This window comes from Flavobacterium sp. DG1-102-2 (assembly GCF_033042555.1).
GTDB lineage: Bacteria > Bacteroidota > Bacteroidia > Flavobacteriales > Flavobacteriaceae > Flavobacterium.
The window spans coordinates 57,672-173,014 of sequence record NZ_JAWLIK010000004.1 but is presented as its reverse complement, the minus strand read 5'-3'; the positions used below and the strand labels follow the sequence as shown (position 1 = coordinate 173,014).

Sequence of the window (115,343 nt, the reverse complement as noted above, 5' to 3'; positions counted from 1 at the left end):
GTAAATTTCGTACAAAGATGTGGATTTTTTTTCATTATTCAACAATGTAGCCACAACTCCTTCAACAATATCATCTATGTAAGTAAAGTCTCTCGACAAGTTTCCCTTATTAAATACCTTGATAGATTTACCTTTTAAAATTGCATCAGTAAATAAAAATATTGCCATATCCGGCCTTCCCCACGGGCCATACACCGTAAAGAAACGCAACCCGATGGTCTTTATACCGAACAAATGGCTGTAGGTATGCGCCATCAGCTCGTTACTCTTTTTTGTAGCAGCATACAAACTAATAGGCTTATCTACATTGTCATCTGTCGAAAACGGAATTTTATCATTTAATCCATATACACTGGAACTGCTAGCGTAAACAAGGTTTTTAACATCATAATTCCTACAGGTTTCCAAGATATTCAAAAACCCCATAACATTGCTTTCAGCATAAGTAAAAGGATTTTCAATACTATACCTTACTCCTGCCTGTGCTGCCATATTGCAAACAGCATCAAATTTTTCCGCATCAAAAACTTTTGGAAGACCATCCCTGTCTTCAAGGTTAAGCTTTATAAACTTAAATTTATCTCTATGAATCGTTCCGGCAACAAGAGTACCTTCCCTTATATCAGTAATACCCAGCTGCTTTAAGCGGTCCAGTTTAAGATTAACATCATAATAATCGTTTATGTTGTCAAGCCCTACCACCTCATGCCCTAAAGCCAAAAGCTTTTCGCATAAATGATAGCCTATAAAACCCGCTGCACCTGTTACTAATATCTTCATATAAAAACTTTGGTTATTTTCCTATCTGCTGAAATATAAAACCTATATCTTTCATCTTGTCGCCATCAAGGATATTCCTGCCATCAAATACAAAGGCAGGCTTCTTCATGTTGTCATATATCTTTTGCCAGTCGTAAGCCTTAAACTCATCCCATTCTGTTAACACAGCAATAGCATGTGCGTCCTTACATACTGTATAAGGATCGTCACTTATACTCACCCCCAGCTTATTCTGTTCAGCGCTTCGTGTATCAAGGTAATTTAAATCCCTGTACACAACATCGCTTTCAACTTTAGGGTCGTAAACCGCTATGTTTGCCTGTTCGTTAAGCAGTTCATCAGCCACATATATTGCAGCTGATTCCCTTGTATCATTAGTATCCTTTTTAAAGGCCCAGCCCAAAAAAGCGATTTTTTTATCCGATACTGTATTATAAAGCGTCTTAACGATATTTGCAGCAAAACGCTGTTTTTGGTGGTCGTTCATTATAACAACCTGCTCCCAGTAATCTGCCACCTGATTAAGTCCGTAAGACTTTGCAATGTAAACCAGGTTAAGAATATCTTTTTGGAAACATGAACCTCCAAAACCTACCGATGCCTTAAGGAACTTAGACCCTATACGACTATCCATGCCTATGGCACGTGCTACTTCATTAACATCCGCACCTGTTCGTTCACAAAGTTCAGACATCGCATTTATAGAAGAAACGCGTTGTGCAAGAAATGCATTTGCAGTAAGTTTAGACAATTCAGATGACCATACATTTGTCGTTAGTATCTTTTCTTCAGGCACCCAGTTAGAATAAACTTCTACCAATGCATCAATGGCTTTTTTCCCCTCAGCATCTGTGTCACCACCTATAAGCACCCTGTCAGGATGTAAAAGATCCTCTACAGCCGTACCTTCTGCAAGGAACTCAGGATTAGAAAGTATCTGGAATTTTGCACCGTTACCGGTATTATCGAGTATATTTTTTATAGCCTCGGCAGTCCTTACAGGCAGTGTAGATTTCTCTACAACAATTTTACCTGTCTTTGCAACAGCAGCTATCTGTCTCGCGCAAAGCTCAATATATTTAAGATCGGCCGCCATGCCTTTACCTAAACCATACGTTTTTGTAGGTGTGTTAACCGATATAAAAATCATATCTGCCTCATCAATGGCTTTTTCTACATCAGTTGAAAAGAAAAGATTTTTACCCCTCGCCGACTGCACAACTTCTGAAAGGCCCGGCTCGTAAATAGGGATGTTATTTACATCTTCATCGTTCCATGCAGCAATTCTTTCTGCATTAAGATCTACGATGGTTACTTTTATATGCGGACATTTATGTGCTATTACAGCCATGGTGGGACCACCTACATAGCCTGCCCCAATACAGCATATATTTTTAACAATACCCATTGATTATCAATTTAATATATTTAGAAAACACCTTTTTTGACAAAATCAAAAAAGGTGTTTTCTAAAGTATTTATTTAATCTGCAAACTTACAATCTTTTTAAGCTTATAAGCAAATGCTTCACGTTAATTTTATTAAGGTTTTTTGTGCAGTTTTTTCTTAAAGCTTTCCGTCTACCCTGCTGCCTAAAATTCCTTTTACATCATACAGCACGCTATCTTCAAGAAGGAGCGAATCGTAATCTAAATCAAGGAATTCGTTGTGGGCAACACCCAGTATTACGGCGCCAAATTTTTCATCAGGCAACACATTTGTAGTTTTTAGCCCATATTCATGCTCTACCTCGGCAGGCTTCGCCCGAGGGTCGTATGTCGTAACCGAAATTCCATATTCTTCTAATGCATGTATAACATCCACTATTTTAGTATTCCTTACATCAGGGCAGTTTTCTTTAAAGGTGATACCAAGCATAAGAATTCTGGCATCTTTCATTTCTACCCCTTTTTTAAGCATCAGCTTCACCACCTGAGAGGCAACATACTCTCCCATACTGTCGTTAAGCCTTCGCCCCGCAAGAATTATCTCGGGATTATAACCTACCTCCTGCGCTTTTTGTGCAAGGTAATATGGATCTACACCAATACAGTGCCCGCCTACAAGACCCGGCCTGAACGGAAGAAAATTCCATTTTGTACCTGCAGCTTCTAAAACAGCATAAGTATCAATATCAAGGCAGTTGAATATTTTAGATAATTCGTTTACGAATGCTATATTGATATCACGCTGTGAGTTCTCTATAACCTTTGCCGCTTCTGCAACTTTTATGGACGGCGCCAGGTAAGTGCCGGCAGTAATTACAGACTTATACAGTTCGTTTACTTTTTGCGCAGCCTCTGGAGTTGAACCCGATGTAACCTTAAGTATCTTTTCTACCGTGTGTTCTTTATCGCCGGGGTTTATACGCTCAGGCGAATAGCCCGCAAAAAAGTCTACATTAAACTTTAACCCGCTGGTGCGTTCCAGCACAGGTACACATTCCTCCTCTGTAGCACCCGGAAACACAGTAGACTCATAAATTACTATGTCACCTTTTTTAAGCACTTTGCCTACGGTTTCGCTGGCTTTATAAAGTGCAGTAAGGTCAGGCTTATTGTTTTTATCTACAGGTGTAGGTACAGTGACGATATAAAAAGACGAAGCCTTTATATCGTCAGGGTTAGAGGTACACTTAAGCCCTTCATTACCCTGGCCAATGCTTGTTATAACTTTCTCAAGATCTTCACTGTTTACTTCAAGCGTAGAATCGTTAAATGCGTTAAGCTCTTCAATCCTTGCTTTGTTTATGTCAAAACCGGCTACCGTATGTTTTTTTGCCATTGCAACAGCAAGAGGCAAACCCACGTAGCCCAATCCTATAATTGTTATTTTCATTCTTTATTGTTTTAATCGGGCTGCTTTAAATTTTCCCTATACCAGGAAACAGCCTCTTTAAGTCCGCGTTGTATAGAAAACTCCGGGTTATAATTCAATAACCTTTTCGCTTTTTCTATGCTTGCAAGAGAGTGCGGAATATCTCCTGCCCTTTGCGGTCCATAAATAACCTCAACGTTTTTTATGGCCGTATCGTATTCAGACAAATAATCTTTTAAATATCCTATAAGTTCCCTCAAGGTAGTCCTGTCGCCATAGGCAGTGTTGTAAACCGTGTTTAGTGCTTCGGTATTATCCGTAGTCATCGCAAGCTCATTCATCAGCACGACATTATCTACATAGGTAAAATCGCGCGAAAAGTTACCATCACCGTTTATTACCGGGCTTTCATGCTTCATGAACTGCATGACAAACTTTGGTATTACAGCAGCATAAGCCCCCTCAGGGTGCTGCCTTCTGCCAAAGACATTAAAATATCTAAGCCCTATAGTTTCCATTCCGTACGTTCGGCTAAAAACATCAGCATAGAGTTCATTTACATATTTAGTTATGGCGTAAGGAGAAAGCGGCCTGCCTATTTTGTCCTCCACTTTAGGAAGCGCTTCAGAATCGCCATAGGTAGACGAGCTGGCTGCATAAATAAACCGTTTAACACCGCCATCACGGCTGGCTGTAAGCATATTCAGGAAACCACCCACATTAACATCGTTGCTTGTAATTGGGTCTTTTATAGATCGGGGAACCGATCCCAAAGCCGCTTCGTGTAACACATAGTCAGCGCCTTCAACCGCTTTGCGGCAGTCGTCAATATTTCGTATGTCGCCTTCAATAAGGGTAAAATCAGGGTTTGATAAATTATGCTCTATGTTTTTCATAAAGCCCGTAGCAAAATTATCAAGGCAGACTACTTTATAGCCTTTTCCTAAAAAATGATCACATAAATTAGAACCTATAAAGCCCGCCCCTCCGGTTATCAGTATTTTTACCCCTGGTTTAGTATGCATGAAGTCTTGTGGTTACAGCCGAAGCTTTTAAAGTAAGGTTACAAATATAACCACTATATTTTGTTTATTATACATCTATTAACATGTATATTAACAGGAATGCGCAGTAAAACCCTACGTACTTCTCAGGGAATTTTCAAACGGAACCCTGTGCAATATACTGCGGCCGAGGGTTACCTCATCGGCAAATTCAAGCTCATCGCCTACGGCAATACCTCTTGCAATAGCAGATGTAATTATGTTATATTCTTTAATTTGCTTATAGATGTAAAAATTGGTGGTGTCGCCTTCCATCGTAGAGCTAAGGGCAAAAATAAGCTCTTTAACCAAACCTGTTTTTACCTTTTCTACCAGTGTTGTAATATTTAGCTGGCTTGGCCCTACGCCATCCATTGGCGATATCTTGCCCCCCAGTACATGGTATGTACCTTTAAAAAGATTGGTGTTTTCAATAGCCATTACATCACGTATGTCTTCTACCACACAAATAATGCTTCTGTCCCTTGAGTTGTTGGCACATATCTGGCACACCTCAACATCGCTTATATTGTGGCACTGCCTGCAAAACTGTATCTCTTCCCTCATCTTCTTTAGCGCTCCCGCCAATAGCTGCGTTTGCTCTACAGGCTGCTTTAAAAGATGAAGCGCCAGCCTTAACGCCGTTCTTTTACCAATGCCCGGCAGCTGGGAGATTTCGGCTACTGCCATTTCTAATAGTTTTGAAGACATTTCCATAGTACAGCAAAGGTAATAAACTACCGTCATTTACATTTACGGCAGCACAATTTTAAAGGATACCTTTTTATTTAAAAATTTTTAGTTGCTTTGTAGAACAAACTCTATAGCATGCAGCCAATAACTATACTCTCTATAATTGTAATTTATTTCGGGATCCTTATCCTTATCTCAAGGCTTGTAAGTAAAAAAGACAGCAGCAACGACACTTTTTTTAAGGCCAATAAAAATTCAAAATGGTACCTGGTAGCTTTTGGGATGATAGGCACAGCTCTTTCGGGGGTTACCTTTATATCGGTACCGGGTGAGGTAGGTGCAGCAAGCGGCGCGCAGTTTAAATATTTCCAGTTCATACTGGGCAACGCCATAGGTTTTATAGTCATTGCAAAAGTATTGCTGCCATTATATTACAGGCTCAACCTGACTTCAATTTATGGCTATATAGAAAGCAGGCTTGGTTATTACAGCTACAAGACATCTGCAATGATATTCCTTATCAGCCGTACCATAGGTTCGGCATTCAGGCTTTATCTGGTCGTTATCGTTTTGCAGCGTTATGTATTTGACGAATTTGAATTTCCTTTTTGGGCAACTGTATTAATATCGCTGCTCCTTATTTTCGCTTATACATATAAAGGCGGATTAAAAACCATAATCATTACAGACACCCTGCAGACATTGTTTTTAGTATCGTCTGTATTTTTTACCATTTATTTTATCTGCGACAGTTTAGACCTGAGCATTCCACAGGCATTTGACACAGTAAAAAATAGTGGCTATTCCAAGATATTCTTTTTTGAAGATTTTATTGGCAGTAAGTTTCACTTTGTAAAGCAGATACTGGGTGGTATGTTTGTAACCATTGCCATGGTAGGGCTTGACCAGGATTTGATGCAAAAAAACCTGAGTTGTAAGAACATTGGCGAAGCACAAAAAAATATGTTCACCTTTACAGGGATATTTGTTATCATAAATATTTTCTTCCTGGGCGTAGGCGCGCTGCTGTATGTTTATGCCAATAAAAACGGTATAGACATTCCGCTTAAGAATGGCGTACCGAGTACCGATCTGCTTTTCCCTGAAATTGCCTTTAAGCATCTTGCCATTATACCATCGGTAGTATTCCTGCTGGGACTAACAGCTGCTACATTTGCAACTACCGATTCTGCACTTACAGCACTTACCACATCGTTTTGCGTAGACTTTTTAGGAATGGACAAAGCAGAAAACCTTGCCAAAACAAATAATGTAAGGACAAGGCATCTCGTTCACATAGGCTTCTCATTACTGATGTTCCTTGTGATCATAATATTCAATGTGCTGAACAATGACTCTGTTGTGAGTATGATATTCAAGATCGCGTCTTATACCTATGGACCGCTGCTGGGGCTTTACACTTTTGGGCTATTCATGAAAAATCGTGCCGTAAAAGATAAATTAGTGCCGTTTATCTGCATAGCATCGCCGCTTATAACATTATTTATAAGCATGAATTCCTCTATGTTATTCGGTAATTACGTTTTTGATAATGAGCTTATCATCGTAAACGGATTGATCACCTTCCTTTTACTATTGTGCATAAGCAAAAAGCAGCCTGGGCTTAGTACTGGTGCGTAGAAAGCATGACCAAGGTACAGGCTACCTCTATCTCGATACCATTTTCTCTTAGCAGGGCATATAGTTCAGGATTTTCAGTTCCCGGGTTAAAGATAATGCGCTCTGGTTTCAGCCCTATTATGTAATCATAATATTGCTTTTGATTCATTGGGTTAAGATACAAGGTAACGGTATCTACATCTGCAAAAGGAATATGCTCTTTTTCTATAGTAATACCATCCAGCTCATCCTGTCTTTTACCCACAGCCACAACAGGATGCCCAAAACGCTGAAGCATTTTTATAGCCTTATACGAATATCTTCCGGGATCTGTAGAGGCTCCCATTACAAGTGTTTTCTTTGATGATGCCATAGCTTTGTTTTTATCAAATTTAGCCAAAAATGAGCATTTTTATCTGCATTTTAAGCTAACTATAACAACTATCCTTTGTAGTCATAATCTACAGGAAGCAGGTCTCCGGCTTTAAGCGTACCCATGTATCCTCCAAAAAGCACTTCGTTAATTGGCGTAAAAAGTCCGTTTTTGTCTATGTAAAACACACCTCTGTCAAATGTAAGGAACGACTGTAGTTTTTTATCATACAAAATGGTGTATCGCACAAAACGGAATTTTGAAACCTTAGGCTCTTTCTGTTTGCTGCCCAGTATTATATTAGGCCTTGGCGGAGTCTTAATAACAGATATCTTCTTAACATTAACAGTATCTTCCACTGCAAAATATTCTGCAAAATCAGCTTTAAACTTGTCTACATACAGCTCATATTTTTCTTCAGCTGTTTTTCCGTTGGCCAGCGACTTAAGAAAATGCGAATGCGAACCTAAATAAGCCTCATTTCGTTTTTTATCGGCATTACCGTTTTCAGAGGAATCGGCAAAAAAAGTGGTTCCTGCAAAAAAGCTGTTGACGATATCAACTTCATTAAGGGTTTTCTGTCTGTAATTTACCTGAAAGCCCTCCAGGTCAAAAACCACATGGTATTTAAGGCGTTTGTTAATTATTTGGATAGGTTTTCTCGCTTCTGCTATAAGGGTTAGCGTCTGCGTATCATAATAGAGGAAAATATCATCTTCGTTCTCTATTTTGCACGATGATCCTGCCGGAGACTGACCCAAAAAATTTTTCCTGAAAGCGCGAAGCATCTCCTTGCGGGAAAACAATGTGCTTTTACTTATCACAACCTCGTTTAATTTTGTAGCATCTTCCTTAAGAATAATGGTAACGGGGCTTTTTTGGTCAAAAGGATTTTCCATCAAATACGTCTGAAATCCCATAAAGCTTACTGCCAGGATGGTATTTATTTTTTGTGGAACACTGAGACTGAAATAACCCTTACCGTCGGTAACTGTCTTATGGGTTGTACCATCAAGATAAACATTAGCCCCTTCAAGCGGTTTATGTTCCATCTCGTCATACACATAGCCGCTTATGGTTTGGGCTGCTGCAAAAAAGTATGTAAGAAATGTTGCAATAAGTGATAATGTAAATTTATTTCCCATCTTTCAATTATGCTTTAAATATTTAGTTAATCGTCAACTATTTAATTATTAAAGAAAAGAATTTATCTACAAATTTGAGGCGTTTACCTCAAAAAAAGTTACAACTAAAACGATAAGAGTAATTTTACTTAACAATTCCCCCACGTTATGATTAAACAAAGTCCGGCACAATTTTACATGGCTCAGCAGAGGAGCCTTGCCGAAAACAAAAACCACAGGTTGCATGCCACATTTAATGCAGTCGAAAGCAGCACTCCGTCTATCGACCCTTTTGGAGCTCTGACACTGCTAAATGATGAAACGCTTGCTGCCGGTAAATATGTAGAAAGAACACTTACACCGGGATCTATAGTAATGATCATCCCAATCGTTGGCGCTGCTGAATGCAGCTTTAACGACAACGACCAGATTGTTATTCCAGGCGAAGCCTTTACCCATCACAGTCCGGATGGCGGTACGCTTACTATAAAAAATCCGTATGATGAAAGCCCTATAAACTTCCTATACGTTTCTTTTTCGGTTACCGTAATATCAGATGTGCTGCAGTCAAACGACTTTCTTATTGCTAAAGCAAACCTTGCTGAACGTAACCATTTCCATAAGCTGTATGAGTCTTTTCAAACAGGGCTTTCGGTGCAAATGAGCATTTTTGATGGCCGTGCCGAAATTATACACAGCATGGCAAACCCTACTAACGGCATATTTACATTTGTAATAAATGGAGCCTTCGAAGTACAGGGGCGCTTAATGGAAAGCCATGACGGATTAGCTCTTTGGGAAACCGAAGAAATAGAGATGGAAGCGCTCTCAGACAACGCTATTATGCTGCTGATTGAAACGCCTCTTATTGGATTCACCGCCACATAACTGTTGCGAGCGACATCAGGTCAGACAGGACGGGAGTACCCTTGAGCGTAACCATTGCCTTAAAAACACTAACGGCAGCTGTAACGCACTTGCCAATGCCATTGTAGATATTTGGCATTGCGACAAAGGCGGAAATTATTCGGAATACGGCGGCAGCGGAATGCAAAGTACTAATTACACGAGCGTACACCTCTTGAGAGGCAGGCAGGTTACCACTACCAGCGGCGAAGCTGCCTTTACTTCAATATTCCCAGGCTGGTACAATGGCACGTCAACATACACGACATATTTATAATGCATCGGGCAAATCGCTGCTCGTAACCCAAATCGCTTTTCCCGAAGTACTAATAGTGCAGTAGTTCTGGTTAACGCATCTATCGCAAATGGCTATACTAAAGGCATGAGCGGCTATACCTATAACGCATCGGATAATGTATTTTCTGATGATGACCAGGGCACAGAAATCGCTGCAATAACCGGCAGCGCAGCAGATGGATTTATACTCACACACACTATTAACGTTTCTGCTTAAAACATCCGCCCCGGCGGATGTTTTATTTACTATCCGTTAACTGCCAGGTGATTATTCTGAAAATGGAGTTTACCGCACCTTAAATGGCATTAACCTCATTAATTACTGTAGTACGCTATAGCACAGTACATTTGACTTAACAAACACACCTCATTATGGAAAGAAAAGTATTCTTAAGAAACGGCCTGGGCTTTTTGGGTATGGCGGTTGCAGTTCCTACGCTTTTAACCGCTGCCGGTGCTGCCGATGCACCAGAAGCTGCCCAGACAGACGGTTCGTGCCCGGTATCGCCATCTGAAACTGCAGGCCCCTTCCCTACTATTACACCCTCATCATGGGAGCGTACAGATATCGTAGACGGCAGGACAGGAATACCTTTTAACATCAACATCCATATAATGAACAAAAATGCCAATTGCACCGCATTTCAAAATGCAATTGTAGACATCTGGCATTGTGATAAGGACGGCAACTATTCTGAATATGGCGGCAGCGGAATGCAGCAAACCAATTATACATCGGTACACTTTTTAAGAGGCAGGCAGGTTACCAATAATAATGGATTAGTGAGTTTTACCTCTATTTTTCCGGGATGGTACAATGGCAGAGCAACACACATTCACGTTCACGTGTACAGCGAAACAGGTGCATCATTGCTTATAACCCAGATATCTTTCCCTGAGGGAAGCGGCAGCGCTGTACAGCTGGTAAATGCGTCAACAGAGAATGGCTATACCAAAGGCATGAACGGCTATACCTTTAAAGAAGACGACAATGTATTCTCTGACGACACCACAAATGCCGAACTTGCTACTGTAAGCGGTACTGTTCCGGATGGTTTTAACCTTGAGCACATCATTTATGTTAACGGCCCGGTACTAGGCGTGGGAGAAGCCGCTAAACTGCAATACACACTCGAGCAGAATTATCCCAACCCGTTTAGCGAAGTTACCCTTATACCGATAAACCTGGAATATGACTCTGATGTTACCATTTCTATATATGATCTTACAGGACGAAAAATCATGGTGCCCCAAAACGGAAAAATGAGTGCAGGTAAAAATGACTTTGCGTTAAACCGTGGTGACCTTGCAGCAGGATATTATATTTATAAAGTGAGCATAAAGAACCAGAACGGTACATTTGAAGAAAGCAAAAAAATGATCGTGAAATAATACCCTTACACTATATTGTTTATATTTGAAAGAGAGAAGTGTTCTCTCTTTTTGTTTTTATCTAACACCCAACTCTATGCCCCATCCAAAGATTCGGCTTGCATATCGTGTAATCATAGACAATTCTGCCACGACCCCGTGGGAGAGGTATATTTTTGAAGACACTTACAAAGAATACCTTATGCAGCAGCAAATGTTTAACAGCAAAGAGAATCCTTTAAATACCTTCAGGGAACTGTTGTCTGTAAATCCAAAGGCAGAACAGCTGCATTTTTTGACAGGCATGGCAGCAAGCAGCTATACTGCACAGCTTAACGGGCAATTTTACAGGGTACAGGATGTGCTTGGCAGTACTTTCTTTCCGTTTGTAAATTACAGGCTGGATATCGTAAATACTGACATAGCTGATATCTCCCGCCATAAGATTGGTATAACATTATATTCACCGCTGCTTACTTACTTTGGCATCGTAAACAACTGTTACCTTGTAGCTCCCGAGACAGACGAAAAAACAGGTTATGAAACCATTATGTTTCCTGTACAGCCGCAGCTCTCCATCTGCTATTATGAGCCCTCTCAATTTAATGATTTAGAAAAACAGCGACCACTATAAAGCAATATATTTGCTCCGAAAAACCAATCCTTAACCATGGAATTATTCATTTACATTTTTGCAGCTATTTTTTCAGTGATAAACCCTTTGGGCGCCATCCCTATCTTTGTAGGCCTTACCATAGACGACAGCATGGCCGAGCGTTCCCGCATTTCTTTCTGGACTGCTGTAAACGTATTTATAATACTGATTATATCCTTTTTTATCGGTCAGTATGTACTGGCATTCTTTGGCATCAGCATAGATGCCCTAAGGATTGCCGGAGGATTTATAATCGTTAATTCAGGATTTTCGCTGCTAACGGGTAAATTCAAAAAGACAAGGGGCGTAAACAAAAAAGTGGAAAACGATGCTCAGAAGCGTAATGATATTGCCCTTACTCCTCTTGCAATCCCTATGCTTGCAGGGCCCGGATCTATATCACTGCTTATAGCCATGTATCAGGACTACACACGTATAGACCAGCAGATAATTGCGTGTCTTGCCATAGCGGCACTTGCATTTGTAATTTTCTTAATGCTGCGCAGCGCTCATTACCTTTCAAGGATACTGGGTGCATCTGGAATTGTGGCGATCTCAAGAATAATAGGGTTTATTGTTATCGCCATAGGCGTGCAGTATATAAGCAGTTCTGTTGTAAACATACTTCAAACCATACCGTTTAAATAAAAAAAGCTGCACCATGGGTAAGTGCAGCTTTACAACAAACTATATAACAAACTAACCTAACACACATTTATTCTGCAAATCCTACCGCCACAGTATTATTTGTCTGGGCATCAATTAAGATAAAAGCACCATTGAGCCTGTTATGACTAAAAGCGTCCAGAAACGCCGGTGCTGCAGTTTTTAATTGCACTTTTGCAATATCATTCAGTTTTAAAGCGTTCGATTCTTTTATATCCGATGGATTTTCCGGTGGAATAATGCCGTCTATCGACTGAAGTTTACACGCTACAGATCGCGTTCCAGCCTGCAACGTATACCTGCCTGAAAGCACAGCCTGTTTTTCATCCATCCAGACTAACGCAGCTGTAATATCTTTAGCTAAAAGCTTTTCGTCTTCCTGCTTAACAAGCATCATACCGCGGCTGATGTCTACATCATCTTTCAAACGCAGTTGTATAGAAGCTCCGGCAGTGGCAAAAGGAAAAGTATCGGTAAATTTCCTGATCTCAACCACTACACTTCGCTGCCCTGACGGGAGTACTATAACCTCATCACCCAGCGCAAGCGCACCGCTTATTATCCTTCCGGCATAAGCTCGGTAATCGGTAAACTCTGCGTTTTGCACATGCAGTACCTGTTGCACATCTATCCTGAAATCTTCAGTTTCTGTACCGTTCGGTATAATTTTATGTAGTATCTCAGATAGTGTACCTCCATTATACCAATCGGTATTTTTTGAGGCATCCACAACATTGTCGCCTTTAAGCGAACTGATAGGCAGTATATGAATATCCGGCCTGTAGCTAAACTGTTCAGTCATCTTATTTATGGCAGCAGCAATAGAGAGGAACACATCTTCGCTATAATCTACAAGATCCATTTTATTGATGCAGAAGATCACGGTTTTTAACCGCAGCAGGCTGCTTATAAAATAATGCCTGAATGTTTGCTCCAATAACCCTTTACGGGCATCGATCAATATGATAGAAACTTCAGAATTTGAAGCACCGGTAACCATGTTACGGGTATATTCGATATGCCCCGGACTGTCGGCAATAATAAATTTTCTCTCTGCCGACGAAAAGTAAATATGCGCAACATCTATAGTGATGCCCTGCTCCCTTTCGGCAATAAGGCCATCTGTAATTACAGAAAAATCCAGGTCATCAAGTCCCTTCTCTTTCGTTTTTTTTGCAATTAGCTCTTCCTGCTCTATGGTAAGTGCATGGCTGTCATTAAGAAAACGCCCTATGAGTGTGCTTTTGCCATCGTCTACGCTTCCGGCAGTATTTATTCGCAATAAATCCATAATTAAAAGTAGCCTCCTTTCTTTCGCTGCTCCAGTGCCGCTTCAGATCGTTTATCGTCTATACGTGCACCTCGCTCAGAAGATTTGGAGGATTTATTTTCATACATAATATCATTTATACTATCAGCTTGAGAGATAAATGCAGCGGTACAGGTCATATCGCCCACTGTCCTGAAACGAACCGTTGTTTCCACAATCTCGTCGGTGTCTACAAGGTTCAGGTATTCAGAATGTGCCAGGTAAGCCCCGTCTCTTTTTACAAGTTTGCGCTCATGAGCAAAATAGATTGTAGGCAATCCCATGCCCTCTTTATCAATGTAGCTCCATACATCTTCTTCAGTCCAGTTGCTTATGGGGAATGCCCGTACATTCTCTCCAAAATTGATCTTACCATTTAGTATATTAAACAGTTCCGGGCGTTGCTTTTTAGCATCCCACTGGCCAAAATCGTCGCGCACCGAAAAGATGCGTTCCTTAGCCCGTGATTTTTCTTCATCCCGTCTGGCACCACCCATACAGGCATCAAAGCCAAACTCTTCAATGGCATCAAGCAGGGTAACGGTTTGCAAAGCATTGCGGCTTGCGTGTTTTCCCGTTTCTTCCTGCACTCTATTTTGGTCTATGCTGTCCTGAACATAGCGTACTATCAGTTCTACCCCAAGCTCTTTTACAAGTTGGTCACGAAATTCTATGGTTTCAGGAAAATTATGCCCGGTATCTATATGCAGGAACGGAAAAGGGATCTTAGCGGGGTAAAAAGCCTTTTGAGCCAGCCGTGCCAGCGTAATAGAATCTTTTCCTCCAGAGAATAGCAGTACCGGTTTTTGAAACTGTGCCGCTACCTCCCGTATTATATATATGCTTTCGTCTTCCAGCGTTTGCAAATGTGTTTTTGTATGCTGTGTCATGTTAATAATTTTTATCAGAATGTATATGGAGGCCGCATTCTTTTTTGCCGTTCTCCCACCACCATCGGCCGGCCCTGAAATCTTCTCCTTCAAGCAATGCCCTCGTGCATGGTGCACAGCCTATGCTCAGGTAACCTTTTTTGTAAAGGCTGCTTACCGGTATATTAAAAACATTGGTAAGCTGTTCTACTTCTTTAAGCGAATAATGCAGCAGCGGATTATATTTTACCAATTGATTTGCCTCGTCCCATTCCAGAAACTCCATTTCTTCACGATTCTGCGACTGTTCAGCCCTAAGACCCGTAATCCATAAAGATGCGCCCGCAATGGCTTTTTGAAGCGGCACCACTTTGCGTACCCTGCAGCACTCTTTACGGCTTTCCACGCTGTTGTAAAACCCATTCACGCCATTTGTATTTACATAAGCTGCAATATCCGTTTCATCCGGAAAAAATGTCTTTATGTTTATTAACGGGTATTTATTCTGCGTACGCTGAAACACCTCATACGTTTCATTGAACTGCCTGCCGGTATCCAGTGTAAATACCTCAACCCGGTTTGCAAATGGCGCTATATAATGCGTAAGAAGCTGATCTTCTATTCCAAAAGAAGTAGAGAACACCTTTTTACCTTCAAAGAAATCAATTACCAAAGCCAGCGCGTCATTAATCGCCATGCCTTGTAATGTTTTATTCAGATGTTGTAATTTTTGTATATCCATCGCTCATCAATTCCCTGCCTGTAACTTCACCACCAATTTTTTACCGTTTAGGAACCTAATAAATTCCTGACCACTATTTTTTTTCAAATATACTATTAGTCTATGGGAATTATAGACTAATTAGGCAAAAAAAATGCTACAATAATGTTAAATCATGTAATGTCTTTTGCTGCAACACATTAAGAGTTGTATCTCTAACATCTGCCATAAACTTATTTAGCGAACATTTTTCCTCATGAGGACAGTCGTCGCATTTTTCATAATAATTAAGGCTCACGCATGGCAGCATGGCAATAGGCCCGTCAAGCACGCGTATAAGTGTAGCTGCGGTAACGGTTTCAGGGTCTTTCATTAGATAATAGCCTCCGCCTTTACCCTTTTTAGAGCCGAGTATACCAAATTTCTTAAGATCTAAAAGAATTGCCTCAAGGAATTTTTTAGGGATCTGCTCTTTCTCTGATATGTCAGATATAAGCACAGGCGCTGTTCCACCATGCTTTGCAATGTAGATAAGCGCCTTTAACCCATATTTTGTTTTTTTTGAAAGCATATTATTTTTTTGGCAAAAATACTTCGGCCATCATGCATCGTGCACTACCGCCGCCGCAAGCCTCGATAGTATCAAGGTTAGCGCTTAGTATTTCTGTATGTTTTTCAATTTTAGCCACCTGGTCTTTGGTAAGCACCTGTTTTGCTGCTTCACTCATCACAAGATAGCTTTTATCTGTACCCTGAACCTGCAGCATATTCCCTGCAAAGTTATTCAATTGTGCTTCAGTAATCAGAATAATTTCCTTGCCGTCTTGTTTTAAATTATCAAGTACCATTTTGCGTTCCTTTTTATCGTCAATGCAATCTGCACAAATAACCGCAAAAGTATCGCCTACACACATCATTACATTAGTATGGTAAATAAGCTTACGTTCACCTTCTACAGTCTGGTAGGCTTCAAATATAACCGGTGTATATTCAAAATCCTCACAAAACTCGATGAAAAGTTCTTCATCTGCCCTTGGCGAAAGTGCACAATATGCTTTATGGTTTACCCTGTCCAGCACGATACTGCCTGTTCCTTCAAGAAAAATATCATCTTCCTCTGCCGATGTATAATCTACAATGTTGTCTATAGTAAACCCTGTTTCCTCGATCAGGTCAAGAATATCTTCACGGCGCTCGCTGCGGCGGTTCTCTGCAAACATTGGGTACAATGCCACATCTCCATTTTCATGGAATGACACCCAGTTGTTTGGAAATATAGAATCGGGCGTATCAACATCTGTAGTATCATCTACCACAATAACGTTTACACCAACGCTTTTTAGTTTCTCTACAAAGGCGTCAAACTCCTGTTGTGCTTTAGCATTTACCGTTTCCGGCAGCAGGCTGTCTACAACCTTTTGGTAATAGTTATTAACGGCTGTCTGCTCATTCATCCTGAACGCAACCGGGCGTATCATTACTATAGTATCTGTAATCTGTTTCATAGTCAAATTTAATTAATCCCTCAAAAGAGGCAATGTAGAGCATCTTAACAGCCCCTCTTGTTTTGCAATCTCTGCATACGGCACTTCTTCAACCGTAAAGCCTTTTTCAAGCAGCCATTTTTTTAGCCTTGTGAAATTTTTCTCTATAACCACAACGTCTGTATCAATAGAAAAAAAGTTAGATGTCATGTTATACATCTCTTCCCTGTCTATATGAAAAAGGTTATCCATTCCAAATAAGTCTACAAGATACAAATAATCTGCTTCTTCCCTAAAGCCGCTCTTGTAAATTACGCCTTTATCCTTACCTATCGGCTGAAAACAGCAGTCCAGGTGCAGTGCGTTATCACGTGCTTCTATCCTTGATTTAACAAGGTCAAACTCCTTAACGATCTTGTTAGGAAAAAGTTCTTTTATATAGTTTACCCCCTGTATATTGGTCCTGGCAGTAATAAAATCTTTGTAATCGCTGCCTTTGTAAGTACCTATGAAGATATGGTCGTTCCAAGGCATGACATCGCCGCCTTCAATATGCACTTCTTCGGGTGGGCGAACCACCTTTTTAGGGTCTATCTGATCAATTACATATTGTATGGCATCCAGCTCGCGCTCGCGGTCAGGCAGAATGTTTGCCTTAATAAAGGTATCCTCTATTACAAACCCGATATCCCTGCTGAAGATCTGGTTATAGTTATCAATGACTTCCGGTCGGTAAACCTTTACATTATATTTTTCAAAAACTTTAGCTAGGGCATCCATTTCCTTAACCATATCCTGTTCTACAGGATATGTGCCCGCTTTAATATGCTCTAATGATTTTGGGTCGTAAGCCTCGCTTTCCAGCGGGGTAGGCCCGTTACTGATTGCTGTACCTAATATAACGGCGCGAAGCCGCGAAGTTTCGTTTTTTACGTTGAGCTGCAACATGGTGGTTTGTTTCAGGTTTTGCGCAAATATAGAAAATGAACCGCTTATTATAAACTTTTATAATGATATTGATAATTTTTTAGTTCACAAATTACAAGATGCACAGCATGAAATAAAAAAAGCCGCTCTACTGAGCGGCTTTTGTATAAACAAAATTTGATTATCTGTTTTTTACATCTACAAATCCTCTAAGCGGAGAACCTGTATACACTTGTCTTGGGCGCCCGATAGGCTCCTTGTTGACACGCATTTCTTTCCATTGTGCAATCCATCCCGGTAAACGGCCTATTGCAAACAGTACGGTAAACATTTCTGTAGGTATTCCCATAGCCCTATAGATAATTCCTGAATAGAAATCTACGTTAGGGTAAAGGTTCCTTGATTTGAAGTACTCATCCTGAAGCGCTGCCTCTTCAAGCCTCTTAGCAATTTGAAGTACAGGATCATTAACACCTAAAGATGCAAGAACGTCATCTGCTGCTTTTTTAATGATTTTAGCTCTTGGGTCAAAGTTTTTGTAAACCCTGTGGCCAAAGCCCATTAAACGGAAAGGATCATCTTTATCTTTTGCTTTAGCAAGGTATTTATCAGCATCGCCGCCATTATTCTGGATCTCTTCAAGCATTTCAAGTACCGCCTGGTTAGCACCACCGTGAAGCGGCCCCCATAGCGCAGATACTCCTGCAGAGATTGAAGCAAACAAGCCTGCATGAGATGAGCCTACCATTCTTACTGTAGATGTAGAACAGTTTTGCTCATGGTCAGCATGAAGGATAAATAACTTATCAAGTGCATTTACAACTGTTTTGTCAATATTGTAAGGACCCGTAGGAAGCGAGAACATAAGCTTCATAAAGTTTTCTACATAACCTATCGTGTTATCATAATAATTTAGAGGGTAACCCATAGCTTTTCTGTAAGTCCATGTAGCAATAACAAGGAATTTACCTATTGCTTTACACACAGCCTCATACATCTCTGCCTCGTTAGTAACATCAACCGCTTTAGGGTTAAATGCAGTAAGCGCACTTGTTAGTGACGCGAGCACTCCCATAGGGTGCGCATTTTTAGGAAACCCGTCAATGATGTTTTTCATCTCCTCATTAACAAGAGTGTATTTCCTTATGTTAGTTTCAAATTTCTCAAGTTCTGCAGCCGTAGGCAGTTCTTCAAAAATAAGAAGGTAAGCAACTTCCAGGAAGTTAGATTTTTCAGCAAGATCTTCTATAGAATATCCTCTGTAACGAAGGATACCCTGCTCTCCGTCAAGGAAAGTAATCTCACTTTTACATGAGCCTGAGTTTTTGTAACCCGGATCTATAGTGATAGCGCCGGTAAGGCTACGTAGTTTATCAATATCGATAGCTGTTTCGTTTTCTGTCCCTACTATAACCGGGAACTCATACTTTTTGCCATCAATTTCTAATATTGCAGTATTTGACATTTGTAGTGTGAATTATAGTTTTGAAAAATATATTCCTGCGAATTTAATAAATTACAATTTATTTATAAAGAAAACTACTTATTAAAATCGTTAAATATGCCACTAAAAAAACAAAAGTCAATACGTTAACGCATTGACTTTTGATAATTATGTAAAATTTAAGGGGTGTAGGCTAATGTTTATTCAACGTTTTCAACCTACACCCCGTTAGAAGTGGCCATTTTAAGGGAGCAAACAGTGCTTTGTAGTCCTGTTAGGCCTTTTAGCCGATACAGTATTTATTTCGATAATTGCAAATACCTACTCATAATATCACACATAAACAGGCGTTGTTTATATTCCGGAATCATTTCAACGCAAATACAGCTCACCATTATTATAGCTTAGTTAAAATTTAGTTTGCCTATATTTTATATCGCAATTACAGTTCGGCAAAAAAAAGGCCGACATTGCTGCCGGCCTCTATATAACAAGTAAATTCTGTTATTCCCTAATCAGTTTTTCTACTTTTATTCCTTTTTCTGTATTTACTTTTAAAATGTAAATCCCTGAAGACCTGCCTGAAAGATCAACAGAAGTTGATACTTCATTGACAATTCCCGTTTGCAGCAACCTGCCCTGGATATCATAAAGCTGGATAGATTTTATGGTATTATCTACAGTATCGATAGTCACGGTATCTTTTGAAGGGTTAGGGTACACTGTAACCGAATTGTCCTTATCGAAATCGTCAAGACCAAGAATACCAAAGGTAGTAATAGCAGGATCGGTTTCAACCGGGAAATTGTAATCAAAATAAATATTTGCCCTGCTGCTAACAGCAGCTCCGGCTAACAGGCCATTTCTACTTTTTATCTTATATAATAAATTACCATTTCCATCTACAGCCATCATAATGTTGTCAAAACGTATCTCTACCCTATTTCCTGTTGTCCTTACAGTTGTATTTGCTGAACTATTGATCAAACTGAATGTCGTAAGGTCAAACTGGTCAGGATCTATATCCATCTGCACCACAACAAAATTTGCCGGAGCCGTGCCTGTATTTTCAAAATTTACGATGTAATGAAGGTATTCTCCGATATTATCCGGAGAAACAGTGCTACCCTCGACACAAACAATATTGTTTGGATCAAAAGCCCCTACTACCACCTGATTAAAATCAAAGGAATTATCGCCAGGCATATCATCTGTACCCGGGTTTATGCTCACATTAAAATCAAGAACATCGCCTATGTTAACAGCAGGCGTATCTGTTGGGCTGTTTACGCTTAATGTCATTTCAATTTCTCTCGATTCAAAAGGCTTTAAATCAAAATAATTCCATGTATAAGTATCAGGTCCCATTCCGCTTATTGACTCGCTAACATCCACATACCCTAATCTTGAGCTATCCCAATAGCAGGTAACATCTCCGGAGGCAATCACCTGGTTGCCTTTGTTTTTGTAAACCATTTTATAAACCGCATCAAATCCCGGGCGCGCATTTGTAACTGGCGCCATAACCACTTCTACATCGTTATGCACCGTACCATTTGATTTTATGCTAAAATCCCTGGTTTCCTGAACACCCGTAAGAACCGGAAAATTTACATAGGCGCTTGTAACAGGAACAGCAATAAAATAATCATTCTCAAACATAGGTGTAATGGTATAATTACCCGTACCTACATAAAAAACATACGTACCGTCAGCTCTTGTAAAAATAGTGTCTTCATAACCTCCCTCGTCAATTTTTAATCTGAAAGATGGTATTGCATAATCATCTCCGCCGTAGCCATTGTCATTCGCATCAAACCGTATGGTTCCTACAATACGATTGTACACACCTCCCGGCTCATAAGAACAGTATGAGTTTATCTGAACATTAGAAAGCATACCAGTCTGGTCAAGAAGTGCCTCTATTTGAGATTCGTCAGCACATATATATTCAAGTGTTGTGTTTTCTATCCAGTTGGCAGGATCGAAACTTTCATTTTTTCCGTTTTTTAAAAATATGGTCACCAGGTCATTTGCAAAAAATGAAGCGCTTTCTAAATTAACATTCGCGCTAAGGTCTAACGTCGTCAGATTATTGTTAGAGCAGTTTATACTACTAAGGTTTACCAGCATAGAGACATCAAGCACCGACAAGTTATTGGCATTGCAATTAAGCATTTCAAGGTACTCTAAACCTGAAAGATCCAGAGAACTTATAGCCGGGTTAAAATAAGTGGTCAGCTCTTTAAGGCTGTCAAGACCTGTAAGGTTTATTGCAGCAACATTGTTTGATCCAAAGTCTAACACTTCAAGATGAGAAAGATCGTTAACCAGTAAAGAAGTCATTCCATTACTGGTACAGGTAAGGCTACGCAGGTCTTCAAGAGGGGTTGCGTCAAACGTGGTAATGTTATTATGGCTGAAATCCAATATTCTCAGGTTCGTAAAATATTCTATACCGGACAAAGATGTGATACCAGATGCAGCAATGTAAAGCTCCCTTACTTCCTGGGCTTCCTCCTGAGAAATGACACCGTCATAATTTGTGTCTATCTCAATGGAGTCGCCACTGCTGTCTTTAGCAATATTGTTTGTAGTATTTGCTGCTAAAAGCTTTGCTTTAAAATTAGCATCGGGTACTACAATTGCCTGGGCGCCCGCAATGCAGGAACTCAAAAGCAACAAATAAAGTAGTATTCTTTTCATCGGTATGGTAATTTAGTCTTTGTTTAGTTTTCCAAATATAATTTTTTCGCGAATGAACCGCCAACCTCATTTAGAATTCGACGTCATTCATTTAGAATTTGCACTACAATGCCTTTAAAAGCTCCTGCAAGCGTTCCTTTTTACGCTGGGATATAGGAAGATTGCTATTATCTGCCATTACTGCATAGCCACCATCTTTTTTAATATACGACCTTAGATAAGCCAGATTGATAAGATGCGACTGGTGAATCCTTTCGAAGCCCTGCTCAGAAAGCATATCTTCATATTCTTTAAGCGTCTTGGCGATCAGCACCGGCTTGTTATCTTTTATATAAAACTTGGTATAATTATCCTGCGATTCTAAACGGATGATATCGCTTACTTCAAACAGGTGGATGCCATCTGATGTTGAAAGCGCAATCCTTTTAAATTTATCTACTTTCTTTCTTATGTTTTCAAGAAGCAAGTCGATATGTGCATAGCTGTCATTAGTAGTAAGCACTTTTTTTATTTTTTCAATAACCTTTTTAAGCTCTTCGGGATCCACCGGTTTAAGCAGGTAATCAAGTGCACTAAAACGAAATGCCTTAAGCGCAAACTCTTCGTGTGCCGTTATAAAAACAACATGCGAAGACAGGCTGCCTTTTTTTTGTTGCAGCTGCTCAAGAATATCAAATCCGGTACCGTCACCTAGCTGAATGTCCAGAAATATAACATCCGGCTTATGTTTTTCTATAGCTACGATACCTCCTTTTACGCTGTCTGCCTCTCCAAGTATTTCAATATCGGGAGCATACATTTCTAAAAGGCCTTTCATACCGTTTCTCAGGTTGCCGTCGTCATCTATAAGCAGCGCTGTAATCATAATTAGTTGGGTGAGTATTGAATAGGTAAATTTAATATAATTTTTGTACCGGCAGGCTGACCATTTCCATCGGTAAGTTCCTGTATTTCCACCTGCGATGTTTTAGATGTAAATGCCTGAATAACCTCAAGCCTTTTCCTCGTTATTTCCAGCGCCATAGATTTATGCACCGTAACTGAATTCTCCTTTAATTGTTTCGATTTATTAAAGCCTATACCGTCATCAGTCACCGTGCAAACCAGTTTATCACCGTTAAGTTTAAAATCAACGCTAATGAAGCCTCTTCGCTTTTTGGGCACTAATCCATGTATAATGGCATTTTCAACAAAAGGCTGTAACAATAATGGTGGCAGCGCCATATCGTCTTCAATGGCAGTATCTTTAGTAATAACAAAATCAAATATATTATTAAATCGCAGCTGCTCGAGTTCGAGATAGTTCTGCAATCCTTCAATTTCTTTATCGATAGGTATCAGCGATTCTTTAGAATATTCCAGCGTAAGGCGCATAAGCTTAGAGAACTTAGACAGGTATTTTATGGCCGACTCTTTACCATTCTGCACAATAAAACTGGATATAGACCCGAGGCAGTTAAATACAAAATGTGGATTCATCTGTAAGTGCAGTGCTTTTTGCTCATACTCGGCCAAATCCCGTTGCAGTGTGAGTGTTTTTTTCAGCTGAAGCCTGTTGTATATCAAAAAGGCAATTCCAAAAAGAAGAAGGATAAACAATGCGGTAAAAATCATCTGGAGATTGTGCCTTTTCGCCTGTTCGTCAAACATCATCTGGCGTTTTTCAGTCTGGGCTTTCTGCAATGCTTCCTTACGTTCAAACTCATAGTTCATTTCTTCCCGAACCATGCTTTTAATGTTTTCAGCATCATCAATCCTCTCTTTAGCAGCGCTATATTTTTTGTAATGGCTAAGAGCCTGTGCAGCATCCCCCGATTTTTCGTATATATCGCTTAGTGTTTTCTCAGCATCCTTTACATGTTCAAAAACACCAATCTCTTTGGCTAAAGCCGATGATTTCATCAGATTACTTATGGCTTTACCTTTCTGGTCCTGTTTAGCACATACATTACCCAAAGCACCAAATGATGCCGACGCACCGAACTTCTCACCTATTTCTTCAAATATGCTTAGTGCCTTATGGTATGTCTGTTCTGCCTGTTTATAATCTGTGGTTTTTACATAATAGTCGCCAAGCTTGTTATATAATTCTGCCAATGCGCTTTTATTGCCCGTTTCAACAAGCATTATCTCCGCTTCTTTATACGATGCCAGCGCTTTGTCAGGTTCGTTTCGCAACAGGTAGATTTCACCAATATTAGATATTGTAACTGCTCCCGAATCGTCGTTACCCAATTTTTTTTGTAACCAAAGTGCCTTATTGTAGTATTCTAACGCTTTTGTATATTCTCTTTGCTCTTTGTAAACAATTCCAAGATTATTATAGGAATGCGACATATACTCTTCTTCCTTGGTCTCTTCCTGAAGTTTAAGCGCCTTAAAACAATATTCGAGTGCTTTGGCATAGTTATTTTGTTCAGAACACACAACGCCTATGCTACCGTACGTTATAGCCAGTTTGTTTTTAATACTGTTTTTTTCTGATGCAGGGACGCTTTTTAAGAGTTGTTCAAAGATAGATTGTGCATTAGTATAGCTTTTTAACGCCTCAGCATACCTGCTGAGCATGACATTAGCATTGCCTACATTAAACCACGAGGTACCTTCTTCCCGCTGCAAACCTTTTTTGTGCGAAAGTATCAATGCTTTTTTTGCATATTCAAGCATTTTCGCCGGACTGGTGTCAGCATATTCGCTGGCAATATCGTTAAGCAGGTATACTTTTTCTGTATCGGCAGATGTTTTGTTTAGTTCAATAAAAAGACTGTCCAGCACCTTTACCTGACAAAACGCTTTAGATGACACAAAAAATAATACACCCGTTAGCAGAAGAATTTTAAAAATTTTCATATGCCGTAATTAATAAAACAAATGTATCATTTCAATATGATTAAAAACTGTCCCGTTTAGAATTTGAAGCCTTCTATTTAGAATTTGCAATAAAAAAAGCCATCCCTCCGGATGGCTTTTAAATATATAGCAGTATAATGCTTATTGTTTTACTTTAAACGCTTTTTCAGCAGGGAAGTAAGCTACATCAGCTAATTCTTCTTCAATTCTTAGCAATTGGTTGTATTTTGCCATACGGTCACTTCTTGAAGCAGATCCGGTCTTGATCTGGCCACAGTTAAGGGCAACAGCAAGGTCGGCAATAGTATTATCTTCAGTTTCTCCTGAACGGTGAGACATTACAGATGTGTAACCTGCATTATGTGCCATGTTAACAGCAGAAATAGTTTCTGTAAGAGTGCCAATCTGGTTTACTTTTACAAGTATAGAGTTAGCGGTTGAAGTTTCGATACCTTTAGCAAGGCGCTCAACGTTAGTAACAAATAAATCGTCACCTACAAGCTGTACTCTGTCACCAATTTTCTCAGTAAGATATTTCCATCCTTCCCAGTCATTTTCCTGCATACCATCCTCAATAGAGATAATTGGGTATTTTGTTGCAAGCTCAGCAAGATAATCTGCCTGCTCAGTAGAAGTTCTTATTTTACCCGTTTCGCCTTCAAATTTAGTGTAGTCGTATTTACCGTTTACATAAAATTCTGAAGCAGCACAGTCTAACGCAAGTTTAATATCTACACCAAAAGTGTAACCTGCATTTTCAATAGCTTTTTTAATAGTTTCTATAGCATCTTCAGTACCACCTTCAAAGTTTGGTGCAAAACCACCTTCATCACCTACAGCAGTGCTAAGACCTCTGTCGTGAAGCACTTTTTTAAGGTTATGGAAAACCTCAGTACCAATCTGCATTGCATGAGTAAAGCTTGTAGCTTTAACTGGCATGATCATAAACTCCTGGAATGCGATAGGCGCATCAGAGTGAGATCCACCGTTAATGATGTTCATCATAGGTACAGGAAGCGTATTAGCAGAAACACCACCAATGTAACGGTATAAAGGAAGCCCAAGTTCATTAGCAGCGGCTTTTGCTACAGCAAGAGAAACACCAAGGATTGCGTTAGCACCAAGGTTTGACTTATTAGCTGTACCGTCAAGCTCAATCATCGCTTTGTCAATAGCATTCTGCTCAAAAACAGACATACCAACGATTTCTCCTGCGATAGTCGTGTTAACATTTTCAACAGCTTTAGAAACACCTTTACCCATGTAGGCTTTACCACCGTCACGCAGCTCAACAGCTTCGTGCTCTCCTGTAGATGCTCCAGATGGAACAGCAGCCCTGCCAAGAATTCCGTTTTCTGTAATTACATCTACTTCTACTGTAGGATTTCCACGAGAGTCTAATATCTGCCTTGCGTGTACTTTAATAATAATGCTCATTATATAGTTTTTTGTTGTTATATACTTTTTTGTGAAACCTAACAAATTTAAACATTTTGAAAAATCAAACGCATCAAATTCGAAAAACTTATAAACGCAAACGTTTTAGCGAATAAATAATATTTTACAGCTTTTCAAAAACAAAAAAAATGGGCTAATTAAAAAATTAGCCCAAATTGAAATATTATCTTTTACCGTTTTCGATATTTTCAATAAACTGATCGAAAAGGTATGTCGCATCATGCGGACCAGGACTAGCCTCCGGGTGGTATTGCACCGAGAAGCAGTTTTTGCTCTTCATACGCATACCTGCAACCGTTCCGTCGTTAACGTGCTCGTGAGTGATTTCAAAATCAGGATGTTTTTCAAGCTCTTCCCTCACCACCGCAAAGCCGTGGTTTTGAGAAGTGATCTCTCCTTTACCGGTAACCAGGTTCTTAACCGGATGGTTAATTCCCCTGTGCCCGTTAAACATCTTGTAAGTAGATATACCGTTAGCCAATGCTAAGACCTGGTGGCCTAAACATATACCAAATACCGGCTCATTATTATCAAGTATATTCTTCGCGGTTTCCTGTGCAGAGAATAGCGGATCCGGATCGCCGGGACCGTTAGAAAGGAAATAACCATCGGGGCTAAAGCTTTTCATATCCTCATACGTAGCATCATACGGGAATACTTTAATATAACAGTCTCTCTTCGCAAGGTTTCTAAGAATATTCTTCTTGATGCCAAGGTCAAGAGCCGAGATTTTATATTTAGCATCCGGGTTACCTATAAAGTAAGGTTCTTTAGTAGAAACCTTAGATGAAAGCTCTAATCCTTTCATATCAGGCACAGCCGCAAGCTTCTCCTTAAGCTCCTCTATAGAAGACCCGTCAGTAGAGATAACCGCATTCATAGCCCCATTGTCGCGAATATAACTAACAAGTGCCCTTGTATCCACATCAGATATAGCAACAAGGTTTTGTTCTTCAAAATAGTCTTTCAGGCTCTTTGTTGAGTTAACCCTTGAATGATTAAAACTGAAATTTTTACATACCAGGCCTGAAATCATAATTTGCTCAGCCTCTATTTCCTCTTCATTTGTACCATAATTACCTATGTGCGCATTAGATGCCACCATGATCTGCCCAAAGTAAGACGGATCGGTAAAAATTTCCTGGTAACCGGTCATACCGGTATTAAAGCATACTTCTCCAAAAGTTGTTCCTTCGATACCTATAGATTTACCGTAAAATACAGTACCGTCAGCTAAAAGGAGAATTGCCTGGTTTCGATTTGAATATTTCATTTACTAGTTTGTTGTTTTCCTCTGGGGTGCAAATTTACTTCAAAAAATTGGCTTTCTAAAACGTTCATACCATTTGGTTTATATAAAAAGTTCAAGTAGGGCAAAAAAAAAGGACAAACTATAAAGTTTATCCTTTTTTGTATTATTGAAAAATCAATGAATTCATGATTATTCAGTAGCTTCTTTGTTCTCTTCAGTATCAACTGCAGGAGCTTCTTTTACAGGAGCTTCAGCAACTGTAGCGTCAACAGTGTCAGCTTTTTTAGCTGTACGGCTTCTACGAGTTGTTTTCTTAGCTTCTTTTTTAGTAGCGTTGTACAGTTCATTAAAGTCTACAAGCTCAATCATCGCCATGTCAGCGTTGTCACCAAGACGGTTACCAAGCTTAATGATACGTGTATATCCACCCGGACGATCACCAACTTTAGCAGCTACTTCCCTGAAAAGTTCAGTAACAGCATATTTGTTGCGAAGGTAAGCGAATACGATACGTCTGTTGTGAGTTGTATCTTCTTTTGATTTTGTAACTAGAGGCTCAATATATTGTTTAAGCGCTTTAGCTTTAGCAACAGTCGTATTAATACGCTTGTGCTCTATTAGCGAGCAAGCCATGTTAGAAAGCATAGCTCTTCTATGACCTTGCTGCCTGCTTAAATGATTAAATTTCTTTCCGTGTCTCATTGCTGTTGTAATTTAAACCCGATGGGTTCAGATTATTCTTTATCTAATTTATATTTCGTTAAGTCCATTCCGAAGTGTAAATTTTTAGAAGCAACAAGTTCGTCAAGCTCTGTTAACGATTTCTTACCAAAATTACGGAACTTCATTAAGTCATTTTTGTTGAACGATACTAAGTCTCCTAATGTATCAACTTCAGCCGCTTTTAAACAATTTAATGCTCTTACAGAAAGATCCATATCAACAAGCTTAGTTTTAAGCAGTTGTCTCATATGTAATGATTCCTCATCGTATGATTCTGTTTGTGCAATTTCATCGGCCTCAAGTGTTATCCTTTCATCAGAGAACAGCATAAAGTGGTGAATCAGTGTTTTTGCTGCCTCAGTAAGCGCTTCTTTAGGATGAATAGATCCGTCAGTGATGATTTCAAAAACCAGTTTTTCGTAGTCTGTTTTTTGTTCAACACGGAAGTTTTCTATCGCATATTTTACATTCTTTACCGGAGTAAAGATTGAATCTGTAAAAATAGTTCCTATCGCTGCGTTTTGCTTTTTGTTCTCTTCTGCAGGCACATAACCTCTACCTTTCTCGATAGTAAGTTCAAGGTTAATGTTTATTTTGCTGTCCATGTTAAAGATAACAAAGTCAGGGTTTAACACCTGGAATCCTGAAATATACTTCTGGAAATCACCTGCTGTAAGCTGGTCTTTTCCTGTAAAAGAAACAGAAACAGATTCGTTATCGATGTCTTCTATCTGACGTTTGAAACGAACTTGTTTTAAGTTCAGGATGATTTCAGTAACATCTTCAACTACCCCTGCTATTGTAGAGAACTCATGGTCAACTCCTTCAATTCGAACTGAAGTTATTGCATAACCTTCTAATGAAGAAAGTAAAACTCTTCTAAGTGCGTTACCAACAGTCAGTCCATATCCCGGTTCCAAAGGTCTAAATTCAAATTTACCTTGGAAATCGGTAGAATCGATCATGATAACTTTATCGGGCTTTTGAAAATTAAATATTGCCATATTTTCGACTAATGTCAATTATTATTTGTTATACAACTCTACGATTAGTTGTTCTTTGATGTTTTCCGGGATTTGAAGCCTGGCAGGTACTGAAACAAAAGTACCTTCTTTTGTATCGTTGTTCCAAGTTATCCACTCATAAACCTGAGCAGCATTAGATAAAGAGCGATCGATAGCTTCTAAAGATTTAGATTTCTCACGCACAGCAACTTTATCTCCTGGTTTTAGGTGGTAAGAAGGAATGTTTACCACTTCACCATTTACTGTAATATGCCTGTGAGATACGATTTGTCTTGCAGCCCTTCTTGAAGGAGCAACACCCATTCTGTATACCACGTTGTCAAGTCTTGCTTCACAAAGTTGTAATAGGATCTCACCTGTTACACCTTTAGATGCAGCAGCTTTTTCATACAGGTTCCTGAATTGTTTTTCAAGAATACCGTAAGTGTACTTAGCTTTTTGCTTTTCCATAAGCTGAACAGCATATTCAGATTTTTTACCTCTCTTTTTAGCCAAACCATGTTGTCCCGGAGGGTAATTTCTTTTTTCGAAAGATTTATCATCTCCGAAGATCGCTTCACCGAATTTACGGGCGATTTTTGTTTTTGGACCAGTATATCTTGCCATTTCTAAAAATTAATAAACAGGGGATTATGAATTCAGGTCGTATCCTCCGATAATCCTTTGCCCTGTTTGTGATTATACTATAATTATACTCTTCTTCTTTTTGGAGGGCGACAACCATTGTGTGGTAGTGGAGTTACGTCGATGATCTCTGTAACTTCTATTCCTCCATTGTGAAGAGACCTGATAGCAGATTCTCTACCATTTCCAGGACCCTTAACGTAAACTTTTACTTTCTTAAGACCAGCCTCAATAGCTACTTTACTACAATCTTCTGCTGCCATCTGAGCTGCATACGGAGTGTTCTTTTTAGAACCTCTGAAGCCCATCTTACCTGCAGATGACCAAGAAATAACTTCACCTTTTTTGTTAGTCAAAGAAATGATGATGTTATTGAAAGTAGCACTGATATGAGCTTCACCTGTAGATTCTACAATAACTTTACGTTTTTTTGTATTCGCTTTAGCCATACTACTTATTATTTAGTTGCTTTTTTCTTGTTAGCAACAGTTTTTCTCTTACCTTTTCTTGTTCTTGAGTTGTTCTTAGTGCGTTGTCCACGTAATGGAAGACCAGCTCTGTGACGGATACCTCTGTAGCATCCGATATCCATTAAACGTTTGATGTTTAATGAGATTTCAGAACGAAGTTCACCTTCAATCTTTAAAAAAGATACAGCTTCACGAATAGCGCTTATTTCGTCGTCATTCCATTCCTGTACTTTTTTGTCTTCGCTAACATTAGCTTTTTCAAGTATGTCTTTAGCTCTGCTGTTACCAATTCCGAAGATATAAGTTAAAGCAATAACTCCTCTTTTGTTTTTAGGTATGTCTACCCCTGCAATTCTTGCCATAATTATCCTTGTCTTTGTTTAAATCTAGGATTCTTTTTGTTAATAACATATAATCTGCCTTTTCTACGCACAATGATGCACTCGGCACTTCTTTTCTTAACTGATGCTCTTACTTTCATTTTAATAGCTTTAGTATCTATAAGTAATTCTTGCTTTGGACAAATCGTAAGGGCTCATTTCCAGTTTCACTTTGTCACCAGGTAACAATTTGATATAGTGCATACGCATTTTTCCTGAAATGTGAGCAATTACTATATGCCCGTTTTCTAATTCAACACGGAACATAGCATTTGATAATGCTTCAATTATAGATCCGTCTTGTTCTATTGCTGATTGTTTTGCCATAAAAATTTTTAAGCTACTGCTTTTCTATTCTTACCACTTTTCATCAAACCGTCGTAATGCTTATTCAATAGATAAGAGTTTATCTGCTGAATAGTATCGATCGCAACCCCGACCATAATTAACAGTGATGTACCACCATAGAATAATGCCCACTGCTGCTGAACTCCAAAGTTAAACACTACTGCCGGGAACACGGCTATAAGTGCTAAGAACAATGAACCAGGAAAAGTGATCAACGACATGATCTTGTCAAGATAGTCTCCGGTCTCAACACCAGGCTTAACACCAGGTATAAAACCACCACTTCTTTTAAGGTCGTCAGCCATCTTATTAGTAGGCACCGTAATCGCGGTGTAAAAGTAAGTAAAAATTATGATTAATAAAGCAAAAACTACATTGTAGGCTAAACCGAACACATTCTGGAATTGAGAAGTGATAGTTTGAGCCGTATCAGACTTGGAAAGTCCTGCTAATGCGGCAGGTATGAACATAATAGCCTGAGCAAAGATTATAGGCATAACTCCCGAAGCGTTTAGCTTTAACGGTATCCATTGCCTGTTTCCGCCCAACATGTCTTGTTCAAAATCGCCAGATGTAGTCCTTCTTGCATATTGTACTGGTATTTTTCTCACCGCCATAACCATAAGGATACAAGCAATAATGATTACTAACCATACAACAACTTCAAGAAGTAATTTTAACGGACCTCCATTATTCTCAGTAACTACCGAAGTAAATTCCTGAATGAAAGCCTGAGGCATCCTAGCGATAATACCTACTAATATAAGCAGCGATATACCATTACCAATACCCTTATCTGTAATCTTTTCACCTAGCCACATCGCAAAGATGGTACCGGTTGCAAGAACAACTACAGATGAGAAGATAAATGCAGCAGATGTTGACGGAAGCAGGAATGCTTCTGCCGGAAGGGTTCTGTAAAGGTTATAGATATAACCAGGACCTTGAACAAGAGTAATAAGAATAGTTAACCAACGTGTAATCTGGTTGATCTTCTTTCTTCCACTCTCGCCATCTTTTTGCAATTTTTGAAGGTAAGGCACCGCAATACCCATTAGCTGTACAACAATCGAAGCAGAAATGTAAGGCATGATACCCAATGCAAATACAGATGCCTGCGAGAACGCACCACCTGTAAATACATCGATAAGCCAGCCAATACCTCCCTGGGTTTGATCCGATAATTTGTTTAATTGTGTAGCATCAATACCGGGTAAGGTTACATGTGCACCAAAACGGTACACTAGTAACAATCCCAAAGTAACTAAAATTCTATTTTTTAGTTCTTCTATTTTCCAGACATTGGCAAACGCTTCGAAAAATTTCTTCATTTGAATTATAAAGATTATAAAGTTACAGCTTCTCCACCAGCAGCTTCGATAGCAGCCTTAGCAGTAGCAGTAAATTTGTGAGCAGTTACTTTTAGTTTTGCTTTAAGCTCTCCTCTTCCTAATATCTTTACCATTTCATTTTTAGTAGCTAAGCGGTTGTCAACAAATACTGTAAAATCTACAGTATCAGTAACGATTCCGTTATCTACCAGAGCTTGAAGCGTGTCAAGGTTTACACCTTCGTATTCTTTACGGTTGATGTTTTTAAAACCAAACTTAGGAACACGTCTTTGTAATGGCATCTGACCACCTTCAAAACCAATTTTCTTAGAATAACCAGAACGAGATTTAGCTCCTTTGTGTCCACGTGCCGCAGTACCACCTTTACCAGAACCTTCTCCTCTACCTAGCCTTTTGTTTTTATTGTGAACTGAACCTTCAGCTGGTTGTAAGTTACTTAAATCCATGAGTGTATTTTGTTAGTTAGCTTCTTCTACAGAAACTAAGTGTTTAACTTTGTTTACCATTCCAAGGATAGCAGGAGTTGCATCGTGTTCAACAACTTGTCCTAATTTACGAAGACCTAAAGACTCAAGCGTTCTCTTTTGTGTAAGAGGACAATTGATTTTGCTCTTTACTTGTTTTACTTTTATTTTTCCCATGATTTCCTTGTGAATTAACCTTTGAATACTTTTTCTAATGAAACACCTCTTTGTTTTGCAACAGTAACAGCGCTTCTCATTTGAAGTAAAGCATCAAAAGTAGCTTTAACTACATTGTGAGGGTTAGATGAACCCTGAGATTTTGATAATACATCGTGAATACCAACTGACTCAAGTACTGAACGAACAGCACCACCGGCAATAACTCCGGTACCGTGAGAAGCAGGCATAAGAAGTACACGTGCACCACCAAATTTACCTTTTTGCTCGTGAGGTACAGACTGTCCTGAAAGTGGGATCTTAACTAGGTTTTTCTTAGCATCTTCTACTGCTTTAGCAATAGCTTCAGATACATCTTTAGATTTACCAAGACCGTGACCTACCACTCCATTCTCGTCCCCTACAACTACAATTGCAGAAAAGCCAAACGCTCTACCACCCTTTGTAACTTTAGTAACACGATTTACACTTACCAAACGATCTTTAAGTTCAAGACCGCTTGGTTTTACAAGTTCTACGTTTTTATAACTATGATACATAATTTCTTAGAATTTTAGTCCGGCTTCTCTTGCGCCTTCAGCTAATGATTTAACACGTCCGTGGTAAAGGTAACCACCTCTGTCAAAAGAGATAGTATCTACACCAGCTTTTAAAGCTTTCTCTGCAATTGCTTTTCCAACAGCCGCAGCAGTTTCAATGTTAGTACCTTTAGTGATACCTGCATCTCTTGAAGATGCAGCAGCAAGGGTTACACCGTTAACGTCATCTATGACTTGAGCATAGATTTCTTTATTGCTCCTGAATACAGAAAGTCTAGGTTGAGCAGCAGTTCCGCTTACAATCTTTCTGATTCTGAACTTTATTCTTTGTCTTCTTTCAGATTTGTTTAATGACATTGTCTTAATTTTTAAGCTGATTTACCTGCTTTTCTTCTCAATACTTCACCTACAAACTTAACTCCTTTTCCTTTGTATGGTTCAGGCTTACGGAAAGAACGGATCTTTGCAGCAACCTGGCCTAAAAGTTGTTTATCATGAGAAGCTAGTTTGATGATAGGGTTTTTCCCTTTTTCTGATACAGTTTCAACAGTTACTTCAGACACAACCTCTAAAACGATGTTGTGAGAAAAACCTAGAGCAATATCTAATTTCTGTCCTTGGTTAGAAGCTCTGTAACCTACTCCTACCAATTCTAATTCTTTAGTAAAGCCTTCGGCTACACCTTGAATCATATTATTGATAAGTGATCTATATAAACCGTGTTTAGATCTGTGATCTTTATGATCTGAAGATCTTTCAACTAAAACCTGACCTTCTTCAACTTTTACAGATACATCTGAAAAGTCCTGAGTAAGCTGGCCTTTTTTACCTTTAACTGATACAACGTTGCCGTTTACTTCTACAGTAACACCAGCAGGTATTGTAATTGGATTTTTACCTATTCTTGACATCGTATAAGTCTTTTTATTAGTATACGTAACAAATTACCTCACCACCTACATTTTGCTGTTTCGCCTGCTTGCCGGTCATAAGACCTTTTGAAGTAGAAACAATAGCAATACCTAATCCGTTAAGGATCCTTGGTAGGTTATCAGCACCTGCGTATTTACGTAGACCTGGTTTACTAATTCTTTGGATATCTTTAATTACAGACTCTTTAGTTTCTTTGTCGTACTTAAGAGCAATTTTGATGGTGCCTTGTACAGCGTTGTCATCAAATTTGTAGCTAAGGATATAACCCTGATCAAATAAAATCTTTGTGATTTCTTTTTTAAGGTTAGACGCAGGAATCTCTACCACTTTGTGGTTAGCTCTTACTGCATTCCTGATTCTTGTTAAGAAATCAGCGATTGGATCTGTATACATATTTAGTAATTTGCGGTAACGGTTTTCGGCCTGTTAAGGCCGAACCTGAAACCCATTTATAATTCTGTTTTTACCAGCTTGCTTTTTTAACTCCTGGTATCAAGCCATTGTTAGCCATTTCACGGAAAGTTACTCGTGAAATACCAAACTGGCGCATGTAACCTCTTGGTCTGCCTGTAAGTTTGCAACGATTGTGAACACGTACAGGAGAAGCGTTTTTAGGTAGTTTTTGTAGGCCTTCGTAATCTCCAGCTTCTAATAAAGCTTTCCTTTTCTCAGCATATTTTGCTACAAGCGCCGCTCTTTTTACCTCACGGGCTTTCATTGATTCTTTAGCCATAACTTAATTCTTTTTAAAAGGTAAACCTAATTCTGCTAATAATGACTTCGCTTCTTTATCAGTTTGTGCAGAAGTTACAAATGTAATATCTAATCCTGATATTTTGTTAACTTTATCAATATCAATTTCAGGGAAAATGATTTGTTCAGTAACACCCAGGTTATAATTACCTCTTCCGTCGAAACCTGTAGCCTTAATTCCGCCAAAATCCCTTACACGTGGAAGTGAAGATGTGATAAGCCTGTCTAGGAACTCATACATTCTCTCACCACGTAAAGTTACTTTAGCTCCAATTGGCATACCTTTTCTAAGTTTGAAAGACGCAACGTCTTTCTTAGAAATGGTAGATACAGCTTTTTGGCCAGTAATCTTTGTTAACTCGTCAACTGCATAATCGATAAGTTTCTTATCTGATACAGCTGCACCAACTCCACGGCTTAAAACGATTTTTTCAAGTTTAGGAACCTGCATTACGTTTTTATAACCGAACTCTTCTTTAAGAGCAGAGACAACTCTACTCTTATATTCTTCTTTTAATCTTGGTATGTAAGCCATCACTATAATACTTGATTAGATTTTTTTGAAAATCTCACGTTCTTATCTCCTTCTTTTCTAACTCCTGTTTTTGTAGTTTCCTTAGTTTTAAGGTCTACAATAGCAAGGTTAGAGATATGGATAGGAGCTTCTTTCTTAACGATACCACCCTGAGGGTTTTTAGCGCTTGGCTTAGTGTGTTTAGACACTAGGTTAACACCTTCTACGATCGCTTTGTTTTTCTCACGAAGAACACGTAGTACTTTACCTTCAGAACCTTTATGGTCTCCAGCATTTACTCTTACCGTGTCTCCAGATTTTATCTTTAGCTTTATCATCTTTAAAATAATTAAAGCACTTCTGGTGCTAGTGATACAATTTTCATGAATTGTTTTTCACGAAGTTCTCTTGCAACCGGACCAAAAACACGAGTTCCCCTCATTTCACCAGCAGCATTTAACAATACGCAAGCGTTATCGTCAAATCTGATGTATGAACCATCGGCTCTTCTCACTTCTTTTTTGGTACGTACAACAACTGCAGTTGAAACAGCACCTTTCTTAACGTTTCCGTTTGGTGTTGCATCTTTAATAGAAACTACAATCTTATCTCCAACAGAGGCATAACGTCTTTTCGTTCCTCCAAGAACACGGATAGTTAAAACTTCCTTAGCTCCTGTGTTGTCTGCTACTTTTAGTCTTGATTCCTGTTGTACCATAATTACTTAGCTCTTTCAATGATTTCAACTAACCTCCAACATTTAGATTTAGATAAAGGACGTGTTTCCATGATCTTTACCGTATCTCCAATGTTACAGTCGTTTGTTTCGTCGTGTGCAACAAATTTCTTTGTTTTCAATACGAACTTACCATATAATGGGTGTTTTACTCTAGTAGTTTGAGAAACCACGATTGATTTCTCCATTTTATTACTGGTAACAACACCAATTCTCTCTTTTCTTAAATTTCTTTTTTCTTCCATCTTTCAGCAGACTACAATTATTGTAACTCTCTTTTGCTTAGTTCAGTGGCTACTCTCGCGATAGACCTTCTTACAGATCTGATCTGTAGCGGGTTCTCGATAGGAGATATAGCATGAGCTGTTTTTAGGTCGGCATATGTTTTTCTCAATTCACCAAGTTTACCTTGTAACTCAGCTGCAGATAGATCTTTTATTTCAGATTGTTTCATAATAAAATTTTGATTATGCTTCGAAATCTCTGGCAACAATAAACTTAGTTTTAACAGGAAGCTTCTGAGCAGCAAGGCGAAGCGCCTCTTTTGCTACTGATAAAGGAACTCCTCCTACTTCAAACATGATTCTTCCCGGCTTAACAACTGCAGCCCAAAATTCAACTGCACCTTTACCTTTACCCATCCTTACCTCTAGAGGTTTTTTGGTTATCGGTTTGTCCGGGAAAATTTTTATCCACAATTGACCTTCCCTCTTCATGAAACGTGTTGCCGCGATACGGGCTGCTTCAATCTGGCGAGAAGTAATAAAAGACGAATCTAAAGATTTGATACCAAACATTCCATTTGAAAGTTCGTGACCTCTTTGAGACACGCCCTTCATCTTACCTTTCTGTACCTTACGGTATTTTGTTCTTTTAGGCTGTAACATTTTTACTTCTTTAGTTTAAATTACTTTCTTTTGCGTTGGTTAGGTTTATCACCACCCGGGCGACCGTTTGGTCTTCCTTGTGGCCTGTCCTGAGATCCTGAAGATTTAGACTGTTTTTTGTCCATACCTGCTAACGGAGAAAGATCTCTTTTTCCATAAACCTCACCTTTCATGATCCACACTTTGATACCCATTCTACCATAAGTAGTGTGAGCTTCAGCTAGCGAATAATCAATGTCTGCTCTGAAAGTTGATAGAGGAATCCTTCCTTCTTTGAACATTTCTGAACGTGCCATCTCAGCACCGTTAAGACGGCCAGAGATCATCACTTTAATACCTTCTGCGTTCATACGCATAGCAGCAGCGATAGCCATTTTGATTGCCCTTCTATAAGAGATACGGCTCTCAATCTGACGACAAATACTTGTACCTACCAGGTAAGCATCAAGTTCAGGTCTTTTGATTTCAAAGATGTTGATTTGAACCTCTTTGTCAGTGATTTTCTTAAGTTCTTCTTTCAACTTGTCTACCTCCTGGCCGCCTTTCCCGATAATGATACCCGGACGAGCAGTGGTGATAGTAACGGTTACAAGTTTAAGCGTTCTCTCGATGATCACTTTAGACACACTAGCTTTAGATAAACGGGCATGGATATACTTCCTGATTTTGTGATCTTCGGCAAGTTTATCACCGTAGTCATTTCCACCATACCAGTTAGAATCCCAACCCCTGATGATACCAAGGCGATTTCCTATTGGATTTGTTTTTTGTCCCATCTCTATTAGTTGCTTTGTGTGTTATTATTAGTAGCTCCAAGCACGATAGTAACGTGGTTAGAACGTTTTCTTATCCTGTGTGCACGACCCTGTGGAGCTGGTCTTAGCCTCTTAAGCATCATACCACCGTCTACGCGGATCTCTTTTACAAATAAGCCTGCATTCTCTAAACTCTCTTCAGCGTTCTTTTGCTGCCAGTTGTTAATAGCAGAAAGTAACAATTTTTCAAGTTTACGAGAAGCTTCTTTTGAACTGAATCTTAATATATTAAGAGCTAATTCTACTTTCTGACCTCTTACTAAATCCGCAACAAGGCGCATTTTCCTAGGTGAAGTAGGGCAGTTATTCAGCTTAGCAAATGCAATTTGCTTATTAGCCTCTTTGGTCTGCTCTGCTCTTTCTCTTTTACGAACTCCCATAGCTTCTTATTATTTTTTACCTTTATTTTTTGCCCCAGCATGACCTCTAAAAGATCTTGTTGGTGAAAACTCTCCTAATTTATGACCTACCATGTTCTCTGTAACGTAAACCGGTACGAATTGACGACCGTTGTGTACTGCGATAGTTTGCCCAACAAAATCCGGGGTAATCATAGAAGCTCTAGACCAAGTCTTAACAACTGCTTTATTACCTTTCTCGATATTTTCCTGAACTTTTTTATCCAACTTATAGTGAACGAAAGGTCCTTTCTTTAATGAACGTGCCATATCTTACTTATTATTTCTTTCTACGTTCTACGATATACTTATTACTCGGGTTAACTTTAGAACGAGTTCTGTAACCTTTAGCCGGAAGACCTTTTCTAGAACGTGGGTGACCACCAGAAGAACGTCCTTCACCACCACCCATCGGGTGATCAACAGGGTTCATCGCTACCGGTCTTGTTCTTGGTCTTCTACCTAACCATCTTGATCTACCTGCTTTACCAGATACGATAAGTTGGTGGTCTGAGTTAGAAACTGCTCCAATTGTTGCTGAACAAGTCAACAAGATTAATCTTGTTTCACCTGAAGGCATTTTGATTGTAGCATATTTTCCATCTCTTGCCATTAACTGCGCAAAAGTACCAGCACTACGAGCAATAACTGCTCCTTGGCCTGGACGTAGCTCGATGCAAGATATAACAGTTCCCAGAGGAATTTTACTTAAAGGTAAAGAGTTTCCGATTTCCGGAGCTGCATCAACTCCTGAAGTTACGGTTTGACCTACCTGAAGTCCGTTTTGTGCAATGATATACGTTTTCTCTCCATCAGCATATGATAATAGGGAAATAAATGCTGAACGGTTTGGATCGTACTCGATAGTTTTCACTGTAGCAGGAATTCCAGCTTTAGCTCTTTTGAAATCGATAATACGATACCTTTGTTTGTGACCACCGCCTGTATAACGCATGGTCATCTTTCCTTGACTATTTCTACCTCCAGAGTTTTTTTTCGGTGCGATCAAAGAACGCTCCGGCTTATCAGTTGTAATAGTGTCAAAGCTATTAACAACTCTAAAACGCTGACCCGGGGTAATAGGTTTTAATTTTCTAACTGACATGTTCTATTAGATATTGTTGTAAAAATCTATTGTTTCTCCTTCTTGCACTTGTACAATTGCTTTTTTGTAAGCATTTGTCTTTCCTGTGATTAAACCACTCTTAGTGTATTTAACCGATCTATCAGCCCTGTAATTCATTGTATTCACTTCTACAACAGAAACACCAAAAGCAGCTTCAACAGCTTTTTTGATCTGAATCTTGTTTGCTTTCTTGTCTACAATAAAACCAAAACGGTTAAAAACTTCACCGTCTTTAGTTATTTTTTCAGTAATGATAGGTTTAATTATGATACTCATAGCCCTATTATTTGCTTAAATTTTCTTCAATCCCTTCTAACGAACCTTCTAAAAGAACTAAACTATTTGAATGTAAAACATTATAAGTGTTTAATTCTGAAGTAGTTACAACATTAGAACCTTTCAAATTGCGTGACGACAAATATACATTTTTATTTGAATCACCCAACACAAATAGCGATTTTTTATTCTCTAACCCTAAAGCTTTCAAAACGTTAATGAAATTTTTAGTGCTTGGCGCTTCAAACTCAAAGTTCTCAACAACGATCAAATTTGACTCTTTTGCTTTAAGAGCAAGAGCAGACTTTCTCGCTAAACGCTTAACGTTTTTGTTAAGTTTGAAAGAATAGCTTCTTGGTCTTGGACCAAAAACAGTACCTCCACCCTTAAACAATGGGTTTTTAGCAGATCCTGCACGAGCAGTACCTGTACCTTTTTGCTTTTTAATTTTGCGTGTACTACCAGCAACCTCAGCTCTTTCTTTAGCTTTGTGAGTTCCCTGTCTTTGGTTAGCAAGATATTGCTTAACGTCAAGGTATACAGCATGCTTATTAGGCTCAATTGCGAATACTGAATCAGAAAGGGTTACCGTTCTGCCAGTTTCTTTTCCGTTGATATCTAATACTTTTACTTCCATTACTTCTGAATGATTACGTAAGAGTTTTTGTGCCCAGGAATAGCTCCTTTAATCACAAGTAGATTTTTATCAGTCACTACTTTTAAAACTCTAAGGTTTTGAACTGTTACATTTTCTCCTCCGGTTCTTCCTGCCATACGCATTCCTTTGAATACACGTGAAGGATAAGATGATGCTCCTACAGAACCCGGCGCTCTAAGACGGTTATGCTGACCGTGAGTAGCTTGTCCAACACCACCAAAACCGTGACGCTTAACAACACCCTGGAAACCTTTACCTTTAGACACACCCTGTACATCTACAAACTCGCCTTCAGCGAAAATGTCTACAGAGATTACATCTCCTAATTTGTGCTCAGTTACGAAATCCTGGAATTCAACGACTTTTTTCTTAGCAACAGTACCAGCTTTCTTAAAGTGACCTACAGCCGCTTTAGTTGAATGCTTTTCTGTTTTGTCATCGAAACCAAGCTGTAACGCTTCATACCCGTCAACCTCATTGGTTCTGACTTGGGTAACGACACATGGACCTGCTTCAATTACTGTACACGGGATGTTTTTCCCGTTTTCATCGAAGATACTAGTCATGCCGATTTTTCTACCAATTAACCCAGACATAAATTATTGTTATTAATTATTAATTTCCCTTCAATTTGAAATAACAGAATACTCCAAACAGGGGTGCAAAAGTAATTATTAAATTTAGATAATCAAATAGTTACGTAAAATAATTCGAAATAAAACGCAATTATGACAATCTAAAGGTAAAAAACACTGTATTTACTACTCAAACAGCCAATTAGGCCAGAGCAAAAAAAATAGCCCCGTAAAAACGGGGCTATTTATTATAAAGCGATAGTATCACACTTTTATCTCAACCTCAACACCACTAGGAAGCTCTAATTTCATTAGGGCATCAATAGTTTTAGATGAAGAGCTGTAGATATCAAGAAGCCTCTTGTAAGAACTAACTTCAAACTGCTCTCTTGATTTTTTATTTACGTGTGGAGACCTAAGTACAGTAAATATTTTTTTGTGCGTAGGTAACGGGATAGGACCTGTTACAACTGCACCAGTACTTTTTACAGTCTTAACGATCTTTTCAGCAGACTTGTCAACAAGGCTGTGATCGTATGATTTTAATTTTATTCTGATTTTTTGACTCATTTTCTTTAAGATTAAACGTTACCGTTAGTTACCTTTAGCTTTTTTAATAACCTCTTCTGATATATTAGAAGGCGTCTCAGCATAGTGAGAAAACTCCATTGTTGATGTTGCTCTACCCGAAGAAAGTGTTCTTAGTGTAGTAACATAACCAAACATCTCTGATAAAGGTACGTTTGCTTTGATAGTTTTAGCACCTGCCCTGTCGCCCATGTCATTAACCTGACCTCTACGACGGTTGATATCACCTACGATATCACCCATGTTTTCTTCAGGAGTAATAACTTCCATTTTCATTATCGGCTCAAGGATAACAGCACCGGCAGCACGGCCAGACTCTTTGTAACCCATTTTAGCAGCTAACTCAAAAGAAAGAGCATCAGAATCCACAGGGTGGAAAGATCCGTCAAGAAGTGTTACTTTTAAGCTGTCAACTTCGTATCCTGCAAGAGGACCTTGTTTCATAGCCGCTTTGAAACCTTTCTCGATAGATGGGATATATTCTTTAGGAACGTTACCACCTTTTACGTTGTTTATAAACTGAAGACCTACAGTACCTTCGTCTGCCGGTTCAATAATAAATACGATATCAGCAAATTTACCACGTCCACCAGATTGTTTTTTATAAACCTCTCTATGTTGTGCAGATCTTGTAAAAGCTTCTTTGTACTCAACCTGAGGTTCACCCTGGTTAACTTCAACTTTAAACTCCCTTTTCATACGGTCAACAAGGATATCAAGGTGAAGCTCACCCATACCAGAAATGATCGTTTGTCCAGAAGCCTCGTCAGTTTTAACCTGGAAAGTTGGATCTTCTTCAGCAAGTTTAGCTAAAGCCATACCCATCTTATCAACGTCAGCTTTTGTTTTAGGTTCAATTGCGATACCAATTACCGGAGCAGGGAAATCCATAGACTCAAGTACGATTGGGTTTTTCTCGTCACATAGAGTATCTCCTGTTTTGATATCTTTAAATCCTACAGCAGCTCCAATATCACCAGCCTCGATATATTCGATTGGGTTTTGCTTGTTAGCATGCATCTGGTAGATACGAGAGATACGCTCTTTGTTTCCAGAACGCGTATTAAGAACGTAAGAACCTGCATCAAGACGGCCAGAATAAGCCCTGAAGAATGCAAGACGACCTACGTAAGGGTCAGTAGCAATTTTGAACGCAAGAGCAGCGAACGGCTCTTTTACATCCGGCTTACGAAGGATTTCCTCGTCAGTATCAGGGTTTGTACCCACAATACCTTCTTTGTCCATTGGAGAAGGAAGATATTTACATACCGCGTCAAGCATGAACTGAACACCTTTATTTTTGAATGAAGAACCACAGATCATCGGTATGATAGCCATATCGATAGTCGCTTTTCTTAATGCATTGTTGATTTCGTCCTCAGTGATTGAGTTCTCATCTTCCATGTATTTTTCAAGAAGGTTTTCATCATAAGCAGCAACCTCTTCGATAAGTTTACTCCTTAATTCTTTAGCTTCTTCAACTAAGTCTTCAGGAATAGGAATAATATCAAAAGTAGCTCCCTGAGTAGCATCATGCCAAACGATAGCCTGGTTTTTTACTAAATCCACAACACCTCTGAAATCCTCTTCTTCACCAATTGGTAAAGTGATCGCAACTGCGTTAGATTTTAGCATGTCTTTTACCTGCTGGCAAACTGCAAGGAAGTTAGATCCCTGGCGGTCCATTTTGTTAACAAAGCCCATACGTGGAACTCTGTAGTTATCAGCAAGCCTCCAGTTAGTTTCTGATTGCGGCTCAACACCATCAACAGCACTAAAAAGGAAAACAAGACCATCAAGAACCCTAAGAGAACGGTTTACTTCAACGGTAAAGTCAACGTGTCCCGGAGTATCGATGATGTTAAAGTGATACCCTTGAGTATCAGCTAACGGTTTACCCTGATCTGTTGGAAAGTTCCATGTACAGGTTGTCGCTGCAGAAGTAATGGTAATACCCCTTTCCTGCTCTTGCGCCATCCAGTCCATAGTTGCTGCACCATCGTGTACCTCACCAATTTTGTGTGATTTACCCGTGTAGAATAATATACGCTCAGTAGTTGTTGTTTTACCAGCATCAATGTGAGCAGCAATTCCTATATTTCTTGTAAATTTTAAATCTCTAGCCATTTCTGAATTTTCTTTATGAATTAAAATCTAAAGTGAGAGAATGCTTTGTTAGCTTCTGCCATTTTGTGAGTATCCATTCTCTTTTTAACAGCAGCACCTTCTTCTTTAGCAGCAGCTAAAACTTCAGACGCTAGTCTTTGAGCCATAGATTTCTCGTTTCTTCTTCTTGCATAAAGAATCATCCATTTCATCGCCATAGATATTTTTCTATCCGGACGAATCTGCATTGGAATCTGGAACGTAGCACCACCTACCCTACGGCTACGTACTTCTACGTGAGGCATAACGTTAGTTAAAGCGTCTTTCCAAATTTCTAAAGCTGATTTTTCAGCATCTTGTTTCTTAGACTCTACGATGTCAATTGCATCATAAAATACTTTGAAAGCTGTTGATTTTTTACCATCCCACATTAGGTTATTCACAAAACGTGTTACTAATTGGTCGTTAAACCTTGGATCTGGCAAAAGAGGTCTTTTTTTGGCCTGTCTTTTTCTCATGTCTTTACTTTAAAAGTTTTTTAAAACTACTTTTTGTCTTTAGGGCGTTTAGCACCGTACTTAGATCTCCTTTGTGTTCTTCCGCTAACACCTGCAGTGTCAAGCGCTCCACGCACAATGTGATACCTAACTCCCGGTAAATCTTTTACCCTTCCGCCTCTAACTAATACTATCGAGTGCTCTTGTAGATTGTGTCCCTCTCCAGGAATGTAAGCATTCACCTCGTTACCGTTTGTTAAACGAACCCTTGCAACTTTACGCATTGCAGAATTCGGTTTCTTAGGTGTTGTAGTGTAAACACGTGTACAAACCCCTCTTCTTTGAGGGCAAGAATCTAAAGCAGCCGATTTACTCTTCTTAGTTATCTGGGCTCTCCCTGTTCTTACTAATTGCTGAATTGTTGGCATAATTAATTATAAAAATTCTAATTATTAAAAAACCCGCTTTTTACGGGGTTGCAAATGTAAAAATAAAATTAAACAAAACAAACCTTAAAACATTAATTTTCAAACCTATCGTATTCAAAAAAATCCCACACATATTTTTTCAGTGTTTTTTACGTTATTTTTACGGCTAACAATTTACCGTTGAAAAGACTTCTCCTTATATATATCGTATTAATCGCCTTTAGTCAGGCAGATGCACAAAACCTTCACCTTAAAGTTGAAGGGCGTACTAACGCAGAAACAAAAACAATAGATTCCCTTACTTATAAAACCCTTCATGAAAATGTAAAATCTATCAACGATGAAAGTGCGGCGCTCTCTGACAGACTTACAAGAATGGGATTTTTGGAAAATAATCTTATTGGCAGCCTGAAAACCAACGACAGCACCTTTGCATATAAATTTTCCATTGGCTCAAAAACGAAAACCATACATATATACACCAACCGCATTGATGCCGAAATAAAAGAACTACTCGAAATATCAAAAGACACCCTTACCTTAAACATTGCAGATATAGAAAGTTTTATGACAGGCAGGGTAAAGTCATTAGAACGAAGGGGATATTCGTTAAGCAGCCTGCAGCTAACAGATTATTCTGCCGCAAACAATTCGCTCCACGCCTATCTTATCGCAAAGACAGAAAAAAAACGACTGCTCGCTGATATCGTTCTGGAGGGCTACAAAAAGTTCCCCGAAGGAATACGCAAAAACATTGCAAAGCAATACAAAGGCAAAGTCTTCAACCAGGAAAATTTGCAACGTATATATAACGACTTTAATGCACTTCGTTTCGTAAGCCAGCCCCGTTATCCTGAAATTCTTTTTAAACAGGATACTACAAAGGTTTACGTTTATGTAGAAAAAGCAAAACCCAACAGCTTTGACGGATTTATCGGTTTTTCGAATAACGACCAAAACAAAGTTGTGTTTAACGGATACCTCGACCTTGCCCTTAATAACGTATTGAATACCGGAGAAAAATTCAACCTTTTTTGGAAAAGCGACGGCAACAAACAAACAACCTTCAATGCGTCACTTGAACTCCCATATATATTCAGAAGCCCCATAGGACTAAAAGGAAGCCTCAAGATATTTAAACAGGACAGTACATTTCAGAATACGATTACCGATGTTAACATAGGCTATTATTTTAGCTACAATTCCAAACTATTTATAGGAAGACAGCAATCGCAGTCCATTGACATCCAAAACCTGAACACCAGCTCACTTAGCGATTACTCAAATTCTTTCTGGACCTCTACCTACGAATACACAAAATACAACCTGGACGACTTCATATTTCCTGAAAAAACTTATTTATTCATAAAAGGAGGCACAGGAAAGCGAGATTCTAAAGCAGGAGATTCCAACCAATACTTCGCGCAGCTTAATTTTTCTCATAACTTATACTTAAATAAGCGCAACATAATAAACATAAAAAGCCAAAATTATTACCTTAACAGCCGAACGTATATCATTAACGAGTTATTCAGGTTTGGCGGTATAAATTCGATTCGGGGTTTTAATGAAAACAGCCTTCAGGCAAATCTCATGACTTCAATAATGGCAGAGTACAGATATATTCTTTCCTCTAATTTGTTTATTCACTCTATAACTGATTATGGTTACTTTCAGGACAAATCGTCTGATATTAACAATAATTTGCTAGGATTAGGGTTTGGTTTTGGCTTATTTACCAAAAATGGGCTATTCAATATAATTTATGCCAATGGAAGCACTAAAGACCAGCAAATCAAGCTGTCCAACTCAATAATACACATAACCTTCAGGACGCAATTTTAACATATTGATTACACTAAATACATACTTCTTACAAAAATTCTAAATATTTTCTTAAAAAACTTGCATATCACGATGTTTCAACGCAAATTTGGGATACTAACTCAAATCTATTTCAATGAAAACAAGGCTTCGTGTTTTGTTAACGCTCGTCATGGCGTTAATGATGCAAATCTCGTTTGCACAACAGCGAACTGTATCCGGTACAGTTAAAGATGAAGGTGGATTCCCAATCCCGGGAGTAAATGTGCTTATTAAAGGTACAACCACCGGAACCCAAACCGACATGGACGGTAAATTTACGATTCAGGCAGCTCCCACAGACATTTTGGTGCTTAGCTACGTAGGAATGAAAAACCGCGAAACACTCGCAAGCATGACTACGATGAACATCACTATGGCAGATGAGGCTACAGAGCTTGAAGGCGTAGTCGTAACGGCATTTGGTATTAAAAGGAATCCTAAAGATTTAGGATATTCTGTAAGCAGTATCAAAAGCTCCGACCTGACCGAAAACTCTGAACCTGACCTTATCCGTGCCTTAAACGGAAAAGTACCCGGGGTTAACGTCAACGTTTCCAGCGGTGTCGCCGGATCAGCGAATCAAATTACCATCAGGGGAACAAGCAGCCTTACAGGCAACACACAGCCTCTTATTATCGTGGATGGAGTAGCTTATGACAACACGGAGGTACAAACATCTGACCGTGTAACAGGTGGTGGTGGTTATGAAAACGCCCTTTCCAGCTTAGACCCTAACGACATTGCGTCGATGAACGTACTTAAAGGTGCGGCAGCATCTGCGCTTTATGGCTCAAGAGCCATGAATGGAGTAATTGTTATAACAACAAAATCAGGCTCACCCGGTTCTAACACAAACAACAAATTAGGCGTTAGCTACAGCAACGGGACTTATTTTGAAAACATAGCAAATTTACCTGAGTATCAAAACACATATGGTGCGGGTGCAAACTTTTTATATAGTAATGCAAACGGATCATGGGGACCACGTTTTGACTCTATGGAAACAATACCAACATGGCCTAACCTTGCAAATGCATTCCCGGGTCAATTTGGCGCAACTGTTCCATATGTTGCCAAACCTAATAATGTAAAAGATCTTTTCCGTACAGGTACTGTTTTAGAAAACTCATTAAACCTTAACTACTCAGGAGAAGACGGAAGTTTTAACCTTACATTGTCTGACCTTAATCAGGACGGTTACATACCTTACAATACTTATGACAGGACATCTGTTTCTACAGGTGGAACTTTTAAGATGAAAAATGGTATTACTGTAGGAGCTAATTTAAGTTATGCTCAGACAAAACAGGTAGGTGGATTTTTTGGAGAGACCCAGTACGATGGTGCTTCGTCTTCGTTTGCAAGAACACTTTTCCTGGCAAGGAATTGGGACTTTAATCTTCCATACGAAGATGCAAAAGGAGCCAGCGTAATTCCTAACGCAGGGTACGACCACCCGCTTTGGTCTCTAAAGCATGACCAGATTACTACTAATACACAAAGAACTGTTGCCGGTTTTAACTTAGGCTATTCATTCAACGATCATATCTCAGCTTCATATCGTTTAGGTATCAATAAATATGATCTTTCCAGAAGGCAGATACGTGATTTATACTCACGCGCTGACACAGGGGTTGGTTCTATAACTTTAGACGACTTCTCGAATGAAGATATCGAGTCTACTTTATTAGTGAATTTTGATTATAAAATCTCAGAAAAAATCGGTTTTCAGGGTATCTTAGGTAACAACATATTCCAAAACACCCAGACCCGACAAAATTTTTATGGAAGGGATTTTGCAGTTCCGGGAATTTACAGCCTAAGAAACACTAAAGAAGTATCTAATCTTGCAGACAATACAAGTAGAAAAAGAACAATAGGATTTTTTGCAGACGCAACGCTATCGTATTCTGATTTCTTATTCTTAAACGGTACTGCCAGAAATGACATCTCATCTACACTTAATGTAAACAACAGATCCTATTTCTATTCTTCAGGAAGCTTATCTTTTATACTTACCGAAGCTTTAAAACTAGACAGCAAAGTGCTGACATTTGCTAAGATCAGAACAAGTTACGCAAAAGTAGGGCGTGATACATATGCCGAAGCTATTAGTCTTACTTACCCTTTGGGTGTAGCGTATAACGGCCAGCCTACAATTGGTAATCCTACTACTTTACCAAATCCGGATCTTAAACCTGAGTTTGCAAAAGAATTTGAAATAGGTACAGATCTTGAATTTTTTAACAGAAGGATCATACTAGACTTTACTTACTACAGCAAAAAAGCTTTTAACCTTATATATGATTTACCACAGCCTTCCTCATCAGGATATCAGTCATTAGTAACAAATGCTGCTACTATGACAAATAAAGGTGTTGAGATAGGCTTTACGTTAGTACCTGTTCAAACCGAAAGCTTTAAATGGACCTGGACTACGAACTTTACCAAAAACAAAAATGAGGTAACAGACTTAACCGGCCTTGAAAGATCACAGCTAAACGCTAATGAAGTTGCTTATGCAATTCCGGGACAGCCATTTGGGGTGTTTTATGGAACTAAATTTGCGAGGGATGACGAAGGCAATTACCTTATTAACCCCTCAGGTGGTGGTATCATCCAGGATCCTGAATTAGGCATAATAGGTGACCCTAACCCTGATTTTAAAATGAACTTCATAAACAGTTTTAGCTATAAAGGAATAACCCTTAGAGCGCAGGTAGACTGGAGAAAAGGCGGAGATGTATCTTCTTCAACTATCGAATCTTATTTAGGGCGCGGTGTAACCAGGGATACAGAAGACAGGGAACGCACATTTATAATTCCTGGTGTATATGGTAACAACGACGGAACTCCTATACTTGATGGTAACGGAAATAAAATCCCTAATACTACACAGCTTAGTGCGCAGGAACTTTACTTCTCTCCAGCAGGTGGTAACACTTTTGCAATAAACAGTGTGGACGAGGCAAGAATTTATGACGGTACAGTTTACAGGTTAAGAGAATTGAGCTTAACGTATGACCTGCCGCAAAAATTCCTTGAGAAAACTCCTTTTGGCAAAGTAAGCTTCGCTTTTATTGCCAACAACTTGTGGTATTGGGCGCCAAATGTTCCTAAGTATACAAACTTTGACCCGGAAACTACCAGCTACGGATCGACTAATCTTCAGGGAATTGAGGTATCGGCAGCTCCAACAGCAAAACGATATGGGTTTAAGATAAATCTATCATTCTAAAAAAATAAAGATGAAACTACTTAAAAATACTAAATACGGTATTGCAGTATTATTTACCGCAATGCTCTTTACAGGATGTGACGATTATCTCAACGTTAACGATGATAAGGATTCACCTACCGAAGCTCCTCTTAACCTGCTGCTAACTAACACACAAAGGTCACTTGGGGCTACCACAGATTTTCAGTTTTACGCCGGTGACATTTTACAGGTGTACACCCACCAGATGGTTGTGCGTGAAGAAATGGATCAATATGGTACTAAAGTTGACAATATTAATCTTAACAATGAATGGGACAACACGTACCTGACATTAACAGATATTGAAACTCTAATTAGCCAGGGAACCGAAGAAGGCGCAATGGTCTATGTAGGGGTTGCGCAAATGGAAAAGGCTTATTTAATGTCTGTCGCTGTAGATATATGGGGTGATGTACCCTATACAGAAGCAACTAAATTAGCCGGAGGAATAAATACTCCAAAATTTGACAATCAACAGGAAATTTATGCCTCTGTATTAGAGCTTATCGAAACTGCCAAAATAAATATGGCCAGTGGTGCAGGAACAATAAAACCGGGTACCGACGATTTATACTATGGCGGAAATATGGATAAGTGGATACGCTTTGCGAACACCTTTAAATTAAAGCTATACAACCAAATCCGTTCGACATCATTGTTTAATGCTACAGATGTTGCTGCATTAATTGCTGAAAACAATTTCTTCCAGTCTAACGCCGATGATTTTGAATTTAAGCACACTACAACTACGTCGCCGTCGGATGAAAGAAACAGATTCTATGTGGCTTCTTATGGCAGTACGCAGTTCTCTACTTACATGAGTCCTTGGTTCTATGAGATCCTAAAAGGTGTTAACCCTAATATCCATAATGGAAATCCTGATCCACGTATGCCTTATTATTTCTTTAACCAGCTTACTGCCGGCGAATTCCCTCCCGACCAGGGAGATCCCGGAACAGGTAATCCAAAAGCAGATTACTGGGACAAAGCAACCGGATTCTTCAGCATCCGTTTTGGAAGCACAGGACCATGGAGAGATTCGAGTGCCGAAAACTCATATACATACCCGGGAATATTTCCGTGTGGAGGACGCTATGATGATCAGCAGGGAGGTGTAATGGATATTAATGGCGGTACAGGAAAAGCTCCAAAAAGAATCCTTACCTACGATGAATTCCTTTACATCAAAGCCGAACTTATGCTAGCTGGAGTAATGACAGGCGATGCCGGCGCACAGCTGGAAGCTGCCATCAATGCAAGTTTTGCTAAAGTAGACCAGGTTGTCGCAAACAGCGGTACTACACAAGGTGTACCATTATTATCAGGCACAACCCCTGTTAATGCGTTTGTAAGTGGTGTCATGACAGAGTATGCCGCGGGAGATGCTGCTAAAAAGCTTGAGATAATCATGACTCAAAAATGGGTAGCAACATTTGGTGACCCGATGGACCAATACACAGATTACAGAAGGACAGGATTCCCTGTATTAGCTAACCCGTTAGGCGCTTCACCTGAGTACCAGCTGAACAACGGCGATGATTTTCCACTAATCGATTCTCAAACAGTGCAAAACAACCCATTCCAGGTATCGCTGTTCTGGCCACAGACTGAGCTAAATGTTAATGCTAACGCTCCATCTCAGAAAAATGCAACAACCTATAAAATATTCTGGGACAACTAAATTGTAAATCATGAAAAATATAAAAATAATATTTGCTTCATTGTTTGCCGCAGCAATGTTACTGTCGTGTAACGATGATGGAGGAGACTCTGTAAGAACCCTGCAGGAAGGCGCAGTCCCTAATATTAAAAAAGTAGAAGGCAGTGACCTTATTATAAATCTTGTAAATGTACAGGAAGGAAATGAATTTGCGTTATCGTTTACGGTAGACAAAGGTTTTGGAGATCCTGCTTCTATGGATGTCGTAGGTTTTTACATTAAGACTGACGGTACTGTAGAAAAAGCGATTTTAGCTGATAATGTAACTACATTCCCAACAACTATAAATCTTACTAAGGCTTCACTTATTAGTACGTTTGAATCACTTGCAACAGATGCCGATTTTGCATTAGGGGATCAATTAAAAATTTCGACTGACCTTACCCTGAAAGATGGCACCGTTATAAAACTACTAAACGAAGAAACCGGAGCTCAAAATTACGGGCAGGATATAGCAAACTCAACTGTATTTAGTGTTACGCAAACGTATACGGTATCATGCCCTTCCGATCTTGGAGGTACTTATAGTGTATTGAGTAGTGGTTCGTCAACAGATTCAGGGCCTACACCTGATGAAAATCCGATTTCAGATTTCGCTTCCACCACAATTATTACTGACAATGGCGGGGGAAATTATACAATGTCTGATGGTTTCGGAGGACTATATCTTCTATGGTATGATATTTACGGAATTACTGCAGACAATGCACCTGGTTCTTTCTCAGATGTATGCGGTACAATTAGCGGGTCATTTACTGACGCGTTTGGAGGCACGGTTAACCTTACCGGCACTGTAAATCCTGACGGTACTCTTACGATACATTTTGAAAATGAATTTGGAGATCTGGGGGATTCCGTTTACACAAAGCAATAAATTTAAGTTAGTTAATCAATATTGAGGATGGTGTTATTGCCATCCTCTTTTTTTATACCTTTGCGCCATGGAAAAAGAACACCAGATTTTCGGTATCAGGGCTATAATAGAGGCTATACACGCAGGCAAAGAAATTGACAAGGTATTTATTCAGAAAGATGCCCAGAGCGATCTCATGAAAGACCTTATGAAGGCCATGAAGGCAAACAACGTTAACTTTAGCTACGTTCCCGTAGAAAAGCTAAACCGTTTAACACCTAATAACCACCAGGGCGCAGTAGCAACTATCGCCCCTATTTCTTTCCACAATCTTGAAGAACTGATAGAAAAAGTAACCGAAAGCGGTAAAACACCTCTTTTCCTTATTCTTGACCAGCTGTCAGACGCGCGTAACTTTGGCGCTATCATCCGTACTGCAGAATGTACAGGTGTTGATGGAATAATCGTTCAGAAACAAGGCTCTGCGCCTGTTAATGGGGATACCGTAAAAACATCTGCCGGAGCGGTATTTAATGTTCCCATCTGTAAAGTAGAGCATATTAAAGATGCTATTTTCCATCTTCAGGGATCAGGCATTAAAACCGTTGCTGCTACAGAAAAAACAGAAAACAACATCTATGATGTTACTCTGAATGAGCCGGTAGCAATCATCATGGGTTCTGAAGACAGGGGTATCAACCCATCTGTATTAAAGATCGTTGATGAAAAAGCGAAGCTTCCTATGTTTGGAACAATAGGTTCGTTAAACGTTTCTGTGGCCTGTGGTGCATTCCTTTACGAAGCTGTAAGACAAAGAAGCTAACCTCTTAAATTAATTTATCGAACTATCATTATCACCTTTATCCTCATTGGGTTTAGGCACATAATTATACACAATTCTTAACGAAGGATACTGAATAGCCGGCGGCGAAAGAATTTCGGCATCAATAACTTCTATGTCTTCTGGTTTAGGTGGATTTACAAAGTTGCCATACTCATCAAAACGCTTCATGAAAGGATCCTGTTTAGGGTCGAAATCAGGGCGCTGCCAGTCATATACGATTTCCTTTTTATATTCGGGTGTTTTGTATATCCTAGAGAAAAGAAATCCGCTTATCAGTCCGCCTAAATGTCCTTCCCACGATATATTCTCTTCTACTCCGGGAAAAACATACCACACCATACCACCATATAAAACTATTATGGTTAGCGATAAGGCGACAAGACGATAATAACCGGTCTGAATACCTTTAAAGAACATAAAGGCTACGAGAACATAGATAAGTCCGCTTGCACCTATGTGGTACGACTCCCGCCCTATCAACCAGGTTATAAACCCTGAAAGCAGTACTCCATACACTAGCACCTGCAATGCCTGTTTCCGGTAAAAATATCGCAGCGCAGCAATAAGCACTACCAGCGGCACAGAATTGTTATATAAGTGTTCAAGGCTGCCGTGGAGAAAAGGGCTGAGGACAATTCCCCTTAGCCCAATAAATGTTCGCGGCAAAATGCCATATTCGTTAAGATATATGTGGTATTTCACTTCAACCCAATACACCAGCCATAGCGACAGCACAAAATACAATGGCCATGCAAGCACTGAGGGTGAAAATCTGAATTCGTTTGTATCGGTCATGAAAGGAGTCAGTCAAAAATGCAACCAAAAAGATTTTCGGTTATTTTGTCAGAAAGTTACCCTTTCACACGAGCCAATCTGACAGAGCAAATAAAAAACACACATTGATTTTAGCATTATATGAACTGCTGCTTATTGTATAAATATGTAATTTTACATCATGGAAGCACCTTTGGCAGAACGCATACGCCCACAGCATTTATCAGAATACATAAGCCAGCAGCATCTTGTTGGCCCTAACGGCTCACTTACCCACCAAATAGCCCGCGGAATAATTCCCTCGTTAATATTATGGGGTCCTCCGGGCACCGGAAAAACTACGCTCGCCCAGATCATTGCGCAAGAAAGCAACCGCCCGTTTTATATACTCAGCGCGATTAATGCAGGGGTAAAAGATGTACGTGAAGTTATTGATAAGGCAAAACAAAGCGGCGGACTTTTTACTGCAAAAAATCCTATACTTTTTATTGATGAGATACACCGCTTTAGCAAATCACAGCAGGATTCGCTTCTTGCAGCGGTAGAAAAAGGATGGGTAACACTTATAGGTGCAACAACCGAAAACCCAAGCTTTGAAGTAATTCCGGCACTGCTGTCACGCTGCCAGGTATATGTACTGAATGCTTTTACTAAAGAGGATCTTGAAGCACTGCTGCATCGAGCAATGGAGGCAGATGCTTATCTCAAAACAAAAAATATTGATTTAAAAGAGACAGAGGCGCTGCTCCGCCTTTCGGGTGGAGATGGCAGAAAGCTGCTCAACATTTTTGAATTAGTGGTAAATGCCTCCGAGGGTGATGATATAGAAATTACAAACGACCGCGTGATGCAGCTGGCTCAGAAAAATACCGTGCTGTATGACAAGACCGGGGAGCAGCATTATGATATCATTTCGGCTTTTATCAAATCCATGCGCGGCAGTGATCCTAACGGAGCGGTATATTGGCTTGCAAGAATGATAGAAGGTGGCGAAGACCTTAAGTTTATTGCACGACGTATGCTTATATTAGCTTCTGAAGATATTGGGAATGCCAACCCTACAGCACTCATTATGGCAAATAATACTTTTCAGGCTGTCGCAACAATAGGCTATCCGGAATCAAGGATATTATTAAGCCAGTGCGCTATTTACCTCGCTACATCGCCTAAAAGCAACGCCAGCTATATGGCAATAGGCAAAGCACAGCAAATTGTTAAGCAGACAGGCGACCTGCCTGTACCATTACATTTGCGCAATGCGCCAACAAAACTCATGAAAGAACTGGGCTATGGAGACGAATACAAGTATGCCCACGATTATGATAATAATTTTGCCGATCAGGAATTCCTGCCAGACGAAATTAGAAACACCGCTTTTTATGATCCTGGAAACAACTCCAGGGAAAATTCTACAAGGGAATTTTTAAAGAACAGGTGGAAGAAGTATGGGTATTAAAAAAGTTGCTGAGTGACTTAGGCTCTTAGGTTCTCAGGCCTCAGAAACTAAGTGACTCAGCACCTAATATCTTCTTTTAAAACTTAATATTCAGCTTTTCTGAAACTAGTTTATCATTTTGGTAATATTCAAAGATCCAATCGTTACCTCTTTTAAATACAACACCATTTTTATTTTCTGACACAGCAGTATATGAGTCCTGCTGCGATGTTTTGTATATTTTAAGCACGATCATAGGAGTACTGTCTACCAATTGATATCCATTAGCTATTGGCTGTGCAAAAAGCGCATTATCGTTATTTACTGTTACGGGTGTAGCTGCCTGCTGTCCTGCCGCTACCGGAGCACTTTGCTTTACTGCAACAGTACTTTTTCCTGAATATTTATAATTTATCTGCTTTACAGATTGCGATGCCTCGCGCAACGCCTCGTAATAAGCCTTTTGATAGGTCTTCTCTTTACTTTTCCCCTTTAAAGAAGTAAAAACGTTTTTACCGTCGCAGGTGTTAATGGTAATGGTAAGTGCAGTGGTCAATAAATTTGATTCATTTTCTACGTTAGCATATAGTGATTTACACCTGTCTAACGCCAGTTCATCCGGTAATTTATCTGTAGGATAAAAAACCTGGAAGCCCTGTTTTTCAAACATCATTTTTGTTAATGCGTTCAGGTTAAATTTATTTTCTTCTTTAAGCCATTCAAATTTAGCTGGCACGATTATGTATTGATAATCGTTTAAGCTTTGCGCAAATCCGAGTCCCGAGATAAGCAAAGCAAAAAGCAGTAACGTCTTTTTCATAGTTTTTATAGTATTGTTTTAAGATCTAACAGGTGGTTGACCTGTTTTATGGCAGAAGAAACTTCGTGCTTGTGTTCGTTATAAAAGATAGCATCCAGCCCAAAGTCTAATGCGCCCTGGACATCGGCCTCTATACAGTCGCCAATCATGACACTTTGGCTTTTTTCAGCCTTAGCGAGATTAAGGGCATATTCAAAGATACCGGCATGGGGCTTTTTACAGCCTGCAAGTTCAGAATTTGTTATGGTATCAAAGTAATGAATAAGGTTAGAATTCCTAAGTTTTAATTCCTGCACTTTGTCTGGCCCGTTTGTAATAATATGAAGGCTGTATTTTGATTTAAGATATTCAAGTATCTCTACCGTACCGTCATGAAGGTGGCTGTTAACAGGAAGAAGTTCGATATATTCTTCAGAAACGATATGCAGCAAATTGTCGCTTACTTTAAAGTCAAGAAGATCAAAAGTATCCTTTAGCCTGCCATAACGAAGATCCTGCTGCGTGATTTCCCCATCGCGGTACAGTTTCCAGTACTTGGCATTGATGGGAGAATAATGGGCATTAAATTCGTTATGCGAAATACCGAGCCCATATTTTTCTATAATCGTCTGAAAGGCAATTGCAGAATTTTTCTCGAAATCCCATAGGGTATGGTCGAGATCAAAAAAAACTGCTTTTTTACCGGATATCCTCATTAGTTGCCTTTTGTAATAACTGCATTTTCTACGTGGTAGATCCAATCATCAACATCAGTATCATTATACCTGAATGTCCCCTGAAGTGTCACGTACTGATCAGTCTTAAGTTTCATTCCTGTATTCTTGAACTTAATACCCATAATGGTTTCAGGGCCTGCCTGTCCGCAGAAAAAACATGATGCAAAAACGTTCTTGCTAAGCGCATAGTTTTTGTTATCTATGGGGATAATAAACCCACTCATCGTAATAGGTTTTTTATTCTTGGTCTTAAGCGTAGGGTTGATAACGGGGAACATAACACCTTCCGGATAATCTTTACTTGGCTTCTTAAGGTATTTGATCTGGGCTAAAAGTTTCCATGTAAGCGTGTCTGAAACAGGTGCAAAAGAAGCCCCATTAGCCTTTACAACTGTAATTTCAGAAGAAGGCGTTCCTAACGACATTAACAACATACCTGCAGCAAGCAGGGCGACAAAAAGATATGACTTACGCATTTGCGAGTGTTTTAGAAATATTTAAACTATATGCTTTTACAGCTGGTATTACCGCTGCCAAAATCCCTACAAAGATAGTGAGCAGGAATAAATATCCTTCCTTCTCCCACACAAATTGAAACGGGTTAAATGACATCTTGAATTCGTCCTCAGATGAACCCGAAATAAACAGTAATGCTACCCTACCAACAATTGTTCCAAAGATAAAGCCGGTAACACATAAAAGCAGGCTTTCTATGAGAACCAGCGAAAGTAATTGTAAACGGCTTGCACCATTAACGCGCAACAGGGCAAATTCGTATTTTCTTTCCTTTAAAGTATTATATAAAGCAATAAAGATACTTATGCCGGATATGATCATAATGCCAATGGCAAGATACCTGAGTGCATCAAGCCCGATACCAAATAGGGCAAACAGGCGGTTTATCTCTATGGCAGGAGACGCAGCCTGCATCTTTGTATTCTGAGCTATTATCCTTGGCCAGGTAACGATACCCATTTTGCTGCGGAATTTTACCAGCACTGCCGTTATCTCTTTTCCTTCTTCGCTTATTACAGCGTTTTCTTCATGCTCGTGATCGTGTGCTTTTTCGGCATGGTTGTGGTCGTGATCTTCGTGATCGTGTGCATCTGCTGCAGCTTCATGATCATGATCATGCTCTTCAGCCTCTGCGCCTTCTTCGTGTTCGTGATCATGCATTGCCCAAACACTCTGGATATTGCACAGAATAAGATTGTCCACCACTTTACCTGTAGGTGTTGCAATACCTGTAACAGTATAAGCCTGATGGTCGTGCACTTCGCCCTCGGCGGCATCGCCGTGTGAACCAAAGAACTTATCCCCCACTTTCATGTTCATCTTTTGCGCTATGGCACTACCCAGCACAACATCAAAATTATTTACAAATACTTTCCCGTCCTTTAATGCAGCGCCATATTTGGTAAGATATTCGGGAGTTGTACCCACAATTCGGAACCCTCTGTAATTGTCTCCAAAGGCTAATGGAATTGCCGACTCCACAAACGGGTGCTTCATCCATTTTTTTGCTTCGGTGTAATCTATATTTCCGGTAGGTGCATCAACCTGATAAACTGATGATAATATCAATTGCAGCGGACTCCCCTGCGCTCCAAGTACAATATCAATCCCGTCTATGTTATCGCTGAATTTTTTTTCAAATTGTTCTTCTAACAAGAAAAGAAGTGTAATAATCGCAACACTTGCGGTAAGAAGTATAATGCTTAATGCCGTATTTAATGGCTTGAACCAAATATTTTTCCAGGCTATTTTAGTGATCATGATAAAGAGATTTGGTTTGAAAAGCGGTCTTTAAGCCTTTGGTCGTGCGTAACGATTACCAGTGCGGTGCCGTATTGCTTTGCAAGATGCGAAAGCATATCGGCAACCTTAAAGGCATTTTCATCATCTAAGCTTGAGGTAGGTTCATCTGCAAGTAATAGTTTAGGCTCATTAATAAGCGCACGGGCAATAGAAACCCTTTGCTGCTGGCCAATACTCAACTGCGAAGGTAATTTATGCAGCTGCTCTTTAAGATCAAGCTCTGCAAGAAGCTGCTTCGCTTTCTCCACAGCCTGTTTACCTGAGGCCAGCCAGGAAGCCAGCACAACATTTTCAAGCACGTTTAGTGACGCCACAAAGTAGGATTGCTGTAATATCAGTCCGATATTTTTTCCTCTGAAGTGGTCAAGTTTTTTTTCTGAGAGTGCAGCAATGTTAGTATTCTCTATAAGTACCTCACCGCTTTTAGGACGCTGCAAACCTCCCAAAAGGTGCAGCAGTGTAGTTTTTCCTTTTCCGGAACCTCCTGTTATAAGAAGCGTTTCGCCGGAAACAGCAGCGATATCAGGAAAACTGAAATCGGTGCCTTTTCCATAAGAAAAATGTATATTTTTAGTTTGTATCATGTCAACATATAATTGACCTGCAATTTAGGCAAAAGCCCACGATTATAAAACATAAAATTACCGCGATTACGCCTGCGCCTTTTCCTTTGCATCAAAAATTATGATGCTTTGCAGCATTCCTTTTTGCTTGTCGTCATTTTCAAACGCATAGTCAAGGCATACCTCATCCTGCTGCAATGCCTCCAGGCAGCGATTAAAAATAGCCTCCCTGTTCTTCATGTCTTTTATAGCAAGATCTAGCCTTATTTCTAAGACTGCGCGGTGTATAAATGGATCATTTATATATACTTTAGAGTGTTCCCTATCGTAGTTTTCAGTAAGATTAAAGTCGACCAGCTGAAATTTATGCGTTTCCATTTTTTCCAGGACCATAGCCGGCACATCCCTATTTCTTTCTGCCTCATCGTCGGGCAGGTCAAACTCCCCGTCGTATGTAAAGGTCATGGTGTAGTTATGCATAGCTTAGTTTTTTTGTCTAAAATTATACTATATTGATAATCTTAAATAGTGAATTAACACATTTATAGGATAAATATTTCACAAAACAGGCTTCTACACTCTCGCAAATGCAAAACGGCAGACTTTGAAAAGCCCACCGTTTCTTATTTTTGATTGATGATGATTTTATTGTAAAACTATAATTTCCCGCTTGGGCTCTTTTATCCTGAGTTTAATAGAAGTGTAGCGCCATTCATTTCCTTTTTTATCGGCTACTACGTCCATTTTAGCCTTTCCTTTCTCTCCGCTTACTCTTATGCTAAGAGTAACAGATTGTTTCGTATTAGTGTATTCCACTGTGCTTTCTACAATCCCCATATTACTTACAGGCTCAAGCGTACCAAGTACATTTTGTACCTCAACATTTTTATTGGCTTTATCTATTGCATTTTGGTATAGTTTTTCATCAGAAAATGCACTGGCAAAATCGCCAACACTCCCGGCAGAAATCACCGAAAAAAGTAAAGTAAACCCCAACACAGGTATAATAACCATTGGCAGCAGCCATTTCCAGTTTCTTTTAAACCAACTTTTTTCTTTTAAACTTTCATTTTCTGTATCACCCATAAATAACAGACGAGCCATCTTCATTTTTGTTACAAAATCATTTTGGATACAACAATAAGCAATCAGAACACTTTTGGCATGAAGAATAAGCAGAACTTTGGTTTAAATATTTACAACCAAAACGTCATGAGCATAAAACAAGTTAAATTAGGAAACCAGGGATTGATAGTTCCCGCCATAGGCCTTGGCTGTATGGGGATGACTACCATTGCAGGAAACGACATATATGGCAAAGCCGATGAAAATGAAGCGATAGCAACAATTCACAGATCGCTTGAACTGGGCGGTAATTTTCTTGATACTGCAGACCTTTACGGACCTTTGCTTAACGAACGCCTAATTGCCAAAGCCATTAAAAGAAACAGGGACAGCTATATCATCGCAACAAAATTTGGTTTTGAGATAGACGACAACGAACAGCTTACCTGGCGCATAAACGGACAGAAGGATTATGTAAAGAAAGCCGTGGAGCGTTCGCTTAAAAATCTTGGCACAGATCATATCGACCTGTATTACCTGCACCGCCTTGACCCAAATACTCCTATTGAAGAAACAGTAGGAGCTATGGCAGATTTAGTTAAGGAAGGCAAAATTGGCTATATCGGCTTATCAGAAATTAGTTCAGAAACTTTAAAGAAAGCGCATGCTGTGCACCCCATAACTGCGCTGCAAACAGAATATTCTCTTTTTGAAAGGACTGTAGAAGAAGCAGGGATACTGGATACCGTAAAAGAACTTGGTATCGGTTTTGTACCCTACTCTCCGCTGGGCCGCGGCTTTATATCGGGCGAAATTAAAACTCCCGAAGATTTTCCTGAGAACGATTTCAGGAGGGGCATCCCAAAATATCAGGGAGAGCAGTTTTATAAAAACATTGAGCTGCTAAATGAGCTTAATAAATTGGCCACAGAAAAAGGGGCTACAGCTTCACAATTAGCTATTGCATGGACCATAAACAAAGGATTTGTACCGATACCGGGAACAAAACGCACAAAATACATTGAGCAGAATATTGCTGCAGTAGATTTTACATTAACAAACGATGAAATGAACAGACTGGAAAGCATCATTCCGTTAGGTACTGTAACGGGTGATCGTTATGATGCTTCGGGAATGCAGATGGTAAGCCTATAATATTAAAGCAAATTACAATGATACAATCTAAAGGATATGCTGCTCAGTCGGCAGAAACAGACTTAGCCCCGTGGGATTTTGAACGCCGCGATGTAGGTACTCACGATGTGAATATAGAAATTTTATTTTGTGGTGTTTGCCATACCGATATCCACCTTACTAAAAACGAATGGTTTCCGGGGTTGTTCCCTATGGTGCCGGGCCATGAGATAGTAGGCCGCATAACACAGATAGGCAATCATGTAACCAAATTTAAAGTAGGCGACCTTGCCGGTGTGGGTGTGATGGTAGACAGCTGCCGCCATTGCGACGAATGCAACGACGGGCAGGAACAGTTTTGCGCCACAGGAGTTCAAACCTATAATAACCTCGGTAAAGATGGGTTGCCAGTATATGGTGGCTACAGCAGCAACAATGTTGTGCACGAACGTTATGTACACAGCATTTCAGAAAAACTGTATCTTGCAGCTGTCGCGCCCTTGCTATGTGCAGGAATTACCACTTACTCTCCACTACGCAAATGGAATGTAGGTAAAGGCCATAAACTTGCGGTCGTAGGTCTTGGCGGACTGGGTCATCTCGGCGTTAAATTCGGGTTGGCCTTTGGTGCCGAAGTTACCGTCTTGAGCACATCAGAATCAAAGCGTGAGGATGCCAAAAAACTTGGCGCACATCATTTTGTGGTAACTAAAAATGATGAAGAAGTGGCCGCTGTTGCAAAAACGTTCGATTTTATACTGGATACCGTTGCAGCAGATCATGATATTAACCTCTACCTGACGATGCTGCGAACTAACGGAACCTACATTAACGTAGGCATGCCGGTTGAGCCGTTTACTGTTCCTGCTTTTACATTAGCTTCAGGAAATAAAACGGTTACCGGAAGCGGTGCCGGTGGTGTACCTGAAACCCAGGAAATGCTTGATTTTTGTGCAGAACATAACATAGTATCAGACATTGAGCTGATCAATATAAAAGATATCCACACTGCCTATGACAGGATGCTTAAAGGCGATGTACGTTACCGGTTTGTTATAGACATGAGCACCCTTTAATATATAACTTGAGAAAAAGCTATCTTTACGGTAGCTTTTCTATTTTAAATGTACAGATTATGACGAAGGTAAAAAATGGGCCGCTCGTATTAAATTCGGTTTCTGAAATGCACCGCATGCTGGGCCTTAGCGGGCCGGAACACCCGTTGGTAAGTACCATCTATTTTAATGACATCAAAGATATTCATGGAGAAATACCTAACGGCTTAGTGTTGAACTTCTACATGATCGCCATAAAAAAGGATTATAAGGGAAAAATACGCTACGGACAGAGCAGCTATGATTTTGACGAAGGCATGATGTCGTTTATAGCACCGGGACAGATATGCTACGAGAATGAACCTGGTGAGAATCCGCTTGCCGGATGTATGCTGCTTATACACCCTGATTTCTTAGGGGGATATGCATTGGCAAAAAACATCCGTAACTATGAGTTCTTTTCGTATGCCGTGAACGAAGGCCTGTACCTTTCACAGAAAGAGGAAACAATGGTTGAAGGCATAATGCGTAACATAGAACAGGAATATAAGAGTGCCATTGACACATTTAGCCAGGATGTTATCATTTCGCACATAGAACTACTGCTTACCTACTCCAACCGTTTTTACAACAGGCAGTTTCTTACGCGCAAAAGCGTTAACAACGACCTTGTTGCCAAAATGGAAAGCCTGCTTACCGAACATTACAACAGTGACAAAACCTGCCTGCCAAGGGTTAAGGATATTGCCGACCGCCTTAATGTATCTCCCGGATATCTTAGCGATATGCTACGCGCATTAACAGGACAGAATGCACAACAGCACATACACAACAAGCTTATTGACAAAGCTAAAGAAGTACTCACCACCACACCCTTATCAGTTAGTGAGATTGCCTATCAGCTGGGATTTGAATACCCGCAGTCTTTTAGTAAATTGTTTAAGACAAAAACCAATGTATCGCCATTGGAGTACAGGAAATTGTTTAATTAAAATTTCGACTAAATGTTTCATGTAAGAATATTTTCACTGACCTTTACGTTAGCAATAAAAAAATACCAATGAAAAAATATATCCTGATTGTATTTCTTATCGCATTCGGAAATCTTAAAGCTCAAAAAATTATTGAGATGCATTATGAAGGGGTGGTTAATGTAGATGCTTTTAACGATTTTGGTAAAGACGAACCGTCTACGGACGCGTATGGAGAATTTATATTTTCTCCAATAGAAAAAAAGCTGGTCCGCTACGACCGTGACAAACAAACTCCCGGTAAAGATGCTTATTTAATGAATGAGTACATCATTGACAACTCTGCCTTTTTAATTAATGGATTAAATACTATAAAATATTTTAACAATGTGACTTCGCTGCTGAATGCAAAAGGAGAAGTTGCAGGAAAAATAGAATATAATCCTGAAACCAAAATTCTTGCAATGACCGAATGGACCCGCGGAAATGTTGTTACCTATAAATATCAGATTACTTCCGCAATTGAAAAAGATAAATCACCAGAGTCTGTCATTAAAAATAAAAAAAATAACCTTAAGGCTCCTGTTGTTGCCACAGTATCGGCTTCAGAAGCATTACTATTTAATGAAGACGGGATTGCAGAAGTGATTCTCTCTAAACCAAAATTGACTGAAACCGAAATTAAAGCCCGTATTCAGGAATTTCTGGAAAATTATTATATGCAAGTCAGGATATTGGAAAATGCCCCTGACTACAGCAGTATTACCGTAGAAGGAAGCCATTGGGACGTTTTTAACCGAAAATCTATTGCATCAAGAAACCCGATAATTAATGCAAGATATTATATGACACTTACAACAATGAAAGATGGGGTTAAAGTCACTATTCAACATATTGCTTTTGAAGTAGATGTAATAAAGTATTACCTAGACCTTTCTGATTTACTTAATGACAAGCCAAGTGTCATTACCTATAAAGAAGATAAACCTGCATTTTTAGCTTCGTCCAGTAAGGTTGTAAAATCGTTGGATTATTACCTTGACAATGGAGAAATAAAATATTTTGATGTGAGTTCACAGTAACTATATTACAAAATCCCATCATCGGCAAAACTCAGGTAGCCATTTTCGGTAACGATAACATGGTCAAGTACATTAATGCTCAGCGCCTGACCTGCTGCCTTTAGCTGTTTGGTTATCTGTTTATCGGGTTCGCTGGCCTGCAATACACCTGACGGATGGTTATGCACGAGTATAATTCCCGTAGCATTTTGCTCTAATGCGGTTTTGAAAACAATGCGCACATCTACAATTGTACCTGTGATTCCGCCCTTGCTTAACTGCGCTTTATAAGTCACTTTATTGGAATTATTTAGATACAATATCCAGAATTCCTCATGGGGCAATTCGCCAATAATGGGTTGCATTATCTCGAATACGGCACGGCTGGAAGTAATTCGTTTAAGGTCTACTCCCGCTTCATCGCGCCTTCTGCGGCCCAGTTCCATTGCGGCAGCAATCGTAATGGCTTTGGCTTCGCCTATTCCTTTAAAACTCATTAGTTGTTGCAGGCTTTGCTTGCCCAGTGCGTTCAGGTTGTTATCTACGCTTGCTAAAATGCGCTTACTCAGTTCTACCGCACTCTCGTTACGGCTTCCAGACCCTATAAGTATGGCGATCAGTTCGGCATCGCTAAGGGCTGCTTTACCTTTAAGCATTAGTTTTTCGCGCGGCTGGTCGTCTTCTGCCCAGTATTTTATTGAGAAGTTGCCTGTAGATTCTTCCATAGATGAGTAGGGTGATGTTGAGCAACTAAAATACAATAATTAGTGAACTCTCCTATACTATGAACGATATTTCTTTCGTTTTAGCAGTAAACCAACTCACAATGAAATATTTACTATTACTGTTTTTATTAGGCTGCACTGATAAAAATACTGCTGATGTCGCCGAAACGAACGTAACGGCGACCACTAAAGATTTCTACGGAAAATTGTCGGATGCAGCGATTACGCTGACAAAAGAAGAAGTAGAATATGACGGTACTTACTTTGCCATTCCTTATCCTAATGGCGATGTGCCAAAAGGAAAAGGTGTATGTACAGATGTTATTATACGCGCCTACCGCAAAATGGGCATTGATCTGCAAAAGGAAGTGCATGAGGACATGAAGAAAAATTTTTTGCTGTATCCTAAATCAAGGGGATTAAAAACAACCGACAGTAACATAGACCACAGGCGTGTACCCAACCTACAGGTTTTCTTTAGCCGCTTTGGGGAAACTAAATCTGTCACTGATAAAGCTTCAAACTATAAACCGGGTGATATCGTAACCTGGAAAATAAATGGCAGATTGCCCCACATAGGTATAGTTACCGACAAAAAGGCGTCTTCAGGCCGTTACATGATCGTACACAATGTTGGCTACGGCCAAAATCTTGACGACTGCCTCTTTAGTTACCCTTTAACAGGGCACTACAGTTACAAAAAATAACTTCAACACCTCATTGCTTCAATCTGACAATTATGATTTTCTTTGTTTTAAGAATAAAAATTTACAAATTGTTAATTAACAGCCTCTTGAAACAACCTTAAATTTAAACTTAACACTCTTTATTAACTATTACTTAACAATTTAATTTATCTTTGCCCCAAGCAAAAAACGGAATATCTATCTTAACAACTGTTAGTTAGCTTTTATGAAATTTAAATATAAAAACAGCCTTACTGTTTTACTCACCAGGCTTTTATATGTGTATATAGTATTTATGCTATGCCGCTTAGCCTTCTATTACTTCAACAACAATCTAATCGATCCTGTACATGGTAAAGACATAGTGAGCGTACTGCGCGGAAGCCTTATGTTTGATACTGTTTCGATAATTTACATCAATATGCTTTTTATTTTTATGTCTGTTGTTCCTTTCAGGTTCAGGGAAAAGACTGGTTATAAAAAAGCATTGCTGTGGATCTTTATGATAACCAATGGCATAGGACTTCTTGTTAACGTGGCCGATATTTTCTATTATCCGTTCAAGCAGGCGCGTATCGTGTTGGGTGATTTCTTCCTTTTAGGAGAGGACGCCTTTATACCGCTTTTGGCCGACTTTATGGCCGATTACTGGTACGGATTTATATTTTATTTCCTGCTGCTGGTGATTTTATACCAGGGCTATAAGTGCACCGGAACTACTGAAACGAAAATTGATTCAGCTAAAGAAAGTAACAGGCGATACTACACGCTTAACAGTGGCTATTTCGCATTGATGGCAATAGTGGTTATCTTTTTTGTGAGAGGAGCAACATTTTCGGCGGCTTCATTTCCAATAGGAATGAATGATGCCTTCCTGTATACCGATAACCCAACGCATACATCGGTAATACTCAGCAATCCGTTTTGCCTGCTAAGGACAATGGGAAAATCTAAAGACGTTCCGTCACTGAAGTATTTTGACGAAAACATTGCTGAAAACATCTACCCTACCACTCACACTATTGTAAACGCCGATGATTTCAATATCAACAGAAAAACGAATGTATTTGTAATTATATTGGAAAGTTTTGGCAAGGCACATATTAAAAGCCTTTCAGACCAATTCAAGCCCGAGCAGGAATCAAATACACCATTTCTGGATTCATTATTTCAGAAGGGCTACTTGTTCACAAACGGGCATCAGAACGGGTACCGCTCTATAGATGCACTGCCTGCAATATGGGCATCTATACCATCATTTAAGGAACATTTTCTTTCACTGCCCAATTCGGTTGCGCCTTATTATGCACTGCCTGCGTGCATGAACGAAATGGGATACAATACGGCATTCTTTCATGGAGCCGTTAAAGAATCTATGGGGTTTGTATCATTTGGCAAGAACACAGGAATAAAGAATTTTTATTCCCGTAACGAATATGAAGACGAAAACGGGACAGCCGATTTTGATGGTAAATGGGGTATTTGGGATCATAAGTTCATGCCGTTTGTACATAAAAAGATAAACACGATGGCATCGCAGGATAAACCTTTCTTTGCAACGTTCTTTACACTATCGTCGCATCACCCTTATAAGGTGCCGCCAGGGTTGCCAAAACAGTTCAGCGAGGGTACGCTGCCGATACACCGCGCCATAAAATATTCTGATTATTCGCTGGGGGAATTCTTTAAGAGTATCAAAAACGAACCGTGGTATAACAATACGCTGTTTATAATAACTGCCGATCATTCATCCGGGGCAGACAGCGAAAAATTTAATAAGGCGCCACACGATTATACTATTCCTATCTTTTTCTTTAAGCCGGGCAGCAACATGGTGGCTAAAGATGATAAGATCATGCAGCACATAGATATTATGCCTACAGTTTTAGGTATGCTGGATTATGACAAGCCTTATTTTGCTTTCGGCAAGGATCACTTTAATGGGGTGGATGCTAAAGATCATTTTGCCATTAACTTTAGTAATAGTGCGTTTAACTTTACTACAGATAAATACTATTACCTGTTCAACGAGAAAGAGATCATTAAAAAAATTGACTACAGAAACGATCCTTTAGGGAAAAACAATCTGCTGCATCAAAAAACGAAGGAAGACGATGAGGATATAAAACGTTTTAAGGCTTTTGTACAGGAATATTACACGCACCTCAACAAACGCGATTACCTGCCGGAGCCTGATAAGAAGAAACGACTGGCTGTATTAGATATAAACAAGAGATAAGAAACGAAAGATGCTACAAGGCATCTTTTGTCGTTTTTAGCCTTTCAGAAACAAACTAAAATACAAAACACAATTCTTTTTACAAGCTCATAATTTTACAGAATTCGCAAATTAAAGTATCTTCGCACCACTTAATTTAAAATAGATGATGGTTACAGTGTAACAAAAATGCATTTATAGTGACTATTAGCTAACAACTATTAACTTTATCCATAACAAATGAAAAAATTAATTTTATTCCTTACCATGTCGCTTATGGTCCTTCCGGTAAGGGCAGACGAAGGAATGTGGTTCCTGATGTTCATTGAGCGCCTTAACCACAGGGATATGCAAAAAATGGGACTTCAGCTTACTTCTGAAGAGATTTACAGCATTAACAACCACAGTCTAAAAGATGCTATCGTTCAGTTTGACGGAGGGTGTACGGCAGAGATCATCTCTAAAGACGGTCTTGTGCTTACAAACCACCATTGTGGTTATGAAGCAATTGCAGAACTTTCTACACCTGAAGCCAACTGGCTTAAAAACGGATTTTGGGCAGCAAACCGTCAGGGTGAGCTGAAGCCGAAAAGCCTTTCTGTTCGTTTCTTCGTGAGAATGGACGACGCTACAAAAAGGATTCTAGGTAAAGTAAACGCTAACATGACCGAAGCCGAAAGGGAAAAAGCAATCCAGCAGGAAAGCGCCCTTATTGAAAAAGAAAACAGCGAGAATGGAAAATATGTCGTTTCTGTTCGTCCTTTCTTCCAGGGTAACGAATACTATTATTTTGTTTACCAGGATTATAAAGATGTACGTTTAGTAGGTACACCTCCTGAGAGCATAGGTAAATTTGGTGGTGATACAGACAACTGGGAATGGCCGCGCCACACCGGCGACTTCTCGATGTTCCGTGTGTATGCAGATGCTAACGGTAACCCTGCTGAGTACTCTACAAACAACGTCCCGTTAAAGCCTAAGCATTACCTTCCGGTAAGCTTAAAAGGTGTTCAGGAAAACGACTTTGCCATGATTCTTGGCTACCCGGGCCGTACTAACCGCTGGATGCCGGCAGGTGGTATAGAGCAGAATGTTAAGTTTGCTTATCCTGCTTGGGTAGAGTCTTCTAAACTGGGTATGGATAAAATGAAAGTATACATGGATAAGGATGCTAAAGTGCGCCTTAACTATGCATCTAAATATGCTCAGGTTGCCAACTACTGGAAAAACCGCCAGGGGATGATTGATGCACTTACAAAACACAAAACCGCCGCTACTAAAGCTAAAGCAGAAGCTGATTTTAATAAATGGGCCAACAAGGCAGAGAACAAAGCTAAATTTGGCGATGTAATTGCTACAATCAATAACTTCTACTCTAAAACAAACGAAAAAGCACGCCATGACAATTACCTTGTAGGGATGCTTAGAACAAGTGCTTTTGCAGCAAACCCATACAGCATAGGCCGCGGCCTTGAGCAGTGTGCTAACGCTAATGATGCCCAAAAAGCTGAAATGGCTCCGGATCTTAAAGCATATATAGAAGAAATATATGGCACAATATACGAGCCTATCGAGAAAGATGTACTCGCAGCGCAGCTTAATCTTTATGCTACAAAATCTACAGGTTATGAGATTGCTCCGCTTGTAGCTAAGATAGCGAAAGAGAACAACAATAACTTTACTGCTTACATAAACGATGCTTTTACTAAAAGTATCTTCGCTTCAAAAGATAAACTGGAAGCTTGGATGGCAAAACCAAACGTAGAGACTCTTAAAAATGATCCTCTCTATTTGCTTTCGGCTGACCTTATGACTAAATACAGGGCAAAATCTGAAGAGCAGCAAAAACTGGATGCCGATTATTCTAAGGCATTCCGCCTTCTTGTAGATGGTATGAGAGAAGCTAACCCGAAAGTTAAGTACTATCCGGATGCTAACAGCACACTGCGTTTAACCTACGGAAAAGTACGTTCGCTTCCTGCTGATAAGAGAAATGACGCTAAGAAAAACTACTACACTACTATGCAGGGTGAAGTAGCTAAATACAAACCAAACGACGAAGAGTTTGACCTACCTAAAAGACTTCTTGATCTTTATGAGAAAAAAGACTTTGGCCAATATGCAGACAAAGCAGGCTACATGCCGGTAAATTTCCTTACAGATAATGATATAACAGGCGGTAACTCAGGTTCTCCGGTAATAAACGGTAAAGGTGAACTTATAGGACTTGCTTTTGATGGTAACATTGAGGCTATGGCCGGAGACGTTATCTTTGACAAAGACCTTCAAAGAACCATTAACGTAGATATCCGTTATGTGCTTTGGGTTATAGACAAATACTCTAACGCCAAACATATCGTAGACGAAATGACTATCGTTAAATAATATAGAATCAGTTCAGATTCAAAAGAAAACCGTTCCCTCATCTGGGAACGGTTTTTTTGTTAGTCTATATGCACTCTTACGCTTCTTGAATTGCCTGAAAATTCAGGTGCATACATGCTTTGTATGGTAGCGATGCCATTAGAGAAATCGCCTGCATTATTTACCCTTACATCATACTCTACAACATATACGCCTTTATTCAGGCTGTCAAAGAAAAAGTGAGTCGCCACATCGCGGGTAGACTGATAATAACTTGTACCATTGTTATACTTACGTTCAGAAATCACGTCTACAGGCTCAAAAGCTGAGGCTCTCATATCTTTTAGGTGAAGGTATTCCATGTCTTCTTTTGCAGTGATGACCAACCTTACCGTTACAAGATCGCCTATTTTTAACGGTTTCTCTTTTGTTACGTTCTGCAACTGCACTCCATCAGCAGTAGTGCCTTTTATATATAATTCTTTCGTAATATTCAAAATTCCCTGTGCAGGTGCGTAATCTTTATCCGCTTCGTCATAGGTACGCTGCCAGTAGAAACCGCCAAATCCAGGCACGGCAGATTTGTTCTCTACAGTAAGTTTGCCCATTCCCTGTTTCATTTCTTCGGGTTTCCATTTCAGTTTTATATAACCTGTACCGGCCTCTTTTTCGTTTTCGGCAAGCTTGTCTGTTATAGTTTTCTGATTGCCAAATGTAAAGTTTGTATTGTCTTTCACCGAAAGCCAATCGGTTCCCTTCATGAGTAAAGCGTAGACAGCCTCAGCAGTTGCTTTGGTCGTCGGCCAGTTTTTATTCTGTTTGCTTTTTAGCAGCCATACCTTCATGGCATCGGCAGCCGCAATGTCGTTATCCACTTCTGTAAAAGCTTCAATAAGCAGTGCCTGAGTTTCTACAGGAGCATTATACCAATTCCAACCTCCTTTGTTCTCTATCCAGTACATTCCCCACTCTTCGTTTGTGCTGCTTGTTTCTTTTAGATGATGTATGATCTTTTTAGCGATATCCTTGTGCCCATACCGATTCATAATGAGTGTCGCCATACCTTTTTCGTAAAGCGAATAACCCAGCCATTTCATTTTTAAATAGGCTGTAGAAGTGTTCATGCTGCTAACATACCTTTCGGCCACTTTCTTTAAAGAATCGGAAAGCGGATATTTTTCAAGATAAGAACTTCTTGCATACAGGTAGTGCATACCGTCGTAAGGTAGTTCGTAACCATATTTACTTCCTTTCTTTACAAAAGCGAGTCTTTTCTTGTGACCTTCAAAAAACTCCCTATCCATAAACTGAACAGCCTCTTTAGTCATGGCATCAACCGCTTTTTGGTTATCTAATGTTACGCCTAATTTAGCCAAGTGGCCAAAACCCGCCGCAATGTGACGCGTTATATAGCTGCTTTCTTTCCCTCCTTCAAACCACGGAAAGCCTCCCGATAGCATTTGCTTATTTTTCAGTTTCGTAAAACTTGTTTCAAGCGATGCCTGCATTTTTTCAAGGTCAAACAATAATGCCAGCCTGTTTTTAATTTCCTCGCTGCCTTGGTTTTCCAGTATCCATGGCGACTCGGCTAATAGTATCGATTTTAGTTCCTCATTCTGTTCAAACTTTGAGAGCGGTTTATCTGTCTTTCGCCATGCGGCAAAAACCTCAGCTATCTTAGGGTTACTGTTCAGCACATGCGTAGCGATATTGTTAGCATAATAACGTGAAAAAACCTGCTCGGCACATTCGTGTTCAAACTCCATAAGATAAGGCAGCGATTGCAGTGCCAGCCAGGCCGGGTTAGATGTATATTCTAACGTAAGCCCTCTTTGAGTGATATTGGCATTATTCAGGCTTTGGTCAAATTTTTCAAAAGAATATTCTTTTGTCGTATTAGGTTTAACCCAAAGCGCGATACTCTCGGTAACCGTTATGCTATTAGTTACCACAGGCAATATGTTTTCCTCGCCATCAGAGAAATCTCCCGCTTTGGCAACGACCTTATACTGCACGCCCTGCATACCTTTAGGAACGGTTACTTTCCAGCTTACAGATACACTTCCCTTAGCCGGAATGGTAAACGGCTGCAACTTTTGGATGTTTAGCATTTGTTCATCCACCGGTTGCATCGTCACGGCATCAAACAATTGCAGCAGGGCATTACCTGTTTTAACCTCTCCTGTAAGATTTGTAACTTTTGACACCAGCGTAATAGTATCTCTTTCGCGCAGGAAACGCGGCATATTAGGTACAACCATCAAATCTTTTTGCGTATGGAAAGTGTTTTCATAATAACCCGAAGCCGCATTTTTATTATGTGCCAAAAGTCGCAGCTTCCATTCTGTTAATGCTTCGGGTGTAGTAAAGCTAAAAGTAAACCTGCCCTCTTTATCGGTAGTTACCTGAGGATAGAAAAAGGCAGTCTCATCAAAATTTTTACGCGCTTTTACCTGCTGAAGTGCCTCTATTTCTTTCGCCCCCGATTTTGTGTTGATAATTATCACACCATTAGCACCCCTGTTACCGTATATTGATGTTGCCCCGGCATCTTTAAGCACCGTAAGGCTGGTAATATCGGCGGGGTCAAGGCTTTTAAAACTTTCTGCGTCCAATGGCACGCCGTCTATGACATAAAGAGGCTGTACATTCCCGTTAATTGAACCTGCCCCTCTAAGTATAACAGTGCTCGATGCTCCCGGCTGGCCCGAGCCTGTGGAAATATTCAGACCGGGAACCTGGCCTTGCAGGGTTTCAATAAAATTGGCATTTGGCCTGCCCTGAATGGTTTTAGAGGATACTGTTGTGACAGCTATATTTGATGTGGCTCTTGTGGTAGTCCCATATCCTACCACGACAACCTCATCTAAATGATTAGCACTTTCTTTTAATACAACATTTAAAGAATCGGTGTTGGTAATTGCACGGTACTCAATTTCACTACCTACAGAAGCGAACATTAATTCTGTATTTTTTGAAACACAAATAGTGTACTTTCCATCAATATCCGTTTCTGTACCATCATTAGAACCTTTTATGGTTATGCTTACTCCCGGTATCGGCAGTCTCTGGCTGTCAGTAACAACACCACTAATAACACGATCGCCTTTTTTTCGCAGCTTCCCTTTTGGGGTATAACCGAAATAAGAATTCCTTGTATTATCAAAGTCAAAACCGTACATATAAAATGCATCGCTGCTTCTTGTTGTTTGCTGCATTTTAAGCCTTTCAGAAAAAGAAACCGTAGTTGTACCAGTCGTTACTAAATTACGGTATGAATATTTTCTGTTGTTATAGGTAAAAGCCGAAAAATCACTCCATCGATTACTGTAATAGGAACTATCCTCCATCAGTCTGTCAAGCGAAGCATCATACATAGATGCAAGCACTTCAGATGGCTTTTTACTTCCTGTTACACTAAAAGACCAGGTTTCTTTACTGCCAGGCATCAATTTGCTGTTTATAACCTGTGCCTCTATAGCCAGTTTTTCATTTTTTCCGTTAATAAACTCTGAAAGAGGATGGCTGTAATAATCGTTTTGCCATACATAGCTTATTAAAAATTCTATCAACTTATCCTTATGATTATTTATAGGTATTTTGATAGTTATCTTATCAGCATTAAGGTCATGCTGTTCATCATAAATCTTTTTATTGCCATCTGTTGCGGTAACATTTACAGATAATGCTACACCTGCAGAAAGTTCAACTGCCACGTAACCGTCTTTAGCAAAATCTTTATTTTTTACTTCATATTCAAAAATCCTTTTGTCTGCAGGGACTTTATCTTTATCATTCTTAAGCACAAATCGTCTGCTCGTGCTAATTTCGTTTCCAACAGAATCTTTCGCAGCAAATACAAGCTCATAGCTCCCTGATTTCCACGTTTTGATCCTATTAAGCAGAATTTCTTTATCTATACCGGTATCAACAGCCTGAGATAAAACAGGGTTTTTCTTTATTACCGAATCGTTTACGGTTTTGTATGGCAGGTATGGAAATGCCCGCACAAAATCATCTTGTGTAATGACTTGTATTTCCGGCTCATTCCAGGGGCGTTTAGCAAGATACCGCTCAGGGGCAGTAACCTTATAAATAGTTACAGTTCCTTTTGCTGCTTTAAACTGCCCATTAAGATTATTAGTTATTAATGTTACCGATGCTTTGTCATTTACATTTATGCTTTCTGCTACAACGGCTGAGACTGTAATTGAATGATATCCTGCATTAACCGTGGTTTGAGAAGAATGCGTTTCTCCATTTATATCGGTAACGTCAGCATACACGCTATAACTAAAAACCGGCAGGTCTTCAGGATCAAAAGAATCATCTGGTTCTGCATTAAATTCTATAGTAAAATTTCCATCTGCTTCAGTTGTAGTTTTTCCTTCTTTTATATTTTCATCCCTGCCTCCATAGCTATCGTACCAATAGCGCCTTGAATTTCTTTTTACCCGATATTCTACTTCTCCACCTGATATGCCTGCTCCACTAAATGATATTGCAGATCCTTTAACGGTGAATTTTTCATTAAGCCTTACAGCCTCTTTAACATCATTAAAAGTAACTTCAAATTTTGGACGTTTATATTCTTCCACACTAAAGTCGGTTCGAAACCTGTCAAAATACACCTCTTCCCAAAATACTTCATCGTAGTCAGGATTATCATCATCGTCTTCTTCAACAATTACAGAGAATCGTCCTGTCCTGTTTTTTGGAAGTTCAAACTTATCGGTAAAGGAACCAAATTCATTGGTTTTTAATCTGAATTTTTTAACCTCATCGCTATTATCATCTTCAACGGCCACGGTAAAATAGGTGTTGGCTACAACACTTTGAATATCATTTTTGTTCTTCCTTATAATACCCTTAAAAAAAACGGTTTGTCCCGGCCTGTATAATGGCCTGTCAAGAAAAACAGACCCTCCGACTTTCAACATATCGCTTTCGTCACTGTAATAACGGTCATAGAAGTTATATTCAAGGGTATCTGCCTGATGGATAAAAGTTATATAATTATCATTTCCCCTGTCAGAATACCTAACATTTATCTTACCATCCTTTCCTGTTCTTTGCTCCGGCTTCTTCGGCATGTATACCTTAACATTTTCAAGAGGTTTTCCTGTAAGAAGGTCAACTACCTGATAGCTTACACCTGTAATGTTATCTTCATCTTTGATAACTGTTAATCCTGATACTGTTATTTTGTTGATGTTAACTATATCTCCATCATTATTATTTGTTGATTCAGGTGAGATAACCACAGCATAATTGCCTTTTTCCAGACCTGGTAGTATAATCTCGGTAGAATAATTAAAAAAATCATGTTTATCAGGCAGTGTAAAAGATTTCTGAAAATATAAGGCTTTTGAGATTAGATACCTTTCCTTAAAATCTTCCTGACGAGTGTTTACAGAAAAGGGTATTTTATAAAACGACACCGTTATGCGATCAAGGTTTTTAAAATTAATTTTAGCCAGAATTGGTTTTTCAGGAGCGGTAAAACTCATCATCTGAATATCTGCCGCCCTGCTGATGATATTGTTTTTAAGATTAAAAGCCTCTGCTGCAATGTCGTTAAGCGATTTATTCCTTATGATTTCGTCATAAAGCGCTACAGCTTCAATAAGGTTATTTTTATATTTAGTTTTATCTGCCTGCGTGGTTAATAATTGCGCTTTTATCAACATCGCCTTGTAGGTTAATGGCGTTCGTTTTGTCCTTTCAGCTATCTTAGATACCGTTTCAAGATAAAATGCATCTTTATCATTATTATATATTTCTTTGTCAAGATAGCTAAGCCTTCTCAGTACTGCACGATCAAGGTTAAGGGTATCCTTAGCTCCTGTATAATGCTGTTCTATATGCTGCATCAAGTTTAATGCACGTTTAGCAGGGAGTTCAAGTGAATCGCCATCCACAATTTTCATCAACTCTTTAGTATCTCCAAAAAATTGCGGCAATTTTTCACTCCAGTACACATCATACCCTGAGTCAGTATCATTCCATAGATAATCAAGATATCGTTCTGCCAAAAAATCATATAAAGACCTCCTGTATGTACTGAGCGAAGGAGCAAAATCGATTATGGCTTCAAAATCTGCCGTTGGTATGTTATATAGTTTTTCCTTGTTATTGAGGCTTTCTGCATATAGCCTGTTTATTTCATCTTCAAAATTAATAGTTCCCCATTGCCTGTAATCATTACCGGGATATTCAAGATTTGCCAACACTCTTATTCTTGATTGATTTTTAGAATAAATCTTACTCAGCATCTCTGCATACAGGCTGCTCAGTATCTGATTAGCCGGAAATTTTGCATTCTTTATTTCAGCCTGCATTTCGGTAATTATCTTAAACTGGGCATCTTCATCTATAACCTGCATATACTTTGACCTGAAGAAAAAAGCCTTGATAATTTGCGGCTGATTATTCTCCCTCTTTGCCTTAATGTAGATCACATCTGTTAGCAGGGCGGCTTGTTTGACCTCGCCGTCAGCTTCTTTTTCAAGTACGCTGCTCCACTCCTTTGTATAGTCCTGCCCTAATGCTGTAAAAGCTAAAAGTAAAAATGCAAATAGTAAAGTTTGTTTCATGGCCGGGTGGTATTTGTCAACAATATACTGCATTTTTGTTTTTGTCAAACGCTGTTTGTTGTTGAATGATTTTATTACTTTTGATGTTTACAGAACGGTCTGTATTATATAGATGATAATTTTGTAAAAAGGTTGGCAGACAGCCTAAAAAAATCTGACTAAATACTAATATTACAACTAAATGCGTACACACTTTATAGCTATAGGCGGCGCTGCAATGCACAATCTGGCACTGGCACTTCACTCAAAAGGATATCATGTAACAGGCAGCGACGATGCCATTTTTGAGCCATCGCGTTCACGCCTTGAAAAGAAAGGCCTGCTCCCTGAAGAGCTGGGCTGGTTTCCGGAAAAAATAACTGCCGATATAGAAGCTATAATTTTGGGCATGCATGCTAAAGCCGACAATCCTGAACTTCTTAAAGCACAGGAGCTGGGGCTAAAGATATATTCGTATCCTGAGTTTTTGTACGAACAGTCTAAAAACAAGACACGTGTTGTTATTGGCGGATCGCATGGCAAGACTACCATTACTAGTATGATACTTCACGTTATGCATTATAACAATATTGATGTAGATTACATGGTGGGCGCACAGCTTGAGGGTTTTGACACTATGGTTCACCTGACTGAGGAGAATGATTTTATTGTTCTTGAAGGTGATGAATACCTGTCTTCGCCTATGGACCGCAGGCCGAAATTTCACCTGTACCAGCCAAACATTGCACTTATAAGCGGTATCGCCTGGGATCATATCAATGTATTTCCTACCTACGAGAACTACGTGGAACAGTTTGAGATATTCATCGAAAAAATTACTAACGGCGGCATTTTAGTGTACAACGAAAATGACCCTGAAGTAAAACGCGTTGCCGAAGCATCTACAAACCCTATAAGAAAACTACCGTATCGTACACCTGAATATACCGTTCAAAACGGTGTTACCTATCTTGAAACACCCGAAGGCCCAATGCCTATAGAAGTTTTTGGGGCACATAATCTTAACAACCTTGCAGGTGCCAAATGGATCTGCCAGAACATGGGTGTAGATGAAGCCGATTTCTACGAAGCCATTGCAAGTTTTAAAGGCGCTAGCAAACGTCTTGAGAAAATTGCAGAAAACGGAAAAAATGTTGCCTATAAAGATTTTGCGCATTCACCGAGTAAGGTTGCGGCTACTACAAAAGCTGTTAAGGAACAATATCCTGATAAAACACTTATTGCCTGCCTTGAATTGCATACCTACAGCAGCCTTAATGCAGAATTCTTAAAGGAATACGAAGGTGCGCTTAATAATGCCGATGTTGCTGTAGTATTCTATTCTCCTGATGCCGTTAAGATCAAACAGCTTGAAGAGGTTACTTATGAGCAGATCGCTAAAGCGTTTAATCGCGAGGACCTTATCATTTACACTAATCCTGCTGCGTTCAAAGAATACCTTTATGACCTGAAATATGGCAGCGAAGGTGTTGCATTATTACTAATGAGTTCAGGAAATTACGGCGGACTAAATTTTGATGAAGTTAAAAATCTTATTTAGGCACAAAATAACAACAAAAAAACCGGCTGCAAATATGTTTATGCAGCCGGTTTTTTTATGCGTGATTGTATATGTTATTCTGTATCCACATTAAGCATTTGCCAAAGCTTATCTTTAAGCTCCACAAGCCCTTGCTGCGCTATAGATGAAATGAACATATAAGGAATACCTTTAAAGTCTTTATCAAGCTGTTTTTTCATTTCGCCTTTAAGCTCATCGTCAAGCATATCCGATTTTGACACCACTATAAGCCTGTCTTTATCCAGCATTTCAGGATTATAACGACGAAGTTCGTCTAAAAGGATGTCATACTCTTTCTTGATATCGTCGGCGTCTGCAGGAACTAAGAATAGCAGTGTAGAGTTACGCTCAATATGCCTCAGGAAGTAGTGTCCAAGACCTTTACCTTCTGCTGCACCTTCTATAATTCCTGGTATATCAGCAATTACAAACGATTGGAAATCCCTGTAAGCTACGATACCTAAGTTAGGCTTAAGTGTAGTAAAAGGATAATCAGCAATTTTAGGCTTAGCCGAAGTCAGTACCGATAAAAGTGTAGATTTACCCGCATTAGGGAAACCAACCAATCCAACATCTGCCAAAACTTTAAGCTCAAGGATAATATCCTTTTCCTCAGCAGGCATACCCGGCTGTGAATATCTTGGTGTCTGGTTTGTAGAACTGCGGAAATGCCAGTTACCCAAACCTCCTTTACCACCTCTGGCAACGATTTGTTTTTCGCCGTCTTCGGTTATCTCAAACAATATCTCGTTTGTCTCTTTATCTCTAACTACAGTTCCTAACGGAACCTCAATGTATTTGTCTTCACCATCGGCACCGGTGCTTCGTGCGCTACCGCCATCGCCGCCATGTGTCCCTTTAATATGCCTTGCAAATTTCAGGTGAAAAAGTGTCCACAATCCTTTGTTACCTACAAGGTACACGTGTCCGCCACGGCCGCCATCGCCACCATCAGGCCCTCCTTTTTCAATAAACTTCTCCCTATGCAAGTGTGTAGATCCCTTACCTCCCTTACCGGAAGACACATATATCTTTACGTAATCTACAAAATTCCCTTCTGTCATTTTTTCCTCTGTTTAAGGTTTAAGGTTTTAAGTTCCAAGTTGCTCAGCAACATCTGAACCGCCCACCATAACCTTTTGTCAATTATATATTCTTCTTTATTGCAATACCGCTGCTACGGGAACTGTTACTCTTTAAGCGATGTTATTTTTACCTTATCTATCTTAACGCCATCCATTTTAACAACTTCAAGCTCATAAAGGTTCCAGGCAAGTTTTTCGCCTTCTTTTGGTATGTACGACAGCTCAGTCATTACAAGTCCGCTTACCGTGGTTACTTCATAATCGTTAGTAAGATCATCAAGGTCAAAATAGGTCAGGAAGTCATGCAGCGGATAATGCCCGTCTACAAGCCATGTACCGTCTTCGTTAGCTACAAGCCTGAACTCATCTTCATAAAAATCTGAAGCATCTCCTACAAGCGCCTCTAATATATCGTTAAGTGTAATAAGCCCCTGAAAAACACCATATTCATCGGTAACCAATGCATAGTGTACTTTTGTTTTTTTGAAAATCTCCAATGCTTTATAAGCAGAGGTATGTTCAATAAGATATACCGGCTCTTTAACAATCTCTTTAAGGCTGAAATCAGCTCTCGCGTTGTTGGCAAAAATATCTTTTAGCAGCACAACACCTATAACATCGTCAAGGCTTGCGCCTTCAATTACAGGATATACCGAGTGCAGCTCGTCAAGCATGGTTTCGCGAATCTTTTCGGCGTTGGCATCGGTAGACAGATAAGCCACCGATTTTCTGTGTGTCATCAGCGAGTTTACCTTACGGTCGCCAATGTGGAACACACGCTCCATAATATCATGTTCAATTTCCTGAACCTCGCCACCTTCTGTACCTTCTTTAATAATGGCCTTTATTTCTTCTTCGGTCACTTTACCGTCTGCTGTAGGGCGAATCCTGAAAATCTTTAAAAGAAAATCTGTAGATGACGTAAGCAGCCATATAAACGGCGCTGTTATTATAGAGATAAACTTCATTGGGATAGCCACCATCTTTGCAATGGTTTCCGGGAAGTTAAGCCCTATTCTTTTAGGAAGAAGCTCACCCAGTACCAGGGAAAAAAATGTAAGTACCACTACCACGATACCCACCGAAATATTAGTTGCATATGGTTTTAAAACTTCAAAACCTTCAACAAACACTTTTACATCATCAGTAACCTTATCGCCCGAATAGATACCCGTTAAGATACCGATAAGGGTAATACCTATCTGTACTGTAGACAGGAATTTGTTTGGCGAATTTGCCAGGTCCAGTGCAGCCTGTGCACTGGCGTTGCCTTTTTTTGCGGCAGTTTCAAGTCGGTTTTTCCTTGCAGAGATCAAAGCGATCTCAGACATGGAGAAAACTCCGTTAAGAATGATCAGCAATAAAATTATTACTATTTCCAATTGTTAGGTTTTAAATTAAAGCGTATCGATTACAGCACTTAATCGATTAGTAATTTCAGCTATTTCACCAATGCCGTTTACTGCATGAAATTTACCCTGCGCTTTGTAATATTCAATAAGCGGGGCTGTTTTTTCATTGTATTCCTGGTAACGGTTACGTATAAGTGTTTCGTCCTGATCATCCGCGCGGCCACTGGTTTTTCCTCTTTCAAGAAGGCGGGCAACCAGCACCTCGTCATCTGCTTCAAGCGCTACAGTAGCTGTAACACCCCATCCTTTAGTTTTCAGGAACGCATCAAGCGCATCTGCCTGATCTGTAGTACGTGGAAAGCCATCAAAAAGGAAACCTTTTGTGTCAGGGTTTTTCTCAATTTCGTCCTGAAGCATTTTTATAGTGAGTGCATCCGGCACAAGCTCTCCTTTGTTTATGTATGATTTCGCTTCCAGTCCAAGCGGCGTCTCGTTCTTTATGTTGTAACGAAAAATGTCACCTGTAGAAATATGGGTAAGGCTGTATTTTGTTTTTAAGAATTCTGCCTGAGTACCTTTTCCTGCGCCCGGCTTTCCGAATAATACGATATTGATCATTTTGTATGTTAGGTTGTAATTTGTAATCTATTCTTTTAACTGATAAACCTGCGGCAGGTTGCGTCCCTGTCCGTCGTAGTCAAGGCCATAGCCCACAATAAATTTATCGGGAATCTCAAAGCCAATATAATCCAGCTTTATATCCTGTTTGTATGCATCGGGTTTAAAGAAAAGCGTCGCAATTTTCAGCGCTTTAAGGTTGTGCCCTTCAAATATTTTTTTAAGTTCCGCAACAGTATTTCCTGTGTCAACGATATCTTCAATAACAACTACTGTCCTGCCTTCAAGGCTTTGGTTTAGGCCTATAAGCTGCTTTACAGTGCTTGTGGTTGCCATTCCTTCATACGAAGCTAATTTTACAAAGCTTACTTCGCAAGGCTGGGTGTATTTTTTTACATAATCTGAAACTACCATAAAAGAGCCGTTAAGCACGCCGATGAATACCGGTATCTCGCCTTTAAGGTCCTCTTCTGCCTGTCTGGCCATTTTGGTAATAACGGCATCAATTTCTGAGGCGGTTATAAAAGGAACGAACTGTTTATCGTGAATTTGTATCACTGTATTTTAACGTATTGGTTTTGCAATAATTTGCAAATATACTAATTACCAATAAGCTTCCTGCATGCATCGGCTCATTTTGCAATAATTTCACATGTGTTAAATAAGATTTAATACTCAGGGGTTTGAGAATGGAAATAAGTAATTTCGGTATCCATACATCTATTTTAAAACTTCACTACAATGAAAAGATCAATATTTACATTATCGCTGCTCAGTATTTTTGCTTTTACATCCTGCAAAAAAGAACCATCTAAAGAGGAAAAACAGGAGGCAAAAGCCGAAGGCAGTACTACTGTAAAAACTGCAATAGGCGACATTACCCTGCCAGCTCCCTTTGAAACAGAATCGGTTACCAAGCGCAACGGCATGAAAGACTGGCCTGAAGGACAAACCCCAAAAGCACCCGCAGGATTTACCGTTACAAAATTTGCCGGCGATCTTAAAAATCCACGTAATACCTATGTTGCCCCTAACGGCGATATTTTTGTAGCCGAAAGCGGCACAGCAGGAAGCGCCGACCAGATAACCCTTTTTAGGGACAAAGACAAAGATGGCACTTTTGAAAGCCGCATTATTTTTGCCGAAAAGCTTAACCAGCCTTATGGCTTGTTAATATTGAAAGATTATTTTTATGTAGCCAATACCGATGGCCTTTACCGCTACCCATACAAAACCGGAGAAACAAAATTGCAGTCTGCCCGCGGACAAAAAATCGTAGAACTTCCGGCAGGAGGCTACAACAATCACTGGACACGTAACCTTCTGGCAAATGCCGATGGTTCTAAAATTTATATTTCGGTAGGATCAGGAAGCAACGTGGGTGAGCATGGTATGGAAAATGAAGTGCGCCGCGCCAATATTCTTGAAGTAAACCCTGACGGTTCGGGCGAACGCATTTATGCCAGCGGCCTGCGTAACCCTGTAGGTATGGACTGGAATCCTGCCAACAAACAATTATGGACAGCGGTTAACGAGCGTGATGAACTGGGCGATGAACTCGTTCCTGATTACATTACCAGCGTTAAAGAAGGCGGCTTTTATGGCTGGCCTTACTCGTACTATGGACAAATTGAAGATCCAAGAATGAAAGGCAAGGGCAAAGACCTTGTTGCGAAAGCCATTGTTCCCGATGTACCTGTGGGTAACCATACTGCGTCACTAGGACTGGCTTTTTATAACAAAACAGCTTTCCCGGCAGAGTATCGAAACGGTGTTTTTGTAGGCCAGCATGGTTCATGGAACAGGTCTGTACTAAGTGGTTACAAAGTATTGTTTGTTCCGTTTAAAAACGGAAAGCCGTCGGGACCGCCGCAGGATTTCCTTACCGGGTTTATTGCCGATGAGAAAAAAGCACAGGCTTACGGCCGCCCTGTAGACGTTACTGTTATGAACGACGGATCATTACTAGTAAACGACGACAGCGGCAACACCCTATGGAGGGTGGCAGCCACCAAATAGGACGAAACAAAACCAAACAATTATTTATACTGATTCCTGCAGCTTTCGGGCTGCAGGTTTTTTACTTTAGTGGCAACAAAACAAATAATATGATTCAAAAATTACTATCTGCCCTGTTTTTTTTATTTGCCATCCAGACTTTTGCCCAGGATACCATTACGGTAAAAAAAGAACAAACTACCCTAATAAAAAATCTTAAAACACGTAAAGACAGTACTACAACTGCGACTAATAAAATACACGATACTACTACCGGAATAAAAATTAAAAGTTCGCTTAATGAAGTTATTATAAGCAATTATCACGTAAGCGATAGCCTTATGAACGCCCCGGCATCGGTAAGCGTGCTTTCTTCTGCCGACCTGCAGCGAAATAATAATTCAGATATTTCAGCCGCGCTTAACACAGTGCCGGGTGTGCTCATGCAAAGCGGCGCTATAAATACCAACCGTCTATCCATACGCGGTATAGGTGCACGTACGCCTTATGGCACAAATAAGATAAGGGCTTTTTATGGTAGTATACCCCTCACATCTGGCGACAGCGAAACCACCATAGAGGATATTGACCTTGAAATCATAGACCAGACCGAAATCATAAAAGGGCCATTATCCAGCGTTTATGGCGCGGGTCTTGGCGGAGCGATACTCATTAAGCCCAAACAGCTTCGAACTCCGGGCTCCGAAGCTTATACAGGAACAACTGTTGGTTCTTTTGGGTTGATAAAAAATACCGTTCGGTATAGTTACGACAGTGCTTTTGGGAGCCTGAACCTGAGCTACCATAAACTGGAGACGGATGGCTGGCGAAAAAACAGCGCTTACAACCGCGAAGGAGTAACACTGGCTGGAGAATTATTCCGGAAACAAAACAGTAAGCTTACTTATTTCGGCAATTATACCAACATGAAAGCCTACATACCGAGCTCCATAAATAAAGATATGTTCGATAACAATCCGAGAGGCGCAGCGCCCACATGGGCCGCATCTAAAGGATATGAAAAATACAACTCCTGGATGGGAGGACTGGCCTACGACTGGCAGGCTGCCTCGTGGCTTAAGAATACAACATCGGCTTTTGTAAGCACCAAAGAAAATTATGAGCCCCGACCTTTTGATATACTAACGCAAAACAATACTGCCTTTGGCGGGCGTACCCAGTTCTTTGGCGATTTTAAGCTGGGTAAGATGAAGTCGCAGTTCATTGCGGGGATGGAGTATTTTAAAGACGGCTTTAGGGGTGGCACGTTTGAAAATTTGTACCAGCAAAACAATGGTAACGGAACACTTGAAGGAGCCCAATTGACAGGCAGCAAACAGAAACGCGATTTTATTAATGCATTTGCGCAGCTTCGTGTGCAGTTACTATCAAAACTGGAACTGCAGGCAGGTGTTAATTACAACAAGACCCAATTTAAGCTCGACACCACCTACCCTGCCGAAGATATAAATTCTCAGGACTATAGCTATGACGGCATTTGGTCACCACAGGTATCGCTGTTGTATAAACCCGGCAGGCTGCAAACGCTGTATGCATCGGTAAGCCGTGGTTTCTCCCTGCCATCTATCGAAGAGACGCTTACAGCCGATGGCACCATCAATCCTAACATTAAACCCGAAAACGGCTATAATTTTGAAGTTGGTGGTAAATTCTATTTTTTAAACAGAAGCCTGTATGCCGAGGCATCCTTCTATCGTATGCAGATCAAAGACCTGCTGGTAGCACAGCGTGTTGGCGACGACCAATACGTTGGCGTTAACGCCGGAGAAACACTGCATCAGGGAATAGAGGCGGCCATAAATTATAATTGGGAAATCAACCAAAACCTTAACCTACACCCGTATGTATCTGCATCCATAGGTAACTATGAATTTAAGGAATTTGTAAATAACGGTATAGATTATTCCGGGAACAAGCTTACAGGTGTTCCCGCTAATAAATTCAATGCAGGTTTTATGTTCCAAAACAAATCAGGATTCTACTTGTCTTCCGATTTTTATTATGTAGATGATCTGCCAATGAATGATGCCAACTCGGCGTATGCAAAAAGCTATAACCTGCTAAATGCAAAGACCGGTTACAGGTTTGAACTTTTAAAAGGCTTGTCGGCGCACCTCTCAGGCGGCGTAAACAACATTACCAATACTCATTATGCTTCTATGGTGCTGGTAAATGCCACCGGGGTAAATGGTGCAGCACCAAGATATTATTATCCCGGGCTGCCTGTAAATTATTACGGTAATGTTTCTTTTAGCTATATCTTCTAAATGAAGACCGAAAGTTTAAAATACTCAAAAGCAAACCATTAAACAAAAAGCGTCACACTTTATGGAAGAACATGTCACACTTTGTCCGCTTAAATAAGCGTTGTTTTCAAATGCTTATAAGGTAATTTGTGTTACTAACAAATTATATACTATCTAACAATGAAAACAACTTTATTCACTTTCCTGTTCCTTGCTTTTGCATGGACAGTAGGAGCGCAGAATCCTACGATTGAAGGCGATGTTATGTTGTGTCCGTATACTGACGGAACAGCAACCATTACAAGCGATACCCAATACGATACTTACCAATGGTACTGGAAATACTGGTTCTTAGATAATGAAGAGTATGTAGCGATAGATGGTGCAACTGAAGCATCATTTACATACGACTGGTATACGTACGACCAGGCATTACTAAAAGTAGAAGTAACTAAAAACGGGCAGACATTTGAATCTAATGCTATCCAGGTTGACAGCTATCAATGGTCTAGCCTTCTTATTATGAATGAACTACAAGGAAATGTTCATTTTGAATATAATGAAGAGACTTTAGAAACCTGGTATGTAATGTGTACAGGAGCTAAAATTGTGCAAACTGTATTAGCTCCTTATGTAACTGCACAGTGGTATAAGGACGGCCAGCCAATACCGGGAGCTACTTCTCTAACGTATGTTATTACAGAACCGGGGTCTTATAATGTTGTAGCAGGTGTAGAAGTATGCCCGGATGCTACATCGACATCTCAGGTAATTAATGTTGTTGCAAGCGAAGACTGTGGTCCAGGCACACCTTCACCACTTGTTATACAGGGAGATAACATGCTTTGCCCTGACACTAACGGACTTGCTTTTGTAACTAATGCAGTGGGTTATGACACCTACCAGTGGCAGGTCAAATTTGAAGGAGAAACAGAATTTACGGATATTGATGAAGCCACTGTAGCTTCTTTCAATTATGATCAGGCAACTTATGGCGAATCTACCATAAAGGTAGAAGTAACTAAAGATGGCCAAACATACACGTCTAACGAAATAGTTGTAGACAGCTACGACATTGCAATTTCTTTTGATTCTGTACCGAGCGAAGGTGTTACTACAGAAGGCGGTGTTTATTTTGTATGTGAAGGTGACTCAGTTGCATTTACAATACCTGGCAACGAAGAAGACTTTATCAATATGCAGTGGTTTAAAGACGGGCTTCCTATTGCAGAGGCTAACGGCATTAGCTATATAGCTACGGAACCGGGCGTTTACCACCTTGACGCTGCGATGACTGTTTGTACTAATAACATACTAAGTACTGCAGATAACCCTATTACAATTAGTGCTAAAGAAGGCTGCTTCTTAAGTGTTAACGATCCTCAACTTGCAAACGCTACTAAATTATACCCAAATCCTGCCAACAGTATTCTTAACGTAATGATCCCTGAAAATGCCGAAGTTAATAACTTCAGCATTATAGACATTACCGGTAAAGTTTTACTTACCGGCAGCATTGACCAGACAGAAACTTCAATCAACGTGGAAGGCCTTTCAGCAGGCACTTACATCGTGAAGTTAAACGGACCGCAGGCTCAGGCTGCGAAAATGTTTATAAAGCAATAAGCAAGTAGTTAATCTAGGTCAGTTTTTTTTGAGCCGGGGCATTTGTCCCGGCTTTTTTTGTATTTTTCGGCCAAAACAGGGCACCTTTGGAATCTTCCTTTTACATACAGATAGCTAACAGCACAGCACACCGCCCCATTCGCGATCTGCTATCGGGGCAGGTTTTAAAAAACAAAACCTTACTTTCAGAGCTATTGGCTATCGGGTTTAACGTAAAAGACAAAAACCACCATAAAGCCTGCTGGATAGCCGAGCTTGTATTTGAAGCCAAAATTGAATGGCTAAAAGAACACTTGGATACTTTTTGTGAAGCCCTTCCCCATTTTACTAACGAAAGCGCCATGCGCCCAATAAGCAAAATAGGCCTTCTTGCTACAGAATACCGGGAGCGGCATTCAAAGTTTATGAACACGCACCAAGTACAGCAGATAACAGAAGCCTGTTTTGACTGGCTTATAAATCCTAAAACCAAAGTTGCCACAAAGGCATACGCCATGCGCACACTTTTCCTGATTGGAAAAAAAGAAGACTGGATACACCATGAGCTGCAAAGGATACTTTCTGAAGATGCATCTAAACATACTGCGGCTTACACGGCAGCAGCCAAAGATGTTTTAAGGCGGATAACAAAATTTGAATTCATGCAGGGGCTTTAAAATTACGCCCCAACTGAGAATTTAAATTTTACTATATTGCCCCAATGAAACCTACAACAAACAATCTTTCTGCAGAAAAACAATCCCTTCTTTATAGGATAGTAACCAATCTTACCTTCTGGGTGCTTATCGCTATTGTATGCGGTGTTCTGTTGGGACACTACAATCCTGACACAGCCATCAAAATGAAGCTTATAGGCGACTGGTTCATTAAGATCATAAAGGTTTTTATCGCGCCTATTATCTTTCTGACTATTGTATTAGGCATAAGCGGTATGGGCGACCTGAAAAAGGTTGGCCGCATAGGTATAAAATCGCTTATTTATTTTGAGATCGTAACCACGTTTGCTCTAGCCATAGGTGTTGCGGCAGCTTTTATAATTCAGCCCGGCAAAATAGACAAGACAGGACTTGATGTACAGGATGCCAGTCAATATACAGGAGCACCTAAAGATTTCAGCTGGATGCAGTTCTTCTTAGACAATTTCACATTGCAGGTATTACTTGCCGCGATTGTTGCGGGCATAGTACTAAGCTACAGTTCAAAAAGAGAGAAAATAGTTTCGGGTTTATATGTATGTTCTAAGTATGTATTCATGGCACTTAAGTTTGTCATGTACCTTGCCCCGCTGGGGGCTTTTGGCGGTATGGCATATACGGTAGGTAAATTCGGGCTTCATACGCTTATACCGTTAGGAAAACTTATGCTAACAGTATATATAACCATGGCCATATTTATTTTTGTGATACTGGGCAGCATAATGCGTTATTACAAGCTCAGCATACTGGAATTTATTAAATATGTAAAGGCTGAACTTCTTATTGTTTTAGGCACCTCATCATCAGAGCCCGCCCTGCCTAACCTAATGGAAAAACTGGAACGCATGGGCTGCAGCAAATCGGTTGTGGGGCTTGTCGTGCCAACAGGCTATTCGTTTAATCTTGACGGAACTTCCATATACCTTTCTATGTCAGTTATATTCCTGGCACAACTGTATAATGTACACCTTACCTTTGAAGAAGTGCTAACGATAATAGGCTTACTGATGATAACATCTAAAGGCGCGGCAGGTGTTACAGGAAGCGGTTTCATCGTACTCGCCTCTACGCTTACCGCCATTCATAAAATTCCGGTAGAAGGGCTTGCCTTTTTACTGGGTGTAGATAAATTTATGAGTGAAGCCCGTGCCCTGACCAATTTTATAGGCAATGGCGTAGCAACGATTGTCATTGCAAAATCTGAAAATGAGTTTGTAGAGGCCGACAATCCGAGGATTGAGTAAGAATTCTTTTGTCTTGAAACAAAAGAATCAAAAATTCAAGGCTACAACTTCTTAGGCTACAAAGTTTAAGGCCTTAGCTTCACTCAAACCATAAGTTATTGCGAGTGAAGCTATTCCCTCTCCTTTGGAGAGGGCTGGGGTGAGGCATCATTTTTGTCCTCATCATCAAACCCGAAACGCCTTAATTGCGGTGCGCTAAAAAAGGTAATCGCAATTACGCCCAGTGTTATGCATCCTCCTGTTACCACCGCTCTTACTGTGCCTAACCAGTGTGCCATAACGCCGCTCTCAAAATCGCCAAGCTCGTTAGATGAGCTAACGAATATGGTATTTACAGAGGCTACACGCCCACGCATGTGATCTGGCGTAACTAATTGAAGAATAGTACTGCGTACCACTACACTCACGGCATCAAACATACCTGAAAATAACAAGAAGGCAAACGACAATATAAAATTAGTTGACAGCCCGAAGCCTATGATACACAAGGCGAATCCGGTTACGGCAATGAATAATTTACGACCGGGATATGTCTTTAAAGGTAAAAAGGCCAATATACCCAGTGTTAACAGCGACCCCACTCCAGGCGCCGAACGTAGCAACCCGAAACCAACCTCATCTACGTGCAGTATCTCTTTTTGGAATACGGGCAAAAGCGCTACAGCCCCGCCAAACAATACCGAGAACATATCGAGCAGCTGCGCCCCGAGCAATGCCGGGGTTTTCACAACAAACTTAATGCCCTGGGTAAGGCTTTGCAGCATGGGTTCTTTTTCTTTTTTTAGGATAGGTTTTGTTTTTATGGAAAGAATGGGGATAAGTAATAAGAACATAATTATCAGAACGCTAAACATACCTGCCAGCACACCATCGAGAGCAATGGCAAGCCCTGCAACAAGCGGCCCTATCATAGAACCTGTTTGCCATGCCATACTGCTCCAGCTTGTAGCATTAGGAAAATGCTTCCTTGGCACAATTAACCCGAACAATGAAAATACTGATGGCCCCATGAACGAACGTATCATCCCTCCGCAAAAAACGAGGGCATAAATTACATATAGCGTCGTGCTGACACCCAGCCTGTCTAACGAAAAAGGAGTTGTAAGCGTAAACAGGCATACCCCAAGCAGAATATAAGAGGTAACACAAAAGAGAACCATTTTGCGCTTTTCGTTGAGGTCTACATAATGGCCTGCAAAAAGAGAACACCCAATCGCGGGAATAACTTCGGCCAGGCCTACAAACCCAAGAGAGAGCTTATCGTTTGTAATATGATATACCCAATAATAAATTATGGTTATCTGCATATTAAGGGCAAAGATGAGCCCAAAACGTATACTTAAAAAAGACTGAAATTCTTTAAGTTTTAATACCGGGTTTTTTCCAAAAAATCCGTTTCCTGATGGCTCAGGCAATTCATTTTCCAATGTAGTATGTGCTATTGGTTATTCTAAATACAAAGATACCTGATTTGGTTATACGAACAGTGGCAGTAATTGTTATATTACTGCCACTGTATATTGAATTACATTAACCCCCGTTTCTAAGCCTGTCCAGCAAAGTATCGAGGCTAACTGTTGCAAAGCCCGAACTATGATCGGATAGCCCGTACGGGATTATAAGTTCGTCGTTATGAATTATCCCCCCGCAGGAATATACTACGTTAGGCACATAGCCCTCGCGTTCGTCAGGATTTGGCACGATAAGCGGGTCTTTAAGCCTGCCTATCTCTATAGAAGGATCATTCAGGTCCAATAACGAAGCTGCAATACTGTACTTACGCATAGAACCTACAGCGTGTGTAAGTACGAGCCAGCCATGCTCTGTCTCTATTGGCGAACCGCAGTTACCTATCTGCACAAACTCCCAGGGATATTCCGGCCCCTGGATTTTTACAGGATCTTCCCACTCATTAATATTATCACTATACATTAAGTAGTTGTTCCAGCCGTCAATACGCGATAGCATGGCATATTTGCCGTTTATCTTTCTTGGGAACAATGCAAGGTTTTTATTTTTGGCCCCTGCCCCATTAAGCGGGCTGGTTTTGAACTCATAGAAATCGGTTGTCTTTAAAAGCTTAGGCATAATGTGTACACCATCATAGGCTGTATAGGTAGCATAATAATATACACGCCCCTGATCATCGGTGAATTTAACGAAACGCGCATCTTCGATCCCTTTGCTTTCAAAATCGGAAATAGGAAAAATTACCCTGTCGCTGATATCGGTATCCTTAGAAAAAGAGATTCGTCGGTAACTGTCAGACAGCGCAAGTATTAAAGTATACTGCCTTAACATTTGAGGATCTGACGTTTTAGATTTAGCATCTGCTACAAGAGTTTTCAATTCTTCATAATCAAAACGATCGCCCAGCTTTTCGCTTACGGTAGTTATAAATTCATCGTCAATATCGGCTTCCTGTGCTTTTTTAAGGAAGAGTCTTTTTTGGTAAACGATATTATGAATCTTTTCAGCCTCATCAATATAATTACTGGCAGGTATAACGGTAATATCGTTATTCCTGTCGATAATTGCCCTACGGAAAGCCACTGACGAAACGTGCCCCTCACCTACAGCCCTAAAGCTGATGATAACGCGAAGCTGGCCTTCCTCAAGATTTGTCTGGTCTGGATCAGGCACTATAGACGGATTAAAGAATGCAGCTGATTCAATAGAATATTCGTGGGTAAAATAAGAACCTATCAGCAGCTTGCAGTATTCATCTAACTTCTCATAATCGCCGCCTGCTATTATTATATATTTTTTTACACGTTCACAATTGCGAAGCAGTTTGCGGGTAATGTTACGGTGGCGCTTAGAGAAATCCTGAAGCAGCGGGGATGTAAGTGAAAAAACCTCCTCCTTATCCAGCTTTAATATTTTACGTATCAGTTCTACTGCGCGCTCTTCGCCGTTAAAAAAATAACGGGCTATAACACGTGTTGGATCCGGTGATACCTTTACCGGTTTTCTTTCAATTGTAAGTCTCATAGGCTGTGTTTTCTCTGCTATCCGCAGGTTTCAGATTTATTGGACCTCTAAAATACAAATATAATCCCACGACTATGCACCCCTAAATGCTAAAATTAATGTAAAATGCAACAGCCTTTCCAAGTTATAGTTTCACAAAAAATTGGCAGTCATTCACTTCCAGAGTTATTAATTTTAGATTGAAAACTAACGAGTTATGAGAAAAGTTATCGCACAGGAATGGATATCTGCCGATGGTTTTGCTACCGACCGTAATGGCACTACCCGGTTTTTTGAAGATCCAAAATTCAATGACGGCTTTGAAGGCGAACAGATAAAACTTTTTGACCGGATAGATGCAGCTGTGCTGGGTGGCGAAACCTATAAAATGTTTAGCCAATTTTGGCCCACCGCCGAAGCAGAAAAAGAGCCTATAGCGCCTAAGCTAAATGCGCTTACTAAAATTGTATTTTCTAAAACAATAAAAGAAAAAGAAGCTGTATGGCATCCCGCTATCATAAGAACAGATGACGCTGCCCATGGGGTTCGTGAACTAAAAATGCAGGAAGGCAAAGACCTTATCATTTGGGGCAGCCTTTCCATAGTGAAAAGACTGGCACAGGAAAATCTTATAGACGAATACTGGCTGATCATTGTGCCCACATTTTTAGGAAAGGGCAAAAAATTCCTGACGGAAGATACCGAAATACACAACATGGAACTTTTTGATTCGATTACAGCGCCATCGGGAGCAGTTTTCCTAAAATACAGGCCTCAAAAAAAAGAATAAATAAGTTATCTTTGCCATTGCAAAACAAACCCTGATAATGAATTATTTTTCTTCTGATTTTAAGTTAGGCATTTTAGGCGGCGGACAGCTGGGTAAAATGATGCTGACTGATACACGAAAATTTGACATACAAACATATGTGCTTGATCCAAGTGACGAAGCACCCTGCAAAGTAGGCAGCAATAAATTCTTTCAGGGCGACCTGATGGATTTTGATACCGTTTACAACTTTGGCAAACAGGTAGACGTACTTACTTTTGAAATAGAGCTTGTAAATCTGGAGGCGCTTGAAAAACTGGAAGCCGAAGGCATAAAGGTATACCCATCGCCAAAAACATTACGCCAGATACAAAACAAAGGGAAACAAAAGGATTTTTATGCTGCAAACAGCATTCCTACCGCCGACTATAAACGTTTTGAAAATCTTGCTGCTTTAAAAGAAGCTGTTGCAAATGGGGAGTTTACCTATCCGTTCATCTGGAAAAGTACCGAAGGCGGTTACGACGGCAATGGCGTAAAGGTTATCCGAAATGAGCAGAGCTTTGACGGAATGCCAAATGTACAGTGCATTGCAGAGGTTATGATTCCGTTCAAAAATGAGCTTGCGGTTATTGTAGCAAGAAATCCATCGGGAGAGATAAAAACATATCCTGTGGTGGAGATGGAATTTCATCCGGAAGCCAACCAGGTAGAGTATGTTATCTGCCCGGCACGTATAAATGATGCCGTTGCAGACAATGCACGCGCCATTGCACTTAAAGTTTCGGAGCATTTTAATCATGTAGGCCTTTTAGCTGTAGAAATGTTCCAGACCGAAGACGACCAGATATTGGTTAACGAGGTTGCACCGCGACCGCATAACAGCGGACACTACTCTATAGAAGCAAGCTACACATCGCAGTTTGAGCAGCACATACGTGCGATACTTGACCTGCCGCTTGGCAATACCGATAGTAAAGCCGCAGGCATTATGGTAAACCTTGTAGGTGCAGAAGGATTCTCTGGCAATGTGATCTATGAGAACATTGAAAAGATATTAGGCAAAGATGGCGTCACACCACACATTTATGGCAAGAAGCAAACAAGGCCTTTCCGTAAAATGGGACACGTAACTATCGTTAACCAAGATATAGCTGAAGCGAGAAAAATAGCTGAAGAAGTTAAAAACACGATAAGAGTAATCGCTTAACTAGTTTACAGCGGGGTCAACTACAAACCAAAAACAACTAATTATAAACGCATAAGCATGAAAGTAGGAATTATAATGGGCTCGATATCGGATATGCCTGTAATGCAGGATGCCATAGATATATTAAAAGAATTTGGAATTGAGACTGAAGTAGATATCGTTTCGGCTCACCGTACACCGGAGAAACTGTATGAATACAGCACAACAGCACACACGCGTGGCGTAAATGTAATCATTGCAGGCGCAGGCGGAGCAGCCCATTTACCGGGTATGGTAGCCAGTATGAGCCCGCTTCCTGTAATAGGCGTACCTGTAAAATCTAGCAACTCTATTGACGGGTGGGACAGCGTACTTTCCATCCTGCAAATGCCGGGCGGTGTTCCTGTAGCCACCGTAGCCCTTAATGGTGCCAAGAATGCAGGTATACTTGCAGCACAGATATTAGGCAGCCATGACAAACTGGTACTGGCTAAAATTGTAGCCTATAAACTAAGCCTTAAAGAAGCGGTAAACAAGGCTTCGGAAGAATTGAAGAATAGAAAATAGTTTTGTAACTTTGGTAAAAGCAAAGCAATTATGGATATCCAGGCTTCAAAAATAGAGTTAGCAAAAATGATACTTGATTTAGAAGATTCTAAATTAATTGAAAAAGTACGCAAACTCATTACCAAAGAAAAAAAAGATTTTTACGACGAATTGTCAGAAGACCAAAAGCTTGAAATTCAATTTGGCATTGACCAACTTGACAGGGGCGAAAAAGTTTCATGGGAAGACTTTAAGGCAAGCAGAAGAAACAGGCATGCGTAAAGTTGTACTTTCTGATCTTGCACAAAGAAAACTTAACATCTTGCTGGATTACCTGGAAGATGAATGGTCAATAACTGTTGCCAATAATTTTGAAGCCAACTTTGAGGAAAAACTACTTTATATTTCCTCATATCCTGAAAGCTGTATTGAATCCGGCATTTTCAAAAATATCAGAAAATGTATTGTTACAAAGCAAACATCTTTTCTTTACAGGATTAAAAATGAATACATAGAAATTATTACAGTATTTGACAACCGCAGCAGTTTCAAATCTATTACTAAAGAAATCCGTAAATACTACGGTCATTTATAAGCTATGAACGTACTTACTAAAAAATTCACGACCAAACACGATACCGCCCCCTTTGGCAGCATAAAAAACGAAGACTTCTTACCCGCCATCAAAGAAGGCATAGAAGCCGCCCGCAAAGAGATTGATGCCGTTACTGCTAATCCTGAAGCGCCAACCTTTGAGAACACCATTGAGGCCATGACCTTTGGCGGGGAGATGCTGGAGCGTGCCTCGAGCATATTCTTTAACCTGCATTCGGCGGAAACCAATGACGAGATACAAAAGATCGCAATGGAGGCTTCTCCCCTGCTTTCTGAATTTGGTAACGATGTACGCCTTAATGCCGATCTGTTTGAGCGCGTAAAAGCTGTTTACAACCAAAAAGACAGCCTGAACCTTACCGAAGAGCAAAAAACGCTACTGGATAAACAATACAAAAGTTTTTCACGCAACGGTGCTAACCTGCCGGAAGACAAAAAAAACAAGCTTCGTAATATAGATATGGAGCTTTCTAAGATAAGCCTTGAATTTGGCGAGAACATATTAGCCGAAACCAACGCGTATCAACTGCATATTACTAATGAAGCAGATCTTTCAGGTTTACCGGAAGGCACAGTAGAAGCAGCACACGAGTTAGCCAAAAGCCTTGATAAGGAAGGATGGATCTTCACCTTAGATTATCCTAGCTATGTTCCGTTCATGACGTATGCGGATAACCGCGAGCTGCGCAAAAAACTGGCTATTGCTTTTGGTGCCAAAGGCTTCCAGAACAATGAATTTGATAACCAGAAGATAGTTTTAAAGATTGCCAACCTTCGCCATGAACGCGCCAAACTTTTAGGTTATGCATCTCACGCCAATTTTGTATTGGAGGAGCGTATGGCTGAGAGTCCGGAAAAAGTAAAATCGTTCTTAAAAGATCTATTGGCTAAAGCAAAACCGGCTGCCGAAAAAGAATTTGCAGAGCTTTCGGCATTTGCCAAGGAAACCGATGGTATAGACCACCTTGAGAAATGGGATGGCGCTTACTACTCTGAAAAGCTGAAACAAAAGCTTTTTAATCTTGACGACGAAAAATTAAAACCTTATTTTAAACTGGAAAATGTACTTAACGGTGCCTTTACCATTGCGGGCAAATTATACGGCCTGAAGTTTAATGAGGTAAAAGATATTGACACCTATCATAAGGACGTTACGACTTATGAAGTAAAAGACGAAACCGGTAACCTGGTTTCTATTTTTTACGCCGACTTTTTTCCCCGTAAAGGCAAACGTAACGGTGCCTGGATGACCTCATTCAAATCGCAATATGTAAAAGACGGTGTTAACGAAAGGCCGCATGTGTCAATTGTATGCAACTTTACAAAACCGACGGAAACCAAGCCATCGCTGCTTACCTTTAACGAGGTAACTACTTTGTTCCATGAATTTGGACACGCATTGCACGGTATGTTGGCAGACACCATTTACCCAAGCCTGAGCGGAACAAGTGTATATTGGGACTTTGTAGAGCTACCAAGCCAGGTTATGGAAAACTGGTGCTATGAGCCGGAAGCCCTTGCCCTTTTTGCACATCACTATCAAACGGGAGAAGTGATCCCAATGGAATACATCAATAAGATAAAAGAGAGCGCAAGTTTTCAGGAGGGCATGGCTACGATGCGCCAACTGAGTTTCGGGCTGCTGGATATGGGATGGCACAGCGCCGACCCAAGTGGCATAACCAACCTAAAAGCTTTTGAAACCGAGCAATTTGCCTCTACACAATTATATCCTGACGTGGCTGCAAATGCTATGAGTACGGCATTCTCGCACATTTTCCAAGGTGGGTATTCGTCAGGTTACTATAGCTACAAATGGGCTGAAGTACTCGATGCCGATGCCTTTGAGTATTTTCAGGAGAAAGGTATTTTTGACAGGGAAACAGCAACTAAATTTAAAGACAACGTACTTTCTAAAGGCGGTACAGAGCACCCAATGCTTTTATACAAACGTTTCCGTGGGCAGGAGCCTAAACCGGAAGCTTTGCTTAAGAGAGCTGGATTGCTTTAGATTGTTCGCTTTTTGGATCGTCAGATTATTAGATACAGAAACCCCCAAAGTCTACGGCTTTGGGGGTTTGTTTTATTCTAAACTTAAAATAACTTTCATTTATTTTTGAAAGTTTAAAAATAAAGTCTTACATTTGATCTATGGAATTCAAGGAAGCAAAAAATAAGTTCGTACAAACCTGGGGGGCATTAGGTTCCCAATGGGGTATCAATAAGACTATGGCACAAATACACGCTCTGCTTATGATCGCTCCCGAACCGCTTTCTATGGAGGACGTAATGGAAGAGCTTCAGATTTCCCGTGGCAATGCCAGCATGAACCTGCGTGCGCTTATGGACTGGGGAATTGTTTACAAGGAATTTAAGCAGGGAGAACGCCGTGAGTTTTTCACTGCCGAAAAAGACCTTGATGAACTGGCCGTAAAGATTGCACAGGAGCGCAGCAAACGCGAGATTAAGCCTGCGCTTAAAGTGCTTAAGGAAGTAAGCACTTCTATGAAAGAAGACAAATCTATAGAAGCAAAACATTTTACCGATCAGACCGGCAAATTGTATGACTTTGTTCTTAAAGCCGATAACATGCTTGAAAAAGCCACCGAATATAAAGACAACTGGCTTGCCGGACTTGTTATGAAGCTAATGCGTTAGTTTTTTAAAAGCAAAATGTTTCAATTTTTTCTGAAATTTTAAAATCTGTATCGTATGAAATTTTTAGTCGGACTCAATTATTTTGCCATAGGTGTTCCAATAATACTAGGTTTACTAAGCATTAAAAGCGGCGATTTTGCACAGGAAGCTTTGGTATCTACCATGCTTACAGGAGCTTTACAGGTTTTAATTGCGTTGATACTGTTTGCAAGAAATCCTAACGATAAAAGGTTATATGGCTATTTTGCAATCACCATTACCTTTTTTATACTTTGGCTGGGATTTGATATTAACGAAGACTGGTTATTTGCAGTCCCTCCTGCACTGGCAGCATTTCTAACCTACATTGTAATCTCAACATACCTGCACGAAAAGAAAAAGAGTATTTAAATCAATTGATAACTAGACTTCTTCAAATCAAAATGTTTCATTTTTTTCTGAAAGTTTAAAATAATAAACAGTATGAAAAGCATTTTACATCTCAATTATTTCTTAATTAGTTTGCCGGTTCTTTTGGCACTATTAGGTTTTTTATACAATCCATTATGGTTCTTTGCAGCTGTGTTTCCTATTTTCACAGGTTTATTTCAGCTCATTCAGGCTACATGTTTTTTTATTGATAAAAACTTCAGGAGTTTTTACCTGAGCATTTACTTTGGAGCAACTTTTCTTTTTTTTGTTCTTTGGATCAACACTTCTTGGCAATGGATATGGATTATGCCTCCTGCACTTGCATTTTATCTAACTACACTATTTTATATGGAAGCTAAAAAAACACAGTTATGAACCTCAACATAATTGCATACGGAATCTTCATGATAATAGTAGCTTACATAATTATAGCTGTAGGCCGTATCTGCTATCGCAATGGCAATATATATGTGCTTAGCCTTATGCCCGGCCATGAAGACCTGTGCATCCGCATCAACAAGATATTGCTTATGGGCTATTACCTTGTTAATATTGGCTATGCCGCGATGATGCTCATCAGCTGGCAAACCATAATTACCCTGCCTATGCTTGTAGAAACCACAATGATGAAAACGGCTGTTATTATCTCCATCCTTTCGGTACTGCATTACACTAACATATACGTTCTTACTGCTTACGCTAAAAAATTAATTCAATAATTTAATCTTCAATTATTATGGAAACCACAAAAATTTTAATCGGTTACGCTATTTATCTTCCTGTCGCACTTACATTAACCTTTATAGTATCACGCACGCTTTTTAAAAACGGAAAGATATTTATGCTCGACATCTTTAAAGGCCGTGAAGATATTGCCAATGCCACCAATCATCTGTTTGAAACGGGATTTTATCTCCTGAATGTGGGTTTCGCACTGATGATCCTTCAGATGAGTGTATATGACAATACCTATTGCACACTTGTTGAGGAACTGAGCTATAAGATAGGTGGCTTTGCCATTTACCTTGGTGTAATGCTGTTCCTGAACCTGTACTTTTTCTTCAGGGGAAAAAGAAAAGCAAAAGAAAGCCAGATAAAAAACACTGTTGTTTTTAAAGGATAATAAACTACTTTAGAAAAATAACCAATCAACCAATAGAATGAACTTCACTATCCCAAACTGGCTTATTATCCTTGGAGGATGCGGCCAGATCTTTACCGCACTTATTTATCCGTACATCAGGCATCAGGTATTTGACTGGTACAATGATGTAAAGCAGCTAAAACCGCTGAACCAGGAAATCGCCAAGACCTACGGAAGGTATATACAGGGACTAAACTTTAGTTTCGGGCTTATAGCCATCCTGATTCCGGAAGACCTGAAGAACCAAACTCATTTGGCAACAGCTATCACAGGATTAATAGCTGCCTATTGGGTGGGCAAGGTTGCCACACAAATTGCTTATTACCCTATGTACCAGATTCCGCAAAAACTGCATTTTAAAATAGGCAGCTATTTTATGAATACGCTGTTTATACTATTTGCTGTCGTATATACATTGCTGCTTTTACACAATTTAAAATTGTTTTAGCATGCTAAGGATTTTCAATATCACCAACATGATTTTTGTAGCTGTAACAATTATTGCACATGTAACCGGTTTTGTTATAGAACCAGTTTTAGGATATGGGATTTAAATTGATTTATGGTGATTTGGGAAATGCGATGATGAGGTTATAAGCTGCTAACCAACACGACCACCCCAAGCCAGAATACAGGGATGCTTTCTACCCAGAACAACGTGTAATATTTAGAGCGCTTCGGATTTGCAAAAATGGTAAATAATGAAACCGTGACTACCATAATTAGATTGCCAATTATCTGTCGGTAATCCAGTGTTGTTCTCAAAAATTCCAAAAGAAAAAATGGCAACAGGCAGCAAAGAATCAGGATTTTAGTATTGCGAACCCCTATCTGCTGCGGTATGGTTTTAAGGTGCGGATCATCTTCCTTGAGATCAATGATCTCAAAGATCAGTATTAACAGTATAACAAGGAAGAAACGCTGGCCGAATTTTAAGTAAACGTCTGATGCTAAAGCAATATGTGCATCAATTAGCGGAACAACAAGTGTAATGCCCGCCCAGCATAGTGCCACGATATAAATTTTAATACCGCTCCAGTTGCGCAGGTTCTTTGTGTTAGGAAAAAATGGCACAGTATATAGCGCTGTAAGCGCAAAGAAAGCCAATGCCGTTATCTGCGTTACTCTTTCAAGGAAAAGAAAACTTATACCGGCGGCAATAAGCGCAAGTGTACTTAGAAAAACCACGAACCTGACTTTTTTTCCGGCTGTCTTTTTTACACGGAAAAGTCCGTCATATTTCATGAAATTGTAGCTGAACATTGTTCCGCAGCAGGCGAAAACAGCAATTGCCCAGTTAAATGGCAGCTGAAAAATATGATTGGTCATAAGCACCAATGCCAGCACAGACAATGCAACGTGCATACTGCCATAAATATAGACCCAAAAAAGGTTTTTAATCACACTCATCTTACAAAATTAATCAATATCCTAATAACAACTCTTTTAAGATGAAAATATCACAAAAAAGGGACTAAAAAAGGTGTAAAAAATTGAATATAAATAACTAATTTTGTGCCTCTAAAAACAACGCACGCAATAATGAGAACAGATGCTTTTGCTTTAAGACACATTGGTCCAAGGGAGAATGACTTAAAACACATGTTTAAGACCATAGGTGTTGAATCTATAGACCAACTAATATACGAGACACTTCCGGATGATATCCGACTGAAAGCACCTCTTAACCTGGAGGCTGCATTAACTGAATATGAGTACCTTAACCACATTCAGCAGTTAGGAAATAAAAATAAAATATTCAGGTCTTACATTGGTCTGGGCTACCACCCTGCTATTGTACCACCACCTATCCAAAGGAACATTTTTGAAAACCCGGGATGGTATACTGCTTATACTCCATACCAGGCTGAGATAGCACAGGGACGTCTTGAGGCATTGCTTAACTACCAGACTACTGTAATAGAACTTACAGGTATGGAGATTGCGAATGCATCACTTCTTGACGAAAGTACTGCTGCTGCAGAGGCAATGGCCCTTTTATTTGATGTACGTACACGTGAGAAAAAGAAAGCCAACGCTAATAAATTCTTTGTTTCTGAAGAAATACTTCCGCAAACACTTTCTGTATTACAAACACGTTCTACGCCAATAGGTGTTGAGCTTGTAATAGGTAACCACGAAACGTTTGAATTTGGCGATGATTTCTTCGGAACGATGCTTCAGTACCCTGGCAAACACGGTCAGGTTTACGATTATGCATCTTTCATTTCGAGAGCTAAAGAAAATGACATTAAGACAGCCATTGCTGCCGATATATTAAGCCTTGTTAAACTTACTTCACCGGGAGAACTTGGTGCAGATGTTGCCGTAGGTACAACACAGCGTTTTGGTATTCCGTTAGGATACGGAGGCCCTCACGCTGCTTACTTTGCAACTAAAGATGAGTACAAGCGAAGCATGCCGGGGAGGATCATCGGGGTAACTGTTGACACTAATGGTAACCGTGCCCTTCGTATGGCGCTGCAAACACGTGAGCAGCACATTAAACGTGAAAAAGCTACGTCTAACATCTGTACAGCTCAGGTACTTCTTGCTGTAATGGCAGGTATGTATGCAGTTTACCACGGCCCTAAAGGACTTGAGTATATTGCAGATAAAGTACACGCTTCTGCCGCTACGACTGCCGAAGCTCTTGGCAAACTTGGCATCGAGCAGCTTAACTCAGCATACTTTGATACTATCCTTGTTAAAGCTGATGCTGCTAAAGTAAAAGCGATTGCAGAGAAACATGAGATCAACTTTTATTACCCGTCTAACGATACGGTAGCTGTTTCTTTCAACGAGACCACTTCTACAAAAGACATTAACGACATCGTAAGCATATTTGCAGAAGCTGCCGGTAAAACTGCTACAGCAATTACTGCACTTAGCGAGACTGTTGCTATTCCTGACTCTCTAAACAGGACAAGCGAGTTCCTTACACACGATGTGTTCAATAAATACCACAGTGAAACGGCTATCATGCGCTATATCAAAAAACTGGAGCGTCTTGACCTTGCCCTTAACCACTCTATGATCTCTCTTGGATCATGTACCATGAAGCTTAATGCAGCTTCAGAGATGCTTCCGCTAAGTATGCCAAACTGGAATAACATTCACCCGTTTGCTCCTGTAGGGCAGGCTCAGGGATACCAGGAAATGCTTAAAAAGCTGGAAGAGCAGCTTAATGTAATTACCGGCTTTGCAGGTACTACATTACAGCCTAACTCTGGTGCTCAGGGAGAATATGCAGGTCTTATGGTTATCCGTGCATACCACGAGTCACGCGGAGACAGCCACAGGAACATTGCCCTTATACCGGCATCTGCTCACGGAACAAACCCTGCAACTGCCCACATGGCAGGTATGGAGGTTGTGGTTACAAAAACTTCTGAAAACGGAAACATCGATGTAGAAGACTTAAAAGCAAAAGCTATCCTGCACAAGGATAACCTTGCCTGCCTTATGGTAACCTACCCATCTACACATGGTGTATATGAGGCTTCTATTATTGAGCTTACAAAAATAATCCACGATAACGGCGGACAGGTTTATATGGACGGCGCTAACATGAATGCTCAGGTGGGACTTACAAACCCTGCAACTATTGGTGCAGACGTTTGTCACCTTAACCTTCATAAGACTTTTGCTATTCCTCACGGAGGCGGAGGACCTGGTGTTGGGCCTATCTGTGTTGCTGAGCACCTTGTACCATTCCTTCCCGGTAACCCTGTTATCCCAACAGGCGGAAGCAATGCCATTACGGCTGTATCTGCAGCGCCATGGGGTTCTGCACTTGTATGCCTTATCTCTTACGGATACATTACTATGCTGGGTGCTGAAGGGCTTACAAGCGCTACACACCACGCTATCCTAAATGCCAACTACATTAAAGAAAGGCTTGCAGGTCACTACGACACATTATATACTGGAGAAATGAACCGTGCTGCCCACGAAATGATTATTGAGTGCCGTCCGTTTAAAGCGAATGGTATCGAGGTGACTGATATCGCCAAGCGTTTAATGGACTATGGTTTCCACGCACCTACAGTATCTTTCCCTGTGGCAGGTACATTAATGATTGAGCCAACCGAGAGTGAAAACCTTGAGGAGCTTGACCGTTTTTGTGATGCTATGATTGCGATACGTAAAGAAATTGAAGAGGCTTCTGCCGATGATAAGAACAACGTACTGAAAAACTCTCCGCATACACTGGCTATGCTTACTACAGACAACTGGGATTTTCCTTATACAAGAGAAAAAGCGGCGTTCCCGCTGGAGTACCTTCACGAGAATAAATTCTGGCCTGGTGTACGCAGGGTAGATGATGCCTACGGAGACAGGAACCTTGTTTGTTCTTGTGCGCCGATTGAGGCTTACATGGAAAACTAATATGAGACTCCCGCTTCGGCGGGAGTTTTTTTTATAACTTCTTTTGCCGTTAACCCCACAAATTTTGATTAACCGCTAAGCACATAACTATATCGCTTAAACATTCATGAAAATAGTGGCAAATATTAAAATGTACGATAGTATGACTTATATCATAAAACGATATATGATAATTGATGAAATTTGCAGTAAATAGCTGTACTATGAAAGATATTGAATCAAGAGCCGACCTGGAAGTATTTACAAGAGCTTTTTATAACCACTTACTGGCAGATGAACGCGTAAGTTACATATTTACCGATGTTGCCAAAATAAACCTTGAAGAGCACCTGCCTAAGATTACCGACTTTTGGGAGCTTAGCATTTTTCATACTGGGCCTTACCATAACAACCCCATGCATGTTCACATGGAATTAAATGACAAAGAGCAGCTCACCGCTGCCCATTTTGACGTTTGGCTGGGTCATTTTAACAAAACTGTAGATGAATTGTTTGTAGGAAGCAATGCTGAGAAAATTAAGACAAGAGCGGTTTCTATAGCTACAATTATGAAAATCAAAGTTTCGGCATTTTAAATTAGGATTTCTTTGAAATTTATAACAATTTAGCAGAGATTATTTAAATGATATGCTCGCATAGTAATTTAACGCCGTTATATGGTATAATTGGTTACCTTAGCTTTTAAAAACAAACAAGGAAAGATAGTATGAACATTAGGATCACAGGTTCGGGAAGTTATATCCCAACTCGCGTAGTAGCTAACATAGACTTTGCGAAACATCAATTTCTGGATGACAACGGTAGTCCGCTCTCCTATTCAAATGAGGTGATAGCCCAAAAGTTCAGACAGATTACAGGCATAGATGAGCGCCGTTATGTAGAACATGACCTCGTTACATCTGACATTGCCTTTTTTGCTGCAGAACGTGCCATTGAAGACGCAAAAGTCGATCCTGAGACTTTAGATTATATTATTTTCGCCCATAATTTTGGAGATGTTAAACACAACACCATCCAGACCGACCTTTTGCCAAGCCTTGCTGCGAGGGTAAAACACAACCTTAAGATAAAAAACCCTAAATGCGTGGCTTACGACATCCTTTTTGGCTGTCCGGGCTGGGTAGAAGGCGTTATACAGGCACAAGCCTACATAAGGGCCGGAATGGCAAAAAAATGCCTTGTTATAGGTGCAGAAACCTTATCGCGTGTTGCCGATCCTCATGATCGCGACAGTATGATCTATTCTGACGGTGCAGGCGCGACTATCATTGAAGCTACAAACGAAGAGGGCGGAATATTATCTCACGAAACAGCTTCGTACACCTATGAGGAAGCTAATTTTATGTTCTACGGAAATTCATTTAATAAAGACCACGACCCGGATGTACGTTACATAAAAATGTACGGCCGAAAAATATATGAGTTCGCCCTGAGCTATGTGCCGCTGGCTATGAAAGAATGCCTTGAAAAGAGCGGCGTTGCTATAGACGACGTTAAGAAGATACTGATCCATCAGGCTAATGAAAAAATGGACGAAGCTATCGTAAACCGTTTTTACAAGCTTTTTGATAGGCCGACACCTGAAAAGGTAATGCCTATGAGCATCCACACATTGGGTAACAGCAGTGTAGCTACAGTACCTACCCTTTATGATATGCTAATTAAAGGACAGATGGAAGACCAGCAGCTTAATAAAGGCGATGTAGTTATTTTTGCATCGGTTGGTGCAGGAATGAACATTAATGCTTTTATATATAAGATCTAATATATTTGCGACGAATTATACCAATCTTACAAATCGATCTGTAATTTGATACTATAAAAAAATCCCGGAGACATAATGTTTTCGGGATTTTTATTATCATGCCTCTTTTGCGTTGGTGTGAATTAAGACTTGATTTTCAAAAACTTCAATCCCTTATCCATCCACATATTCATCTGGAAAACGAGTTTTAGTTTGTATAAGACAACTATGTTTATAACGAGCGATAATCCGGTCTTGTATACAAGGTTTATAAAATGGCAGCCGGTATCGGGAAGATAATAGATAACAGCTGTTGATGCTGTAAAAATGAGCGCCATAACACCAAAACCCTTATCAAAAGGCAGCAGCCTGAATTTTTTGTAAATAAATACCAGCTTAGATATATTAAACAGTGTCATTGATATAAACGACGCATAGGCAACGCCCACAATGCCTAAATTGAGTACGTAGATAAAATACAGGTTAAGCGATATGCTCAGGGCAATAAGAATGCTTATGGCAATAAGGTTAAACCTGTAATATTTTGAATAGGTAATGATTTCTGAGTTAAACCCAGTTGCCATATTAATAAGAACACTAAAGCTAAGTATGTTTACAATAGGTATACTGTCTTTAAGGTTATTATAGGTAGGCAAAAGCCTGAAAAGGTCTTGTATACCTAAAAACACACAGCAAAAAAGCAGCGCCCCGATACCAAACAGCAATTTGGCCACCTCAACATATTTCTTCTGCAATTCGGTAAATGTTTCGGCTTTCAAATGGTTAGATACAATGGGTGCATACAGCGCAAACATACCTATCGCCGGGATTTGGAGTACCGATGCAAGTGCCACCCCGATACTGAATGTTCCGTTAGCTTCTTCAGACAGCAGCCTGAATATTATGATACCGTCAAGCCTGAAGGCTAAAAGTGATCCTAAGCTGCCGGCAAAAGCATACAGGCTGTAGCGGAAGTAATCTTTTCGCGTTATCTCCCCAAACAGTGTTTTAAACCTGTAATTGAAACCCGGCTTAAAATATTTAAAAAGGTATACCGCCGTAAGGATAAAAATAACAATATAACAGATCGTATAGTATAATATCGATTGTGTTTGTGAAATGTATCCGTGCAGGAATAAAAGAAACACTGCAGGCAAAACGATCTTAGGAAATATCTTTTCAAACAATGTGGGCACCGCAAGTTTCTGGAGATCCTGTGCCTGTTTACGGAACAATTCTATAAAGGCCAGCGAAACACCTATGGGAAACCCGAAAAATATGAGATAATCCCTTTTATCGTCACTTACACCTGTGTATATCATAACGCCGGCAAACACCAGCAGGCTTATCATTGATATGGAGAAAATGCTATAGTTAAAAAGCTGCTTTTGTTTCTCTTCGCTAAGGGCAGGATAAAATTTAATCAGCGCGTGCGATGCCCCCAACACCATAATGGGGAACAACAGCTGCGAAATATTATCTACATAACGCACCGTACCCAGTAAAGCCTTGTCTTTAGGATAAACCAATATGGTAGACACCACCCCAATGGCAGTACCCAGATAATTGATTAGCGAATACAGCAGCACCTGCTTTGTAGAAGCTCTCTTTTCCATTATTTAGCGTTGTTGCGTGCTGTTTGAATTTTGCCCATCTCTCCTATCCAGCTCATGTAATAGCGTAGCAGCGTAAAAAACATTGTTGCCGATTTACTTAGTCCATACGACTTCATAAAATATTTGGGCAGGCCAATAACTTCCTTCAACCCCTGCAGATAACTTTTTGCAAGTCCTCTATTAATATCCAGCAACGAAGTAAGTATCTTGTATTTTGACTGGATAATATCCTTATTGAAATTTCTGGTAATTACCCTGTCGTGCACAATTCGGGTTCCTCCATCAATACCTATTTTAAATTTATGATAACGCACCTTGTCACAGTAATTGCGGTCTTCGCCATAATGGCCAAACAGTGGCTCAAAATAGCCAACGGTTTCAATACATTTCCGGCTTAGCATCCAGGCAGCGGCATTTACAAATGGCACTATGTTTACGCTATCTATTCTACTTGTAACTCTTCCAAGATATATTTTAAAGTTATCGTCCAGGCTGAGATTTATATCCGGGGAAAAATGCAACGGACTAAGAATACCAAATTCTGCTTTGGTCTCCATAATATACAAAAGTCCCTCAATAGTTTCCTCAAACACCCAGGCATCCTGATTTAAAAGAAACACATAGTCGGCGCCCTGCTCCAGCGCTCTTTTCATGCCTATGTTATTGGCTTTGCCAAAACCGAGGTTTTCGGGCGATTGTATCAGGTCTACCTGTGGATATTTAGAAAGCAGTGCAGCAGAAGCATCTGTTGAGTTGTTATCTATGGCAATAATGCTTACTGGATAACGAGAATCCAGCAGCGACTGTATGTTCTTATCTATCCAATGTGCACCATTATAGGTTACCAATACAACAAAAACTTTCTTATTCAAGGGTTGTGCTTTTCTAATAGCACAAAAATAGAGATATTTGCATTCATTTTCCTCACAAACATGAAATACTACGCCATTATACCTGCACACAACGAAGAAGCCTTTATGGCGCTTACGTTGCAATCGCTTGCAGAACAGACTGTACTACCTGCAAAAGTTGTAGTGGTAGACGATAATTCTACCGATGCCACCGCGGCTATCGTATCGGCATTTGCCGAAAAACACCCGTGGCTATCGCTTGTCAACAAAAAAAGTGACGCTGTACACATGCCGGGCAGTAAGGTTATACAGGCTTTTCAGGCGGGTTACGACACTATTGACCATAAATATGATATTATCGTAAAGCTGGATGCCGACCTTATTATCCCGCCCGATTATTTTGAAACCATACTGGATGCATTTAAAGCAGACGATAAAGTAGGCATGGCAGGCGGTTTTGCCTATATTGAGAAGAATGGCGAATGGATACTGGAGAACCTTACTGACAAAGACCATATACGCGGGGCATTTAAAGCCTACCGTAAAGAACTGTTCCTGCAAATGGGCGGATTGCGCCCTGCCATGGGCTGGGATACCGCAGATGAGCTTATAGCGCGTTTCTTTGGCTGGAAAATAGTTACCATTGAACGGCTAAAGGTAAAACACCTTAAACCTACGGGCGCCAACTATAACAAGGCAGCACGTTATAAACAGGGCGAGGCTTTCTATACTTTGGGTTATGGTTTTACAATTACTGCCATTGCAGGAGCCAAGCTGGCCATGCGTAAAAAGAAGCCGCTGCTGTTTATAGATTACATAAATGGCTTCCTCAGGGCAAAAAGACAAAACAAGGCGCTTTTAGTAACAAACGAGCAGGCAAAATTCATCAGGGCATATCGCTGGAAGAAGATGAAACAGAAACTCTTTTAGGCGCATTACTATTAAAAAACTATTAACTAACATTAATTAATGGCTACAATGTGGTACTTTAGCCATTATTTTACACTCTAAATGATAAAAGCAATACACCAGATAGGCCGATATTTCCTGATGCTGAAGGAGGTTTTTAATAAACCTACAAAGTGGAAGGTAATGAAGCCGCTGATACTAAAAGAAGTAGACGACCTTATTATAGGCTCTATGGGTATCGTAGCATTTATCTCGTTCTTTATAGGCGGGGTTGTTGCCATACAAACAGCACTTAACTTAACTAACCCTATTATCCCTAAATCGCTTATTGCTTTTGCAACAAGGCAGTCGGTTATACTTGAGTTTGCACCTACATTCATCTCCATCATTATGGCAGGGCGTGCAGGTTCTTACATTACATCTAGTATAGGTACGATGCGTGTTACAGAGCAAATTGATGCACTGGAAGTTATGGGGGTAAATTCGCTTAACTACCTCGTATTCCCTAAGATCATTGCATTTCTTTTATATCCGTTTGTAATTTCGGTATCCATGTTTCTTGGTATCCTTGGCGGATGGCTTGCGGCTGTTTACGGAGGATTTGCCGGCAGTGAGGAATTTCTTCAGGGTTTACAGACCGACTTTAAACCGTTTCACGTGTTTTACGCGTTTTTTAAAACCTTTATATTCGGTTTCCTTCTTGCCACAATCCCATCGTTTCATGGCTATTACATGAAAGGCGGGGCGCTTGAGGTAGGTAAGGCAAGTACAACATCGTTCGTTTGGACCAGTGTTGTAATTATTTTAGTGAATTATATAGTAACCCAATTACTTTTAAGCCAATGATAGAGGTTAAAGACATAAAAAAATCGTTTGGTGAAGCGCAGGTATTAAAGGGTATCACTACTACTTTTGAACCTGGAAAAACTAATCTTATTATAGGCCGAAGCGGATCGGGTAAAACCGTTATGCTTAAAACGCTTCTTGGCATACATACACCGGACGAAGGAAGCATTTCTTTTGACGGAAGGGTATATTCTGAACTTACGCCCGACGAGAAAAGGACACTACGCACAGAGATAGGAATGGTATTTCAGGGCAGTGCGCTGTTTGACTCCATGACGGTGGAAGACAATGTGGCATTTCCGCTTAAGATGTTTACTAAAAAAAGAGGCAGCGAGATAAAAACAAGGGTAAATGAAGTGTTGGAAAGGGTAAACCTTAAGGATGCCAACAAAAAATTCCCTAACGAGATATCTGGTGGTATGCAAAAAAGGGTAGCTATTGCAAGGGCAATAGTAAACAACCCGAAATACCTGTTTTGTGATGAGCCTAACTCCGGCCTTGACCCTGAAACATCTATCGTTATTGACGAACTGATACAGGAAATCACAAAGGAATATAATATTACAACGGTTATCAACACCCACGATATGAACTCTGTACTGCAGATAGGCGAAAAGATCGTTTTCCTGAAAAACGGACTTAAAGAGTGGGAAGGAGACAACGAACAGATACTTGAAACAAGAAACAAATCTATCGTTGAATTCGTTTACTCGTCAGACCTGTTCAAGAAAGTACGCGAAAGCCTGCTGGCAGAAGCCGAAGAAGATCCTGATCATCACCCTCATATGGGACACGATAAAAAAGAATCATAAAAACAAAAAGCTTAGAGTTATCTAAGCTTTTTGTTTTTATGCTATCTAGTCCTGGTTTTGGAGATATACCCAACCTGTACGCTGCTCTCCCTTATCAAGTTTTGCAGTGTAATAATAAACACCCGTAGGCAGTTTTTTTCCATTATCTGTTTGCCCGTGCCATTCTTTAGAGTAATTTGAGGCAGTATATATTGTAAGTCCGTAACGGTTGAATATTTTTAACTCTGTTACACCTAGGCTCGTCAGGTCAAATTCATCATTCTTATCATCTCCGTTAGGCGACACTCCACGTGATATACCGGAGCAATCTGTATTTCCTACTGTTACAGAAGCGGTATCCATACAACCTTCTGCCATGGTTACCGTCACAATATAGTCTCCCGGCTTTAAATTTCTTGCATCAGGATTCGCGCCCGTAAAGTTAAAATTATCGGGCCCGGACCACACTATAGCAGCATCAGACAAATCTACAGCGGCCTTTAAATTTATACTATATGCATCGTTGATACAGCCTGCATCCAGGGTTATACCAAGATCGTTCTTTATAACTGTTATTTCCTCTTGGGCTGTACAGCCACCGGTAGCTACAATAACCATATATGTTCCGGGCTCATTGGTTTGTATAAACCAGCTGTTATTAATCATCAGTTCGTTATTACGATACCATGTATAAGTATGGCCCTGTAAATTGTTATCAAAATTAAGGGCGTCTACAGTCAGCATTACCTCTGTATCGTTGCAAATAACTGTGCTGCCTTCAATAGTAAATTCGGGTACTTTATTTACTACCACCATTACCGAAGCCGGCACCGAAGGGCAGTCTGTCCCTTCTACTGTAATAATAAGTGTATAAAGTCCCGCTTCATTTGCAGACACATTTTGCAGCACGGGATTTTGCAGCTGCGACGAAAATCCGCCGGGGCCGGTCCAGCTGTACGCAGCCTCTTCAACCGCGGTTGACGTCAATGCTAAAATATTTCCTTCGCATACGGGGCCATCTATGCCAACCAAAGGTGTTTCCGGCTGCAGCCCAAAGGTGAACGTTATAACGGCCTCGTCTGTAATATTGCACGAATTAGTTACGGTATATTTAAAATGATAGGTGCCGGGTAGTATGCCATCTGTTGTAAGTATGTTATCCTCAAGCTTACCCGTTGCATCTGCATCCAGCCAAACGCCGCCTCCATCATGCACATCTTCAAGGTATTGTGTAAGATCTAAAGGTAATCCGTTATTACAAACTGAAAACTCATTGTCTACACCTGCTTCAGGAAGAGGGGCTGCTTCTAAAAATATACCCAACGTCTGATCTATGCACGAATCCGGCGAATTGCCGGTAACCTGTACAAAATATGTACCTCCATCGGCTGCGTTATCAAACGCTGTAATGTCGAGGGAACTTTGTGTAGATAATGTTGTTTCGGGTGCGCCTTCCTTCCACCATTTATAGCTAAGGAAAGAAAATCCCTGAACAAACAGGCTTCCATCTTCACCCTCACAAAGTGGAGACGATTCAAGAGTAAACGCCTGCAATTGTGTTACATCATACTGTATATTTAAAAAATTGCCGCAGCCATCAGTTACCCTGAAATTGTAGATACCATTTTGAAGCCCCTCAAAAAAATTCGATGATCCGTTATTTAAAACAAAGGGCTGGCCCTCTTTAGCGGTTATCTCATAACTAAGCGGCGCAAAACCTTCGGCATCAATAATAACGTCAGACGTGCCATCGCCGCAGGTAAACCCGTAGGCACCCTTTATGTGTGGGTTATTATAATATGTAAATTCGTAAACCAACGAGATACAATCAGATAAAAAATTATAATCCTCATCAGGATTTTGGCTGGTATATACCGAAAAATAACGCATTATCCTGAACTTTCCTGAATATGGCAAAGCATAGTTTGTGGTAAAATTGTTTAGCGCAAGAGCATTTCCAAAATAAAGCGGATCACCTTCTTCATAAGGATAACCCAGCAACGGATTTACCCATTGCCCGGTTGCCTCGTTGTATTGCTGAAGCCAAAACGTATCTGAAAATCCTGAAAAATTATTAGTTACGTAATTCAAATAAATATCAAATGCACCGCAACCGGGAATTACCTCCATCGTATCATCATAAACCTCATACCCAGAAATGGTAAAATGATATGCAACCTCATTGCCGCAGTCATCTGTCGTCGTGACAGAATAGTTACCCGCAGGTAATCCATTTCTCCTGAAAACGCCAAACTGGTCAATAAACATGCTGGCATTAAATGGCAGGGCGTTAGAAAAAGAAGCCGGCGCAGAAGTAATGATTACAGAAACCAGTCTGTAATTAAAAGAATACAGATATATGGATCCCTCGTTAGCAGAACAGCCGGGAATCATATCGCTGCCCAGGTTTGAATTACCCGATTGAGCAACAATCTCTACCTGAACAGTATATTGCTGACCGCACACATCAGTAAGTACAACAGTGTAACTGCCCGCAGGAACATCGTTAACTGTAAGGGTGCTGCCACTTGTAAATTGCATAACATCCTGTGGCAAGGCCGCATTATAAGCAGCAGGCGCTACTGTTATAGCTGCAGATGCTATATCTCTCAAAAAAGGCATTGTTATAGAAAAATAACCATGACATAACGATATTTGCCCCAATCCTGAAGTTACCGTTGGGTAACCCTGATTGCTTAATGCTATAGTGTGGGTAGCATCATGTCCGCACGCATCTGTTACTTTTATTGTATAGTTTCCCAGCGGCACCGTGTTATCGTTTGTTCCGTACAATATGTCGTCCTGATTAAAAACAGGGTGCGAAGGATTAAAAGACGAAGGATTAAACCCCGCAGGAGCCGATAAAAATGTTATCGTACACGGCAGTTTATAAAATGACATATCTATGCCTAGTATAAAATCATTACAGCTTACCGCTTCCTGAAGCAGTGTAAAATCAAATTTTTTATTAACGTTGCTATTCACGGTGACCTGATTACCGCAGGCGTCAGTCATTTTAATCGTATATGTATAATATTGATTGTAATAATACGGAATATCAGCATACACTATCTGCTCTTCATCATAACTATTAACCGTTTTTGTGACAACTATTGGCGTACCCCCACCCGGCGGATTTATCGTATAGGTAAGTGTAACCGGCCATGACATAGGATAATTGTTCCCTATACTGTGACCAACGGTAATTTTATCACAGGCAGGAAGACCAACATCAGGTAAGATTTGCTGTCCTATAAAAAGATAGGCAGGCAGTGCTTCAAAATTAATATCTACCACGGCAGCGTCGCCGCAAGCATTATGAACTCTTACAGAATATACTCCTAACGGCAAATTTGAAAATTCATTAGACGTTTGTAGTGGCCTTGTTTGCGGGCCTGCTATAATCTCGTACGAAACTGCAGTCCCCGAAGTTACATGTACAGTAATTGTGCCCCCGTTTAAACAAGGATTGCCTTCAAGTGTAAAAAACAGGTCAACAGTATTATCCTGTATCACAGCATTAGCTGTTGCAGTACCAGACTGGCCTCCTAAAGTTTGTGTGGCAACAACCTGATAAGTTCCTGCAACAAGACCGTTTACAACAGGATTTGTGACCGTTACCACAGGTGTTGTTGTATTTGGCAGCAGGTAGACCTTATAATCAATAAGGGCGCCGGGAGCCGTACCGCTTGTTGTAAAGGCCAGACTCCCGTTACCTAAGCAGGTTTGGGGCGTGGGTGTTACCGTTAATGTAAATGGCGCTAACTGCGCATAATTATCATAATATAATAGTGTTAGAAGAAGGCATAGCAGTACCTTCAGGTTCATTTTTGTTTTCTTTTTCATAGTTGGTGGTGGTTTTCATAGCAATATTTTTTATTCCTCCCGCTGAAGGTAAACCCATCCGGTTACCTGCTTGCCGGCAGAAAGCGTGATAACATAATAGTAAGTGGCAGTAGGCAGCGTCCCTTTGTCAGACTGGCCGTGCCATTCTGCTTTATAATTTTTTGCCTCATACACCTTGAGCCCATACCTGTTGAATATTTTTATTTCCCTTACATCAAGGTTAGAAAGATCAAAACTATCATTCAGGCCATCGCCATTCGGCGAAATACCTCTTGGTATTATACAAGATGTGTTATG

The 115,343-nt window shown here is 40.0% G+C and carries 116 protein-coding genes (2 of these 116 cut by a window edge); 44 read left to right on the top strand and 72 right to left on the bottom strand.

Translation table 11 applies throughout. The features are described 5' to 3' along the window. The 5 genes from R1T16_RS08005 to recR form a co-directional block, all read right to left on the bottom strand. Positions 1-780 carry the 5' portion of an NAD-dependent epimerase gene (locus R1T16_RS08005; RefSeq protein WP_317500576.1) on the bottom strand. Its footprint begins 231 nt before the window's first position, so the window shows 780 of its 1,011 coding nt (coding positions 1-780); it begins with the start codon at positions 778-780; its stop codon lies off the left edge, out of view. Positions 781-793: 13 nt separating this feature from the next. Next, positions 794-2,188, bottom strand: coding sequence for a UDP-glucose 6-dehydrogenase (locus tag R1T16_RS08000; RefSeq protein WP_317500575.1), 1,395 nt, complete (start codon positions 2,186-2,188; stop codon positions 794-796). Positions 2,189-2,346: 158 nt separating this feature from the next. Continuing rightward, a complete protein-coding gene (locus R1T16_RS07995) occupies positions 2,347-3,618 on the bottom strand; it encodes a nucleotide sugar dehydrogenase (protein WP_317500574.1) in 1,272 nt (423 codons plus the stop codon). Positions 3,619-3,629: 11 nt separating this feature from the next. Further along, positions 3,630-4,622, bottom strand: coding sequence for an SDR family oxidoreductase (locus R1T16_RS07990; protein WP_317500573.1), 993 nt, complete (start codon positions 4,620-4,622; stop codon positions 3,630-3,632). 114 nt (positions 4,623-4,736) lie between these two features. Then, the gene (gene recR, locus R1T16_RS07985) at positions 4,737-5,357 is read right to left on the bottom strand and encodes a recombination mediator RecR (RefSeq protein ID WP_317500572.1); all 621 of its coding nucleotides are present in this window, start codon (positions 5,355-5,357) and stop codon (positions 4,737-4,739) included. A gap of 111 nt (positions 5,358-5,468) precedes the next feature. Here recR and R1T16_RS07980 point away from each other — a divergent pair, with 111 nt between their 5' ends. After that, on the top strand, positions 5,469-6,974 hold the full coding sequence (locus tag R1T16_RS07980; protein WP_317500571.1) for a sodium:solute symporter: 1,506 nt from the start codon (positions 5,469-5,471) through the stop codon (positions 6,972-6,974). Here R1T16_RS07980 and R1T16_RS07975 read toward each other — a convergent pair. Further along, entirely contained in the window at positions 6,958-7,326 is a 369-nt protein-coding gene (locus R1T16_RS07975) for a CoA-binding protein (RefSeq protein WP_317500570.1), read from the bottom strand. The two genes, R1T16_RS07980 and R1T16_RS07975, sit on opposite strands and share 17 nt — an antisense overlap. Before the next feature lie 68 nt (positions 7,327-7,394). Then, complete coding sequence (locus R1T16_RS07970) at positions 7,395-8,471, bottom strand: carboxypeptidase-like regulatory domain-containing protein (protein ID WP_317500569.1); 1,077 nt, start codon at positions 8,469-8,471, stop codon at positions 7,395-7,397. 147 nt (positions 8,472-8,618) lie between these two features. Between R1T16_RS07970 and R1T16_RS07965 the strand changes: the two genes are divergently transcribed. From R1T16_RS07965 to R1T16_RS07940, 6 genes are all read left to right on the top strand, one after another. Beyond that, a complete protein-coding gene (locus R1T16_RS07965) occupies positions 8,619-9,338 on the top strand; it encodes a hypothetical protein (protein ID WP_317500568.1) in 720 nt (239 codons plus the stop codon). After that, on the top strand, positions 9,319-9,633 hold the full coding sequence (locus R1T16_RS07960) for a hypothetical protein (RefSeq protein ID WP_317500567.1): 315 nt from the start codon (positions 9,319-9,321) through the stop codon (positions 9,631-9,633). Before R1T16_RS07965 ends, R1T16_RS07960 begins: the two co-directional genes overlap by 20 nt. Positions 9,634-9,738: 105 nt before the next feature. Beyond that, positions 9,739-9,870, top strand: coding sequence for a hypothetical protein (locus R1T16_RS07955; RefSeq protein ID WP_317500566.1), 132 nt, complete (start codon positions 9,739-9,741; stop codon positions 9,868-9,870). A gap of 155 nt (positions 9,871-10,025) precedes the next feature. Then, positions 10,026-11,045, top strand: coding sequence for a T9SS type A sorting domain-containing protein (locus R1T16_RS07950; RefSeq protein WP_317500565.1), 1,020 nt, complete (start codon positions 10,026-10,028; stop codon positions 11,043-11,045). 76 nt (positions 11,046-11,121) lie between these two features. Beyond that, positions 11,122-11,658: a hypothetical protein gene (locus tag R1T16_RS07945; protein WP_317500564.1), complete on the top strand. Its 537-nt coding sequence runs from the start codon at positions 11,122-11,124 to the stop codon at positions 11,656-11,658. A gap of 36 nt (positions 11,659-11,694) precedes the next feature. After that, a complete protein-coding gene (locus R1T16_RS07940; protein WP_317500563.1) occupies positions 11,695-12,327 on the top strand; it encodes a MarC family protein in 633 nt (210 codons plus the stop codon). Between the two features lie 67 nt (positions 12,328-12,394). Here the strand turns inward: R1T16_RS07940 and R1T16_RS07935 are convergent, their stop codons facing one another. The 44 genes from R1T16_RS07935 to rpsL all read right to left on the bottom strand — a co-directional run bounded on the left by R1T16_RS07935 (position 12,395) and on the right by rpsL (position 44,757). Then, positions 12,395-13,636 carry a sulfate adenylyltransferase subunit 1 gene (locus R1T16_RS07935; RefSeq protein WP_317500562.1) on the bottom strand — a complete coding sequence of 414 codons (1,242 nt, stop codon included), beginning with the start codon at positions 13,634-13,636 and terminating at the stop codon, positions 12,395-12,397. 2 nt (positions 13,637-13,638) lie between these two features. Beyond that, a complete protein-coding gene (cysD, locus tag R1T16_RS07930; protein ID WP_317500561.1) occupies positions 13,639-14,544 on the bottom strand; it encodes a sulfate adenylyltransferase subunit CysD in 906 nt (301 codons plus the stop codon). Position 14,545: 1 nt separating this feature from the next. Beyond that, positions 14,546-15,220, bottom strand: a complete 675-nt coding sequence (locus R1T16_RS07925) for a phosphoadenylyl-sulfate reductase (RefSeq protein WP_411162022.1) — start codon at positions 15,218-15,220, stop codon at positions 14,546-14,548. Between the two features lie 181 nt (positions 15,221-15,401). Further along, positions 15,402-15,815 carry an Rrf2 family transcriptional regulator gene (locus tag R1T16_RS07920; RefSeq protein WP_317500559.1) on the bottom strand — a complete coding sequence of 138 codons (414 nt, stop codon included), beginning with the start codon at positions 15,813-15,815 and terminating at the stop codon, positions 15,402-15,404. A gap of 1 nt (position 15,816) precedes the next feature. Then, positions 15,817-16,749 (bottom strand): citrulline utilization hydrolase CtlX, encoded by a 933-nt coding sequence (gene ctlX, locus R1T16_RS07915; RefSeq protein WP_317500558.1) that lies wholly within the window; start codon positions 16,747-16,749, stop codon positions 15,817-15,819. A gap of 12 nt (positions 16,750-16,761) precedes the next feature. Continuing rightward, the gene (locus tag R1T16_RS07910) at positions 16,762-17,676 is read right to left on the bottom strand and encodes a dimethylarginine dimethylaminohydrolase family protein (RefSeq protein ID WP_317500557.1); all 915 of its coding nucleotides are present in this window, start codon (positions 17,674-17,676) and stop codon (positions 16,762-16,764) included. Positions 17,677-17,836: 160 nt separating this feature from the next. Further along, on the bottom strand, positions 17,837-19,120 hold the full coding sequence (locus R1T16_RS07905) for a citrate synthase (protein WP_317500556.1): 1,284 nt from the start codon (positions 19,118-19,120) through the stop codon (positions 17,837-17,839). A gap of 483 nt (positions 19,121-19,603) precedes the next feature. Next, positions 19,604-21,805 (bottom strand): T9SS type A sorting domain-containing protein, encoded by a 2,202-nt coding sequence (locus R1T16_RS07900; RefSeq protein WP_317500555.1) that lies wholly within the window; start codon positions 21,803-21,805, stop codon positions 19,604-19,606. 103 nt (positions 21,806-21,908) lie between these two features. Further along, positions 21,909-22,670 carry a LytTR family DNA-binding domain-containing protein gene (locus R1T16_RS07895; protein ID WP_317500554.1) on the bottom strand — a complete coding sequence of 254 codons (762 nt, stop codon included), beginning with the start codon at positions 22,668-22,670 and terminating at the stop codon, positions 21,909-21,911. 2 nt (positions 22,671-22,672) lie between these two features. Then, complete coding sequence (locus tag R1T16_RS07890; protein ID WP_317500553.1) at positions 22,673-24,655, bottom strand: tetratricopeptide repeat protein; 1,983 nt, start codon at positions 24,653-24,655, stop codon at positions 22,673-22,675. A gap of 141 nt (positions 24,656-24,796) precedes the next feature. Continuing rightward, positions 24,797-26,092, bottom strand: coding sequence for a phosphopyruvate hydratase (eno, locus tag R1T16_RS07885; RefSeq protein WP_317500552.1), 1,296 nt, complete (start codon positions 26,090-26,092; stop codon positions 24,797-24,799). Between the two features lie 184 nt (positions 26,093-26,276). Further along, positions 26,277-27,386, bottom strand: coding sequence for a glutamine-hydrolyzing carbamoyl-phosphate synthase small subunit (carA, locus tag R1T16_RS07880; RefSeq protein WP_317500551.1), 1,110 nt, complete (start codon positions 27,384-27,386; stop codon positions 26,277-26,279). A gap of 168 nt (positions 27,387-27,554) precedes the next feature. Further along, positions 27,555-28,067 (bottom strand): 50S ribosomal protein L17, encoded by a 513-nt coding sequence (gene rplQ / locus R1T16_RS07875; RefSeq protein WP_317500550.1) that lies wholly within the window; start codon positions 28,065-28,067, stop codon positions 27,555-27,557. A gap of 32 nt (positions 28,068-28,099) precedes the next feature. Continuing rightward, entirely contained in the window at positions 28,100-29,092 is a 993-nt protein-coding gene (locus R1T16_RS07870) for a DNA-directed RNA polymerase subunit alpha (protein ID WP_317500549.1), read from the bottom strand. 21 nt (positions 29,093-29,113) lie between these two features. Further along, the gene (rpsD, locus tag R1T16_RS07865) at positions 29,114-29,719 is read right to left on the bottom strand and encodes a 30S ribosomal protein S4 (RefSeq protein ID WP_317500548.1); all 606 of its coding nucleotides are present in this window, start codon (positions 29,717-29,719) and stop codon (positions 29,114-29,116) included. Positions 29,720-29,802: 83 nt separating this feature from the next. After that, the gene (gene rpsK, locus R1T16_RS07860) at positions 29,803-30,186 is read right to left on the bottom strand and encodes a 30S ribosomal protein S11 (protein WP_057671687.1); all 384 of its coding nucleotides are present in this window, start codon (positions 30,184-30,186) and stop codon (positions 29,803-29,805) included. Between the two features lie 8 nt (positions 30,187-30,194). Further along, on the bottom strand, positions 30,195-30,569 hold the full coding sequence (gene rpsM, locus R1T16_RS07855) for a 30S ribosomal protein S13 (protein WP_317500547.1): 375 nt from the start codon (positions 30,567-30,569) through the stop codon (positions 30,195-30,197). Between the two features lie 2 nt (positions 30,570-30,571). Further along, complete coding sequence (gene ykgO / locus R1T16_RS07850) at positions 30,572-30,688, bottom strand: type B 50S ribosomal protein L36 (protein ID WP_002987490.1); 117 nt, start codon at positions 30,686-30,688, stop codon at positions 30,572-30,574. A 10-nt stretch (positions 30,689-30,698) separates the two neighbouring features. After that, positions 30,699-30,914, bottom strand: coding sequence for a translation initiation factor IF-1 (gene infA / locus R1T16_RS07845; RefSeq protein WP_007136545.1), 216 nt, complete (start codon positions 30,912-30,914; stop codon positions 30,699-30,701). Positions 30,915-30,922: 8 nt separating this feature from the next. Continuing rightward, positions 30,923-32,266, bottom strand: coding sequence for a preprotein translocase subunit SecY (secY, locus tag R1T16_RS07840; protein ID WP_317500546.1), 1,344 nt, complete (start codon positions 32,264-32,266; stop codon positions 30,923-30,925). A gap of 14 nt (positions 32,267-32,280) precedes the next feature. Next, on the bottom strand, positions 32,281-32,733 hold the full coding sequence (rplO, locus tag R1T16_RS07835) for a 50S ribosomal protein L15 (RefSeq protein ID WP_317500545.1): 453 nt from the start codon (positions 32,731-32,733) through the stop codon (positions 32,281-32,283). Between the two features lie 12 nt (positions 32,734-32,745). Further along, a complete protein-coding gene (gene rpmD / locus R1T16_RS07830) occupies positions 32,746-32,928 on the bottom strand; it encodes a 50S ribosomal protein L30 (RefSeq protein ID WP_252809343.1) in 183 nt (60 codons plus the stop codon). A gap of 14 nt (positions 32,929-32,942) precedes the next feature. After that, entirely contained in the window at positions 32,943-33,467 is a 525-nt protein-coding gene (gene rpsE, locus R1T16_RS07825) for a 30S ribosomal protein S5 (protein ID WP_020213650.1), read from the bottom strand. Positions 33,468-33,473: 6 nt separating this feature from the next. Then, positions 33,474-33,824, bottom strand: a complete 351-nt coding sequence (rplR, locus tag R1T16_RS07820; protein ID WP_317500544.1) for a 50S ribosomal protein L18 — start codon at positions 33,822-33,824, stop codon at positions 33,474-33,476. Positions 33,825-33,835: 11 nt separating this feature from the next. Next, positions 33,836-34,378, bottom strand: coding sequence for a 50S ribosomal protein L6 (gene rplF / locus R1T16_RS07815; protein ID WP_317500543.1), 543 nt, complete (start codon positions 34,376-34,378; stop codon positions 33,836-33,838). Between the two features lie 16 nt (positions 34,379-34,394). Beyond that, positions 34,395-34,793, bottom strand: a complete 399-nt coding sequence (gene rpsH, locus R1T16_RS07810) for a 30S ribosomal protein S8 (protein WP_317500542.1) — start codon at positions 34,791-34,793, stop codon at positions 34,395-34,397. Positions 34,794-34,863: 70 nt separating this feature from the next. Then, positions 34,864-35,133, bottom strand: a complete 270-nt coding sequence (rpsN, locus tag R1T16_RS07805) for a 30S ribosomal protein S14 (protein WP_317500541.1) — start codon at positions 35,131-35,133, stop codon at positions 34,864-34,866. A 3-nt stretch (positions 35,134-35,136) separates the two neighbouring features. Next, positions 35,137-35,688 (bottom strand): 50S ribosomal protein L5, encoded by a 552-nt coding sequence (gene rplE, locus R1T16_RS07800; RefSeq protein ID WP_317500540.1) that lies wholly within the window; start codon positions 35,686-35,688, stop codon positions 35,137-35,139. Between the two features lie 2 nt (positions 35,689-35,690). Next, on the bottom strand, positions 35,691-36,005 hold the full coding sequence (gene rplX / locus R1T16_RS07795; RefSeq protein WP_317500539.1) for a 50S ribosomal protein L24: 315 nt from the start codon (positions 36,003-36,005) through the stop codon (positions 35,691-35,693). Between the two features lie 11 nt (positions 36,006-36,016). After that, complete coding sequence (gene rplN / locus R1T16_RS07790) at positions 36,017-36,385, bottom strand: 50S ribosomal protein L14 (RefSeq protein ID WP_007803649.1); 369 nt, start codon at positions 36,383-36,385, stop codon at positions 36,017-36,019. A 2-nt stretch (positions 36,386-36,387) separates the two neighbouring features. Next, positions 36,388-36,648 (bottom strand): 30S ribosomal protein S17, encoded by a 261-nt coding sequence (gene rpsQ / locus R1T16_RS07785; protein ID WP_317500538.1) that lies wholly within the window; start codon positions 36,646-36,648, stop codon positions 36,388-36,390. 17 nt (positions 36,649-36,665) lie between these two features. Beyond that, positions 36,666-36,857: a 50S ribosomal protein L29 gene (gene rpmC / locus R1T16_RS07780; protein WP_317500537.1), complete on the bottom strand. Its 192-nt coding sequence runs from the start codon at positions 36,855-36,857 to the stop codon at positions 36,666-36,668. Between the two features lie 13 nt (positions 36,858-36,870). Beyond that, complete coding sequence (gene rplP / locus R1T16_RS07775; protein WP_128388599.1) at positions 36,871-37,290, bottom strand: 50S ribosomal protein L16; 420 nt, start codon at positions 37,288-37,290, stop codon at positions 36,871-36,873. 20 nt (positions 37,291-37,310) lie between these two features. Further along, positions 37,311-38,066 carry a 30S ribosomal protein S3 gene (gene rpsC, locus R1T16_RS07770; RefSeq protein ID WP_317500536.1) on the bottom strand — a complete coding sequence of 252 codons (756 nt, stop codon included), beginning with the start codon at positions 38,064-38,066 and terminating at the stop codon, positions 37,311-37,313. Between the two features lie 5 nt (positions 38,067-38,071). Then, positions 38,072-38,485 carry a 50S ribosomal protein L22 gene (rplV, locus tag R1T16_RS07765; protein WP_317500535.1) on the bottom strand — a complete coding sequence of 138 codons (414 nt, stop codon included), beginning with the start codon at positions 38,483-38,485 and terminating at the stop codon, positions 38,072-38,074. 9 nt (positions 38,486-38,494) lie between these two features. Next, entirely contained in the window at positions 38,495-38,773 is a 279-nt protein-coding gene (gene rpsS, locus R1T16_RS07760) for a 30S ribosomal protein S19 (protein WP_317500534.1), read from the bottom strand. A 10-nt stretch (positions 38,774-38,783) separates the two neighbouring features. Then, on the bottom strand, positions 38,784-39,608 hold the full coding sequence (rplB, locus tag R1T16_RS07755; protein ID WP_317500533.1) for a 50S ribosomal protein L2: 825 nt from the start codon (positions 39,606-39,608) through the stop codon (positions 38,784-38,786). A gap of 6 nt (positions 39,609-39,614) precedes the next feature. Then, positions 39,615-39,905: a 50S ribosomal protein L23 gene (gene rplW / locus R1T16_RS07750; RefSeq protein ID WP_057671654.1), complete on the bottom strand. Its 291-nt coding sequence runs from the start codon at positions 39,903-39,905 to the stop codon at positions 39,615-39,617. 7 nt (positions 39,906-39,912) lie between these two features. Next, a complete protein-coding gene (gene rplD, locus R1T16_RS07745) occupies positions 39,913-40,542 on the bottom strand; it encodes a 50S ribosomal protein L4 (RefSeq protein WP_317500532.1) in 630 nt (209 codons plus the stop codon). Beyond that, positions 40,542-41,159: a 50S ribosomal protein L3 gene (rplC, locus tag R1T16_RS07740; RefSeq protein WP_317500531.1), complete on the bottom strand. Its 618-nt coding sequence runs from the start codon at positions 41,157-41,159 to the stop codon at positions 40,542-40,544. Before rplC ends, rplD begins: the two co-directional genes overlap by 1 nt. Positions 41,160-41,402: 243 nt before the next feature. After that, positions 41,403-41,708, bottom strand: a complete 306-nt coding sequence (gene rpsJ, locus R1T16_RS07735; RefSeq protein WP_020213633.1) for a 30S ribosomal protein S10 — start codon at positions 41,706-41,708, stop codon at positions 41,403-41,405. 24 nt (positions 41,709-41,732) lie between these two features. Then, positions 41,733-43,853 (bottom strand): elongation factor G, encoded by a 2,121-nt coding sequence (gene fusA, locus R1T16_RS07730; RefSeq protein WP_317500530.1) that lies wholly within the window; start codon positions 43,851-43,853, stop codon positions 41,733-41,735. 20 nt (positions 43,854-43,873) lie between these two features. After that, positions 43,874-44,350 (bottom strand): 30S ribosomal protein S7, encoded by a 477-nt coding sequence (gene rpsG / locus R1T16_RS07725; RefSeq protein WP_057671647.1) that lies wholly within the window; start codon positions 44,348-44,350, stop codon positions 43,874-43,876. Between the two features lie 26 nt (positions 44,351-44,376). After that, positions 44,377-44,757, bottom strand: coding sequence for a 30S ribosomal protein S12 (gene rpsL, locus R1T16_RS07720; RefSeq protein WP_057671645.1), 381 nt, complete (start codon positions 44,755-44,757; stop codon positions 44,377-44,379). A gap of 180 nt (positions 44,758-44,937) precedes the next feature. Between rpsL and R1T16_RS07715 the strand changes: the two genes are divergently transcribed. The 5 genes from R1T16_RS07715 (at position 44,938) to rlmB (ending at position 53,278) form a co-directional block, all read left to right on the top strand. Then, complete coding sequence (locus R1T16_RS07715; protein WP_317500529.1) at positions 44,938-46,602, top strand: hypothetical protein; 1,665 nt, start codon at positions 44,938-44,940, stop codon at positions 46,600-46,602. A 115-nt stretch (positions 46,603-46,717) separates the two neighbouring features. After that, the gene (locus R1T16_RS07710; protein ID WP_317500528.1) at positions 46,718-49,861 is read left to right on the top strand and encodes a SusC/RagA family TonB-linked outer membrane protein; all 3,144 of its coding nucleotides are present in this window, start codon (positions 46,718-46,720) and stop codon (positions 49,859-49,861) included. A 10-nt stretch (positions 49,862-49,871) separates the two neighbouring features. After that, entirely contained in the window at positions 49,872-51,563 is a 1,692-nt protein-coding gene (locus tag R1T16_RS07705; protein WP_317500527.1) for a SusD/RagB family nutrient-binding outer membrane lipoprotein, read from the top strand. 10 nt (positions 51,564-51,573) lie between these two features. Then, complete coding sequence (locus tag R1T16_RS07700; RefSeq protein ID WP_317500526.1) at positions 51,574-52,476, top strand: hypothetical protein; 903 nt, start codon at positions 51,574-51,576, stop codon at positions 52,474-52,476. Between the two features lie 67 nt (positions 52,477-52,543). Continuing rightward, positions 52,544-53,278: a 23S rRNA (guanosine(2251)-2'-O)-methyltransferase RlmB gene (rlmB, locus tag R1T16_RS07695; protein ID WP_317500525.1), complete on the top strand. Its 735-nt coding sequence runs from the start codon at positions 52,544-52,546 to the stop codon at positions 53,276-53,278. Between the two features lie 9 nt (positions 53,279-53,287). On the opposite strand, the gene R1T16_RS07690 is transcribed toward rlmB, so the two are convergent. Then, complete coding sequence (locus tag R1T16_RS07690) at positions 53,288-54,094, bottom strand: rhomboid family intramembrane serine protease (RefSeq protein ID WP_317500524.1); 807 nt, start codon at positions 54,092-54,094, stop codon at positions 53,288-53,290. Positions 54,095-54,254: 160 nt separating this feature from the next. On the opposite strand from R1T16_RS07690, the gene R1T16_RS07685 reads away from it, so the two are divergent. After that, complete coding sequence (locus R1T16_RS07685) at positions 54,255-55,529, top strand: replication-associated recombination protein A (RefSeq protein ID WP_317500523.1); 1,275 nt, start codon at positions 54,255-54,257, stop codon at positions 55,527-55,529. 76 nt (positions 55,530-55,605) lie between these two features. Here the strand turns inward: R1T16_RS07685 and R1T16_RS07680 are convergent, their stop codons facing one another. The 7 genes from R1T16_RS07680 to R1T16_RS07650 all read right to left on the bottom strand — a co-directional run bounded on the left by R1T16_RS07680 (position 55,606) and on the right by R1T16_RS07650 (position 60,529). Continuing rightward, the gene (locus R1T16_RS07680; protein WP_317500522.1) at positions 55,606-56,328 is read right to left on the bottom strand and encodes a hypothetical protein; all 723 of its coding nucleotides are present in this window, start codon (positions 56,326-56,328) and stop codon (positions 55,606-55,608) included. Positions 56,329-56,333: 5 nt separating this feature from the next. Continuing rightward, on the bottom strand, positions 56,334-57,023 hold the full coding sequence (locus R1T16_RS07675) for a YjjG family noncanonical pyrimidine nucleotidase (protein WP_317500521.1): 690 nt from the start codon (positions 57,021-57,023) through the stop codon (positions 56,334-56,336). Continuing rightward, positions 57,023-57,520: a hypothetical protein gene (locus R1T16_RS07670; protein ID WP_317500520.1), complete on the bottom strand. Its 498-nt coding sequence runs from the start codon at positions 57,518-57,520 to the stop codon at positions 57,023-57,025. Before R1T16_RS07670 ends, R1T16_RS07675 begins: the two co-directional genes overlap by 1 nt. Further along, positions 57,513-58,820: an ABC transporter permease gene (locus R1T16_RS07665; protein ID WP_317500519.1), complete on the bottom strand. Its 1,308-nt coding sequence runs from the start codon at positions 58,818-58,820 to the stop codon at positions 57,513-57,515. The genes R1T16_RS07670 and R1T16_RS07665 overlap by 8 nt, the downstream gene beginning before the upstream one ends. After that, entirely contained in the window at positions 58,817-59,446 is a 630-nt protein-coding gene (locus R1T16_RS07660; protein ID WP_317500518.1) for an ABC transporter ATP-binding protein, read from the bottom strand. Before R1T16_RS07660 ends, R1T16_RS07665 begins: the two co-directional genes overlap by 4 nt. A gap of 66 nt (positions 59,447-59,512) precedes the next feature. Next, the gene (locus tag R1T16_RS07655; RefSeq protein ID WP_317500517.1) at positions 59,513-59,905 is read right to left on the bottom strand and encodes a hypothetical protein; all 393 of its coding nucleotides are present in this window, start codon (positions 59,903-59,905) and stop codon (positions 59,513-59,515) included. Between the two features lie 165 nt (positions 59,906-60,070). Continuing rightward, positions 60,071-60,529, bottom strand: coding sequence for a cytochrome c oxidase assembly factor Coa1 family protein (locus tag R1T16_RS07650; protein WP_317500516.1), 459 nt, complete (start codon positions 60,527-60,529; stop codon positions 60,071-60,073). A gap of 108 nt (positions 60,530-60,637) precedes the next feature. Between R1T16_RS07650 and R1T16_RS07645 the strand changes: the two genes are divergently transcribed. From R1T16_RS07645 to R1T16_RS07630, 4 genes are all read left to right on the top strand, one after another. After that, positions 60,638-61,645, top strand: a complete 1,008-nt coding sequence (locus tag R1T16_RS07645) for an aldo/keto reductase (protein WP_317500515.1) — start codon at positions 60,638-60,640, stop codon at positions 61,643-61,645. A gap of 17 nt (positions 61,646-61,662) precedes the next feature. Next, a complete protein-coding gene (locus tag R1T16_RS07640) occupies positions 61,663-62,700 on the top strand; it encodes an NAD(P)-dependent alcohol dehydrogenase (RefSeq protein WP_317500514.1) in 1,038 nt (345 codons plus the stop codon). Between the two features lie 59 nt (positions 62,701-62,759). Next, positions 62,760-63,671, top strand: a complete 912-nt coding sequence (locus tag R1T16_RS07635) for an AraC family transcriptional regulator (protein WP_317500513.1) — start codon at positions 62,760-62,762, stop codon at positions 63,669-63,671. Positions 63,672-63,739: 68 nt separating this feature from the next. Then, positions 63,740-64,732 (top strand): hypothetical protein, encoded by a 993-nt coding sequence (locus R1T16_RS07630; RefSeq protein ID WP_317500512.1) that lies wholly within the window; start codon positions 63,740-63,742, stop codon positions 64,730-64,732. Positions 64,733-64,737: 5 nt separating this feature from the next. Here R1T16_RS07630 and radC read toward each other — a convergent pair whose 3' ends face one another. Then, a complete protein-coding gene (gene radC, locus R1T16_RS07625; RefSeq protein WP_317500511.1) occupies positions 64,738-65,436 on the bottom strand; it encodes a RadC family protein in 699 nt (232 codons plus the stop codon). A gap of 101 nt (positions 65,437-65,537) precedes the next feature. On the opposite strand from radC, the gene R1T16_RS07620 reads away from it, so the two are divergent. The 3 genes from R1T16_RS07620 (at position 65,538) to R1T16_RS07610 (ending at position 70,725) form a co-directional block, all read left to right on the top strand. After that, entirely contained in the window at positions 65,538-66,143 is a 606-nt protein-coding gene (locus R1T16_RS07620; protein ID WP_317500510.1) for a DUF1287 domain-containing protein, read from the top strand. Between the two features lie 205 nt (positions 66,144-66,348). Further along, positions 66,349-68,361 (top strand): LTA synthase family protein, encoded by a 2,013-nt coding sequence (locus R1T16_RS07615; RefSeq protein ID WP_317500509.1) that lies wholly within the window; start codon positions 66,349-66,351, stop codon positions 68,359-68,361. A 219-nt stretch (positions 68,362-68,580) separates the two neighbouring features. Beyond that, on the top strand, positions 68,581-70,725 hold the full coding sequence (locus R1T16_RS07610) for a S46 family peptidase (protein WP_317500508.1): 2,145 nt from the start codon (positions 68,581-68,583) through the stop codon (positions 70,723-70,725). A 59-nt stretch (positions 70,726-70,784) separates the two neighbouring features. Here the strand turns inward: R1T16_RS07610 and R1T16_RS07605 are convergent, their stop codons facing one another. Then, a complete protein-coding gene (locus tag R1T16_RS07605; protein WP_317500507.1) occupies positions 70,785-77,348 on the bottom strand; it encodes a TonB-dependent receptor plug domain-containing protein in 6,564 nt (2,187 codons plus the stop codon). A 133-nt stretch (positions 77,349-77,481) separates the two neighbouring features. Here R1T16_RS07605 and R1T16_RS07600 point away from each other — a divergent pair, with 133 nt between their 5' ends. Beyond that, positions 77,482-78,840, top strand: a complete 1,359-nt coding sequence (locus R1T16_RS07600) for a UDP-N-acetylmuramate--L-alanine ligase (RefSeq protein ID WP_317500506.1) — start codon at positions 77,482-77,484, stop codon at positions 78,838-78,840. 74 nt (positions 78,841-78,914) lie between these two features. Here the strand turns inward: R1T16_RS07600 and obgE are convergent, their stop codons facing one another. The 4 genes from obgE to hpt all read right to left on the bottom strand — a co-directional run bounded on the left by obgE (position 78,915) and on the right by hpt (position 82,474). Further along, the gene (obgE, locus tag R1T16_RS07595; RefSeq protein ID WP_317500505.1) at positions 78,915-79,925 is read right to left on the bottom strand and encodes a GTPase ObgE; all 1,011 of its coding nucleotides are present in this window, start codon (positions 79,923-79,925) and stop codon (positions 78,915-78,917) included. Positions 79,926-80,050: 125 nt separating this feature from the next. Beyond that, the gene (locus R1T16_RS07590; RefSeq protein ID WP_317500504.1) at positions 80,051-81,328 is read right to left on the bottom strand and encodes a hemolysin family protein; all 1,278 of its coding nucleotides are present in this window, start codon (positions 81,326-81,328) and stop codon (positions 80,051-80,053) included. Positions 81,329-81,343: 15 nt separating this feature from the next. Next, the gene (locus R1T16_RS07585) at positions 81,344-81,916 is read right to left on the bottom strand and encodes an adenylate kinase (protein WP_317500503.1); all 573 of its coding nucleotides are present in this window, start codon (positions 81,914-81,916) and stop codon (positions 81,344-81,346) included. Between the two features lie 27 nt (positions 81,917-81,943). Further along, a complete protein-coding gene (gene hpt, locus R1T16_RS07580) occupies positions 81,944-82,474 on the bottom strand; it encodes a hypoxanthine phosphoribosyltransferase (RefSeq protein WP_317500502.1) in 531 nt (176 codons plus the stop codon). A 183-nt stretch (positions 82,475-82,657) separates the two neighbouring features. Between hpt and R1T16_RS07575 the strand changes: the two genes are divergently transcribed. The 5 genes from R1T16_RS07575 (at position 82,658) to R1T16_RS07555 (ending at position 89,746) form a co-directional block, all read left to right on the top strand. Next, positions 82,658-83,935 carry a sorbosone dehydrogenase family protein gene (locus R1T16_RS07575; protein ID WP_317500501.1) on the top strand — a complete coding sequence of 426 codons (1,278 nt, stop codon included), beginning with the start codon at positions 82,658-82,660 and terminating at the stop codon, positions 83,933-83,935. Between the two features lie 89 nt (positions 83,936-84,024). Then, positions 84,025-86,202 (top strand): TonB-dependent receptor, encoded by a 2,178-nt coding sequence (locus R1T16_RS07570; RefSeq protein ID WP_317500500.1) that lies wholly within the window; start codon positions 84,025-84,027, stop codon positions 86,200-86,202. A gap of 159 nt (positions 86,203-86,361) precedes the next feature. Then, positions 86,362-87,807 carry a T9SS type A sorting domain-containing protein gene (locus R1T16_RS07565; protein ID WP_317500499.1) on the top strand — a complete coding sequence of 482 codons (1,446 nt, stop codon included), beginning with the start codon at positions 86,362-86,364 and terminating at the stop codon, positions 87,805-87,807. 86 nt (positions 87,808-87,893) lie between these two features. After that, positions 87,894-88,463, top strand: coding sequence for a hypothetical protein (locus R1T16_RS07560; protein ID WP_317500498.1), 570 nt, complete (start codon positions 87,894-87,896; stop codon positions 88,461-88,463). Between the two features lie 44 nt (positions 88,464-88,507). Continuing rightward, positions 88,508-89,746: a cation:dicarboxylate symporter family transporter gene (locus R1T16_RS07555; RefSeq protein ID WP_317500497.1), complete on the top strand. Its 1,239-nt coding sequence runs from the start codon at positions 88,508-88,510 to the stop codon at positions 89,744-89,746. Between the two features lie 110 nt (positions 89,747-89,856). On the opposite strand, the gene R1T16_RS07550 is transcribed toward R1T16_RS07555, so the two are convergent. Further along, positions 89,857-91,173, bottom strand: coding sequence for an MFS transporter (locus R1T16_RS07550; RefSeq protein ID WP_317500496.1), 1,317 nt, complete (start codon positions 91,171-91,173; stop codon positions 89,857-89,859). Positions 91,174-91,276: 103 nt separating this feature from the next. Next, entirely contained in the window at positions 91,277-92,740 is a 1,464-nt protein-coding gene (locus tag R1T16_RS07545; protein WP_317500495.1) for a glycoside hydrolase family 130 protein, read from the bottom strand. Between the two features lie 196 nt (positions 92,741-92,936). Between R1T16_RS07545 and R1T16_RS07540 the strand changes: the two genes are divergently transcribed. The 12 genes from R1T16_RS07540 to R1T16_RS07485 all read left to right on the top strand — a co-directional run bounded on the left by R1T16_RS07540 (position 92,937) and on the right by R1T16_RS07485 (position 100,499). After that, positions 92,937-93,509, top strand: coding sequence for a dihydrofolate reductase family protein (locus tag R1T16_RS07540; RefSeq protein ID WP_317500494.1), 573 nt, complete (start codon positions 92,937-92,939; stop codon positions 93,507-93,509). Positions 93,510-93,546: 37 nt separating this feature from the next. Continuing rightward, positions 93,547-94,698 carry a 5-(carboxyamino)imidazole ribonucleotide synthase gene (locus R1T16_RS07535; RefSeq protein WP_317500493.1) on the top strand — a complete coding sequence of 384 codons (1,152 nt, stop codon included), beginning with the start codon at positions 93,547-93,549 and terminating at the stop codon, positions 94,696-94,698. A gap of 57 nt (positions 94,699-94,755) precedes the next feature. Next, positions 94,756-95,244, top strand: a complete 489-nt coding sequence (purE, locus tag R1T16_RS07530; protein WP_317500492.1) for a 5-(carboxyamino)imidazole ribonucleotide mutase — start codon at positions 94,756-94,758, stop codon at positions 95,242-95,244. Positions 95,245-95,274: 30 nt separating this feature from the next. Then, positions 95,275-95,505, top strand: a complete 231-nt coding sequence (locus tag R1T16_RS07525) for a hypothetical protein (RefSeq protein ID WP_317500491.1) — start codon at positions 95,275-95,277, stop codon at positions 95,503-95,505. Beyond that, on the top strand, positions 95,498-95,818 hold the full coding sequence (locus tag R1T16_RS07520) for a type II toxin-antitoxin system RelE/ParE family toxin (RefSeq protein WP_317500490.1): 321 nt from the start codon (positions 95,498-95,500) through the stop codon (positions 95,816-95,818). Before R1T16_RS07525 ends, R1T16_RS07520 begins: the two co-directional genes overlap by 8 nt. A 3-nt stretch (positions 95,819-95,821) precedes the next feature. Then, a complete protein-coding gene (locus R1T16_RS07515) occupies positions 95,822-97,849 on the top strand; it encodes a M3 family metallopeptidase (RefSeq protein WP_317500489.1) in 2,028 nt (675 codons plus the stop codon). A 140-nt stretch (positions 97,850-97,989) separates the two neighbouring features. Then, a complete protein-coding gene (locus R1T16_RS07510) occupies positions 97,990-98,496 on the top strand; it encodes a GbsR/MarR family transcriptional regulator (RefSeq protein ID WP_317500488.1) in 507 nt (168 codons plus the stop codon). Positions 98,497-98,550: 54 nt separating this feature from the next. Next, entirely contained in the window at positions 98,551-98,886 is a 336-nt protein-coding gene (locus R1T16_RS07505; RefSeq protein ID WP_317500487.1) for a hypothetical protein, read from the top strand. Between the two features lie 72 nt (positions 98,887-98,958). After that, the gene (locus R1T16_RS07500; RefSeq protein ID WP_317500486.1) at positions 98,959-99,282 is read left to right on the top strand and encodes a hypothetical protein; all 324 of its coding nucleotides are present in this window, start codon (positions 98,959-98,961) and stop codon (positions 99,280-99,282) included. Further along, entirely contained in the window at positions 99,279-99,626 is a 348-nt protein-coding gene (locus tag R1T16_RS07495; protein ID WP_317500485.1) for a hypothetical protein, read from the top strand. The genes R1T16_RS07500 and R1T16_RS07495 overlap by 4 nt, the downstream gene beginning before the upstream one ends. A 17-nt stretch (positions 99,627-99,643) precedes the next feature. Further along, positions 99,644-100,030: a hypothetical protein gene (locus tag R1T16_RS07490; protein WP_317500484.1), complete on the top strand. Its 387-nt coding sequence runs from the start codon at positions 99,644-99,646 to the stop codon at positions 100,028-100,030. A gap of 37 nt (positions 100,031-100,067) precedes the next feature. Then, on the top strand, positions 100,068-100,499 hold the full coding sequence (locus R1T16_RS07485) for a hypothetical protein (RefSeq protein ID WP_317500483.1): 432 nt from the start codon (positions 100,068-100,070) through the stop codon (positions 100,497-100,499). Between the two features lie 143 nt (positions 100,500-100,642). On the opposite strand, the gene R1T16_RS07480 is transcribed toward R1T16_RS07485, so the two are convergent. After that, positions 100,643-101,461 carry a hypothetical protein gene (locus tag R1T16_RS07480; RefSeq protein WP_317500482.1) on the bottom strand — a complete coding sequence of 273 codons (819 nt, stop codon included), beginning with the start codon at positions 101,459-101,461 and terminating at the stop codon, positions 100,643-100,645. Between the two features lie 132 nt (positions 101,462-101,593). On the opposite strand from R1T16_RS07480, the gene gcvP reads away from it, so the two are divergent. The 3 genes from gcvP to R1T16_RS07465 all read left to right on the top strand — a co-directional run bounded on the left by gcvP (position 101,594) and on the right by R1T16_RS07465 (position 106,208). Continuing rightward, positions 101,594-104,443, top strand: a complete 2,850-nt coding sequence (gene gcvP / locus R1T16_RS07475; protein WP_317500481.1) for an aminomethyl-transferring glycine dehydrogenase — start codon at positions 101,594-101,596, stop codon at positions 104,441-104,443. Positions 104,444-104,646: 203 nt separating this feature from the next. Beyond that, positions 104,647-105,018 (top strand): group III truncated hemoglobin, encoded by a 372-nt coding sequence (locus tag R1T16_RS07470; RefSeq protein WP_317500480.1) that lies wholly within the window; start codon positions 104,647-104,649, stop codon positions 105,016-105,018. Between the two features lie 131 nt (positions 105,019-105,149). Next, complete coding sequence (locus R1T16_RS07465) at positions 105,150-106,208, top strand: ketoacyl-ACP synthase III (protein WP_317500479.1); 1,059 nt, start codon at positions 105,150-105,152, stop codon at positions 106,206-106,208. A 122-nt stretch (positions 106,209-106,330) separates the two neighbouring features. Here the strand turns inward: R1T16_RS07465 and R1T16_RS07460 are convergent, their stop codons facing one another. Both R1T16_RS07460 and R1T16_RS07455 read right to left on the bottom strand, forming a co-directional pair. Then, complete coding sequence (locus tag R1T16_RS07460; RefSeq protein WP_317500478.1) at positions 106,331-107,803, bottom strand: lipopolysaccharide biosynthesis protein; 1,473 nt, start codon at positions 107,801-107,803, stop codon at positions 106,331-106,333. After that, positions 107,803-108,675 carry a glycosyltransferase family 2 protein gene (locus R1T16_RS07455; protein ID WP_317500477.1) on the bottom strand — a complete coding sequence of 291 codons (873 nt, stop codon included), beginning with the start codon at positions 108,673-108,675 and terminating at the stop codon, positions 107,803-107,805. Before R1T16_RS07455 ends, R1T16_RS07460 begins: the two co-directional genes overlap by 1 nt. A 60-nt stretch (positions 108,676-108,735) precedes the next feature. Here R1T16_RS07455 and R1T16_RS07450 point away from each other — a divergent pair, with 60 nt between their 5' ends. The 3 genes from R1T16_RS07450 to R1T16_RS07440 all read left to right on the top strand — a co-directional run bounded on the left by R1T16_RS07450 (position 108,736) and on the right by R1T16_RS07440 (position 111,221). Next, complete coding sequence (locus R1T16_RS07450) at positions 108,736-109,584, top strand: glycosyltransferase family 2 protein (RefSeq protein WP_317500476.1); 849 nt, start codon at positions 108,736-108,738, stop codon at positions 109,582-109,584. Positions 109,585-109,665: 81 nt separating this feature from the next. After that, a complete protein-coding gene (locus R1T16_RS07445) occupies positions 109,666-110,409 on the top strand; it encodes an ABC transporter permease (protein WP_317500475.1) in 744 nt (247 codons plus the stop codon). After that, positions 110,406-111,221 carry an ABC transporter ATP-binding protein gene (locus tag R1T16_RS07440; RefSeq protein ID WP_317500474.1) on the top strand — a complete coding sequence of 272 codons (816 nt, stop codon included), beginning with the start codon at positions 110,406-110,408 and terminating at the stop codon, positions 111,219-111,221. Before R1T16_RS07445 ends, R1T16_RS07440 begins: the two co-directional genes overlap by 4 nt. 45 nt (positions 111,222-111,266) lie before the next feature. Here R1T16_RS07440 and R1T16_RS07435 read toward each other — a convergent pair whose 3' ends face one another. Continuing rightward, positions 111,267-115,046, bottom strand: a complete 3,780-nt coding sequence (locus R1T16_RS07435) for a gliding motility-associated C-terminal domain-containing protein (RefSeq protein WP_317500473.1) — start codon at positions 115,044-115,046, stop codon at positions 111,267-111,269. Between the two features lie 30 nt (positions 115,047-115,076). Continuing rightward, a protein-coding gene (locus R1T16_RS07430; protein WP_317500472.1) for a gliding motility-associated C-terminal domain-containing protein crosses the window boundary here: on the bottom strand, positions 115,077-115,343 show its end. The gene runs 3,987 nt beyond the window's last position; 267 of the gene's 4,254 nt are visible here — the last part of the coding sequence; the start codon falls outside the window, past its right edge; its stop codon occupies positions 115,077-115,079.

Bases quoted from the DNA above. Each gene is read 5' to 3' on its own strand.
- R1T16_RS08000 (WP_317500575.1), bottom strand. From the start codon at position 2,188: ATGGGTATTGTTAAAAATATATGCTGTATTGGGGCAGGCTATGTAGGT.
- R1T16_RS07995 (WP_317500574.1), bottom strand. From the start codon at position 3,618: ATGAAAATAACAATTATAGGATTGGGCTACGTGGGTTTGCCTCTTGCT.
- R1T16_RS07990 (WP_317500573.1), bottom strand. From the start codon at position 4,622: ATGCATACTAAACCAGGGGTAAAAATACTGATAACCGGAGGGGCGGGC.
- recR (WP_317500572.1), bottom strand. From the start codon at position 5,357: ATGGAAATGTCTTCAAAACTATTAGAAATGGCAGTAGCCGAAATCTCC.
- R1T16_RS07980 (WP_317500571.1), top strand. From the start codon at position 5,469: ATGCAGCCAATAACTATACTCTCTATAATTGTAATTTATTTCGGGATC.
- R1T16_RS07975 (WP_317500570.1), bottom strand. From the start codon at position 7,326: ATGGCATCATCAAAGAAAACACTTGTAATGGGAGCCTCTACAGATCCC.
- R1T16_RS07970 (WP_317500569.1), bottom strand. From the start codon at position 8,471: ATGGGAAATAAATTTACATTATCACTTATTGCAACATTTCTTACATAC.
- R1T16_RS07965 (WP_317500568.1), top strand. From the start codon at position 8,619: ATGATTAAACAAAGTCCGGCACAATTTTACATGGCTCAGCAGAGGAGC.
- R1T16_RS07955 (WP_317500566.1), top strand. From the start codon at position 9,739: ATGAGCGGCTATACCTATAACGCATCGGATAATGTATTTTCTGATGAT.
- R1T16_RS07950 (WP_317500565.1), top strand. From the start codon at position 10,026: ATGGAAAGAAAAGTATTCTTAAGAAACGGCCTGGGCTTTTTGGGTATG.
- R1T16_RS07945 (WP_317500564.1), top strand. From the start codon at position 11,122: ATGCCCCATCCAAAGATTCGGCTTGCATATCGTGTAATCATAGACAAT.
- R1T16_RS07940 (WP_317500563.1), top strand. From the start codon at position 11,695: ATGGAATTATTCATTTACATTTTTGCAGCTATTTTTTCAGTGATAAAC.
- R1T16_RS07935 (WP_317500562.1), bottom strand. From the start codon at position 13,636: ATGGATTTATTGCGAATAAATACTGCCGGAAGCGTAGACGATGGCAAA.
- cysD (WP_317500561.1), bottom strand. From the start codon at position 14,544: ATGACACAGCATACAAAAACACATTTGCAAACGCTGGAAGACGAAAGC.
- R1T16_RS07925 (WP_411162022.1), bottom strand. From the start codon at position 15,220: ATGGCGATTAATGACGCGCTGGCTTTGGTAATTGATTTCTTTGAAGGT.
- R1T16_RS07920 (WP_317500559.1), bottom strand. From the start codon at position 15,815: ATGCTTTCAAAAAAAACAAAATATGGGTTAAAGGCGCTTATCTACATT.
- ctlX (WP_317500558.1), bottom strand. From the start codon at position 16,749: ATGAAACAGATTACAGATACTATAGTAATGATACGCCCGGTTGCGTTC.
- R1T16_RS07910 (WP_317500557.1), bottom strand. From the start codon at position 17,676: ATGTTGCAGCTCAACGTAAAAAACGAAACTTCGCGGCTTCGCGCCGTT.
- R1T16_RS07905 (WP_317500556.1), bottom strand. From the start codon at position 19,120: ATGTCAAATACTGCAATATTAGAAATTGATGGCAAAAAGTATGAGTTC.
- R1T16_RS07900 (WP_317500555.1), bottom strand. From the start codon at position 21,805: ATGAAAAGAATACTACTTTATTTGTTGCTTTTGAGTTCCTGCATTGCG.
- R1T16_RS07895 (WP_317500554.1), bottom strand. From the start codon at position 22,670: ATGATTACAGCGCTGCTTATAGATGACGACGGCAACCTGAGAAACGGT.
- R1T16_RS07890 (WP_317500553.1), bottom strand. From the start codon at position 24,655: ATGAAAATTTTTAAAATTCTTCTGCTAACGGGTGTATTATTTTTTGTG.
- eno (WP_317500552.1), bottom strand. From the start codon at position 26,092: ATGAGCATTATTATTAAAGTACACGCAAGGCAGATATTAGACTCTCGT.
- carA (WP_317500551.1), bottom strand. From the start codon at position 27,386: ATGAAATATTCAAATCGAAACCAGGCAATTCTCCTTTTAGCTGACGGT.
- rplQ (WP_317500550.1), bottom strand. From the start codon at position 28,067: ATGAGACACGGAAAGAAATTTAATCATTTAAGCAGGCAGCAAGGTCAT.
- R1T16_RS07870 (WP_317500549.1), bottom strand. From the start codon at position 29,092: ATGGCAATATTTAATTTTCAAAAGCCCGATAAAGTTATCATGATCGAT.
- rpsD (WP_317500548.1), bottom strand. From the start codon at position 29,719: ATGGCAAGATATACTGGTCCAAAAACAAAAATCGCCCGTAAATTCGGT.
- rpsK (WP_057671687.1), bottom strand. From the start codon at position 30,186: ATGGCTAAAGCGAATACAAAAAAACGTAAAGTTATTGTAGAATCTACA.
- rpsM (WP_317500547.1), bottom strand. From the start codon at position 30,569: ATGGCAAGAATTGCAGGGGTAGACATACCTAAAAACAAAAGAGGAGTT.
- ykgO (WP_002987490.1), bottom strand. From the start codon at position 30,688: ATGAAAGTAAGAGCATCAGTTAAGAAAAGAAGTGCCGAGTGCATCATT.
- infA (WP_007136545.1), bottom strand. From the start codon at position 30,914: ATGGCAAAACAATCAGCAATAGAACAAGACGGATCTATAATTGAAGCA.
- secY (WP_317500546.1), bottom strand. From the start codon at position 32,266: ATGAAGAAATTTTTCGAAGCGTTTGCCAATGTCTGGAAAATAGAAGAA.
- rplO (WP_317500545.1), bottom strand. From the start codon at position 32,733: ATGGATTTAAGTAACTTACAACCAGCTGAAGGTTCAGTTCACAATAAA.
- rpmD (WP_252809343.1), bottom strand. From the start codon at position 32,928: ATGGGAAAAATAAAAGTAAAACAAGTAAAGAGCAAAATCAATTGTCCT.
- rpsE (WP_020213650.1), bottom strand. From the start codon at position 33,467: ATGTATCATAGTTATAAAAACGTAGAACTTGTAAAACCAAGCGGTCTT.
- rplR (WP_317500544.1), bottom strand. From the start codon at position 33,824: ATGTCATTAAACAAATCTGAAAGAAGACAAAGAATAAAGTTCAGAATC.
- rplF (WP_317500543.1), bottom strand. From the start codon at position 34,378: ATGTCAAGAATAGGTAAAAATCCAATTACAATACCTGCTGGTGTTACT.
- rpsH (WP_317500542.1), bottom strand. From the start codon at position 34,793: ATGTATACAGATCCAATCGCTGATTTCTTAACAAGAATCAGGAATGCA.
- rpsN (WP_317500541.1), bottom strand. From the start codon at position 35,133: ATGGCTAAAGAATCAATGAAAGCCCGTGAGGTAAAAAGAGCGGCGCTT.
- rplE (WP_317500540.1), bottom strand. From the start codon at position 35,688: ATGGCTTACATACCAAGATTAAAAGAAGAATATAAGAGTAGAGTTGTC.
- rplX (WP_317500539.1), bottom strand. From the start codon at position 36,005: ATGATAAAGCTAAAGATAAAATCTGGAGACACGGTAAGAGTAAATGCT.
- rplN (WP_007803649.1), bottom strand. From the start codon at position 36,385: ATGGTACAACAGGAATCAAGACTAAAAGTAGCAGACAACACAGGAGCT.
- rpsQ (WP_317500538.1), bottom strand. From the start codon at position 36,648: ATGGAAGAAAAAAGAAATTTAAGAAAAGAGAGAATTGGTGTTGTTACC.
- rpmC (WP_317500537.1), bottom strand. From the start codon at position 36,857: ATGAAACAATCTGAAATAAAAGATCTATCTGCAGCTGAGTTACAAGGT.
- rplP (WP_128388599.1), bottom strand. From the start codon at position 37,290: ATGTTACAGCCTAAAAGAACAAAATACCGTAAGGTACAGAAAGGTAAG.
- rpsC (WP_317500536.1), bottom strand. From the start codon at position 38,066: ATGGGACAAAAAACAAATCCAATAGGAAATCGCCTTGGTATCATCAGG.
- rplV (WP_317500535.1), bottom strand. From the start codon at position 38,485: ATGGGAGTTCGTAAAAGAGAAAGAGCAGAGCAGACCAAAGAGGCTAAT.
- rpsS (WP_317500534.1), bottom strand. From the start codon at position 38,773: ATGGCACGTTCATTAAAGAAAGGACCTTTCGTTCACTATAAGTTGGAT.
- rplB (WP_317500533.1), bottom strand. From the start codon at position 39,608: ATGTCAGTTAGAAAATTAAAACCTATTACCCCGGGTCAGCGTTTTAGA.
- rplW (WP_057671654.1), bottom strand. From the start codon at position 39,905: ATGAGTATCATAATTAAACCTATCATTACTGAAAAAATAACTAAAGAC.
- rplD (WP_317500532.1), bottom strand. From the start codon at position 40,542: ATGGAAGTAAAAGTATTAGATATCAACGGAAAAGAAACTGGCAGAACG.
- rplC (WP_317500531.1), bottom strand. From the start codon at position 41,159: ATGTCTGGGTTAATTGGTAGAAAAATCGGCATGACTAGTATCTTCGAT.
- rpsJ (WP_020213633.1), bottom strand. From the start codon at position 41,708: ATGAGTCAAAAAATCAGAATAAAATTAAAATCATACGATCACAGCCTT.
- fusA (WP_317500530.1), bottom strand. From the start codon at position 43,853: ATGGCTAGAGATTTAAAATTTACAAGAAATATAGGAATTGCTGCTCAC.
- rpsG (WP_057671647.1), bottom strand. From the start codon at position 44,350: ATGAGAAAAAGACAGGCCAAAAAAAGACCTCTTTTGCCAGATCCAAGG.
- rpsL (WP_057671645.1), bottom strand. From the start codon at position 44,757: ATGCCAACAATTCAGCAATTAGTAAGAACAGGGAGAGCCCAGATAACT.
- R1T16_RS07710 (WP_317500528.1), top strand. From the start codon at position 46,718: ATGAAAACAAGGCTTCGTGTTTTGTTAACGCTCGTCATGGCGTTAATG.
- R1T16_RS07705 (WP_317500527.1), top strand. From the start codon at position 49,872: ATGAAACTACTTAAAAATACTAAATACGGTATTGCAGTATTATTTACC.
- R1T16_RS07700 (WP_317500526.1), top strand. From the start codon at position 51,574: ATGAAAAATATAAAAATAATATTTGCTTCATTGTTTGCCGCAGCAATG.
- rlmB (WP_317500525.1), top strand. From the start codon at position 52,544: ATGGAAAAAGAACACCAGATTTTCGGTATCAGGGCTATAATAGAGGCT.
- R1T16_RS07690 (WP_317500524.1), bottom strand. From the start codon at position 54,094: ATGACCGATACAAACGAATTCAGATTTTCACCCTCAGTGCTTGCATGG.
- R1T16_RS07685 (WP_317500523.1), top strand. From the start codon at position 54,255: ATGGAAGCACCTTTGGCAGAACGCATACGCCCACAGCATTTATCAGAA.
- R1T16_RS07680 (WP_317500522.1), bottom strand. From the start codon at position 56,328: ATGAAAAAGACGTTACTGCTTTTTGCTTTGCTTATCTCGGGACTCGGA.
- R1T16_RS07675 (WP_317500521.1), bottom strand. From the start codon at position 57,023: ATGAGGATATCCGGTAAAAAAGCAGTTTTTTTTGATCTCGACCATACC.
- R1T16_RS07670 (WP_317500520.1), bottom strand. From the start codon at position 57,520: ATGCGTAAGTCATATCTTTTTGTCGCCCTGCTTGCTGCAGGTATGTTG.
- R1T16_RS07665 (WP_317500519.1), bottom strand. From the start codon at position 58,820: ATGATCACTAAAATAGCCTGGAAAAATATTTGGTTCAAGCCATTAAAT.
- R1T16_RS07660 (WP_317500518.1), bottom strand. From the start codon at position 59,446: ATGATACAAACTAAAAATATACATTTTTCTTATGGAAAAGGCACCGAT.
- R1T16_RS07655 (WP_317500517.1), bottom strand. From the start codon at position 59,905: ATGCATAACTACACCATGACCTTTACATACGACGGGGAGTTTGACCTG.
- R1T16_RS07650 (WP_317500516.1), bottom strand. From the start codon at position 60,529: ATGGCTCGTCTGTTATTTATGGGTGATACAGAAAATGAAAGTTTAAAA.
- R1T16_RS07645 (WP_317500515.1), top strand. From the start codon at position 60,638: ATGAGCATAAAACAAGTTAAATTAGGAAACCAGGGATTGATAGTTCCC.
- R1T16_RS07640 (WP_317500514.1), top strand. From the start codon at position 61,663: ATGATACAATCTAAAGGATATGCTGCTCAGTCGGCAGAAACAGACTTA.
- R1T16_RS07635 (WP_317500513.1), top strand. From the start codon at position 62,760: ATGACGAAGGTAAAAAATGGGCCGCTCGTATTAAATTCGGTTTCTGAA.
- R1T16_RS07630 (WP_317500512.1), top strand. From the start codon at position 63,740: ATGAAAAAATATATCCTGATTGTATTTCTTATCGCATTCGGAAATCTT.
- radC (WP_317500511.1), bottom strand. From the start codon at position 65,436: ATGGAAGAATCTACAGGCAACTTCTCAATAAAATACTGGGCAGAAGAC.
- R1T16_RS07620 (WP_317500510.1), top strand. From the start codon at position 65,538: ATGAAATATTTACTATTACTGTTTTTATTAGGCTGCACTGATAAAAAT.
- R1T16_RS07615 (WP_317500509.1), top strand. From the start codon at position 66,349: ATGAAATTTAAATATAAAAACAGCCTTACTGTTTTACTCACCAGGCTT.
- R1T16_RS07610 (WP_317500508.1), top strand. From the start codon at position 68,581: ATGAAAAAATTAATTTTATTCCTTACCATGTCGCTTATGGTCCTTCCG.
- R1T16_RS07600 (WP_317500506.1), top strand. From the start codon at position 77,482: ATGCGTACACACTTTATAGCTATAGGCGGCGCTGCAATGCACAATCTG.
- obgE (WP_317500505.1), bottom strand. From the start codon at position 79,925: ATGACAGAAGGGAATTTTGTAGATTACGTAAAGATATATGTGTCTTCC.
- R1T16_RS07585 (WP_317500503.1), bottom strand. From the start codon at position 81,916: ATGATCAATATCGTATTATTCGGAAAGCCGGGCGCAGGAAAAGGTACT.
- R1T16_RS07575 (WP_317500501.1), top strand. From the start codon at position 82,658: ATGAAAAGATCAATATTTACATTATCGCTGCTCAGTATTTTTGCTTTT.
- R1T16_RS07570 (WP_317500500.1), top strand. From the start codon at position 84,025: ATGATTCAAAAATTACTATCTGCCCTGTTTTTTTTATTTGCCATCCAG.
- R1T16_RS07565 (WP_317500499.1), top strand. From the start codon at position 86,362: ATGAAAACAACTTTATTCACTTTCCTGTTCCTTGCTTTTGCATGGACA.
- R1T16_RS07555 (WP_317500497.1), top strand. From the start codon at position 88,508: ATGAAACCTACAACAAACAATCTTTCTGCAGAAAAACAATCCCTTCTT.
- R1T16_RS07545 (WP_317500495.1), bottom strand. From the start codon at position 92,740: ATGAGACTTACAATTGAAAGAAAACCGGTAAAGGTATCACCGGATCCA.
- R1T16_RS07540 (WP_317500494.1), top strand. From the start codon at position 92,937: ATGAGAAAAGTTATCGCACAGGAATGGATATCTGCCGATGGTTTTGCT.
- R1T16_RS07535 (WP_317500493.1), top strand. From the start codon at position 93,547: ATGAATTATTTTTCTTCTGATTTTAAGTTAGGCATTTTAGGCGGCGGA.
- purE (WP_317500492.1), top strand. From the start codon at position 94,756: ATGAAAGTAGGAATTATAATGGGCTCGATATCGGATATGCCTGTAATG.
- R1T16_RS07525 (WP_317500491.1), top strand. From the start codon at position 95,275: ATGGATATCCAGGCTTCAAAAATAGAGTTAGCAAAAATGATACTTGAT.
- R1T16_RS07520 (WP_317500490.1), top strand. From the start codon at position 95,498: ATGCGTAAAGTTGTACTTTCTGATCTTGCACAAAGAAAACTTAACATC.
- R1T16_RS07515 (WP_317500489.1), top strand. From the start codon at position 95,822: ATGAACGTACTTACTAAAAAATTCACGACCAAACACGATACCGCCCCC.
- R1T16_RS07510 (WP_317500488.1), top strand. From the start codon at position 97,990: ATGGAATTCAAGGAAGCAAAAAATAAGTTCGTACAAACCTGGGGGGCA.
- R1T16_RS07505 (WP_317500487.1), top strand. From the start codon at position 98,551: ATGAAATTTTTAGTCGGACTCAATTATTTTGCCATAGGTGTTCCAATA.
- R1T16_RS07500 (WP_317500486.1), top strand. From the start codon at position 98,959: ATGAAAAGCATTTTACATCTCAATTATTTCTTAATTAGTTTGCCGGTT.
- R1T16_RS07495 (WP_317500485.1), top strand. From the start codon at position 99,279: ATGAACCTCAACATAATTGCATACGGAATCTTCATGATAATAGTAGCT.
- R1T16_RS07490 (WP_317500484.1), top strand. From the start codon at position 99,644: ATGGAAACCACAAAAATTTTAATCGGTTACGCTATTTATCTTCCTGTC.
- R1T16_RS07485 (WP_317500483.1), top strand. From the start codon at position 100,068: ATGAACTTCACTATCCCAAACTGGCTTATTATCCTTGGAGGATGCGGC.
- R1T16_RS07480 (WP_317500482.1), bottom strand. From the start codon at position 101,461: ATGAGTGTGATTAAAAACCTTTTTTGGGTCTATATTTATGGCAGTATG.
- gcvP (WP_317500481.1), top strand. From the start codon at position 101,594: ATGAGAACAGATGCTTTTGCTTTAAGACACATTGGTCCAAGGGAGAAT.
- R1T16_RS07470 (WP_317500480.1), top strand. From the start codon at position 104,647: ATGAAAGATATTGAATCAAGAGCCGACCTGGAAGTATTTACAAGAGCT.
- R1T16_RS07465 (WP_317500479.1), top strand. From the start codon at position 105,150: ATGAACATTAGGATCACAGGTTCGGGAAGTTATATCCCAACTCGCGTA.
- R1T16_RS07460 (WP_317500478.1), bottom strand. From the start codon at position 107,803: ATGGAAAAGAGAGCTTCTACAAAGCAGGTGCTGCTGTATTCGCTAATC.
- R1T16_RS07450 (WP_317500476.1), top strand. From the start codon at position 108,736: ATGAAATACTACGCCATTATACCTGCACACAACGAAGAAGCCTTTATG.
- R1T16_RS07445 (WP_317500475.1), top strand. From the start codon at position 109,666: ATGATAAAAGCAATACACCAGATAGGCCGATATTTCCTGATGCTGAAG.
- R1T16_RS07440 (WP_317500474.1), top strand. From the start codon at position 110,406: ATGATAGAGGTTAAAGACATAAAAAAATCGTTTGGTGAAGCGCAGGTA.
- R1T16_RS07435 (WP_317500473.1), bottom strand. From the start codon at position 115,046: ATGAAAAAGAAAACAAAAATGAACCTGAAGGTACTGCTATGCCTTCTT.